The 115,343-nt window shown below is 45.4% G+C and carries 122 protein-coding genes and 1 pseudogene (2 of these 123 cut by a window edge); 89 read left to right on the forward strand and 34 right to left on the reverse strand.

All coding sequences use genetic code 11. From position 1 onward, the window contains the following. The 3 genes in view from V1499_RS08320 to V1499_RS08330 are tightly spaced (each overlapping or abutting the next) and all read left to right on the forward strand, a layout consistent with a single transcriptional unit that may run on beyond the window. Positions 1–552, forward strand: partial view of an electron transfer flavoprotein subunit alpha/FixB family protein gene (locus tag V1499_RS08320; RefSeq protein ID WP_409275356.1) — the 3' portion only. Its footprint begins 480 nt before the window's first position; 552 of the gene's 1,032 nt are visible here — the last part of the coding sequence; its start codon lies beyond the left edge, outside the window; its stop codon occupies positions 550–552. After that, positions 545–1,840 (forward strand): FAD-dependent oxidoreductase, encoded by a 1,296-nt coding sequence (locus V1499_RS08325; RefSeq protein WP_409275358.1) that lies wholly within the window; start codon positions 545–547, stop codon positions 1,838–1,840. The genes V1499_RS08320 and V1499_RS08325 overlap by 8 nt, the downstream gene beginning before the upstream one ends. Then, positions 1,840–2,124 carry a ferredoxin family protein gene (locus V1499_RS08330; protein ID WP_115450877.1) on the forward strand — a complete coding sequence of 95 codons (285 nt, stop codon included), beginning with the start codon at positions 1,840–1,842 and terminating at the stop codon, positions 2,122–2,124. The genes V1499_RS08325 and V1499_RS08330 overlap by 1 nt, the downstream gene beginning before the upstream one ends. A 182-nt stretch (positions 2,125–2,306) precedes the next feature. Here the strand turns inward: V1499_RS08330 and V1499_RS08335 are convergent, their stop codons facing one another. Next, complete coding sequence (locus tag V1499_RS08335; protein ID WP_409275360.1) at positions 2,307–2,648, reverse strand: hypothetical protein; 342 nt, start codon at positions 2,646–2,648, stop codon at positions 2,307–2,309. A gap of 205 nt (positions 2,649–2,853) precedes the next feature. On the opposite strand from V1499_RS08335, the gene V1499_RS08340 reads away from it, so the two are divergent. Beyond that, positions 2,854–3,381: a hemerythrin domain-containing protein gene (locus V1499_RS08340; RefSeq protein ID WP_409275361.1), complete on the forward strand. Its 528-nt coding sequence runs from the start codon at positions 2,854–2,856 to the stop codon at positions 3,379–3,381. Positions 3,382–3,445: 64 nt separating this feature from the next. Here the strand turns inward: V1499_RS08340 and V1499_RS08345 are convergent, their stop codons facing one another. Then, entirely contained in the window at positions 3,446–4,675 is a 1,230-nt protein-coding gene (locus V1499_RS08345; protein WP_409275363.1) for an MFS transporter, read from the reverse strand. Between the two features lie 198 nt (positions 4,676–4,873). Here V1499_RS08345 and V1499_RS08350 point away from each other — a divergent pair, with 198 nt between their 5' ends. Together V1499_RS08350 and V1499_RS08355 are read left to right on the forward strand one after the other, a co-directional pair. Next, positions 4,874–5,314 (forward strand): MarR family winged helix-turn-helix transcriptional regulator, encoded by a 441-nt coding sequence (locus tag V1499_RS08350; RefSeq protein ID WP_409275364.1) that lies wholly within the window; start codon positions 4,874–4,876, stop codon positions 5,312–5,314. A gap of 363 nt (positions 5,315–5,677) precedes the next feature. Further along, positions 5,678–7,372 carry a M3 family oligoendopeptidase gene (locus V1499_RS08355; RefSeq protein WP_409275366.1) on the forward strand — a complete coding sequence of 565 codons (1,695 nt, stop codon included), beginning with the start codon at positions 5,678–5,680 and terminating at the stop codon, positions 7,370–7,372. Positions 7,373–7,450: 78 nt separating this feature from the next. Here V1499_RS08355 and V1499_RS08360 read toward each other — a convergent pair whose 3' ends face one another. After that, positions 7,451–9,610 carry an AAA family ATPase gene (locus V1499_RS08360; protein WP_409275368.1) on the reverse strand — a complete coding sequence of 720 codons (2,160 nt, stop codon included), beginning with the start codon at positions 9,608–9,610 and terminating at the stop codon, positions 7,451–7,453. Between the two features lie 211 nt (positions 9,611–9,821). Between V1499_RS08360 and V1499_RS08365 the strand changes: the two genes are divergently transcribed. Then, positions 9,822–10,865, forward strand: coding sequence for a hypothetical protein (locus tag V1499_RS08365; RefSeq protein ID WP_409275369.1), 1,044 nt, complete (start codon positions 9,822–9,824; stop codon positions 10,863–10,865). Between the two features lie 156 nt (positions 10,866–11,021). Here V1499_RS08365 and V1499_RS08370 read toward each other — a convergent pair whose 3' ends face one another. Next, complete coding sequence (locus tag V1499_RS08370; protein ID WP_409275371.1) at positions 11,022–11,633, reverse strand: lysostaphin resistance A-like protein; 612 nt, start codon at positions 11,631–11,633, stop codon at positions 11,022–11,024. A 238-nt stretch (positions 11,634–11,871) separates the two neighbouring features. After that, the gene (locus V1499_RS08375) at positions 11,872–12,060 is read right to left on the reverse strand and encodes a YkvS family protein (protein WP_316568328.1); all 189 of its coding nucleotides are present in this window, start codon (positions 12,058–12,060) and stop codon (positions 11,872–11,874) included. A 271-nt stretch (positions 12,061–12,331) separates the two neighbouring features. Between V1499_RS08375 and V1499_RS08380 the strand changes: the two genes are divergently transcribed. The 12 genes from V1499_RS08380 (at position 12,332) to V1499_RS08435 (ending at position 21,928) form a co-directional block, all read left to right on the forward strand. Then, positions 12,332–12,526, forward strand: a complete 195-nt coding sequence (locus V1499_RS08380; protein WP_409275372.1) for a hypothetical protein — start codon at positions 12,332–12,334, stop codon at positions 12,524–12,526. A gap of 105 nt (positions 12,527–12,631) precedes the next feature. Continuing rightward, on the forward strand, positions 12,632–12,820 hold the full coding sequence (locus V1499_RS08385; RefSeq protein WP_409275374.1) for a Spo0E family sporulation regulatory protein-aspartic acid phosphatase: 189 nt from the start codon (positions 12,632–12,634) through the stop codon (positions 12,818–12,820). Between the two features lie 75 nt (positions 12,821–12,895). Continuing rightward, complete coding sequence (locus V1499_RS08390; RefSeq protein ID WP_409275376.1) at positions 12,896–13,639, forward strand: glucose 1-dehydrogenase; 744 nt, start codon at positions 12,896–12,898, stop codon at positions 13,637–13,639. Positions 13,640–13,674: 35 nt separating this feature from the next. After that, positions 13,675–14,622: an AAA family ATPase gene (locus V1499_RS08395; protein ID WP_409275378.1), complete on the forward strand. Its 948-nt coding sequence runs from the start codon at positions 13,675–13,677 to the stop codon at positions 14,620–14,622. Then, on the forward strand, positions 14,622–15,815 hold the full coding sequence (locus tag V1499_RS08400) for a DUF58 domain-containing protein (RefSeq protein WP_409275380.1): 1,194 nt from the start codon (positions 14,622–14,624) through the stop codon (positions 15,813–15,815). The genes V1499_RS08395 and V1499_RS08400 overlap by 1 nt, the downstream gene beginning before the upstream one ends. Continuing rightward, positions 15,812–17,026 carry a DUF4129 domain-containing protein gene (locus V1499_RS08405; protein ID WP_409275382.1) on the forward strand — a complete coding sequence of 405 codons (1,215 nt, stop codon included), beginning with the start codon at positions 15,812–15,814 and terminating at the stop codon, positions 17,024–17,026. The genes V1499_RS08400 and V1499_RS08405 overlap by 4 nt, the downstream gene beginning before the upstream one ends. Before the next feature lie 228 nt (positions 17,027–17,254). Further along, positions 17,255–17,521: a phosphocarrier protein HPr gene (locus V1499_RS08410; RefSeq protein WP_409275383.1), complete on the forward strand. Its 267-nt coding sequence runs from the start codon at positions 17,255–17,257 to the stop codon at positions 17,519–17,521. Continuing rightward, positions 17,521–19,236 carry a phosphoenolpyruvate--protein phosphotransferase gene (gene ptsP, locus V1499_RS08415; RefSeq protein WP_409275385.1) on the forward strand — a complete coding sequence of 572 codons (1,716 nt, stop codon included), beginning with the start codon at positions 17,521–17,523 and terminating at the stop codon, positions 19,234–19,236. The genes V1499_RS08410 and ptsP overlap by 1 nt, the downstream gene beginning before the upstream one ends. Before the next feature lie 262 nt (positions 19,237–19,498). Further along, entirely contained in the window at positions 19,499–19,642 is a 144-nt protein-coding gene (locus V1499_RS08420; protein WP_409275387.1) for a hypothetical protein, read from the forward strand. Between the two features lie 198 nt (positions 19,643–19,840). Then, complete coding sequence (locus V1499_RS08425; RefSeq protein ID WP_409275388.1) at positions 19,841–20,233, forward strand: hypothetical protein; 393 nt, start codon at positions 19,841–19,843, stop codon at positions 20,231–20,233. A gap of 162 nt (positions 20,234–20,395) precedes the next feature. Further along, entirely contained in the window at positions 20,396–21,271 is an 876-nt protein-coding gene (locus tag V1499_RS08430) for an NAD(P)-dependent oxidoreductase (protein WP_409275390.1), read from the forward strand. 291 nt (positions 21,272–21,562) lie between these two features. Beyond that, positions 21,563–21,928, forward strand: a complete 366-nt coding sequence (locus V1499_RS08435) for a hypothetical protein (protein ID WP_409275392.1) — start codon at positions 21,563–21,565, stop codon at positions 21,926–21,928. 234 nt (positions 21,929–22,162) lie between these two features. Here V1499_RS08435 and V1499_RS08440 read toward each other — a convergent pair whose 3' ends face one another. Continuing rightward, positions 22,163–23,308: an aminotransferase A gene (locus tag V1499_RS08440; RefSeq protein ID WP_409275393.1), complete on the reverse strand. Its 1,146-nt coding sequence runs from the start codon at positions 23,306–23,308 to the stop codon at positions 22,163–22,165. A 210-nt stretch (positions 23,309–23,518) separates the two neighbouring features. On the opposite strand from V1499_RS08440, the gene V1499_RS08445 reads away from it, so the two are divergent. After that, positions 23,519–24,838: an MFS transporter gene (locus V1499_RS08445; protein ID WP_409275395.1), complete on the forward strand. Its 1,320-nt coding sequence runs from the start codon at positions 23,519–23,521 to the stop codon at positions 24,836–24,838. 91 nt (positions 24,839–24,929) lie between these two features. On the opposite strand, the gene V1499_RS08450 is transcribed toward V1499_RS08445, so the two are convergent. The 3 genes from V1499_RS08450 to V1499_RS08460 form a co-directional block, all read right to left on the reverse strand. Further along, entirely contained in the window at positions 24,930–25,391 is a 462-nt protein-coding gene (locus tag V1499_RS08450; RefSeq protein ID WP_409275397.1) for a YkyB family protein, read from the reverse strand. 155 nt (positions 25,392–25,546) lie between these two features. Then, positions 25,547–26,809: an MFS transporter gene (locus V1499_RS08455; RefSeq protein WP_409275399.1), complete on the reverse strand. Its 1,263-nt coding sequence runs from the start codon at positions 26,807–26,809 to the stop codon at positions 25,547–25,549. After that, on the reverse strand, positions 26,799–27,413 hold the full coding sequence (locus tag V1499_RS08460; RefSeq protein WP_409275400.1) for a PadR family transcriptional regulator: 615 nt from the start codon (positions 27,411–27,413) through the stop codon (positions 26,799–26,801). The genes V1499_RS08455 and V1499_RS08460 overlap by 11 nt, the downstream gene beginning before the upstream one ends. Positions 27,414–27,641: 228 nt before the next feature. Between V1499_RS08460 and V1499_RS08465 the strand changes: the two genes are divergently transcribed. Further along, entirely contained in the window at positions 27,642–29,771 is a 2,130-nt protein-coding gene (locus V1499_RS08465; protein ID WP_409275401.1) for an EAL domain-containing protein, read from the forward strand. 83 nt (positions 29,772–29,854) lie between these two features. On the opposite strand, the gene V1499_RS08470 is transcribed toward V1499_RS08465, so the two are convergent. Beyond that, on the reverse strand, positions 29,855–30,727 hold the full coding sequence (locus tag V1499_RS08470) for a metallophosphoesterase (RefSeq protein WP_409276261.1): 873 nt from the start codon (positions 30,725–30,727) through the stop codon (positions 29,855–29,857). 176 nt (positions 30,728–30,903) lie between these two features. Between V1499_RS08470 and fadH the strand changes: the two genes are divergently transcribed. Then, complete coding sequence (gene fadH / locus V1499_RS08475; protein ID WP_409275403.1) at positions 30,904–31,668, forward strand: 2,4-dienoyl-CoA reductase; 765 nt, start codon at positions 30,904–30,906, stop codon at positions 31,666–31,668. Positions 31,669–31,770: 102 nt separating this feature from the next. Here the strand turns inward: fadH and V1499_RS08480 are convergent, their stop codons facing one another. Beyond that, positions 31,771–32,553, reverse strand: a complete 783-nt coding sequence (locus V1499_RS08480) for a C39 family peptidase (protein ID WP_409275404.1) — start codon at positions 32,551–32,553, stop codon at positions 31,771–31,773. A 244-nt stretch (positions 32,554–32,797) separates the two neighbouring features. Here V1499_RS08480 and V1499_RS08485 point away from each other — a divergent pair, with 244 nt between their 5' ends. From V1499_RS08485 to V1499_RS08535, 11 genes are all read left to right on the forward strand, one after another. After that, positions 32,798–33,472: a DUF3993 domain-containing protein gene (locus V1499_RS08485; protein WP_409275406.1), complete on the forward strand. Its 675-nt coding sequence runs from the start codon at positions 32,798–32,800 to the stop codon at positions 33,470–33,472. Between the two features lie 254 nt (positions 33,473–33,726). Then, positions 33,727–33,963 carry a YkuJ family protein gene (locus V1499_RS08490; protein ID WP_409275408.1) on the forward strand — a complete coding sequence of 79 codons (237 nt, stop codon included), beginning with the start codon at positions 33,727–33,729 and terminating at the stop codon, positions 33,961–33,963. A gap of 129 nt (positions 33,964–34,092) precedes the next feature. After that, positions 34,093–34,539, forward strand: coding sequence for a cyclic-di-AMP-binding protein CbpB (gene cbpB, locus V1499_RS08495; RefSeq protein ID WP_409275410.1), 447 nt, complete (start codon positions 34,093–34,095; stop codon positions 34,537–34,539). A gap of 79 nt (positions 34,540–34,618) precedes the next feature. Next, positions 34,619–36,127 carry an MDR family MFS transporter gene (locus V1499_RS08500; RefSeq protein ID WP_409275411.1) on the forward strand — a complete coding sequence of 503 codons (1,509 nt, stop codon included), beginning with the start codon at positions 34,619–34,621 and terminating at the stop codon, positions 36,125–36,127. Positions 36,128–36,203: 76 nt separating this feature from the next. After that, entirely contained in the window at positions 36,204–37,085 is an 882-nt protein-coding gene (locus tag V1499_RS08505) for a LysR family transcriptional regulator (protein ID WP_409275413.1), read from the forward strand. 74 nt (positions 37,086–37,159) lie between these two features. Next, a complete protein-coding gene (gene dapD / locus V1499_RS08510) occupies positions 37,160–37,870 on the forward strand; it encodes a 2,3,4,5-tetrahydropyridine-2,6-dicarboxylate N-acetyltransferase (protein WP_316568356.1) in 711 nt (236 codons plus the stop codon). Positions 37,871–37,956: 86 nt separating this feature from the next. Beyond that, a complete protein-coding gene (locus V1499_RS08515; protein WP_409275415.1) occupies positions 37,957–39,090 on the forward strand; it encodes an N-acetyldiaminopimelate deacetylase in 1,134 nt (377 codons plus the stop codon). A gap of 249 nt (positions 39,091–39,339) precedes the next feature. Continuing rightward, the gene (locus V1499_RS08520; protein WP_316568357.1) at positions 39,340–39,888 is read left to right on the forward strand and encodes a peroxiredoxin; all 549 of its coding nucleotides are present in this window, start codon (positions 39,340–39,342) and stop codon (positions 39,886–39,888) included. 97 nt (positions 39,889–39,985) lie between these two features. After that, on the forward strand, positions 39,986–40,441 hold the full coding sequence (locus V1499_RS08525) for a TlpA family protein disulfide reductase (protein ID WP_409275416.1): 456 nt from the start codon (positions 39,986–39,988) through the stop codon (positions 40,439–40,441). Between the two features lie 115 nt (positions 40,442–40,556). Next, complete coding sequence (locus V1499_RS08530) at positions 40,557–41,465, forward strand: DUF4349 domain-containing protein (protein ID WP_409275418.1); 909 nt, start codon at positions 40,557–40,559, stop codon at positions 41,463–41,465. Between the two features lie 109 nt (positions 41,466–41,574). Continuing rightward, positions 41,575–42,237 (forward strand): potassium channel family protein, encoded by a 663-nt coding sequence (locus V1499_RS08535; RefSeq protein ID WP_409275420.1) that lies wholly within the window; start codon positions 41,575–41,577, stop codon positions 42,235–42,237. A 52-nt stretch (positions 42,238–42,289) separates the two neighbouring features. Here V1499_RS08535 and rnjA read toward each other — a convergent pair whose 3' ends face one another. Beyond that, the gene (rnjA, locus tag V1499_RS08540) at positions 42,290–43,957 is read right to left on the reverse strand and encodes a ribonuclease J1 (protein ID WP_409275421.1); all 1,668 of its coding nucleotides are present in this window, start codon (positions 43,955–43,957) and stop codon (positions 42,290–42,292) included. 6 nt (positions 43,958–43,963) lie between these two features. Further along, positions 43,964–44,173 (reverse strand): DNA-dependent RNA polymerase subunit epsilon, encoded by a 210-nt coding sequence (locus V1499_RS08545; RefSeq protein ID WP_409275423.1) that lies wholly within the window; start codon positions 44,171–44,173, stop codon positions 43,964–43,966. Between the two features lie 495 nt (positions 44,174–44,668). Between V1499_RS08545 and V1499_RS08550 the strand changes: the two genes are divergently transcribed. After that, positions 44,669–45,568, forward strand: a complete 900-nt coding sequence (locus tag V1499_RS08550) for a DMT family transporter (RefSeq protein ID WP_409275425.1) — start codon at positions 44,669–44,671, stop codon at positions 45,566–45,568. Between the two features lie 108 nt (positions 45,569–45,676). On the opposite strand, the gene def is transcribed toward V1499_RS08550, so the two are convergent. Together def and V1499_RS08560 are read right to left on the reverse strand one after the other, a co-directional pair. Next, entirely contained in the window at positions 45,677–46,231 is a 555-nt protein-coding gene (gene def, locus V1499_RS08555) for a peptide deformylase (RefSeq protein ID WP_409275427.1), read from the reverse strand. Between the two features lie 231 nt (positions 46,232–46,462). Then, positions 46,463–46,597 carry a YjcZ family sporulation protein gene (locus tag V1499_RS08560; RefSeq protein ID WP_409275428.1) on the reverse strand — a complete coding sequence of 45 codons (135 nt, stop codon included), beginning with the start codon at positions 46,595–46,597 and terminating at the stop codon, positions 46,463–46,465. Positions 46,598–46,813: 216 nt separating this feature from the next. Here V1499_RS08560 and V1499_RS08565 point away from each other — a divergent pair, with 216 nt between their 5' ends. The 5 genes from V1499_RS08565 to lpdA all read left to right on the forward strand — a co-directional run bounded on the left by V1499_RS08565 (position 46,814) and on the right by lpdA (position 52,965). Further along, positions 46,814–47,479 carry a YkyA family protein gene (locus V1499_RS08565; RefSeq protein WP_409275430.1) on the forward strand — a complete coding sequence of 222 codons (666 nt, stop codon included), beginning with the start codon at positions 46,814–46,816 and terminating at the stop codon, positions 47,477–47,479. Positions 47,480–48,005: 526 nt separating this feature from the next. Further along, entirely contained in the window at positions 48,006–49,121 is a 1,116-nt protein-coding gene (pdhA, locus tag V1499_RS08570; RefSeq protein ID WP_409275432.1) for a pyruvate dehydrogenase (acetyl-transferring) E1 component subunit alpha, read from the forward strand. A 3-nt stretch (positions 49,122–49,124) separates the two neighbouring features. Continuing rightward, a complete protein-coding gene (locus V1499_RS08575) occupies positions 49,125–50,102 on the forward strand; it encodes an alpha-ketoacid dehydrogenase subunit beta (protein WP_409275433.1) in 978 nt (325 codons plus the stop codon). A gap of 73 nt (positions 50,103–50,175) precedes the next feature. Next, a complete protein-coding gene (locus V1499_RS08580; RefSeq protein ID WP_409275435.1) occupies positions 50,176–51,552 on the forward strand; it encodes a dihydrolipoamide acetyltransferase family protein in 1,377 nt (458 codons plus the stop codon). 3 nt (positions 51,553–51,555) lie between these two features. Continuing rightward, on the forward strand, positions 51,556–52,965 hold the full coding sequence (gene lpdA / locus V1499_RS08585; RefSeq protein ID WP_409275436.1) for a dihydrolipoyl dehydrogenase: 1,410 nt from the start codon (positions 51,556–51,558) through the stop codon (positions 52,963–52,965). A gap of 63 nt (positions 52,966–53,028) precedes the next feature. On the opposite strand, the gene V1499_RS08590 is transcribed toward lpdA, so the two are convergent. Both V1499_RS08590 and V1499_RS08595 read right to left on the reverse strand, forming a co-directional pair. Then, positions 53,029–53,406 carry a small peptidoglycan-associated lipoprotein gene (locus V1499_RS08590; protein ID WP_409275438.1) on the reverse strand — a complete coding sequence of 126 codons (378 nt, stop codon included), beginning with the start codon at positions 53,404–53,406 and terminating at the stop codon, positions 53,029–53,031. A 502-nt stretch (positions 53,407–53,908) separates the two neighbouring features. Further along, positions 53,909–54,346 (reverse strand): DUF1885 family protein, encoded by a 438-nt coding sequence (locus tag V1499_RS08595; protein WP_409275440.1) that lies wholly within the window; start codon positions 54,344–54,346, stop codon positions 53,909–53,911. 155 nt (positions 54,347–54,501) lie between these two features. Here V1499_RS08595 and V1499_RS08600 point away from each other — a divergent pair, with 155 nt between their 5' ends. The 3 genes from V1499_RS08600 to V1499_RS08610 all read left to right on the forward strand — a co-directional run bounded on the left by V1499_RS08600 (position 54,502) and on the right by V1499_RS08610 (position 56,785). Further along, entirely contained in the window at positions 54,502–54,801 is a 300-nt protein-coding gene (locus tag V1499_RS08600; RefSeq protein WP_409275442.1) for a DUF3055 domain-containing protein, read from the forward strand. A gap of 179 nt (positions 54,802–54,980) precedes the next feature. Further along, positions 54,981–55,106: a GapA-binding peptide SR1P gene (locus V1499_RS08605; protein WP_316568374.1), complete on the forward strand. Its 126-nt coding sequence runs from the start codon at positions 54,981–54,983 to the stop codon at positions 55,104–55,106. A gap of 329 nt (positions 55,107–55,435) precedes the next feature. Continuing rightward, positions 55,436–56,785, forward strand: a complete 1,350-nt coding sequence (locus V1499_RS08610) for an IS1182 family transposase (RefSeq protein WP_409273465.1) — start codon at positions 55,436–55,438, stop codon at positions 56,783–56,785. A gap of 150 nt (positions 56,786–56,935) precedes the next feature. Here V1499_RS08610 and V1499_RS08615 read toward each other — a convergent pair whose 3' ends face one another. Beyond that, the gene (locus V1499_RS08615; RefSeq protein ID WP_409275444.1) at positions 56,936–58,408 is read right to left on the reverse strand and encodes an aminotransferase class I/II-fold pyridoxal phosphate-dependent enzyme; all 1,473 of its coding nucleotides are present in this window, start codon (positions 58,406–58,408) and stop codon (positions 56,936–56,938) included. A gap of 253 nt (positions 58,409–58,661) precedes the next feature. Between V1499_RS08615 and V1499_RS08620 the strand changes: the two genes are divergently transcribed. Both V1499_RS08620 and V1499_RS08625 read left to right on the forward strand, forming a co-directional pair. Next, positions 58,662–59,627: an NAD(P)H-dependent flavin oxidoreductase gene (locus V1499_RS08620; protein ID WP_409275446.1), complete on the forward strand. Its 966-nt coding sequence runs from the start codon at positions 58,662–58,664 to the stop codon at positions 59,625–59,627. Between the two features lie 86 nt (positions 59,628–59,713). Further along, a complete protein-coding gene (locus V1499_RS08625; protein ID WP_409275448.1) occupies positions 59,714–59,986 on the forward strand; it encodes a UPF0223 family protein in 273 nt (90 codons plus the stop codon). Between the two features lie 132 nt (positions 59,987–60,118). Here V1499_RS08625 and V1499_RS08630 read toward each other — a convergent pair whose 3' ends face one another. Then, positions 60,119–60,739: a YktB family protein gene (locus V1499_RS08630; RefSeq protein ID WP_409275449.1), complete on the reverse strand. Its 621-nt coding sequence runs from the start codon at positions 60,737–60,739 to the stop codon at positions 60,119–60,121. 176 nt (positions 60,740–60,915) lie between these two features. On the opposite strand from V1499_RS08630, the gene V1499_RS08635 reads away from it, so the two are divergent. Together V1499_RS08635 and V1499_RS08640 are read left to right on the forward strand one after the other, a co-directional pair. Continuing rightward, a complete protein-coding gene (locus V1499_RS08635) occupies positions 60,916–61,110 on the forward strand; it encodes a hypothetical protein (protein WP_053366055.1) in 195 nt (64 codons plus the stop codon). 207 nt (positions 61,111–61,317) lie between these two features. Further along, positions 61,318–62,118 carry an inositol monophosphatase family protein gene (locus V1499_RS08640; RefSeq protein WP_409275452.1) on the forward strand — a complete coding sequence of 267 codons (801 nt, stop codon included), beginning with the start codon at positions 61,318–61,320 and terminating at the stop codon, positions 62,116–62,118. A 101-nt stretch (positions 62,119–62,219) separates the two neighbouring features. Here V1499_RS08640 and V1499_RS08645 read toward each other — a convergent pair whose 3' ends face one another. Beyond that, the gene (locus tag V1499_RS08645) at positions 62,220–62,399 is read right to left on the reverse strand and encodes a DUF5325 family protein (RefSeq protein ID WP_409275453.1); all 180 of its coding nucleotides are present in this window, start codon (positions 62,397–62,399) and stop codon (positions 62,220–62,222) included. A 192-nt stretch (positions 62,400–62,591) separates the two neighbouring features. Here V1499_RS08645 and typA point away from each other — a divergent pair, with 192 nt between their 5' ends. Genes typA through V1499_RS08660 form a run of 3 tightly spaced genes read left to right on the forward strand, consistent with a single transcriptional unit; the run spans position 62,592 to position 65,081 of the window. Further along, positions 62,592–64,430 carry a translational GTPase TypA gene (gene typA / locus V1499_RS08650; protein WP_409275455.1) on the forward strand — a complete coding sequence of 613 codons (1,839 nt, stop codon included), beginning with the start codon at positions 62,592–62,594 and terminating at the stop codon, positions 64,428–64,430. A 22-nt stretch (positions 64,431–64,452) separates the two neighbouring features. Further along, entirely contained in the window at positions 64,453–64,758 is a 306-nt protein-coding gene (locus V1499_RS08655; RefSeq protein ID WP_409275457.1) for a YlaH-like family protein, read from the forward strand. A 17-nt stretch (positions 64,759–64,775) separates the two neighbouring features. Then, complete coding sequence (locus tag V1499_RS08660) at positions 64,776–65,081, forward strand: hypothetical protein (RefSeq protein WP_409275458.1); 306 nt, start codon at positions 64,776–64,778, stop codon at positions 65,079–65,081. Between the two features lie 41 nt (positions 65,082–65,122). On the opposite strand, the gene V1499_RS08665 is transcribed toward V1499_RS08660, so the two are convergent. Further along, entirely contained in the window at positions 65,123–65,323 is a 201-nt protein-coding gene (locus tag V1499_RS08665; protein ID WP_409275460.1) for a YlaI family protein, read from the reverse strand. A 183-nt stretch (positions 65,324–65,506) separates the two neighbouring features. Here V1499_RS08665 and V1499_RS08670 point away from each other — a divergent pair, with 183 nt between their 5' ends. Beyond that, complete coding sequence (locus V1499_RS08670; protein WP_409275462.1) at positions 65,507–65,962, forward strand: pyridoxamine 5'-phosphate oxidase family protein; 456 nt, start codon at positions 65,507–65,509, stop codon at positions 65,960–65,962. A gap of 168 nt (positions 65,963–66,130) precedes the next feature. On the opposite strand, the gene V1499_RS08675 is transcribed toward V1499_RS08670, so the two are convergent. After that, positions 66,131–66,718, reverse strand: a complete 588-nt coding sequence (locus V1499_RS08675; protein ID WP_409275464.1) for a YhcN/YlaJ family sporulation lipoprotein — start codon at positions 66,716–66,718, stop codon at positions 66,131–66,133. 158 nt (positions 66,719–66,876) lie between these two features. On the opposite strand from V1499_RS08675, the gene V1499_RS08680 reads away from it, so the two are divergent. Next, on the forward strand, positions 66,877–68,205 hold the full coding sequence (locus tag V1499_RS08680; RefSeq protein ID WP_409275466.1) for a PhoH family protein: 1,329 nt from the start codon (positions 66,877–66,879) through the stop codon (positions 68,203–68,205). 59 nt (positions 68,206–68,264) lie between these two features. Here V1499_RS08680 and V1499_RS08685 read toward each other — a convergent pair whose 3' ends face one another. Beyond that, entirely contained in the window at positions 68,265–68,759 is a 495-nt protein-coding gene (locus V1499_RS08685; protein ID WP_409275468.1) for a peptidyl-prolyl cis-trans isomerase, read from the reverse strand. 177 nt (positions 68,760–68,936) lie between these two features. Here V1499_RS08685 and V1499_RS08690 point away from each other — a divergent pair, with 177 nt between their 5' ends. Beyond that, positions 68,937–69,218 (forward strand): YlaN family protein, encoded by a 282-nt coding sequence (locus tag V1499_RS08690; protein ID WP_053368835.1) that lies wholly within the window; start codon positions 68,937–68,939, stop codon positions 69,216–69,218. Positions 69,219–69,372: 154 nt separating this feature from the next. Next, the gene (locus tag V1499_RS08695; protein ID WP_409275470.1) at positions 69,373–70,572 is read left to right on the forward strand and encodes an FtsW/RodA/SpoVE family cell cycle protein; all 1,200 of its coding nucleotides are present in this window, start codon (positions 69,373–69,375) and stop codon (positions 70,570–70,572) included. An 87-nt stretch (positions 70,573–70,659) separates the two neighbouring features. Here V1499_RS08695 and V1499_RS08700 read toward each other — a convergent pair whose 3' ends face one another. Then, complete coding sequence (locus V1499_RS08700; RefSeq protein WP_409275472.1) at positions 70,660–71,562, reverse strand: COX15/CtaA family protein; 903 nt, start codon at positions 71,560–71,562, stop codon at positions 70,660–70,662. A gap of 663 nt (positions 71,563–72,225) precedes the next feature. On the opposite strand from V1499_RS08700, the gene cyoE reads away from it, so the two are divergent. From cyoE to V1499_RS08745, 9 genes are all read left to right on the forward strand, one after another. Further along, complete coding sequence (cyoE, locus tag V1499_RS08705) at positions 72,226–73,158, forward strand: heme o synthase (RefSeq protein WP_409275473.1); 933 nt, start codon at positions 72,226–72,228, stop codon at positions 73,156–73,158. Between the two features lie 87 nt (positions 73,159–73,245). Then, positions 73,246–74,319, forward strand: coding sequence for a cytochrome c oxidase subunit II (coxB, locus tag V1499_RS08710; RefSeq protein WP_409275475.1), 1,074 nt, complete (start codon positions 73,246–73,248; stop codon positions 74,317–74,319). 30 nt (positions 74,320–74,349) lie between these two features. Next, entirely contained in the window at positions 74,350–76,221 is a 1,872-nt protein-coding gene (gene ctaD / locus V1499_RS08715) for a cytochrome c oxidase subunit I (protein ID WP_409275477.1), read from the forward strand. Beyond that, a complete protein-coding gene (locus V1499_RS08720) occupies positions 76,221–76,850 on the forward strand; it encodes a cytochrome (ubi)quinol oxidase subunit III (RefSeq protein WP_409275479.1) in 630 nt (209 codons plus the stop codon). The genes ctaD and V1499_RS08720 overlap by 1 nt, the downstream gene beginning before the upstream one ends. Positions 76,851–76,854: 4 nt before the next feature. After that, on the forward strand, positions 76,855–77,190 hold the full coding sequence (gene ctaF / locus V1499_RS08725) for a cytochrome c oxidase subunit IVB (RefSeq protein WP_409275481.1): 336 nt from the start codon (positions 76,855–76,857) through the stop codon (positions 77,188–77,190). A 501-nt stretch (positions 77,191–77,691) separates the two neighbouring features. Beyond that, a complete protein-coding gene (locus tag V1499_RS08730; RefSeq protein ID WP_409273136.1) occupies positions 77,692–79,041 on the forward strand; it encodes an IS1182 family transposase in 1,350 nt (449 codons plus the stop codon). Positions 79,042–79,403: 362 nt separating this feature from the next. Continuing rightward, positions 79,404–80,747 (forward strand): RNA-guided endonuclease TnpB family protein, encoded by a 1,344-nt coding sequence (locus V1499_RS08735; RefSeq protein ID WP_409275483.1) that lies wholly within the window; start codon positions 79,404–79,406, stop codon positions 80,745–80,747. Positions 80,748–81,145: 398 nt separating this feature from the next. Next, positions 81,146–82,039: a cytochrome c oxidase assembly factor CtaG gene (ctaG, locus tag V1499_RS08740; RefSeq protein WP_409275484.1), complete on the forward strand. Its 894-nt coding sequence runs from the start codon at positions 81,146–81,148 to the stop codon at positions 82,037–82,039. A gap of 109 nt (positions 82,040–82,148) precedes the next feature. Further along, positions 82,149–82,616, forward strand: coding sequence for a DUF420 domain-containing protein (locus V1499_RS08745; RefSeq protein ID WP_409275486.1), 468 nt, complete (start codon positions 82,149–82,151; stop codon positions 82,614–82,616). Positions 82,617–82,667: 51 nt separating this feature from the next. On the opposite strand, the gene ytvI is transcribed toward V1499_RS08745, so the two are convergent. Both ytvI and V1499_RS08755 read right to left on the reverse strand, forming a co-directional pair. After that, on the reverse strand, positions 82,668–83,726 hold the full coding sequence (ytvI, locus tag V1499_RS08750; protein ID WP_409275488.1) for a sporulation integral membrane protein YtvI: 1,059 nt from the start codon (positions 83,724–83,726) through the stop codon (positions 82,668–82,670). Between the two features lie 166 nt (positions 83,727–83,892). Then, entirely contained in the window at positions 83,893–84,252 is a 360-nt protein-coding gene (locus V1499_RS08755) for a YugN family protein (protein WP_409275490.1), read from the reverse strand. Between the two features lie 199 nt (positions 84,253–84,451). Between V1499_RS08755 and V1499_RS08760 the strand changes: the two genes are divergently transcribed. Together V1499_RS08760 and V1499_RS08765 are read left to right on the forward strand one after the other, a co-directional pair. After that, a complete protein-coding gene (locus V1499_RS08760) occupies positions 84,452–84,886 on the forward strand; it encodes a CBS domain-containing protein (protein WP_409275492.1) in 435 nt (144 codons plus the stop codon). 204 nt (positions 84,887–85,090) lie between these two features. Further along, complete coding sequence (locus V1499_RS08765; protein ID WP_409276262.1) at positions 85,091–86,161, forward strand: CAP domain-containing protein; 1,071 nt, start codon at positions 85,091–85,093, stop codon at positions 86,159–86,161. Between the two features lie 34 nt (positions 86,162–86,195). Here the strand turns inward: V1499_RS08765 and V1499_RS08770 are convergent, their stop codons facing one another. Beyond that, positions 86,196–86,558 carry a hypothetical protein gene (locus V1499_RS08770; protein WP_409275494.1) on the reverse strand — a complete coding sequence of 121 codons (363 nt, stop codon included), beginning with the start codon at positions 86,556–86,558 and terminating at the stop codon, positions 86,196–86,198. A gap of 7 nt (positions 86,559–86,565) precedes the next feature. Next, entirely contained in the window at positions 86,566–87,066 is a 501-nt protein-coding gene (locus V1499_RS08775; RefSeq protein WP_409275496.1) for a PaaI family thioesterase, read from the reverse strand. Between the two features lie 132 nt (positions 87,067–87,198). Between V1499_RS08775 and V1499_RS08780 the strand changes: the two genes are divergently transcribed. The 3 genes from V1499_RS08780 (at position 87,199) to V1499_RS08790 (ending at position 88,415) form a co-directional block, all read left to right on the forward strand. Next, positions 87,199–87,606 (forward strand): YlbD family protein, encoded by a 408-nt coding sequence (locus tag V1499_RS08780; protein ID WP_409275497.1) that lies wholly within the window; start codon positions 87,199–87,201, stop codon positions 87,604–87,606. Between the two features lie 14 nt (positions 87,607–87,620). Then, entirely contained in the window at positions 87,621–87,869 is a 249-nt protein-coding gene (locus V1499_RS08785) for a YlbE-like family protein (RefSeq protein ID WP_316568404.1), read from the forward strand. Positions 87,870–87,968: 99 nt separating this feature from the next. Beyond that, positions 87,969–88,415, forward strand: a complete 447-nt coding sequence (locus V1499_RS08790; protein ID WP_409275499.1) for a YlbF family regulator — start codon at positions 87,969–87,971, stop codon at positions 88,413–88,415. 209 nt (positions 88,416–88,624) lie between these two features. On the opposite strand, the gene V1499_RS08795 is transcribed toward V1499_RS08790, so the two are convergent. Further along, complete coding sequence (locus V1499_RS08795) at positions 88,625–88,957, reverse strand: hypothetical protein (RefSeq protein ID WP_409275501.1); 333 nt, start codon at positions 88,955–88,957, stop codon at positions 88,625–88,627. Between the two features lie 141 nt (positions 88,958–89,098). Here V1499_RS08795 and V1499_RS08800 point away from each other — a divergent pair, with 141 nt between their 5' ends. Next, a complete protein-coding gene (locus V1499_RS08800; RefSeq protein ID WP_409275503.1) occupies positions 89,099–89,374 on the forward strand; it encodes a YlbG family protein in 276 nt (91 codons plus the stop codon). A gap of 142 nt (positions 89,375–89,516) precedes the next feature. On the opposite strand, the gene V1499_RS08805 is transcribed toward V1499_RS08800, so the two are convergent. Then, entirely contained in the window at positions 89,517–89,906 is a 390-nt protein-coding gene (locus V1499_RS08805) for a methylthioribose kinase (RefSeq protein WP_409275505.1), read from the reverse strand. A 351-nt stretch (positions 89,907–90,257) separates the two neighbouring features. On the opposite strand from V1499_RS08805, the gene rsmD reads away from it, so the two are divergent. Next, positions 90,258–90,839: a 16S rRNA (guanine(966)-N(2))-methyltransferase RsmD gene (rsmD, locus tag V1499_RS08810; protein ID WP_409275506.1), complete on the forward strand. Its 582-nt coding sequence runs from the start codon at positions 90,258–90,260 to the stop codon at positions 90,837–90,839. Then, positions 90,832–91,311 carry a pantetheine-phosphate adenylyltransferase gene (gene coaD, locus V1499_RS08815; RefSeq protein ID WP_409275507.1) on the forward strand — a complete coding sequence of 160 codons (480 nt, stop codon included), beginning with the start codon at positions 90,832–90,834 and terminating at the stop codon, positions 91,309–91,311. The genes rsmD and coaD overlap by 8 nt, the downstream gene beginning before the upstream one ends. 64 nt (positions 91,312–91,375) lie before the next feature. On the opposite strand, the pseudogene V1499_RS08820 reads toward coaD, so the two are convergent. Further along, positions 91,376–92,352: pseudogene (locus V1499_RS08820) on the reverse strand (IS3 family transposase); the annotation flags it as partial. A 3-nt stretch (positions 92,353–92,355) separates the two neighbouring features. Further along, a complete protein-coding gene (gene ylbJ / locus V1499_RS08825) occupies positions 92,356–93,576 on the reverse strand; it encodes a sporulation integral membrane protein YlbJ (protein ID WP_409275509.1) in 1,221 nt (406 codons plus the stop codon). Between the two features lie 320 nt (positions 93,577–93,896). On the opposite strand from ylbJ, the gene V1499_RS08830 reads away from it, so the two are divergent. Continuing rightward, on the forward strand, positions 93,897–94,679 hold the full coding sequence (locus V1499_RS08830) for a patatin-like phospholipase family protein (RefSeq protein WP_409275510.1): 783 nt from the start codon (positions 93,897–93,899) through the stop codon (positions 94,677–94,679). Between the two features lie 3 nt (positions 94,680–94,682). Further along, the gene (locus V1499_RS08835) at positions 94,683–95,711 is read left to right on the forward strand and encodes a SepM family pheromone-processing serine protease (protein WP_409275512.1); all 1,029 of its coding nucleotides are present in this window, start codon (positions 94,683–94,685) and stop codon (positions 95,709–95,711) included. Between the two features lie 13 nt (positions 95,712–95,724). Here the strand turns inward: V1499_RS08835 and V1499_RS08840 are convergent, their stop codons facing one another. After that, positions 95,725–96,945, reverse strand: a complete 1,221-nt coding sequence (locus tag V1499_RS08840; protein ID WP_409275514.1) for a nucleotidyltransferase — start codon at positions 96,943–96,945, stop codon at positions 95,725–95,727. A 238-nt stretch (positions 96,946–97,183) separates the two neighbouring features. On the opposite strand from V1499_RS08840, the gene V1499_RS08845 reads away from it, so the two are divergent. The 4 genes from V1499_RS08845 to V1499_RS08860 all read left to right on the forward strand — a co-directional run bounded on the left by V1499_RS08845 (position 97,184) and on the right by V1499_RS08860 (position 99,504). Next, a complete protein-coding gene (locus tag V1499_RS08845; protein WP_409275515.1) occupies positions 97,184–97,708 on the forward strand; it encodes a YceD family protein in 525 nt (174 codons plus the stop codon). 79 nt (positions 97,709–97,787) lie between these two features. Continuing rightward, on the forward strand, positions 97,788–97,961 hold the full coding sequence (gene rpmF, locus V1499_RS08850; protein WP_053366094.1) for a 50S ribosomal protein L32: 174 nt from the start codon (positions 97,788–97,790) through the stop codon (positions 97,959–97,961). A gap of 97 nt (positions 97,962–98,058) precedes the next feature. Beyond that, positions 98,059–98,814 (forward strand): enoyl-CoA hydratase/isomerase family protein, encoded by a 756-nt coding sequence (locus tag V1499_RS08855; RefSeq protein WP_409275517.1) that lies wholly within the window; start codon positions 98,059–98,061, stop codon positions 98,812–98,814. Between the two features lie 81 nt (positions 98,815–98,895). Continuing rightward, positions 98,896–99,504, forward strand: coding sequence for an RsfA family transcriptional regulator (locus V1499_RS08860; protein WP_409275519.1), 609 nt, complete (start codon positions 98,896–98,898; stop codon positions 99,502–99,504). Between the two features lie 53 nt (positions 99,505–99,557). Here V1499_RS08860 and V1499_RS08865 read toward each other — a convergent pair whose 3' ends face one another. Beyond that, positions 99,558–100,031 carry an N-acetyltransferase gene (locus V1499_RS08865; RefSeq protein WP_316568418.1) on the reverse strand — a complete coding sequence of 158 codons (474 nt, stop codon included), beginning with the start codon at positions 100,029–100,031 and terminating at the stop codon, positions 99,558–99,560. A gap of 307 nt (positions 100,032–100,338) precedes the next feature. Between V1499_RS08865 and V1499_RS08870 the strand changes: the two genes are divergently transcribed. The 13 genes from V1499_RS08870 to mraY form a co-directional block, all read left to right on the forward strand. Continuing rightward, positions 100,339–101,667 carry an acetyl/propionyl/methylcrotonyl-CoA carboxylase subunit alpha gene (locus V1499_RS08870; protein WP_409275521.1) on the forward strand — a complete coding sequence of 443 codons (1,329 nt, stop codon included), beginning with the start codon at positions 100,339–100,341 and terminating at the stop codon, positions 101,665–101,667. 59 nt (positions 101,668–101,726) lie between these two features. Beyond that, positions 101,727–101,939, forward strand: a complete 213-nt coding sequence (locus tag V1499_RS08875) for a biotin/lipoyl-binding carrier protein (RefSeq protein ID WP_409275523.1) — start codon at positions 101,727–101,729, stop codon at positions 101,937–101,939. Positions 101,940–101,949: 10 nt separating this feature from the next. Beyond that, positions 101,950–103,491, forward strand: coding sequence for an acyl-CoA carboxylase subunit beta (locus V1499_RS08880; protein ID WP_409275525.1), 1,542 nt, complete (start codon positions 101,950–101,952; stop codon positions 103,489–103,491). Between the two features lie 157 nt (positions 103,492–103,648). Continuing rightward, positions 103,649–104,542, forward strand: a complete 894-nt coding sequence (locus tag V1499_RS08885; protein ID WP_409275526.1) for a 2-dehydropantoate 2-reductase — start codon at positions 103,649–103,651, stop codon at positions 104,540–104,542. Then, complete coding sequence (locus V1499_RS08890) at positions 104,539–104,934, forward strand: DUF3397 domain-containing protein (protein ID WP_409275528.1); 396 nt, start codon at positions 104,539–104,541, stop codon at positions 104,932–104,934. The genes V1499_RS08885 and V1499_RS08890 overlap by 4 nt, the downstream gene beginning before the upstream one ends. Positions 104,935–105,033: 99 nt before the next feature. Then, complete coding sequence (gene bshC, locus V1499_RS08895) at positions 105,034–106,668, forward strand: bacillithiol biosynthesis cysteine-adding enzyme BshC (protein ID WP_409275530.1); 1,635 nt, start codon at positions 105,034–105,036, stop codon at positions 106,666–106,668. 199 nt (positions 106,669–106,867) lie between these two features. Beyond that, positions 106,868–107,299 (forward strand): division/cell wall cluster transcriptional repressor MraZ, encoded by a 432-nt coding sequence (gene mraZ, locus V1499_RS08900; protein ID WP_409275531.1) that lies wholly within the window; start codon positions 106,868–106,870, stop codon positions 107,297–107,299. A gap of 64 nt (positions 107,300–107,363) precedes the next feature. Beyond that, positions 107,364–108,296 carry a 16S rRNA (cytosine(1402)-N(4))-methyltransferase RsmH gene (gene rsmH, locus V1499_RS08905; RefSeq protein WP_409275533.1) on the forward strand — a complete coding sequence of 311 codons (933 nt, stop codon included), beginning with the start codon at positions 107,364–107,366 and terminating at the stop codon, positions 108,294–108,296. Between the two features lie 53 nt (positions 108,297–108,349). Next, positions 108,350–108,706 carry a cell division protein FtsL gene (gene ftsL / locus V1499_RS08910; RefSeq protein WP_409275535.1) on the forward strand — a complete coding sequence of 119 codons (357 nt, stop codon included), beginning with the start codon at positions 108,350–108,352 and terminating at the stop codon, positions 108,704–108,706. Positions 108,707–108,708: 2 nt separating this feature from the next. Beyond that, the gene (locus V1499_RS08915; RefSeq protein WP_409275537.1) at positions 108,709–110,919 is read left to right on the forward strand and encodes a penicillin-binding transpeptidase domain-containing protein; all 2,211 of its coding nucleotides are present in this window, start codon (positions 108,709–108,711) and stop codon (positions 110,917–110,919) included. Positions 110,920–111,090: 171 nt separating this feature from the next. Continuing rightward, positions 111,091–113,010 carry a stage V sporulation protein D gene (locus tag V1499_RS08920; protein WP_409275539.1) on the forward strand — a complete coding sequence of 640 codons (1,920 nt, stop codon included), beginning with the start codon at positions 111,091–111,093 and terminating at the stop codon, positions 113,008–113,010. Between the two features lie 165 nt (positions 113,011–113,175). Beyond that, positions 113,176–114,648, forward strand: coding sequence for a UDP-N-acetylmuramoyl-L-alanyl-D-glutamate--2,6-diaminopimelate ligase (locus tag V1499_RS08925; protein ID WP_409276263.1), 1,473 nt, complete (start codon positions 113,176–113,178; stop codon positions 114,646–114,648). 164 nt (positions 114,649–114,812) lie between these two features. Then, a protein-coding gene (mraY, locus tag V1499_RS08930; protein ID WP_409275541.1) for a phospho-N-acetylmuramoyl-pentapeptide-transferase crosses the window boundary here: on the forward strand, positions 114,813–115,343 show its 5' portion. It continues 444 nt past the right edge of the window; 531 of the gene's 975 nt are visible here — the first part of the coding sequence; it begins with the start codon at positions 114,813–114,815; the stop codon falls past the right edge of the window.

Genomic DNA, 115,343 nt, shown 5'->3' on the forward strand with positions numbered 1-115,343 from the left:
ATGGCGACTGTGAGGCCGAAAGTTATGAAAGCGCTTGAACCGGATACCTCGCGTACCGGACGGATCATTGAAGAGAGCATTGCCCTTTCGGAAGATGACATGCGTACAAAAGTGCTTAAAATTGTGAAAGACATAACAAATAAAGCAAACCTTTCTGATGCCCATGTGATTGTGTGCGGCGGTAAAGGTATGGGGGATTTGCAAAACTTCCAAATGCTCTACGATCTTGCCGATGCAATCGGCGCGACTGTTGGCGGGACGAGGGATGTTGTAGAGGCCGGCTGGTTGCCACACCATCTCCAAATTGGCCAGACAGGGGAAACGGTTACGCCAAAAATCTACTTTGCCATTGCCTTATCCGGAGCGATCCAGCATGTGGTCGGCATGAAGAACTCAGAAATCATCATTGCAATCAACAAAGATCCAAATGCGCCGATTTTTGATGTAGCCACCTACGGTATTGTAGGGGATGCGCTGGAAATCGTCCCGAAACTGACAGAACAATTCAAGCAGATGCGGAACGAAAAGGGCGGTGAAATCAGTTATGCCTGAAAAATTTGATGTAATCGTAGTTGGTGCCGGCCCGGCAGGTACAGCATGCGCCCTTGTGTGCGCGAAGAACGGATTGAACGTGCTGCTGATTGAAAGAGGGGAATACCCAGGCAGCAAAAACGTAATGGGCGGCGTCCTTTACAGGAAGCAGACGGAGGAATTAATTCCAGAATTTTGGAAAGAAGCCCCTCTTGAGCGTCCGGTCGTCGAGCAGCGTTTTTGGATGATGGATAAGGAATCAGTCGTTTCCTTCGGATATAAAGGTATGGAGTGGGCAAGTGAGCCATTCAACAATTTTACCGTCCTCAGGGCTCAATTTGACCAGTGGTTTGCACAGAAGGCCGTCGAGCAAGGGGCGCTTCTGATCAACGAAACGGTAGTGACGGAGTGCATTGTCGAGAACGGGAAGGTTATTGGGGTCCGTACTGACAGGCCTGATGGCGATGTGTACGCGGATGTTGTTGTACTCGCCGATGGGGTAAACTCGTTGCTTGGAAAACAGCTTGGCTTCCATAAAGAGTTTCGTCCAGATGAAGTTGCCCTTACTGTCATGGAAGTTATTAATCTTCCAAAGGAGAAAATCAACGACAGGTTCAATCTTGAAGGCAACCACGGATGTACAATTGAAATATTCGGGGATTCCACAAAAGGGAACCTTGGAACGGCTTTTCTATATACTAATAAAGAAAGCCTTAATATTGGAGTAGGTACAACGTTGTCGAGCATGATTAAAGCGAAGCTGAAGCCATATGACCTGCTCGACTATCTGAAGACTCATCCAATGGTACGCCCGATGCTTGAAGGCGGGGAATCAGCTGAATATTTGGCCCACCTAATTCCGGAGGGTGGATTCAGGTCAGTGCCAAAGGTTGCCGGGAATGGGGTCGTGGTCGTTGGGGATGCGGCGCAGCTTGTCAATGCGATTCACCGAGAAGGATCGAACATGGCCATGTATTCTGGAAAGCTTGCCGCCGAGGCGATCATCGAGGCGAAAGCCCGAAACAATTTCAGTGAAGCGAGCCTGAACAGTTACCGTGAAGCGCTATACGGAAGCTTTATCATGAAAGACCTTGAAAAGTACAAAGATGCAGCCCATACATTCGAAAAGTATCCACAGTACTTCAAGGAATATGTACCGATGATGAACCAGGCGATGAGCAAATTCTTCACGGTTGACGGAACACCTAAACGCGACAAACAGAAGGAAATCATGAAGAGTATTACAAGTGAACGCGGCACGCTCAAGGTGCTGCAGGATGTCTATCGCGCATGGAAGGCGGTGAAATAATGTCAACCAAAACTCTGGAAGAAAAACAGTATCTCCTTCGTTTCAGGTGTGACACAAAGTCCCATTTAACCGTTCTTGATCACGACATTTGCGCGACAAAGTGCCCTGATAAACTTTGCACTGTTTTCTGCCCAGCCGAAGTTTACAAATGGGAAGGAAAGCGGATGCAGGTAGGTTTTGAGGGTTGCCATGAGTGCGGCAGCTGCAGGATAGGCTGTCCATACCAGAATATTAAATGGGAATATCCAAAGGGTGGCCATGGAATCGTCTTCCGGCTTGCTTAAGATAGAATCGAATGTAAAAAGCTGTCTGCATCCAAGTGCAGGCAGCTTTTTTATGGACCCTGGATGTAACCTTTGAAAATCATTCTTAGGGGAATGGAGAATAAACACTATTTACATGCTATGTACGGGATTTCACAAAAGAAGGCAAAAAAGATGAAGCTAAAAAGAGGAAGATATGAAGATTAGCTGATTTTTTTATCTGAACCCATTGTGCAAAGTACATCATTTTTTCCGAATGATTCAAATTCCTGCGCAAGCTCAATAGCGGAGTCGATCGACTCCAATAACGTGGAGGCGTAATATGGTTTATCCCAGCTGAATGTACCATCGGGGTCTGATGTATAAACGAGTACCTTCCAATTGCAGCATCCGGCGGGCAACCCCTCATGATCACCTTGTAGCGCAATCAACCAATGGGTGGCGCCTGTATCCGCAAAGGGGGATTCCTTTAACAATACAGTGTCGTTGCTCCCGATTGGCATGATGATTTTTGGGTAAAAGTCTCTATAATATGGGAAATTCAAGTTTTGTCCCTCCTTTTTTGGTTCTAACTAAATTATATGAAATCCCTGAAGGTGAATGCCAGTGCAAATGTTAAAATTTTTCGAAACTTGAAAGCGTATCCACGTGCTTTTGACAAATTCATGTCTTGTGATGGCAATCACAACTTTTCTCATGAAAACGTCCTATAATGTTCTCAAATAACAATCTATCGAGAGGGGAATATAAATGAGCGGTTGCATGATTGCATTTGGTGGAGCGGGAGAGGTTGAGCTATGTCCAGGCCTGAAACAATTAAAGGAGGAACATCCTCCACTCCTTTCCCAATTGGATGGCCTGCTTGAAGAAGTACGGAAAATTGAAAAAGGGGAGAATGTTAGAGAAACTTTCTCCAGGCTGACAGAAAGGACTAATAAATTCATTGCCGATTTAGGGCCCCATTCTGACCGGGAGGAAGGCGTCCTGTTTGACATGATGGGCCAATATATTGGCCGCACATCAGGTCCGATTGCTGTAATGGAGTACGAACATGACCGGGCAAAAACACTTATTGGCACTTACGTGGAAAGAACCGCGAAAGAGGGGGCGGAGTTTTCCGCGGATGAAATCCGGGAGCTTGCTTCCCATATCAAAGAAGCATACTATACATTGACCGAGCATTTCGCTAAAGAAGAGAATGTCCTTTTCCCGATGGCGCAACGGATGTTATCAGACGATGAGAAAGCGGAGCTATACCAGAGAATCAACGAAATATAAAAATAGTAACTATTAACCAAATAGATAGCAGCAGCCAACCTTAAGTAGGTTGGCTGCCGCTTTTCTATACTTGCCATTGCTCGAGTTTTTTATCAGAAGGTAGGAGAAGCGCGGAGATGCCCAGTAATGGAAGGAAGCCGACTCCGATAATCATTTGCTTCAGTCCTGCCAGGTCGGCGAAATAGCCAAGCCCAACGGAACCGATTGCACCCATGCCAAATGCTAGGCCCACAGTTAACCCGGACATAAGCCCGATTTTCCCTGGCACGAGCTCCTGGGCATATACAACGGTAACGGAGAAACTTGTCATCAAAATGAATCCGTTCAGTATCAGGCAAACAAGTGCGGCGGCGGAAGGCAAAAATGGAATGATCGCCGAAAAAGGCACCGCGAACAGCATCGATGCAGAGATGACATTCTTCTTGCCGAACCGGTCTGCCAGCGGCCCGCCAAAAAATGTACCTGCAGCACCGGAGACCAGGAACGCAAAAAGAAGGAATTGCGACTGCTTGATCGTAAACGAATATTCATTGATTGCAAAAAAAGCGTAAAAGTTCGTTATTCCGGAAATATACCAGGAACGTGCGAAGATCAGGAGCAGGATTAACGCCAGCGCTGGCAGGACGCCTGTTTGAAGCCCCTTCTTCGCGGCATTGTTACCGATTTTCTTTACCTCTGCCTTCCTTGTGGCAGAAAGCTTTTCGGTGTACCAGCGGGCGATATACATCAATAGGGCGACCGCTATGCCAGCGACTGCTGCAAATAGGGCTGCACCCTTCTGCCCGAATGGAACAAGGATTAAAGCCGTGATAAGCGGCGCGAGAGCCTGGCCTGAATTGCCTCCAACCTGGTATATGGATTGTGCCAGCCCCCTTCTTGGACCAGCCGCAAGATAGGCGACACGCGAACCCTCAGGGTGAAAAATAGCCGAACCAATGCCGATAAAAATCACCGATAGGATGATAAACGCGAAATTCGGCGCAAAAGCGAGGCCGAGAATACCCGCCATCGAACAGGCAAGCCCAGCAGGCAAAGCATAGGGCATCGGTTTTTTATCAGTCATAAGCCCTACGGCAGGCTGCATGACGGACGAAACCATATTCAAAGCGAAGGCAATCATGCCCAGCTGGGTGAAGCTAAGCCCCAGGGTTTTGCCGATAATCGGAAACATTGCGGGTACGACTGACTGAAGCGAATCATTCAATAAATGGCATAGGGCTATGATAAAAAGAATTTTATAGGTGGTAGCCTGGCCGGATTCGGCAGGTTTTTGGACTAATGCTGCCTGGTTCATATACAATACTCCCTTAAGTTTGTACCCCCTATATTACAGCATTTGGTCATCATTAAAAATAAAAAAGAACCGTTTTCCAATTGTATTAATGCATGGAAGTTATTGTAAACGGGCTCATTGACACTGTCCAAAAAGTTTATTATAATTATCTTGAATTCAAGGTGATTATAATCGCCATAATAAAAGGATTTGATCATATTGGAAAGAGAGTCAATTTCACAATCACTTAAGCTTTACATTGTCTTATCCAGGGCCTATAAGGCGATCAACGAGCAGGTCAATAAATTTATTCAGGAAAACGGCCTAAACCCAACCGAGTTTGCCGTTCTTGAGCTCCTTTATCATAAAGGCGACCAGCCCCTACAGCAAATCGGCGGAAAAATCCTGATCGCGAGTGGGAGCATCACCTATGTTGTCGATAAACTTGAGCAAAAAGGGCTTATTGCAAGGGTGGCTTGTCCAAGTGACCGGCGAGTAACCTATGCTAGAATTACCGATAAAGGAAAGTCGTTTATTGAAGAGGTTTTTCCAGAGCATGAACGGAATATCCATGAGCTCATGTCACGCCTAACTGAACAGGAAAGGGAAGAGGCAATCTCCCTTTTGAAGAAACTGGGCCTGCCATCCGGGAAGTTTTAAGGGCTGGGCCCAAGAAAAACGGCATATTTCTTGCCGTTTTTTTGTTGTCTAGGAAATTTTAAGTTGGAACCTTGTGGATAACTCGAAATATGTTATTGTAATCCAGCTCCAGCGCCTAGCCCCTCGAGGTCATAAGCCGGTTCCCTCCGGAGGGCAGGCCCGTCCTGCGGGCCCCGTCTTATGCTTGTCGGGGCTGACCAAGGCGCTTGCGCATTTTGTTCTGTCCTCCGGGATCTTCATAATTTTGGTGACCCCCCTATGGGCGTGGTCCAATTTTTTTGGGATTTTTCACAAATTAGAGGAATCCAAGTTTCGGATGTCGAAATGAACTATGTGAAATTAAAAAGAGAGAAGGGGTTCCAGGTGAAATTTCAGGATTATACATACGTAAGGCCGGACATGGAGGATATTAAAAAGCAGTTCGAAGCTGCGCTCGAGGAATTCAACGCCGCGGGCAGTACATCCGAGCAGGAAAAGGTGATTGAAAAAATCAATGCGCAAAGGAATCATATCGGGACAATGATCTCGCTTGCTTCTGTCCGCCATACAATTAACACGGAGGATGAGTTTTACAAGGCGGAGCAGGATTATATTGACGAGATTGGCCCTGAGCTTGAAGGGCTTGTCACAAGGTATTATGAAGCCCTAACGAATTCGAAATTCCGCGCGGAACTTGAGCAAAAGTGGGGACGCCAGTTGTTCGCGCTGGCAGAAGGACAGCTGAAAACCTTTAAACCGGAAATCGTGCCGCTGCTTCAAAAAGAGAATCGGCTGACGACTGAATATACGAAGCTGGTTGCTTCCGCAAAAATTGAGTTTGAAGGGGAAGAACGTACCCTTGCGCAGCTTGATGCATTCATCCAATCTGTTGACCGTGACACAAGGAAACGGGCCAGCGAAGCGAAATTTGGCTTTTTCAGCGCAAATGAAGAGGCGTTTGACAGGATTTATGACGACCTAGTCAAGGTTAGGACAGAAATCGCCCGCGCGCTTGGCTATAAAAACTTCGTTGAACTTGGCTATTACAGGATGCATCGCACTGACTACAATGCGGAAATGGTCGCCGGTTTCAGGAAGCAGGTCGAAGAGTTTATCGTGCCGATTGCCACGAGGATTAAAAAACGCCAGCAGGAGCGGATTGGCGTAGAGAAGCTCTTCTATTATGATGAAGGATTCAGCTTCACTTCAGGGAATCCAACGCCGAAGGGCAGCCCTGAGTGGATTATTGAGAATGGGCAGAAAATGTACGATGAGCTTTCCCCTGAAACGGGTGAGTTTTTCCGGTTCATGCAGGAAAATGGCCTTATGGACCTTGTTGCGAAAAAGGGAAAAGCGTCCGGGGGCTATTGCACATATATCGAGGACTACCAGGCACCTTTTATCTTCTCAAATTTCAACGGAACATCAGGCGATATTGACGTGTTGACACATGAAGCTGGCCACGCGTTCCAAGTGTATTCAAGCCGCCATTTCGATGTGCCTGAATACTACTGGCCAACATATGAGGCGTGCGAAATCCATTCAATGAGCATGGAATTCTTCACCTGGCCATGGATGGAGCTGTTCTTCAAGGAAGACACGGATAAGTACAGGTTCCAGCACCTTAGCGATTCGCTGCTGTTCCTCCCATATGGCGTTTCCGTTGATGAGTTCCAGCATTGGGTGTACGAAAACTCGGAAGCGACGCCTGGGGAAAGAAAGGCGAAATGGCGGGAAATTGAAAGGAAATACCAGCCGCACAAGGATTACGAAAACAATGATTACCTGTCGAGAGGCGGATTCTGGCAGCGCCAGGGCCATATATACGGTTCACCGTTTTATTATATCGACTATACTCTGGCGCAAATTTGCGCGTTCCAGTTTTGGAAAAAGTCCAGGGAAGACCGCGAATTGGCCTGGAAGGATTATGCACGCCTTTGCACACTGGGCGGAAGCCAATCATTTACCGGTCTAGTCAAGGAGGCCGGCTTGATTTCTCCATTCGAGGAAGGCTGTGTCGAATCCGTTGTCGGCGTAATTGAGGACTACCTGAATTCCATCGAGGATAAAAAACTTTAATCGATGCAAAAAAGCCCGGTCCAGAAACCAATGTCTGGACCGGGCTTCATTTTTATCGTAAAGGTTTAGCGTTTAGCTTTATTGGCGAACAGTTGATTGCGGACGGACCAAAATCTGTCCTTCTTCCAATACGGCTTCAATCTCTTCAACATCCGAATTGTCAAGAATCAGGTCGGCGATTTGATCTTCAAGCTGTTCCTGGATAACGCGGCGGAGCGGACGAGCGCCGAAAGCCGGATGGTAACCAAGTTCGGCCAGTTTGTCCATTGCCTCATTGTTGACAGTAAGGCTAAGCCCTTGCTCGGACAGGTTGTCCTGAAGCTCCTTTACCATCAATTCAACAATTTGGAGAAGGTCTTCTTTCTTAAGGCTGCTAAATTCAATAATGCTGTCAAACCTGTTCAGGAATTCCGGCTTGAAGAAGCTTCCGAGTGATTCAAGCAGGCCGCTCTCAGAAGTAGATCCACTGTTTCCGAAGCCTACATGGATTGGCTTAACGCCGACCCCGGCGTTCGTTGTCATAATGATGACAGTGTCCTTAAAGCTTACTGTCCGCCCCTGGCTGTCCGTCAGGCGCCCGTCCTCCATGATTTGGAGGAACATATGCTGGACATCCGGATGGGCCTTTTCAATCTCATCCAGAAGCAGGATGCTGTAAGGATTCCGGCGGACTTTTTCGGTAAGCTGTCCGGCTTCCTCATGGCCGACATAGCCTGGAGGGGAACCAATCAGTTTGGAAACACTGTGTTTTTCCATGAACTCGCTCATATCAAGCCTGATCATGGCATCCTTTGAACCGAAAAGTTCTTCGGCAAGCCTTTTTGTAAGTTCAGTTTTACCGACGCCTGTAGGGCCGGCAAACAAGAATGAGCCGATAGGGCGCTGCTTTGCTTTAAGTCCAGCGCGGCTCCGCCGGATGGCTTTCGCCACTTTGCGGACAGCTTCCTCTTGGCCGATGACCTTGCCATTCAGCGACTCTTCAAGATTTTTCAGTTTTTGCTGTTCATCTTCCTGTAGTTTGCCGACTGGAATGCCGGTTTTCTTCTCAATAATTTCCTGGATGTGTTTTGCTTCCACGACCGGGCGGTTTGATGGCCCTGTATTTTCAAGCCTTTTTTCAAGTTCCGCTTCTTCATCACGCAGTTCCGCGGCTTTTTCATAATTTTCCTCTTTTAGCGCAGCTTCTTTAGCAGAAGCAATCGCCTTCAATCTTTCCTCAATGCCTTCTTTCGAGGAAACCGCAACGGAAGACAGGTTCAGTTTTGAGCCGGCTTCGTCGAGTAAGTCAATGGCCTTATCCGGGAGGAAACGGTCCTGGATATAGCGGTGTGATAATTGGACACACGCCTCAATTGCCTCGTTTGAATATGTCACTTCATGGAAGTCTTCATACCTTGATTGAATTCCTTTTAAGATTCCAATTGCGGCATTGACAGAAGGCTCATGGACATGGATTGGCTGGAACCTACGTTCAAGTGCCGCATCCTTTTCAATTTGGCGGTATTCCTTCAGGGTTGTTGCGCCGATCACCTGAAGCTCGCCGCGAGCCAGCGCCGGTTTGAGGATGTTGCTTGCATCTAAGGACCCCTCTGCAGACCCGGCTCCGACTAATAGATGGATTTCATCGATAAATAGGATGATGTTTTTCTTGGATTGTAGCTCGGAAATCATTTGCTTCATCCGTTCTTCAAACTGGCCCCTAATTCCTGTGTTGGCAACCAGGGACGCTACATCAAGCAGATAAAGTTCCTTGTTCAAGAGCTTGGTTGGTACCTTTCCTTCTGTTATTTTCAAGGCAAGGCCTTCTGCGATTGCCGTTTTACCAACCCCTGGTTCCCCAATGAGGACTGGGTTGTTCTTGCTCCTTCGGTTTAATATTTCAATAACCCGTTCAACTTCTTCATCACGTCCGATAACGGGATCGATTAGGCCCGCTTTGGCCAATTGGGTAAGATTTCTTCCATATTGATCAAAAAATCCGTTGCCCCCACTTTTTTTAGGCTGTTCCTTTATAGTTTCATCCATTTGGCCTGGGTAGCCCATTCCGCCGAATGGCTGCTCGTTAAATTGGTTGAAAAATGAAGATGGAAATCCGGCAGATGGCCCGAATGAGCCGGCAATTGCCTGGCGTTCTTTGCTAAAGCAATCCTGGCAAAGCAATAAATCTTTCTTTCTGCCATTCACCATAAATTTAAATTGTACATTTGCTTGTGATTGGTTGCATAGTTGGCAAAGCATAAATCTGCCTCCTTTTTAATAATATAGCAGAGGGTCTATTTTGTCTTTGACTTTATTTGACCTTTCTGATAATTAGTATACTCTGACCTTCTTTGACTTTCAATGGTTTTGCTTATGTAATTTTTACCAGAAGGGCTGTTTTCTAGTGGCCGGAATTTGATGGCATTGTTTGTCCTATTCTCCATATAGTGTTTAAGGGGGAGGGGATTGGGTGAAACGGAATTGGCCAGGAGCTTTCCAAATTGCGGCTGTTTATGTTGGCACCGTGGTTGGGGCGGGTTTTGCGACAGGCAGGGAAATAGTTGAGTTTTTTTCACGATATGGGTTGATTGGTTTTTTTGGAATATTGATTAGCGGCTATCTTCTTATCTCAATGGGTGCGAAATTGATGAGAACGGCTGCTAGGGCGAATGTCGATACGTATCAGGGGTTTAACGAATTTTTATTTGGCCGCAGGGCTTCAAAAGCCATAAACATCCTAATGCTGCTTATGCTGCTTGGTGTAACTTCCGTCATGATGTCCGGAGCGGGGGCAGTATTCGAGGAACAGCTTGGCGCTTCAAGGAATTTCGGTGTCCTTTTAACGATTGCCCTCTCGATTATTGTTATGGTTTTCGGGACAAAAGCGCTGTTCGCGGTTAACACGTTCATTGTACCTGCCATGATTTTGTTCAGCCTGATGCTCATGTCTCTATCGGTTACGATGCCGGGATTTACCGAAGCGTTCCTTCATGTGGGAGATTTAAGCGGAAGCTGGAAGGGAGCAATTTCTCCGTTTTTGTATATTGCTTTCAATCTTGGTCTGTCACAGGCTGTCCTTGTTCCAATTGCGTTCGAGGTAAAGGATGATTGGACAATCAAATGGGGAGGGATTCTCGGCGGTTCCGCGCTTACTCTTATTCTCATTTCAAGCCACCTTACACTTGTCATGCTCCCAAACCTTGATACCTATGACATCCCAATGGCTGAAGTGATGAGAAATGTGGCTGGCGGACTTCATTGGGTGTTTATAGCAGTTGTTTACGCGGAAATTTTCACATCAGTCATTGGAAATATTTATGGGCTCGAACGCCAAATTAGAAAATATGTGCCGCTTCATACCATAACGATAACGACTGGAATATTTGCTGTTTCGTATGCCGCAAGCCTTGTCCATTACGGAACGCTACTTTCCTTACTATATCCGCTGTTCGGATATGTCAGCCTCCTCTTTCTTATCCTGTTATGGGTAAAGCCATTGCCGGGAATGAAATAAGGCCGCCGGAAAACCGGCGGCCTTTAGTAATGCTCCAACGCCACAGCATATTTAGGGAAGTCCATTTTCAGTTCGCCGTAAAGCTATAGAGAAGCAATTCAAGCTGCTGCTTCCCTCCAGTCCCGTCGATCGCTAAACAGGCATCCGCTTTTCCCATTAGTACAGGGGAGCCAGAATAAAGAGCAATAGGTCGAAAACGAGGTGGGAAACGATTACGAGCGGTATGCTCCGTTTCCAGGCGAATAATAAGCCCCAGATAATACCTGAAGTAAATGCTGCGAAAACGAGGATCATTTCAGTGGAATAAATATGGACCGAAGCATACATGGCAGCTGAGACAACAATGCTCCAAAATGCTGAGAAGTGTCTGAGGAGCCTTTTTTGAATAAATCCCCTCCAAAATAACTCTTCACCGGGGACAGCAATTAAAACAAGGGCGATATAGTGCCAAAATTGCTCTGGTGCGAACCACTTGTACAGCCTTCCGATGTTGTCTCCGAGAGGCAAATCGAAAAAATGGATCATCGCATTCCCAAAATAAAAGAGCCCATACAAAAGGAGTCCCGAGAGTATGCCGGCTGTAATATACCGGATAAAAGAAATCCTGTCGTCCACGTCCTCAAGCAGGATTGTCCATATTGTTAAGAGCAGCAGGCAGGCGGGAAATATATACCAAAAAATTTTTTTATCCTGAAAGGTGAAATAAAGTAAAAGATGGGCAAGCAAAAAGCCCCCGACTAAGCGGTAATCAATTTTTTCGGATACCATTGAAACGTCTGTCTCCTTTCGTGCATTAAGACCTATTGTAACAAATAGAAGGAATCAAAAAAAGTCCGTGGATTTTTTAAAAGTGAAGTCCTATTGTGAAAGGCCGCAAACCGACTTTAGGTAGGAAAGAAAGAGGGCGGAAGGAATTGCCTTGGGGCGGAAGGAATGATTGGGGCATTTGGCGCGAAAAGCTTCCCGAAAAAAAAGCAGCGGGGCTCCGCTGCTTTTTGAGATTGTATTAGTTTGCCGTTTCTTTAATAATCTTATAGTTTTTATGATTAATAACTGTCCGTTGGTCCAATTCAAGATCGCGGTAATTGTCCATATAAGTCAGGTCTACGATAACAGAGTTTTCATTTACTTTTTCTACGATTCCCTGCAGCCCGCCACGGAATTCAATGACGTTCCCTACTTCTGCTCTCTTCAACTGTCTCTCTCCTTTTTCATCCCTAATTTTTAATAGACTATTTCAATTTGATGCTTTTTAAATCGGAATAGATTTTTATCTCACTTTTAGTCAGATTTTATTAACAGTTTGCACTAATTTTATAAAAACGTAAAGGCTTTCTTTCCTAAAATTTTCTACCTAGTGGCTATTTTCTAAAAAGTTATGGTGCTGGACAGCCAAAATAGGCTCATTTATCATTTTGAATAAGGAGCATTCCTATTAAATTGTTGCAAGCGGGTGGTGAATCAGGATGGATAAGAAAGGGATCAATGAAATACTCGACAGGCTAAAAAGCGGGGAACTGGCGGAATATTACGTTACGAATGAAGATTTCCTAGAATTTCGGAAGGTACTCGTTAATAGGGAGGACTTCAAGCACTTTCGCGGAATTGCCCAGCGGGGCGGAAATGTTATTTATGAATATTACCCGGAACCGAGAAGCTAAAAATCGCGAAGAATTTTTGTAAAAATTTTACGAATATATTGTGAATTTTTTCCTGTACGTGTACAATAAACCCAATAACCGATGCGGAGTGAGGGTGAAAGACCATTGTCATCCCATGAAAAGCTGCTGTATAGAATAGAGAACAAGCGGAAAGAAATGATTTTGGCGGCCGCAATGACTGGGATAGCAAGCACCCATACCCTTACTATTAGCCGGGAACTGGATGACCTGCTCAACCTGCATAATAAGGCGACCGTTGCTGGTTTTCCCTGCTCACTGGCTTTGAAAAATTGAAACGGCCGAGGGCGTCCAGTTTTTACTGCTGGACGCCTGTTTTTTCCGATAAGCATCAGTTGGGAGGTATGTAGAATGCAATTCCTAGGCAAAACAATCATTGTGACGGGGGCAGGCAATGGGATTGGATTGAGTATAGCAAGGGAGTTTGCAGTCCATGGCGCGAATGTAGTGATGGCGGATATTGACGGCCGGAGTGGAAGGGAAGCTGCTGAAAGCCTGCGGGAAGAGAACCTAAATGCAGTCTTCCTCGAGACCGATGTCCGGTGTGAAGAAAGCGTTTCCGGTCTATTCGAAGAAACTGTTTCCCGGTTCGGACAAGTTCATGTTGTTGTGAATAATGCGGGTGTTTCAATCTTCCACGATTTCTTTGAAATGCTGGCAAGCCAATGGGATGACATAGTGAATACAAACCTCCGCAGCGTGTTCTTTTGCTCTCAAGCGGCTGCAAGGATCATGAAGGTAACAGGCGGCACCATTATCAACATCGCTTCGACCAGGGCGTTTATGTCCGAGCCAAATACTGAAGCATACGCGGCTTCAAAAGGCGGCATCGTCGCCTTGACGCATGCATTGGCACGAACACTTGGGCCTTATGGAATTACAGTGAACTGTATCAGCCCAGGCTGGATCGAAAACGCCAGCTACGATCTGCTTTCAGAACGGGATCATAGCCTGCATGTAAGCGGCAGGGTCGGAAAGCCAGACGATATTGCAAGGGCTTGCCTTTTCCTAGCCGATCCCCGCAATAATTTCATAACTGGTGAAAATATCGTCATAGATGGCGGTATGACTAAAAAGATGGTGTATGAAGAGTAAACATGTATAAAAAAGAAAATTATAGGAGTGGGAAAATGGGAGTTTTAGAGGTTGGCAACAGGCTAAAAAAAGAAATAGGGGTCCATTTGGTAGGAAAGGAGCAGGAAATCGAACTAATGTTCATTTCACTGCTGTTCAATGGCCATGTTCTTTTAGAAAGTGTTCCAGGAACGGGAAAGACGATGCTTGCGAAAAAGTTTTCCGAGGCGGTAGGAGGAAGTTTTTCTCGGATACAATTTACCCCGGATGTTCTCCCTGGGGATATTACCGGGATCCAGTTTTTCAATCCAAAGAAACAAGAGTTTGAGTTGCTGCACGGGCCAATCTTCGCAAATATAGTCCTGGCCGACGAAATAAACCGGGCAACGCCAAGGACTCAGTCAAGCCTTCTTGAGGCGATGGAGGAAATGCAGGTAACGATCGATGGGCATACCCTGCCTCTTGAATGGCCATTCATGGTTATCGCCACTCAGAATCCGGTCGAATCCCAACAAGGAACATTTCCCCTGCCAGTGGCGCAAATGGACCGTTTTTTTATTAAATTGAATGCCGCGTACCCTGAGTTTGAGGAAGAAAAAGAAATATTAAAGATCCACCGTTTTGGCATCATTGCCTCCAAGATTGAACAGCTTCTCGATAAGAACGAGCTGCGGGAACTGTCAAACGCGGCAAAAAAAGTGCAAATAAATGATGAAGTTGAAACGTATATTCTTGAACTTGTGAGGAAAACGAGGGAGCATTCGCTAATCGAGCTAGGGGTCAGCCCGAGGGGGACGCTTGCCCTGATGAAGGCTGCACAAGGAAAGGCTTTCCTGGCTGGCAGGAATTATGTCGTGCCGGATGATGTTAAAGCAGTTGCCGCATTTGTATTGGGACACCGGATTTATTTATCAACGGAAGGCTCCCTTACAAAAAGCCCGGAGGCAATTATTTCGGAAATCATGGAAAGTGTGCCTGTCCCGGTTGAAGCGGGGGCTAGCTAATGTCGTGGGGGAAGCATTCATTTTCAGAAGGGAAAATCGTCCCCATCCAGTTCGCAGCGGTTTTTCTAGTCCTGCTTTCATTATACCTCGATTCGAAATTATTATTTTTTGCCGGCGTTATATCCTTTGTCTTGATATCTCTCAATCTTCTCTATGAAAAAAAGGTAGGAGAAGGCCTTGAAGTAGTGATGGAAAGGAGAAGGGACCGTTATTTCATCAACGAACAAGGCAAATGGGAAATGGTGTTCACAAATGAGGGCTGGCCGATTTTAAATGCGGAAGCAAGAGTTTTCTTCGACCAGGCAGTCGAGCCCCCTGGCGCCGATGAAAACGATAAGAAATGGCTGCATGAAGTTTCCTTTCCTTTATCAGTCAATAAGGGAGAGGCAAAGAAGCTAGAAATCCCATTTTTGAGCAAACAGAGAGGATTGGCGAAAATCAGGAAGATTGAACTTCAAATCCCGAACCTGTTCGGATTCGGGAAAGTCAATCTCGAATACCGGTTTGCCCTTCCACAGGAAGTAATTGTTTATCCAGACAGACTCGAAGTGGTGAATAAAATGGATTTGGTTTCACTGAAGCCAGGCTCCCAATTTACCCCGTATTCCCTCTACGAGGATACGCTTTCTCCAGCGGGAACTAGAGATTACACCTATTCGGACGGTTTTCAAAGAATTCACTGGAAAGCAAGTGCCCGGACTGGGAAGCTCCAAACCAAACTGTATGACCAGGTTTCGGAAAAAGGGCTCGTGATTTGCATAAACATCGCCGATGGCTATTCCGTTCCCAAAAACTTAGAAGAAATGCTTGAAAGCGCAGCCGATCTTGCTTATTTTGCCTATTCGAAACAAATCCCGGTATCCCTTTGCATGAATATGAGGAATGCTGGCGAAGTACCGTTCGTTTACCTTCCACCGGGAAATGGGAGGGAGCAGCTGCAGAAAATATATGAAATGCTTGCGCTTGCAAATTCTTTTGCTCCTTTTCCGTATGACAAGATGCTCTCCTATATGGACAGGAACCTCCATATGCTGCCATGCCTCATCCATGCGGGTGAAATGCCGGGATTTACAGCTGCAAAGCTGGATGAATTTAAGAATCGGGGCATAAGGCTACTGGTTTTAAAAACGATTCAGGATAAAGCGGAGCTTTCCCCGTTTTCACCTTCAGTAGAAGGGAGGCGGTCATCTTGATGAAAAGAGTCTATTTGTTTGTAATTGAATTGCTTTTCACTGCCATGCTCGTGTTTCCATATTTTTGGCCCAGGGAACAGGGGTGGCAGGTGTTTTTGGCCCTTTCCCTTTTTCTTTTCGTCTTTATCCTTTATTCCTGGTTATTGGTTCGTTTTGGGCAGACGGCGAAGATTCTATTTTTGGCCCTATTCTTACCAGCGATATATGCGATCGGGACTATTTATTCCGGCCTGCACCCAGTTCCCGTGGCAGCAGCGATTGCCTTTCTCTTCTGGAGGTCCAATTCACTTGCAGTAAATAAGAATGAGGACCATGATTTGTTGCTTGCGACCTTTTCAGCCATGGCTGCGTTTCCGGCAATGATTGGGGCTTATACAAAAAACGAAACGATTTTCTTTATTACAATCATTTTGGTGGTCGTTCAGGTTTTGGTGGTGCTTACAGGCCGATTTCTTTTAAATCTTGCGAAGATTGAAGGAAATCAAAAGGACAAGGTGGGCTACCTGGCGTTTTTTGGGAAACTCGTCAGCCCTATTGTTTTGGCGGGAAGCATTATCGCTCTTGCCATGGATTATATTCAATCCGCGTTCTTTTTGTTCATGAAAGGAGTGGCTTGGATATTCATTATCTTGGCATCACCTATACTTATGTGGTCTGAATCAGTGAATTTGTGGACTGATCCAGACGCTGCAAATCAGATTGAGGTAATTGAAAGGCCGGGCGTTGCAAAAGTTATGCGCGAACAAGCAATGCAAAAAAATACTGAAATGGTAATAATGGTTCTTGCATTGCTCGCGTTAATTGGCCTATTCATTTATCTTTATAAAAAGAGGAACCGCGCCCATTTTGAAAACACCAAAGCAACTTCAACGGGCCTCTCTCAAATGTTGAATCCAGCTGGTGCAACTCCGAAAAAGAAGAAACCTGCCGCTCCGAATAATCCGCTCCGGCGGGAGGTTTTCAACCTGGAGTATTTCGCGTTCAAAAACGGATTCGGGCGATTCGAGGCTGAAACGATCGGGGAATGGTTGAGCCGGATAGGGATGCCGTCCGACAAAAGACTGATCGGAGTATACGAAGATGTCCGTTATGGAGACATCAAGGTCGATCCGTCGGAACTTGAATTCGCACGCCATGAACTTAAGGGAATTAAGGAACATATTAAGCAGAAGCGGAAGGAACTTAAGAAGAAGCCAAAGAAGCAGGGGTAGCCCCCTAAGGCGGTATTCTTTCTGTATTGTATGCGAGGCAGGTTTCCTCAATTTTACCTGTAAAGGGTAAAATACCGGCAACCTGCCTGTTTATTTGACTATAATATAAATATTGGTTAAGTTAAAAAGGTTAGGGGCGGTTTTTGGTTAGACGGGCATGAAAGCCCAAAAACGGCTGTCGTCCTCGCAACAGACCATTAATTAAAAATTGAAGGAGATTGATCAAGTATGGCGGAAAAACAATTTACGGTTACTGCAGACACAGGAATCCACGCTAGGCCGGCAACACTTCTTGTTCAAACAGCCAGCAGGTTCGATTCCGAAATCAACCTTGAATATAAAGGGAAAAAAGTGAACCTGAAGTCCATTATGGGCGTTATGTCCTTGGGAATCGGCCAGGGCTCGGCGATTTCCATTTCAGCTGAGGGCGGGGATGCCGAGGACGCTCTTCGCACACTTGAAGAAACATTGAAAAAAGAAGGCCTGGCTGAATAATGGTATTTTTACAGGGGATTGCCGCTTCAAATGGAATTGCCATTGCCAAAGCATACAGGCTAATTGAGCCCGACTTATCATTCAGCAGGGAATCAATCGATAATCCCGATGCGGAAATAGAGAAGTTCAGGGCTGCGGTTGAGCAATCGAAGGCTGAATTGGCCCAGATTCGCGATAAAGCGCGGGAAGACCTGGGCGAGGACAAAGCTGCCATTTTTGAAGCCCATCTTCTTGTCCTTTCCGACCCTGAGCTTATTTCTCCAATTGAGGACAGGATTAAAGGCGAAAAGGTCAATTCGGAAACTGCCCTGAATGAAACTGCGGGGATGTTCATTTCCATGTTTGAAGAAATGGATAATGAATATATGAAGGAAAGAGCCGCGGATATCCGCGATGTTACAAAACGAGTGCTTGCTAAGATGCTTGGGATCCAGCTTCCGAATCCATCCATGATCGCTGAAGAAGTCATCATCGTTGCGGAAGACCTGACTCCATCAGATACTGCACAGCTAAACCGGCAATTTGTGAAAGGCTTTACAACAGATATTGGTGGACGGACATCCCACTCGGCTATTATGGCCCGGTCAATGGAAATCCCGGCAGTTGTAGGCACCAGGACTTCGACTGAGGAAATCCGGAACGGGGATTTGGTGATTGTCGATGGCCTGAAAGGTGAAGTCCATATCAACCCCACCCCGGAATTGGTCCAGGCGTACGAGCAAGTAAAAGCAGATTATGAAGCCCAAAAGGCCGAATGGGCCAAATTGATCAATGAAAAGACTGTGACCGCTGACGGCCATGAAGTCGAGATTGGCGCCAATATCGGCACTCCGAAGGATTTAAAAGGCGCCCTTGAAAACGGAGCGGAGGCGATTGGCCTCTTCCGGACTGAATTCCTTTACATGGGTAGGGACCAGATGCCGACGGAAGAAGAGCAATTTGAAGCGTATAAAGCCGTCCTCGAAGGAATGGAAGGGAAGCCCGTCGTGGTCAGGACCCTTGATATCGGTGGAGATAAGGAACTCCCTTATTTAAACCTTCCGAAAGAGATGAATCCATTCCTTGGATACAGGGCGATCCGGCTTTGCCTTGACCAGGATGGAATTTTCCGTACCCAGCTGAAGGCCCTCCTGCGCGCAAGCTCTTATGGGAATTTGAAAATCATGTTCCCGATGATTGCAACGCTAGATGAATTCAGGAAAGCTAAACGGATTTTGGAAGAGGAAAAGTCAAAGCTTACGGAAGAAGGGGTTACAGTTTCTGATCGTATTGAGGTCGGAATTATGGTTGAAATTCCATCGACTGCCATTTTGGCTGACCAATTCGCAAAGGAAGTCGACTTTTTCAGTATTGGCACGAACGATTTGATCCAGTACACCATGGCCGCTGACCGTATGAATGAAAGGGTTTCCTATTTGTATCAGCCCTATAACCCTGCAATTCTCCGGCTTGTTAAAATGGTGATTGATGCCGCCCACGCGGAAGGGAAATGGGCTGGCATGTGCGGGGAAATGGCGGGCGATGTAACGGCAATCCCTCTTCTGGTCGGACTAGGGCTGGATGAGTTTTCGATGAGCGCCTCGTCCATCCTTCGAGCGAGGTCACTTATGAAAAAGCTTAGCAAATCAGATATGGAAGAGTTGACCCAAAAAGCGCTTTCCATGGGCACTGTTGAAGAAGTTATTCAATCTGTAAAAAACGAAATAGATTTGTAATGTTAATGTAATATAAAAAAGGTTTTAGGGACAAGTTTGCGGGTAATATACTACCAAGCAACTAGTATGATTTAGTGTAAGCTAATCATTCTCATTTTCCCCCTTTTTGCCGGCTGCAAATGCAGCCGGATTTTTTTTGCTTCTGTCTAGCTATGGAATAAAGTGGGTCGACTGGAAACTCATTTTTGGCAAGCCCAGGTTTATATGCTTGGCCATTAGGGAAGTTTTTAAAAGAATGAACATTACCAGGGAGGGAAATTTTATGGATAGGAAAAAAATGCTTATGACAACGGTTGCACTTGGTGCGGCTTATCTAATGAGGAACAAAGAATCGCGAGACAAACTGATGAATCAGATGCAATCCCTTGGTGGCCCAAAAAAGAAGAATAGAGCGAATGTGGAATAGAACCGGAGCCCCTGCTTGTCAGGGGCTTTTGTCTTACCAAAACCTTTCAATTTTTTTCCCTGCACGCGTTTATTCCGCCTGCCTTTTGGCTAAGGTTATTGTAAACGATTGGTTAGTATGGGAAGGTGGTTGGGAAAGGCTATGCGAACCGTTTTTTTTCTACTACTTATTCTCTTAGTATCTGGCTGCGGGCTTTTTATGGACCAGGACATCATCGTCAGCAAGTATGCGGAAGCAACTTTAACGAAAAACAATGAACTTCAATTTAAGTTCAAAATCAACGAAGACTATTTAAATGGCGAGGATATGTTCAAGGTTAAGGTGAATATCCATGATGAAAAGCTAGCTGAAGCGCTCGGTGCAGAGGAAATTATTTATGGGGAGGAAGAGGTGGTGAATGGAGAGTACCTTGAAGTAAAAAAGAATGGCGGCAATTATATTCTTATGGCTCCACTTCCTTTGAACATTGATTTACATATAGCCGAGCTTGAAAAAATGATTGCCGAGGGGAACGCCGTTTCGATTGAAGTGTTCAATGGCAAGGAGGTCTTCGGCCGCGGTTATCTATCCAATTTTTCCACCGAATTATAGAATTGAACGGCCTTATATAGGGCATAATGGAAATGTGCATAATTGGAGATTGGCACATTGCCCCGGGGGTTTTCCCCCGGGGTTTTTCTTTTTTTAAAAAACACCTTTACAAAAAAGCAGCGTGCTAAAATAAAAGGGAGAGACAAGGAAAGGGTTGATTCAATGTTACCTCCAGAAACAGCTTCAATCGCATTTATTGGGACAGGCGTAATGGGAAAAAGCATGGCTGGCCACTTATTGAGTGCGGGCTACACTCTCACTGTCTACACAAGGACTAGGGAAAAAGCCGAAAGCCTCCTTGCAAAGGGAGCAAAATGGGCGGATACTCCCGGTGATGCGGCCCGGAATGCCAAGGTTGTTTTTACAATGGTCGGGTATCCGCATGATGTGGAAGAAGTTTACATGGGGACCGATGGCCTTTTTGCACATGCACAGGAAGGGACCTATTTTGTCGATATGACAACGTCCACACCTTTACTAGCGAAAAAGATTTATGAAGAAGCGAAAAAGCGGGGAATGCATGCATTGGACGCACCTGTGTCCGGAGGTGATATTGGGGCGAGGGAAGCCCGTCTTGCCATTATGGTGGGCGGGGATAAGCATGCATTTGAGGATGTCAGGCCGCTGCTTGAAAAAATGGGGACGAATATTGTGTACCAGGGAGAAGCAGGTGCCGGGCAGCATACAAAAATGTGCAACCAAATCGCCATTGCTTCGAATATGATTGGGGTGGCCGAAGCAATGGTTTATGCGAAGAAGGCTGGCCTTGACCCGGAAAATGTTTTAAAAAGCATCTCGACAGGCGCTGCCGGCAGCTGGTCGTTATCCAATCTTGCCCCGAGGATGCTGAAAGGCGATTTTGCCCCCGGATTTTACATAAAGCATTTCATCAAGGATATGGGCATCGCGCTGGAAGAGGCGGAACGGATGGGCATGGACGCGCCGGGACTAAACCTTGCGAAATCGCTTTATGATGAACTCGCAGGAAAAGGCGAAGAAAACAACGGAACACAAGCTCTTTATAAATACTGGGAATAAGGAACGTTGAAGATTTACTTTACCCCACTTTTAAGGGACAGTAAGCCTTTAATGGCAACTGTCCCTAAAGGTCCGATAAGTGAGCTACAGTGAAACTAGCCGCTGTGGATTTCAGCGGCTTAGTTGAACCAATCGGGTTCGTACTGCCGATTATTATACGCGTTAGCGGATAATTTAGCGGCAGTAGAAAGGGACTAACCATCAGCGGAAAATCACCGCTGATGAAAGGTTCACTTTACCTTCTAAAATCATGCTGTCCTTAATACCCTTTCTATGAAGGAGGGGATTGGGATGAATCAGTTTGAGGATATTAAAGAAAAGTTCGATGAGCTTGAGGATGGCAGGTATCTTGTGAGGATTGATGGTTTCAGCAGGGAAAAGACCGTGAATGGCGCCAGGCCCATCAAGTGGGATCTTACACTTATGAATGAGGTGAAGGGGACTTTGCCCGTAAAATTCAGCCATATCGAGTCGGATGGCGGGTTCAGGATTCTGATGGAAGAAATCCGGAGGCTTGGGTATTCGAAACCAAAGTCGCCCGAGGAGTTTGAAGCCATCCTTTCAAGCCTCAAAGGCACGTTCGCGGAAATCGGCCTTTTCACGACCGACAGAATTGAAGGATACCGGGAAGTCCGGTTCATCAGAAAAATGGGATAAGTAAAACCCCCGCCATGTTAAGCGGGGGTTTAGAAGTTCTTCACAAAAAGAAAGCCCGAAGGCCCGGCCATTGACTGTTCTTCGGTCTTTAAATCATCTTTTAACGCCCGAAGGCCCGGCTATCCACTGCTGTTCGGTCACTAAGTCATCTTCTAGTGCCCAATGAATGCCGGAAGGTTCCGGCTTTTCGGTCCAGCTAGTAGACTTGATTTTACCCGTTTTATATTAATTAATTTAATGTAAGTAAGCTTGAATCCGATCTAGGCCTTCTTTTAGCATATCCATGGAATAGGCAAAGGAGAGGCGGAAATAGCCTTCACCGAATTCCGAAAAGGCACTGCCTGGAACGACCGCCACTTTCGATTTATTAACCAAATCAATGGCGAAATCGAATGAATTCAGCTTCGTAGATTCAGGAAGCTTGACGAAAAAATAAAACGCCCCATCCGGCTTTACTGTTTTTAACCCCATATCCGTAAGGCGCTTGTAAACAAAGTCGCGCCGTTTTTCATACTCGTCCCTCATTGGTACGGCATCATTGATTCCTACAGTAAGGGCTTCGGCCGCGGCTACCTGGGCAATAGCATTAGCGCATGTGACATTGTACTGGTGAACCTTTAAAATATGGCGGGAAATTTTCTCAGGAGCGAAAAGAAGGCCGATACGCCAACCGGTCATTGAGTGGGATTTGGAAAGCCCGTTGATGACGATGGTTTGTTCTTTTAAGAACGAACCGATGGATACATGCTTCATGCCGTACAATAATTCACTGTAAATTTCATCCGCCAGCACAAAAATGTCCCTTCCTCTCAGCAAATCGGCTATTTCCCGGAGTTCATCCCCGGAAAGGCTGACTCCGGTCGGATTGGATGGGTAAGGCAGGACGACACAGCGGGTTTTTTCAGATATGTATTTCTTTATTACATCAGCGGTAAACTTGAACTCGTGGTACCGAATATCAGCAAAGACTGGAGTGGCCCCACACATGGTGATGATTGGCTCATACCCTGGGTATACCGGTCCTGGAAGGATTACTTCACACCCCTCTTCAAGAATGGCGCGGAAAGCAATATCAATCGCTTCACTGGCACCGGTGGTCACGATGACTTCCGTTTCCGGGTTATAGATCAACCCGTATTTCCGCTCTACGAATCGTGCTGCTGCTATCCTTGTTTCAATTAGCCCGGCATTATGGGTATATACTGTTTGGTTTTCGGTAATCGCCCGGATTGCTGCTTTTTTAACATGTTCAGGGGTTGGGAAATCAGGCTGGCCGATGCTCAGTGAAATCATATCTTCAACACCAGAAACTAGATTGAAAAATTTCCTGATCCCTGATATTTCAATTTGCGTAATCCTCTTATTTATTAAATGTTCCACTCTCGCTAACCGCCTCTCTAACGTCTTCCTACGGTTTCATATTCTAACATGTTACAAGAAAATGGGAGGAAAATGCAATCCCCCACTCTTTCCTTTATCCTGCTAAGGCAACTATTCAAAAAATTTGTAAAATTGGAAAGTGATTAATGGTATACTTATCCAAAGAACTTTCGATTCGGAAAGTCAATTTTGCAAATAGGAGATGAACCGATGGCACAAACTGGACAATCAAATCCCGCGACTCAACAAGTAGCAATCAACCGCACAGGCTGGAAACTATACTTTACATTGCCCATCTTTTCCTGGGCCTTATATGATTTTGCCAATACCATTTTTTCCTCGAATATTAATACGATTTTCTTCCCGTTTTATATGACGGAAGCAATCGGCAACAATGAAGTGTTAAACCAGATTGCTAGCACATTCGTTTCCTATGCGAACGCAATCGCAAGCTTTTTCCTAGTTATCTTTTCCCCGCTTTACGGAGTGATGATTGACCGCACGGGGCAAAAAAAGAAATATATTGCGATTTTCACAGTAATAGCGGCATTGTCGACCATTCTTATGGGGGTTTTCGGCGGGGCCAGCCTGGATGGTAAATGGCTTGGCATGCCAATCCCGCTCGTGATGGTTCTTATATTATTTATTGTTGCCAAGTTCTTTTACCATTCAAGCCTTGTCTTTTATGACGCGATGATATCAGATCTTGGCACCAAACAGGAGATACCTTTAATCTCCGGATTCGGCGTTGCGATTGGCTATGTCGGGACCTTGGTCGGACTGGCGGTTTACCCGTTCGTCGGGAATGACGGGTTCCATGAAGCTTTTATCCCAACAGGAATCATGTTCCTGATTTTTTCACTTCCGATTTTCTTTTTTGTAAAAGAAAAGCCGCTCACCTCACCGAAAAAGGAATCATTCCTTTCCGGTTATAAGGAAATAGCCGCAACGTTCAGGGAAATGAAAGCGCATAAAAACATTTTTACCTTCATGGTCGCATATTTCTTCCTGAATGATGCTCTTGCCACGACGATTGCCATGATGGCGGTTTATGCCAAAACAATCGTTGGCTTTTCAACCGGGCAATTCATTTTGCTTTATCTTGTGTCGACTATTTCAAGCATTATCGGTTCGTTTATTTTCGGCTATGTTACAAAAAAGACTGGTGCCAGGCTGGCCGTCTACTACGTGGGCATTTTGCTCCTGGCTGCCTTGATTATCGCTTGTTTCGCAGTCAATGGAGCGATGTTCTGGATTGCTGGAAGCATGTTCGGCGTCGCTCTTGGTTCAATGTGGGTGACGACAAGGACCTATATTGTCGACTTGACCCCTGAGGACAAACGGGGGCAATTCTTCGGGCTGTTCGCTTTTTCTGGAAAAGTTTCGTCGATCGTCGGTCCGCTTTTGTACGGAAGCATCACGCTTATATTTGCCGATTATGGGAATATCGCCAGCAGGCTTGCCCTCGGATCACTAATTATCCTAACTGTAGTGGGGCTCCTTGTGCATAGGAAAATCCGGGAAGATTAAAATGTAGAGTGCCTTTCCAAAGTTATAAGGAAAACAGAAAAAGCCTGCAGCCGCAGGCTTTTCTGATTGGGAATAACTTATTTCGAGGGGCCTAATAGCTCTCTCCAAGCCTTTTGAAAACGGGCTTTTGGTACGCCTTCTTTCCCCTGGATGGTTGCTGGGGTTCTTTTATCCCTGTGTATTCTTTTAGAATCAGTTTTGATTGTGTGAGGGAAAGTGCCGCCTTAGGATTCCTTACCAAACCATCGAGTGATCCCAGATGGGGGAGGTCGGCAAAGTCCTTTTTCTCCGGAGGAATATGGAAAGTGTAGTCTCCACATTCAACAAGGACATCGGATTGCTGCTGGCTGTTTTTTGGGTGTTTCGAAAAATGCAGTCCGACTTTCCTTGCTTTTCCTTCCTGGAGAAGTTTTTTTATCGCTTCATGTTTAAGAAGATAAAGGAATTTAGGGTCTGGGGCCGTCTTCGCGTGCCGATTGACAATATAGATTGCCTGGGAGAGGTTTTTAAGAGATAGTTTATGGTCGCTAAACCGGGGATTCGTACTGTCCAAGCAAAGTCTCCTTTCGTTTTGGTGCATTTGCATTCATTATAACCCGATTTCGTAAAAATTGAAATCTTTCCCTTTTCAACTATTCCTATAAGCGATGGCAGCAAGAATTTTATTTAGTGTATCTATGGTTTCCGGATAGAAAAAGAGCACCCGGATTAGGATGCTCCAACTTTGGTTTCTACAGTGTTTTTTCTTGCTGAATAGGCAACGAGGATACACACGCCAAGCAAAGTAGTTGCCGCGCCGGCGAGAAGCATGACATTAGGGACGCTAATTAATTTTGCAAGCAAGGCACCCGCCGCGGGGGCAACAAGCATCGAAAACGTCTGAAGGGAGGCTGCGGCAGCAGATACCCTTGCCATCAACTGGCTTGGAGTTTCGGATTGCAGAACGTATCCATACGGGATAGATTGGCTAGCACCAAGGACTCCAAGCATAAAAGCCCCAATCATCCATCCCCATTCAGCCAGTGTAAATACTCTATGCCCTCCAAGTCCAATGCAGATAATCAGGAGCCCGCTGAACAGGGCGGAACCGGCCATGAACTGGACAGGGAGGGACTTCCACCGGGTCCAGTTGCCCAAAAAGAGCGCGCCAGCCACACTTCCAAGCCCCACGGCGCTGACAAGCAGGCCGAAGCTTTCACCGGTGAAGCCAATACTCTTTGCAATGAAGATAAAAAGGCCATCATACAAAAAGATGATGAACAATGCGGCGGCTGTAAGGATAACCGAGGTTCTGAGAACCGGAACCTTGAAGATATGCCTAAACCCCTCGGCGAGTTCCTTTTTGAAAGCGGGCTTGCCGACCGATGCATTGTCTTCGTCTTTAATTGCATGCCTGGATTCCGATGCGGGCAGCATGAAAAGGAATACGGTTCCGATAACGAAACCAGCGATTTCAAACAGGAAGGGGCTTTTCGCCCCTAACAACGAAATGATGCCAGCGCCAAGAGCAGGGCCAATGATTTTCATCGAATTTAAAGACAGCTGGCTCAGGGTCACCGCCCGCGGAAGTTCCTCTTCACTAACCGTTTCCCGTATCATCGCTTGCCTTGCGGGATCATACAATGCCCCAGCTGTACTTTTTAATAGTAAAAATAAAAGAAGGATATAGAGATTAGGAGAAAAAAAGAGCCCTAATACGAAAACTGCCCTCAGAAGCAGTGTCACAATCATCACGTGCTTTTTGGACATCCGCTCAACAAAAACACTAGCAAACGGGCCGATAACAACCCATGGAAGCCCGAGGACGATGATGACCGCCGCAATGGCTTCTTCACCATGGTTCCAATGGTAGGCAACGATGACCTGTATGGCGATAAAATCCAGCCAGTTTCCAAGGTCGGAGAAAAGCTGAGCGGTGAAAAGGGACCGGAAAGCCTTGTTCCTTAGGACGCCAAACATATTATTCTTCATCTATCTCCGCTCCCTCCATAGCCCGTCTGCGCCTCTTAGTTATGCCTTCAGCCATCCCAAATGGATCCTGGGGTTCGGGAAGGCTCCCTTCTTCAAGGACAGCGATTGTTTCATCTATCCAATCGAGCTCCACTTCAAGCCGGACCTTTGCATATCGAATGGCTAGTTTTCCAATCCCGCTGACATAGGAGGTATTGTTTTCCGGCCAAGCTTTCACAAACCGGAGGATCTCCAGAGTTTTTTCACGCCGTGCCCGCAAATGGGCAATCAAGGCATTATTATGCATACCTTCATGCCAGACGGCCATTTTCATAAACAGTTCATCCTTTATGACAGGGTAGTCAGGGGCCTTAAGAAGCCAGTGTTCCAGTTCCGCCCAGCCGGAGCGAGTCAGTTCATAAATCGTTTTACGCCTGCCTTTCGAACCACCTTCAAAAGCTATAATCAAGCCTTCTTCTTCCAGCTTTTTTAGCTTCGGATAAATACTTCCATAGCTCATCCCCCAGTATAAACCCGCGGCTTCATGTTCAAATTCAGCTTTTATATCGTATCCGGAACTCGGTTTAAAGCTTAATACGGCCAGAATTGCATGTTCTGTTGACATAGAAACCCTCCAACTATCAGAATGATATATCAACATGATATATTAATTAGAAAATTCTAGCAATAATTTTTTTCTTACAAAAAGGAAAAATTTTCGATATTTTCCCCAGTTTGGAAAATCTTATAGTATGATAGGAGAAGGGGATTTTGTAGAAAAGCCTAATTTTTTGTCCGAAGAATGAACAGGTAATTTGAACAAACAAACTTGCAAAAATTTGAGGATGATGGTATGGAGTTCAACAAGAACATTTTGGATATGGGGATTACAGGCCGAATAGGGGCTGCGAATGTAGAGAATATCTTATTTGATCTGGTATTTCGCCATACGAAGGACATGGTCTTTATCATGAAAGTGGAAGAGGGGCCAATCTTCCGTTATTTGTTTGCGAATGAAACTGCTTTCCATAGGGCTGGTATTTCGCACAATTCGATAGGGAAAACCTTCCAAGATGCCCTGCCCCCGGATTTTGCCGGAAAACTCCAGGAAGAATATACTCGGTTTCTTTCATCCAATGGCATTAAGTCGGTATTCGATGCCTCGTTTGTGGAAGATGGCAAGGTGTTTTACGGTGAAACCATCCTGTCAGCCGTGAGGGACCAAGACGGCCTGATTCAGTATATTGTCGCGATAACAAGGGATATTACGGCTTACCTCCATGAAAAAAATAAAATCATTGAAAGCGGCCAAAGATACAGGTCGATCGTAGACCATAACCTGGATGCAATCTTTTCGATTTCCATGGACGGGCAAATCCTCGAATCGAATCCCGCAGCGTCAAAGCTGACAGGGTTTCACGAACAACAGCTTGTCGGAAATTCGATATACGAACTCGTCTCGGATTTGGATTTTGCGAATTTCAAGGGGCTCGTTGAAAACACAGGAAGCGGCCAATCACTAGAATCCCTCGACTGCCGGTTCATTCACAGAAAAGGGTATTTGCTAACGTTGCACATCAAAACAGTTCCCATCATTGTTTTTGGTGAAATAAAAGGTATCTATGTCATTATCCGTGACATTTCCGAGCAATCGAAAAACGTGGAAATGATTAAATATATGGCTTTTCATGACCAATTGACAGGGCTGCTGAACAGAAGGGCGCTACTGGATAAGCTTAATGAACAGCTTTTTTCTCCATCAAGGCATGAAAGGGAGTTCGCCTTGATTTCCATCGACCTGGACCGATTTAAATACCTGAATGATTCCCTTGGGCATCTCGTCGGGGATGAAATATTAAAAAAGGCCGGGGCACGGCTGCTGGAGTGCCAAAATGAACATTGCTTTGTATTCCGGCAAGGTGGGGATGAGTTCATAATCCTTCTGCTTGAGACGACGAGGAAGGCTACCGCTTTTTTTGCTCAGAGAATCCTGTCCATGTTCAAGCGGTCATTCTACTTTAATTCACAGGAATATTATATTTCGCCTAGTATCGGGATCAGCATGTACCCAAATGATGGAAAAGATGCTGAAACCCTTTTGAAAAATGCGGATGAAGCCCTCTATCGGGTTAAGGAGCGGGGCCGGGCGCATTTCCAGTTCTACAGGACCGGCATGAGTTCTTCGGTTACGAATATCCTTTCGATTGAAACGCACCTCCGTAAAGCAATAGAGAAAAAGGAACTGAGCCTTCATTTTCAGCCACAAGTGGATTTAATGACAGGAGAAGCGACGAGCTTTGAAGCACTGCTGCGCTGGAACTCGAAGGAGTTAGGTCCGATTTCGCCCGGTGTATTCATCCCTCTCGCGGAAGATACCGGTTTAATAGTCCCAATTGGGAATTGGGTGATTGAAACAGCATGCAGGCAAATCAAGGAATGGAAACGTATTGGGTATGAAGGGTTCAGGGTAGCCATCAATATATCCCCCAAACAGCTGCAGCAGCCTAATTTTCCAGCTTACTTGAAAGCCGCGATGGAGCGGCATTTGATCGACCCGTCATGCCTGGAAATAGAAATTACCGAAAGTTCGATGCAAAACACTGAAGAAGCGGCACCTGTGCTCAAAATCATCAAAAGCATTGGCGTCACTGTCTCGGTCGATGACTTCGGGACAGGGTACTCGTCATTAAGTTATTTAAAAAAGTTTCCAATCGATGTACTTAAAATTGATCAATCCTTTGTGAAGGATATAAGTGAAAAAGCAAAGGATGCGGCGATTGCCTCGGCAATCATCCATCTTGGCAAAAGCCTTGGGGTCGAGGTGATTGCTGAAGGAGTGGAAACGGCCGGCCAGGCTGAATTCCTTGCGATGGAAGGCTGCCATAAGGCGCAGGGATATTATTTTGCAAAACCAGTCTCTCCCCATGAATTGGAGAGCACTTACCTAAAACTTGCCATGCCCGCATTGCGGGAATACAGCTAATCAAGAACCCTTTATCATCGGATAAAGGGTTCTTCCTTTTTGCTATGTGTATTAACCCGGTTTGGTTTTTCTTTTGAAAAGGGTTACTCAGTTGGGATTTTTAACGTGAAAACGGTTAATTCCGGTTTGGACATAAACCTGAAGGGGAGCCTGGTTGTTCCTAATCCCCTGTTGACATAAAGAGTAAGCGGAACCTCTCCGGCAATGGTATAAAAGCCTTCATGGTATTTCTCCGCGAACGGTGGCTTTACCAGCGCGCCAAAGAACGGAATCTTAATTTGCCCCCCGTGGCTATGGCCGCTTAGCTGGAAGTGAAACCCATGTTCGATGGCGTCGTCAGCCAAGTCTGGAGCATGGGACAAAAGAATCTTATATGCCCCTGTGGGAATGCCGTTTGCGGAAGCTTTTATGTCTGGCTTGCCCAGCATGGCATCGTCGATTCCAGCAAGATAAATGGATTGGCCATTCCTAGTGAGCGCCACATTTTCGTTCACGAGGGTCTGAAATCCTGATTCATCCATTATGGTTTTATAGAGATTTGTACCATATCCGCCATGATCGTGGTTGCCATAGATTGAAAATTTCCCAAGCGGGGCATGGAGCCCCTTAAGTATAGGAACGATGGCATGCGCTGTATCATATTTATTCGGTTCATCCATTAGATCGCCGCTAAAGATAATCATATCGGGCTTAAGGCTGTTTATTTTTTGTGCGAGCCGTTTAAGTTGTTCGAGTGGATATTGGAAACCTAGATGCGTATCACTGAATTGGACGATACGTGTGCCGTCGAATTGCCCGGGAATTAGGGAGTGGGCGATAATATGTGTTTGGACGTCAAGCAAGTTTGGCTCAATTTCCCTTGCGTAGAAATATCCCCCCGCTCCAATCCCAAACACCGCAAGTGTCCCACCAATCAACGATTTGAGAAACGTCCTGCGCGTTTGTTTTTTTGCCATCATTTATCTACCAGCCTGTCTTGTAAACTCTTTAAATTTTCGTACATACAGCTTTAATACTATCAAACTAAAACTTGGAATAGAAGTGGATTCCTCTACTAAAATACGAACCTATTTTTCAGAACATTCCCACCTTTTGTGCTATGCTTTGGAAAAAGAAGTATGGAGGTATAAGAATGAAAGGAAAAACGGTAATTGTCACCGGGGGATCGAGCGGAATGGGCAAGTATATGGCAAAAAGATTTGCAGAAGCTGGCGCGAATGTAGCGATAACAGGGAGGTCGCTCGAGAGGCTTTTAAAGGCCAAAGAGGAAATGGCCTTAAGCGGAGGAAACATCCTTGCCATAGAAATGGACGTGAGGAATATCAATGACGTCACTAGGATGGTAAAAGAAACAATTGGGGAATTTGGGGGAATCCATTATTTGGTAAATAACGCCGCCGGAAATTTTATTTGCCCGGCCGAAAAGCTTACCCCGAATGGCTGGAAGTCAGTTATCGACATTGTTCTGAATGGTACATTTTATTGCAGCAGCGAGGTAGGGAAATACTGGATCACAAATAAAGTGGAAGGCGTAATCATTAACATGGTAGCAACCTATGCCTGGGATGCAGGGGCGGGAGTCATTCATTCGGCCGCTGCAAAGGCTGGCGTCCTTTCCATGACAAGGACTCTCGCGGTCGAGTGGGGGAGGAAATATGGCATAAGGGTAAACGCAATCGCCCCGGGGCCAATTGAAAGGACCGGGGGTGCGGAAAAACTCTGGGAATCAGAGGAAGCAGCCAGGCGAACACTTGAGAGCGTACCGCTTGGAAGGCTTGGAAAACCCGAAGAAATCGCCGAATTGGCTTATTTTCTTTTTTCCGAAAATGCCTCCTATATTAATGGGGAGTGTATTACGATGGACGGCGGACAATGGCTCAACCAGTTCCCGTTCTAAAAGCCCATTTCCTGAATGAGAATGGCGCCAAACAGGGAAGAGGCTTCTTTTTAAAAAGAATCACCACTTCAAAATGCGATAGAAAATGAATTTTTGTTTAGTTCAATTATAGCTGACTGCACGTTTCTTTAATGCTTTCCACGAGTTGATGAACTGTTCTTTATCCACTCCGTGCTGCTTTTTGCCGGAAAGGGGATCATTAACATATACCTTATCAGAATCAAACCCGACAAGAACGACGGCGTGGAGATCCAATGGAGTCCTGATTGTCTGTTTTCCGTGCAGCCAGGACTCCCATCTGTCCGGGAGCCTGAAATCACCGGTCGTCCAGATCACCGCCGGATATCCCGCAGCGATGTGCCTGAGTACCTCGTTAAACTCTTTATCAGTCAAATTGACAGCCCTTCCCGGCAAATACTTGTCCATTAAATCAACAATTGGTTTATCAAAAACAGCATAACCCGGTGCTTTCCCAGTCATATCGCCGACAAATCCGCGGGCAGGATCCCCCCATCGCTTAATATCCCCTCCTGGCCTGGTGAGCGGATCATACTCTTTCTTGACCGCCCGGTAAAGCTCCATTTTATCAACAGTTACTCCCGCGTAATTCAGGACCATCGCAAGGCTTGTCACCTCACAGCCGTATTTCAGCTCTGGGTTTTGTTTAATGAGTGGTACATCAAGCAACACCCTATCCGGTACATCTCCTATCGGTTGGTCCATTGGATGATTTTCATCCAAAGTATCCCCATAGGATTTTTCCACTTCTCTTTCATTTGTGGGAATGGCTTGGCTACGGGGTTGGTTGTTGCTTTTCGGTATGGATGCATCGCCATGGCAACCCTGTAGGAATAATAATCCTGCCAGGAAAAAATGGATATTCATAAAAATCCCCCCAAAAAAATAAGCATATGATTATTTTCCCCTATTAGCTTGTTGGTATAAAGGAAGCCGGTTGCCAAAACAAGCCAGGAGAAATTTTGTAATTTTTTTCAAAGCAACGGCCAAACCTGGTTAATCACCTTCGATAACGGGTAATAGATAAGATGTACAAATGGTTTTGCCCTGAATGCCACAATGGCAACATCAAACTTATGCCCTATGGGAGGGCCGAACAGGGGGAATATTCGTGAAAAAATCATTGCTTTTGGTTTGTACGTTTATGCTGTTTTTGCCTCTGTATACCCAAGCGGAAGCAGGAGAGCGAATGGGAAGGGACGAGGCATTCTTATTATTAAAGAATGCATTCGAAGCCCAACTGTCGCTTGGTGAACAACTTCGCTCAAAGGAAGAAGTAGATGCAATCCTTGCCCCATATTTTACAGATGACTATAAAGAGCTTTTCCTTGAAGCAAACCTCGTTGAGGAAGATGGAAAATATGTTACATATGGGACTGACTTTGGCCAATACTATATCCCTTATTATGGATTTTCCGAAAATACACAAGTTGTAGTTGGGAAAAATGAAGCGTACGTTTTTGAGTTTTTCCCTGAAAGCACAGAAGGGCCAGTTGGATATGATAGCCATTATGAAGGCCTTTTGCTTGTAAGATCACCAGATGGCTGGAAAGTTTCAAGGTATTTATACGACAACATTCCGGACTCGGTCATTTCCCAATCGGAATTACCGGTTGCCACGAAGGAAATCAACCGCGCGGAGCCTCCCGCAGGCCAGGAACAAGATAACGCGGTGGAAGCTGCTTCAATCCAGTTTCAGCTAGGCGTGAACCCGATAGGTGGTTTGTTTCAATACGCTGCCTTTATTGGTGAAGGCCAGGCCAATGGCAAGATTGGGGGAAAATGACACAGCTTTTACTGAATGACCGCCAATCCGTGAAGGCCGCCCACTAAGAATGGGCGGTTTTCTTTCAGAGAATTAAAAATTTACCTGTTTAATCAGTTTTTGCTTGTATGTGTGTACAAAACTAATTTATGCTGTTATTATTGGCAAACAAGGCAATATCGGAAGAAATTCCGGGAAGATCCGTATGGATAGAAACGTGCGGGGAGAGAAATCTAATAGCAATAGCTTGTTTGTGTTTTGAAAGGAGAGAAAGCATGTCACAGCTACAAGGGATTATTACCCGCTTAAAAAATCTTCAGGACCAATCGGGCGGCGGTGAGCCGGCACAACGTTATTTTGAGGTTAATGGCGAGCGGAAATGCCAGGTTACGTTTCACCCGAAAACAGAAACCTTCGAACTGGAAGTATACAATGATAAGGAAAAACCAAAGCGTTACCAGTTCGATAATATCGATATGATCACCATTGAAATTTTTGAATTGATTCAATGAATACCGCGGGGAACCTCGAAAACAGGTTCCTTTTTCATTTTCGGTTCAGAAGGCTAAAAAGTGACCAGTGCCTCCCCGAACTATGATAGAATATATATGGAGTAAACCAAAAACGAGGAGCATTCAGTAATGATAAGTCTTCATAGTGGAGAATTTATAGAAATAAGCATCAAGGATATGATGATTCCTTCTGAGAGGGTAGCGCATGTCCAAGTGGGAAATAACCTGGAGCATGCCTTGCTTGTCCTTACAAAGAGCGGTTATACCGCGATTCCTGTCCTTGACCCGAACTACAGGCTTCATGGACTGATCAGTACAACCATTATCATGGACTCCATCCTCGGGCTTGAAAGGATCGAATTTGAAAAGCTCGAAGAAAAAAAAGTTGAGGAGATTATGATCCGTTCCGTGCCGCGTGTGAAAATGAACGCGTCCATCAACCGCTGCGTCGAACTGTTAATCAACCATCCGTTTTTGTGCGTTGAATCCAGCGATGGGCTGTTTGAAGGGATTCTGCCGCGCAGTACCGTGCTGAACCAGTTGAATAAGCATTTAAAAAAACAGAACAAAAAGTAAATGATGCCAAATGGCTCCCACTATTGGGGGCTATTGTTTTCATTCATAATCGAATTTTTGTGTGAAAGAGGTGCAGTTTGTGGGAGAGGCCTTTAATGAGAAGCAGGCGGAAAAGAAGCTTACGCGCCGTCCGTTCGTCCTTGCGTCTGTAATGCTTGCCATGTTCATGGGGGCAATCGAAGCAACAATCGTGTCCACTGCGATGCCGGCAATTGTTGGGGAACTGGGAGGCTTTTCCCTTTATAGCTGGGTGTTTTCGGCCTATTTGCTGATGAACTCCGTAACAGTTCTCATATACGGGAAATTGGCTGATTTATTTGGAAGGAAACCAGTCCTTCTTTTCGGCCTCACCGTCTTTATGATTGGTTCAATTTTGTGCGGCCTTTCAGAAAATATGGAAATGCTGATTTTGTTTAGGCTCATCCAGGGTTTCGGGGCCGGCGCCGTGATGCCGATTGCGACAACGATCGTTGGGGATATATACAGTACAGAAGAACGCGCGAAAATTCAGGGGTACCTATCAAGTGTATGGGGGATTTCAGCCATCCTTGGCCCGGCAATCGGGGGTCTCCTTGTTGAATTTGCAAGCTGGCAATACGTTTTCTGGGTAAATATCCCTCTAGGGATTTTGTCCATGCTCGGCCTTTGGATGTTCCTGCATGAGAAAATTGAAAAGAAAAGCCATGAAATTGATTACATAGGTGCTATTCTGATTACAATAGGCATTTCTTCCTTGATGTATATCCTTGTGGAAGGAGGCCATCGCTGGAAATGGATATCCTTTCCTTCTGCGGCCTTCTTCATGGTCAGTTTTGCAGCGATCACTCTGTTTGTAATCAATGAGAAGCGGGCAGCGGAACCGATGATGCCATTTTCAATTTGGAAAGAAAAGTCGATTTTTATTGCCAATATCGTTTCCCTTACAACAGGGGTGATGCTGATAGGCATCTCAAGCTTTCTCCCCGCGTTTGTACAGGGGGTAATGGAACAATCCCCGATTGTTGCCGGGTTCGCATTGACTGCAATGTCAATCGGCTGGCCAATTGCGTCAACGTTTGCTGGAAGGATTTCACTTGCTAAGGGATATAGGTTCACATGCATGGCAGGCGGGTTGATGCTGATTGTTGGGGGGACTTTTTTTGCGACAATGTCCCCCGGGGCTGGCCCGTTGTGGGCGGCGGTTGGCTCCTTTTTTACAGGTGTGGGTATGGGGCTTACATCGACCGCCTTTATCCTGTTGATTCAGGGTACGGTGGGCTGGCAGCAGCGCGGCATTGCGACAGCGTCCAACATGTTCATGCGAAATCTCGGAAATACAATTGGAGCAGCATTGCTTGGGGGCATCCTGAATAGCCGGTTTATGGCTTATCTTGAAAAAAACGGGACAGGCGCCGAGGGCAATCCTACGCTTGAAACCGCCAATGTGCTGCTCGATGCAAAAGAGCGGGCCGCGCTCCCTGAGAACGTCAAGTCCCTCCTCCAAGAAGGGCTTACACTCTCTCTTCATACGGTCTATATAGGTGTTTTGCTGTTCGCGCTTATCAGCATGGCATTGATATTATTTTTGCCAAAAAAGAAACCTGCTTAGAACCCCCGGGGAAACCCGGGTTATTTTTGATGGTTTAATAAGTTATAATATAAGAAAAACTTATGGGGGAATGAGAATGTCCTCACTTTCCGAGTTTCAACTTTTATCCGTTCTCGCACAGGAAATGAACATGCGCAAGGCGGCGGAGCGATTGTTCGTTTCCCAGCCCGCCCTAAGCCAGAGACTTCAGTCAATTGAAAAGGAATGGGGCACGAAGCTTTTTATAAGGTCGCAAAAAGGGCTCGCCCTTACTCCTCAGGGTGAAGAGGTCATAAGATTTGCCAATGGAGTACTTGCCGAAGAGGAAAAGGTAAGAGAAGCCATTCATTCCATGGAGTCCAGCGTTGCGGGGACACTTAAGATCGCTGTCGCGACAATTGTTGGCCAACACTGGCTCCCAAAGGTGCTCAAAAAGTTCATTGAGCGTTATCCCCAGGCAAAGATTTCGCTTGTAACCGGCTGGAGCAGTGAAATTCTTCGTTCGCTATATGACCATCAAGTCCATATTGGCATTATCCGGGGTGCACCTGAATGGAAGGGGAAAAAGGTGCATTTATTTGAAGACAGGCTGTTTCTGGTGGACAGGGAAATTTCCAGTATAGAGCAGGTTTTGGAAACAGACCGGCCTTTCATCCAATTCAAGAGCGATTCCAATTATTATCAGGAAATCCAGGAATGGTGGCACCGCCAATTCAAGCTGCCACCAAAGAGGACGGTTCTTGTCGACCAAATTGAAACATGCAAACAAATGGCCTTCAATGGAATTGGTTATGCAATCCTTCCGGAAATCACCTTGCATGGCGCCCATAAGGATATTTTCAAGCTCCCGTTGCTTGATGAATGGAATAGGCCAATTAAACGTGACACATGGCTGCTGGGATATGAATCCGCGTTTGAACTAAAACAAGTCAGGGCGTTTACGGAGTTGATTCTTGAGCATATTAATGACGGGAAGTAACTCTTTTTTTCTTGTTTTCACTCAGGCAGTCTGATAAAGTATTTACCAAGAATATACATATCGGAGGAGTTGCGATGAAAATGATGGACGCCAATGAAATTATTTCGTTTATTCAAAACGCGAAAAAATCCACCCCCGTAAAGGTATACATAAAAGGTGACTTGGAAGGAATTGATTTTGGAGCAGATACCAAAACGTTCATTTCAGGTAACACAGGCGTTATTTTCGGCGAATGGGACACTATTAACCCTGTCATTGAAAGGAACCAGGCCAAAATTGATGATTATGTTGTTGAGAGTGACCGCCGGAACTCGGCCATTCCATTGCTCGATACAAAGAATATCAAGGCGCGCATAGAACCTGGTGTAACCATCCGCGATCAGGTTGAAATTGGGGACAACGCTGTTATTATGATGGGTGCGGTCATCAATATCGGGGCGGTAATTGGCGAAGGTACGATGATTGATATGAACGTTGTCCTTGGAGGAAGGGCGACAGTCGGGAAAAAATGCCACATTGGCGCCGGCACTGTCCTAGCGGGGGTCATTGAACCGCCTTCCGCCAAGCCTGTCGTAATTGAGGATGAAGTTGTCATTGGCGCGAACGCGGTGGTAATAGAAGGGGTAACAGTCGGCCGGGGCGCGGTCGTAGCCGCTGGAGCGGTCGTCCTTGAAGATGTTCCGCCAAATACACTTGTTGCCGGCACGCCTGCAAGGGTAATTAAAGAAATCGATGAGAAAACTAAGTCAAAAACAGAAATTATGGCCGAGCTGCGCCAGCTTTAAAGTAAATAACAATGAAGAAAGCGTGGAGCCAATCCGCGCTTTCTTTTGCAATGCCACCGATACTGATAGTAAGAGGGGAAATATCCATGAATTCTTTTATTGGAATAAGGCGCGACCTTCACAGGATACCAGAACTTGGTTTTCGGGAGTATAAAACGCAGGATTATCTACTAAACTTTCTGGCTAGCCTCCCACAGGACAGGCTGACAGTCCGAAAGTGGAAAACCGGGCTGTTTGCCAAAATCCACGGCCTAAATCCAAAAAAAATAATCGGCTACAGGGCGGACATGGATGGATTGCCAATTACGGAAGAAACAGGCTATCCGTTTTCCTCCATCCATCCAGGCAATATGCATGCATGCGGACATGATTTTCATATGAGTATCGCGCTTGGGGTAGCCGATTATTTTGCGAACAATCCAATCGAGGATGACTTGCTGTTCATTTTCCAGCCCGCCGAAGAAGGGCCGGGCGGGGCGGAGCCAATGTTGAAATCCGATACCATGCAGGAATGGAAGCCTGATATGATTATCGCGCTCCATATCGCCCCTGAATACCCGGTAGGAACGGTCGCGCTTAAAGAGGGATTGCTGTTCGCCAATACCTCGGAGCTGTTTATTGACCTTACTGGGAAAGGGGGGCATGCAGCTTTTCCTCACAAGGCAAATGACATGGTTGTTGCCGCTTGCAATCTTGTATCCCAGTTCCAGACAATTGTATCCCGCAATGTCGATCCCCTTGACAGTGCCGTGATTACCATTGGGAAAATTAAAGGAGGAACGGTACAAAACGTGATTGCTGAAAGAGCGAGGCTTGAGGGGACAATCCGGACCCTGTCTCCTGACTCGATGAAGACAGTCAAAAGAAGGATTGAAGCCCTTGTCAAGGGAATTGAGGTGGGGTTTGAGTGCGAAGCGGCCATTGATTATGGTTCCATGTACCACCAGGTTTTCAATCATCCTGGACTTGCATTGGAGTTTTTTGAGTTTGCATCGGCCATGGATGGAGTTGAAGCTGTTCGTTGCAGGGAAGCGATGACGGGTGAGGATTTCGGCTACATGGTAAAAGAGATACCCGGCTTTATGTTCTGGCTCGGAGTCAATTCACCGAACGGTCTCCATCACTCGAGGCTGATGCCTGATGAGGCAGCTATTCCATTGGCTATCCGCCTGCTCTGCGGTTATATTGCTTTTAAATCCCAGCCAGGGGACAGGCCATGAGCAAACTGTTTCAATTTTTTGAAATAGGGATGATAGACTTGTGAATGGGCCTGTTTTTCCTGGTTAATTAAGGTGAAAATGGGCAAGTTTAATAGGGCGGATCTCATTGTCGACAGTGAGTTTTTTTGTTTGAGTTATGATTGGTTAAAATTGACTGTAGGAAGGGGTTGCCCTATAATAGGCGATGTGAAAGGGATAGTGAACGCAGCTTAATATCCCGTAACTAACATTATTTTTGGAGGGATTTTCATGCCGGAACGTATGGTAGGAAAACAAGCACCGCGATTTGAAATGGAAGCGGTAATGCCGAATAAAGAGTTTGGCAAAGTAAGCCTTGAAGAAAACATGAAAAACGACAAGTGGACAGTGCTTTTCTTCTATCCTATGGATTTCACTTTCGTATGCCCAACCGAAATCACAGCTCTCTCAGATCGTTATGACGAATTCGAAGACCTCGATGCTGAAATCATTGGTGTTTCTACCGACACGATCCATACCCATCTTGCCTGGATCAAAACCGACAGGAAGGACAATGGCCTTGGCGATTTGAAATATCCGTTAGCCGCCGATACAAACCATGTTGTCTCCCGTGATTATGGTGTGTTGATCGAAGAAGAAGGCGTAGCGCTTCGCGGCTTGTTTATCATCAGCCCTGAAGGTGAATTGATGTACCAGGTAGTCAACCACAACAACATTGGCCGAGATGTTGATGAAACCCTTCGTGTCCTTCAGGCCCTTCAAACTGGCGGACTTTGCCCGGCAAACTGGAAGCCAGGCCAAAAAACACTCAGCGTATAATTGTACAGCCATAAATGGTAACCGTTTTAAAGTTAGACCTAACCAATTAATATGTTAGGTCTTTTTTTAGGAAACAAAACATCGGGGAGGTAATGAGATGAAATTACGTGAACCAATGCCCGAACTTACAGGCGCAACCGAGTGGTTGAACGGTGAAGTGGCAAGGGACCAATTAATTGGCGAAAAGCCAACCCTTATCCATTTTTGGTCAGTTAGCTGCCACCTGTGCAAGGAAGCGATGCCGCAGGTAAACCAATTCCGTGACGACTATAAAGACAAGCTAAATGTTGTGGCAGTACATATGCCAAGGTCCGAAGATGACCTAAATTTAGAAGATATTAAGAAAACCGCAACCGAACACGGTATAACCCAGCCAATATTCGTAGACAGTGAGCATAAGCTTACGGACGCATTCGGGAATGAATTCGTTCCTGCGTATTATGTTTTCGACAAGGAAGGAAGGCTTAGGCATTTCCAGGCAGGCGGCAGCGGCATGAAGATGCTTGAGAAGCGGGTTAACCGCGTTTTGGACGAAACGGAAAAAGCTGAATAGGATCGACGAGGCCTGGCACATTAGATGCCAGGCTTTTTTTGTTTATGTTTTATTCCCATTGCCACAAAGGATTTGCCATTTCCGTCTAATTTGTAAAGGAAGCAGGGGGTTTTGTATGGCACGATATAAAAAATGGATGCTTGTCATGATTCTGGCGCTGTCTGCGGTATTGGCGGCTTGCAGCAATGCGGGGCAGTCGGATTCTGCGAAAATGTCAGGCGGTTCGGGGCAAAACACGATGGACAGGGATTACGGCGACTCGGTTGGAATGAAGGGTGACACCAAGGAGAAGTCTGAGGCTTCGGATGGAAAGAAACCCTCCGCGACTGTTTCGGACAGAATGGTCATTCGGAATGCTGAGCTTCATTTACGAGTTAAGAATTTTAATAATGCTCAAAAATCGATTGAAGCAAAGGCAGAAAAATATGGAGGATACATTGTCGAGTCGTCTGTTTCAAGGGATGGCGACGAGCAGATGAGCGGGGTGATGACAGTCCGTGTACCTGCCACGCACTTCGAAAGCTTTTTGCATGAAGCGGAAAAGGACGCTGCGGAAGTGCTTGACCGTTCTATCCGGGGTGAAGATGTGACGGAACAATATGTCGACCTGGAGTCAAGGTTAAAGTCCAAGAGGGCGGTTGAAGCGAGGCTGCTGGACTTCATGAAAGGAGCGACGAAAACGGAGGACTTGCTTCAAATTTCAGCCGACCTTGGAGAGGTCCAAGAAGAAATCGAGCAAATAACCGGAAAAATGAAGTATCTTCAAAACCAGTCATCGTTATCGACAATAAAAATTACCCTTTATGAAAGGAAATTAATCGCCAAAGCCACGACCCCAAAGGAGTTGGATACTTGGGCAAGAACGAAGAAACAGTTCATTAGCAGCATGAACTTCCTTCTTTCTGCCGGATCGGCATTGACAGTCTTTTTCCTGGGAAACCTGCCCGTCCTTCTCTTTCTTGCCGCTGTCGCGCTACTTATTTTCTTTTACTTTAAAAAAGCCGTAAAAAGAAGGGGAGGTTGATAAAGCTTTCCTTGTTTGACGCCTATTATGGCCTCGAAAAAAAGTAATGTTCCGGATTCGGTACTTTTTTGCTACTATAGGAATAAATATATACCTTGGGGGAATCTGAGTGAAAAAAGATTTTGCAGTCATTGGCTTGGGGCGTTTTGGCGGGAGTATTTGCCGCAGGCTGTCCGAGCTGGGAATGGAAGTCCTTGCGATGGACAACAACGAAGAAAGGGTTAATGAATACGCATCCATCGCCTCCCATGCCATTCTCGGCGATTCCACCGATGAGGCGGTCCTTAAGGCAATCGGAATCAGGAACTTTGATCACGTTATTGTCGCGATTGGTGACAATATACAGGCTAGCATCCTGACCACCTTGATCCTGAAGGAACTTGGGGTGAAGCATGTAACAGCTAAAGCACTGAATGATTACCATGAAAAGGTTCTTATAAAAATTGGCGCCGATGTTGTGGCGCATCCTGAACGGGATATGGGGATCCGTATCGCCAATAATATTTCAACAACTACCGTCCTAGACTACCTTGACCTTTCCGATGAGCACAGCATCGTCGAAATCGTCGCGAATGAGCGGCTAGGCGGAAACACGATTATTGGCCTGAACATCCGCGCCAGGTACGGGATTAACATTGTCGCGATAAAGAGGGGGAACGACATTATCGTTTCCCCGCTAGCAAGCGAGAAAATCTGGCTTGGCGATGTACTCATTGTAATTGGGGCGGATGTGGACATCGAAAGGTTTAGGAAGAAGGTTATTGAAGATTAAAAAGGAAGCTTGCGGCTGCAAGCTTCCTTTTCCGTATTCCTTAACCGCCAAATCAGATTTCCATAATGATTGGAAGAATCATCGGGCGGCGCTTTGTTTTTTCATATAAGAATGGGCCGAGCGTGTCGGTAATTTCGTTTTTGATTTCGGACCACTGGGTCGTCTTGCGCTCCATGATTTTGTTCAGATGTTTTGAAATGAGGGCCTGTGCATCGTTGATTAAATCACCCGATTCCCTCATATATACGAATCCGCGAGAAATGAGGTCAGGGCCGGAAGCAATCTTGAATTCCTTCATATTGATGCTTACAACCACCACCACAAGGCCTTCCTCAGACAAAATCCTCCTGTCGCGAAGGACGATGTTCCCAATGTCGCCTACCCCGCTCCCATCGATGTAGACGGAACCTGATGGGATTTTCCCAGCAATTTGCGCACTGTCTTCTGAAAGGGCGAGCACTTCGCCATTATCCATAATAAAACAGTTTTCCTCAGGTACGCCGCAATCGACCGCGAGCTTTGCGTGCATCTTCTGCATGCGGAACTCACCGTGAATTGGCACAAAGAACTTCGGTTTGATAAGCCTAAGCATGAGCTTTTGCTCTTCCTGGCCACCGTGGCCTGATGTATGGATATTGCTTAATTTGCCATGAATTACATCCGCGCCCGCGCGGAACAACATATTAATGGTTCTGCTAACGCTAATTGTGTTCCCGGGAATTGGGGAGGAAGAAAACACAACAGTATCACCAGGTATAATCTGGATTTGGCGGTGTGTACCATTGGCTATCCTCGAAAGGGCGGCCATTGGCTCGCCTTGGCTTCCTGTACAAAGGATGGTTACATGGTTTGCCGGCAGCCGGTTGATTTGCTGTGCGTCAATGAAGGTTTCCTTTGGTGCGCGGATATAGCCAAGTTCCTGGCCGATATTAATGGCCGCTTCCATGCTTCGTCCAAAAACGGCAACCTTCCTGCCATTGGCGACGGCTGCTTCAACTACCTGCTGAAGCCTGTGGATATTGGAAGCGAAAGTCGCGAAAATAATACGGCCATCAACCTTGCGGAAAATATCATCGATGCTGTCTCCAACCCGGCGCTCGGACATCGTAAACTCGGGTATTTCACTGTTCGTACTATCCGATAGAAGGCAAAGGACGCCTTCACTTCCAATTTCGGCCATTTTAGTCAAGTTCGCAGGCTCGCCAACCGGTGTGAAATCAAATTTAAAATCCCCGGTATGGACGACTTGTCCATTCGGAGTTTTTACAACGATGCCATAGGAATCAGGGATGCTGTGAGTTGTACGGAAGAACGTAACGGAGGTTTTCCGAAACTTGATGATATCGTCTTCCTTAATTTCAATCAGCTTCGCTGTCCTTAGCAGGCCATGCTCTTCCAGCTTGTTTTTAATCAGGCCAAGCGCAAGCTTCCCTCCATATATCGGTACATTGACTTCCCTCAATAGATAAGGAATGCCGCCAATATGGTCTTCGTGTCCATGGGTAACAAAAAGCCCTTTGATTTTTTCTTCATTTTTCACAAGGTAGGAATAATCCGGAATGACATAATCAATTCCAAGAAGTTCGTCCTCCGGAAACTTAATCCCGGCATCAATGAGGATGATTTCATCCTGAAACTGGACGGCATACGTATTTTTCCCAATTTCGCCAAGGCCGCCAAGGGCAAAAACAGCGGTTTGGTCATTTTTAACAAATTTCATAAATTATCATATCTCCAATACATTAAAATCTTCATTTTGTTTTTCATATTCCAGGTAGGCACCGTTTACCTGCTGGACATATTCGATATTGTAGCCCCGGTCGGCCAGCTTTTTTCTGACATCCCGTTCCGATTCACCCTCGGTGTACAGGGATTTAGTATTTTCCCTGATCGGTACCTCGTTAATCCTCTCCTGATAGTATACCTTGAATAACATGTTTCCTCGCTCCTATCTCTACAAATACATTTTCTTATTATAAAACCCCTGATCCGAATGCACAGCCTGTACCGGACTCCGGGGGAAACGCTAACATTGTTTGGATGATACTGCTGCTTTTCAATTTACAATAAGGAAGGAGCCCTTCGCAAGTTTGAAGGGCTCAAAACATTAGGCAATGGATTTTTTTCGTAATAAATCTTTCCACTGTTTTAAAAGCTTCTTTCTTAGCTTCTTTAACATAGTGGATCATCTCCTTACCTTTATTTTATACCATCCTTGTCCAATGTAAAGCAGCCAGGTGAATAATTGGGCGTATTTTTCAGATTTTGGGCGTAAATCTTAACAAAAATCGTCCTTCTGGTACTACTAGTATATGTGTGTCCGCTCAATTTCTTCATGGATAATCATGGAATCGGCAAATGTCAGTGAATTGACAAAATATTTTTGAAAGATTAATGTTTTTACTATTGAAAGACGTCAGGGGGAATTTAGTTGGGCAGGCTTTATGCTTCGTTAATCGGGTTGGGTATGATTTGGGGAACTTCCTTTATGTTTATCAAAATTCTTTTACAAACACTTGGCCCGGCGGAGGTAGTATTCGGCCGGACGTTCTTCGGCGCAGCCATGCTTGTGGCCATTGCAGTGGCTACGAAAAAATCAATGCGGCCTTTTATGAAGCTTCCCCATGCAAAACTGTTAGCCATAGCACTTGCAAATAATGTCTTGCCCTGGCTGCTAATTTCCGCAGGGGAGACAAAGATAACATCAAGCCTTGCCTCCATTATTAATGCTACTACCCCTATATGGACTTTGTTAATCGGTTTTTTATTCTTTTCGACAAAGCTTCGGAAAAACCAGTGGATTGGTGCTCTCATAGGGTTTTGCGGAATATTCTTTCTATCCGATTTCGGAGGGGATTCGTTTGGGGCGGGCAACTTGGCTGGCATCTTGATGATGAGCGGGGCTGCACTATGTTATGGCATTGGATCACATATGACAAAGAAATATGCCGATGAAATTCCAATCTTCGAACTTTCACTATATACACTTGCGTTTTCGTCTGGAGCGAGCTTCATTGCCATGCTCGTTACGGGGCTGCCGGAAGCCTCTGTTTTCTTCAGTTTGCCCAATATAGGGGCGTTTGTTGGCCTTGGGGCAGTCGGATCTGGACTTGCCTACCTTATTTATTATTATCTTGTCCAAAAAGGGGGTCCGGAATTTTCAGCTATGGTGACCTACCTGGCTCCGGTTTTCGCAATTATTTGGGGAGCGTTCCTTCTTGGGGAGGATATTCATTTGTCGATGCTTTTGGGCCTGGCCGTCATTTTTGCTGGTGTCTATATCTCATCCATTAAGTCAAGTGAGAAATACGCCATCCGTTCCAATCACTGAGCGAATTAGGAAGAGGCGAATACATTTAACAATGCTATGCTTCTCCCAATCAAACTAATCATTCCGTTCACCTGAGAACAGCCGCCAATAAAATTGGCGGCTGCATCATCATCGTTCAATCGCTATAGCATTTTCAATTGGTTTAAATGGGTCTTCTTTGTCGATATGATCATAGAACATAATTCCATTTAAATGGTCGATTTCGTGCTGAAAAACGACAGCGGCTAGCCCTTTCAATCTAAGCTTAACCTCATTCCCATCTGCATCATACCCTTTTACCGTTATACGTGCGTAACGCGGGACATAACCGGGGTAAGGCTCATCGACTGATAGGCACCCTTCTCCGGAAGTCAGGTAAGCCTTTTCTACGGAATGGCTCGCAATCTTTGGGTTGAAAAGGGCATGGCTGTGCAAATTTCCCTTTTCGTCATGCACATGGACGGCAATCATTCTTTTTGGCACGTTTATTTGCGGCGCGGCCAGGCCGATTCCGGGGCGGAGCCCATATTTTTCAGCAATCTCGGGATCCTGGCTATTTATAACATACTCCAGGAGACTAGTAAGGATTTGCTTGTCTTCTTCTGATGGGGGCAGTGGCACTTCATTCGCTGTTAATCTTAAGGTTGGATGCCCATCACGGATAATATCGTCCATTGTTATCATATTTAGTTCACTCCTGTAAAAACAAAACATTAATCCCAATCCCTATCATAGGGAAGAAGTATGACATTAGTCTATCAGACAATCACCAAAAAGTTAATTACATCAATTTTTTCCACCAACTAAAATCTTTTCTGCATTATGGGCATTTGGGAGATGCGGCAGCGAGAAGAGGCAGGGGGCAAGGGATTATCCGGCAACAAAAAGAAGAGGCGAACGCCTCCTCCCTTGCCATTATAGCCAGGCGCAGCCAACAATAATCAAAAGAATAAACAGGACAACGATTAAAGCAAAACCTCTGCCCCAGCCGCAAAACCCACCGTATCCACCAACTCCGACTGGATAGCCATATCCGTAGCAACCGTACATAAGCGAACCTCCTCCATGTATTGTTTGCCTGCCCTTTAATCGGGCGACTATTACAGCCTATGCGGGGCCACCTGGGGAAGTATGGGCCTGTGCCCAGTCATAAAAGGCGATTTTCATGAATACACTGAAATGCGGTGGACAAGCTTGTTTCTTTGAAGTTGTCAAATATACAAACTCTCGATATAGTTGAATTGTTAAGAAAAGGAGTGATATATTTTGCCATTTTCTCCAACGAAAAAACTGCTGTTCCTTTTAGGAGTTGCAATTTTCCTGCTTTCAGGATGCTTTGGAAAAGAAACTCCGGAATCGCGGTTATATGAAGTGATGGAAAAAGCGGTTAAAGCCGAAAAACAGTTTGAAGCCCAGCAAGATCCACTCATTGAGCTTGAATCAAAGGAAAAAGCGATTTTTGATAAAATTATGGGCCTTGGCCTAAAGGAATACAGTCAAATATCCACTCTTTCAGATGAGGCACTGGACATTGTCGACAAAAGAAAGGAACATATCGAACTTGAGCGCCAAAGCCTAGAGCAGTCCCGGGAGCAATTTGAAAAAGCATCAGTGATTATGAAGGAAATCAAAAAGCCAGAATTAAAGGAAAAAGCGGAATTACTGTATCAGACCATGAAAGAGCGATACAAGGTACACGAAACCCTCTATGAGGAATACATGAATGTGCTTGAGGGGGATCGAAAATTGTATACCTCACTAAAAGCCAAGGATGTATCTTTGGAAAACCTTGAAGACCAGGTGAATACTCTCAATGATTTTTACACAAGCATTCTCGAAGCAAATGAAAAGTTTAATGAATTGACAGAAAAATATAATAAGGAAAAGCTCAACTTTTATGAATTAGCTGGGCTTATGGGGAAGGATTCCTAATTGGAGCAGGCGAAACAAGCCTGCTTTTCCCTTTTTTTAGGGATGAAGCACTTTCCTAGTGTTTCCCCAGCTGCCTATTTGGATGGAAACAGTATTGATACAGATTCTAATTATTCAGTGGTACAGATTTTTTATCTTTGATAATATTTTCTATTATTAATATAGTGATAAATTTATAAGTCGTGTTTGTTGACGGTTTCAAAGAGAATGATGTAAACTCAACTTGCAGGGGGACATTGTATTAATTTAATGGGGTAGAAAACTGGTACAGAATAAAAAGGCAGCGCGAAAGGGAATATGGGTTTCCAGTCGCAGTGCTTGTGGAAAACAATATAGATATGAGCCAGAAGCCCTCCGTAAAACGGGAGCATCAGGCAGGAATTTTAAAACATTCTAATAGGCAAAGAATCGGTTAGCCGATTTTATGGGCAACATAAGTGAGTATTTATAACCCATTAAAACAGGAAACCCCGAATGTGTTTGCTGTAAGTAGAAATTTGTGAAAACGAAAGGAATGGTGACCAAAATGGCTTCTAAGACAAAGAATGCCCAAGTCGATGCGAAAAAGACGCTCGAAACAGTTGAGCAGCAATTTGAAACGCTCCAGATTTTAAATGAAGAAGGCAAGGTCGTTAATGAGGCGGCCATGCCGGACCTGAGTGATGAACAACTCCAGGAATTAATGAGCAGGATGGTGTACACACGCATTCTTGACCAGCGATCCATTTCCCTTAACCGACAGGGCCGGCTTGGATTTTATGCGCCTACAGCAGGGCAGGAGGCATCCCAGCTCGCTTCACAATACGCTCTTGAAAAGGATGATTACATTTTACCAGGGTACCGGGATGTGCCTCAGCTGATTTGGCACGGCCTTCCGCTTTACCAGGCATTCCTTTTCTCCCGTGGCCATTATCAGGGGAACCAAATTCCTGAAGGTGTCAATGTTCTGTCTCCGCAGATTATTATTGGCGCTCAGTATGTCCAGGCAGCCGGCGTTGCGCTTGGATTAAAGAAAAATGGTTCAAAAACCGTTGCGATTACCTACACTGGCGATGGCGGCGCATCCCAAGGCGATTTTTACGAAGGAATCAACTTTGCGGGCGCATTCAAGGCACCAGCGATTTTCGTCGTCCAAAACAACCGATTTGCGATATCCACCCCTGTTGAAAAGCAATCTTCGGCTAAAACCATTGCCCAAAAAGCTGTTGCTGCGGGTATCCCGGGAATTCAAGTGGATGGAATGGATCCTCTTGCGGTTTATAAAGCTGTGCGTGACGCCCGTGACCGTGCTGTTAATGGGGAAGGGCCTACTTTAATTGAAACGTTGACCTACCGTTACGGTCCACATACGATGGCAGGGGATGATCCGACACGCTACAGGACTTCCGACCTTGACAGCGAGTGGGAAAAGAAGGACCCGCTTGTCCGTTTCAGGAAATACCTTGAAGGCAAGGGGCTTTGGAATGAAGAGAAGGAGAATGAAGTGATCGAAAGGGCGAAGGAAGAAATTAAAGAGGCAATTAAGAAGGCCGATGCAGCCCCTAAACAAAAGGTTACCGACCTAATGTCGATCATGTACGAAGAAATGCCTTTCCACTTGAAGGAACAATATGAAATCTACAAAGCAAAGGAGTCGAAGTAAATCATGGCTCAAATGACAATGATCCAGGCAATCACCGATGCCTTACGCATAGAGCTCCGCAATAATGAGAAGACTTTGATTTTCGGGGAGGACGTGGGTGTAAACGGCGGTGTTTTCCGTGCAACCGAAGGCCTTCAAAAAGAATTTGGCGAAGATAGGGTATTTGATACCCCACTTGCTGAATCCGGTATCGGCGGATTGGCAATCGGCCTTTCACTGACTGGCTATCGCCCAATCCCAGAAATTCAGTTTTTTGGATTTGTTTTTGAGGTAATGGACTCTATAGCTGGACAAATGTCCAGGATGCGCTACCGCTCCGGGGGACGATACAATATGCCGATTACGGTCAGGTCTCCATTTGGCGGCGGCGTACATACTCCCGAGCTTCACTCTGACAGCCTTGAAGGTTTAATGATGCAGACACCAGGATTGAAAGTTGTCGTTCCTTCCACTCCATATGATGCGAAGGGATTGCTGATTTCAGCCATCCGAGATAACGACCCGGTTATTTTCCTTGAACATTTGAAGCTATACCGGGCATTCCGCGAGGAGGTACCAGAGGAAGAATACACTATTCCACTTGGGAAAGCCGATATTAAGCGAGAAGGAAAAGATTTGTCAATCATTACGTATGGCGCGATGGTCCATGAATCACTCAAAGCGGCAGAAGAGCTTGAGAAGGGAGGCCATTCAGTGGAAGTACTCGACCTCCGTACACTGATGCCATTGGATATTGAAGCGATCGTTGCTTCCGTTGAAAAGACAGGACGCGCAATTGTAGTTCAGGAAGCTCAAAGGCAGGCTGGCGCAGCAAACCATGTTGTTAGTGAAATCATGGAACGTTCCGTCCTGAGCCTAGAAGCGCCTGTGCTTATTGTGGCTGCGCCTGATACAGTTTATCCGTTCTCTCAGGCTGAAAACGTATGGCTTCCAAACTATAAGGATGTCATTGAAACGGCCAAGAAAGTACTTACGTTCTAATTGGACAAGCGTTGAATCTGGCGAAGCTTTTTAAACGTAAAGATATTCAGGAACAATAGGAGGATGAAGCATAGTGTCATTCCAATTTAAAATGCCTGACATTGGTGAAGGAATCCACGAAGGCGAAATAGTCAAATGGTTTATTAAACCAGGCGATAAAGTAAATGAAGACGATGTCCTTTGCGAAATACAGAACGATAAGGCTGTAGTCGAAATTCCTTCGCCCGTAGAGGGAACTGTAGAGGAAATCCTTGTTGGCGAAGGCACAGTGGCGACAGTTGGCGAGGTACTTGTTACGTTCGATGCCCCTGGCTATGAAGACCTTCAATTCAAAGGCGATAGCAATGAAGATGTGGAACCTGCTGCTGAAGAAAAAACAGAGGCCCAGGTTCAATCCACTTTGGAGTCCGGCCAGCAAATTAAAAAAGAAGAGGCACAGGCACAGAAGCCGGAAGGGGCTACTGGCGCAGGAGCTGCTGCAAATGCAACGCCAGAAGCCGAAGTTGACCCGAATCGAAGAGTCATTGCCATGCCATCGGTAAGGAAATATGCGCGTGAAAAAGGAGTCGATATCCGTCAAGTTTCAGGCTCGGGCAATAATGGTCGCGTCCTTAAAGGCGATATTGATGCCTTCTTGAACGGGGGGCAGGCCGCTCCGAAAGCTGATGCCCAAGGCGCCGTAAATGAAGCAGCCACCCCGGCAGCCGAAGAGGCGAAGCAGGCACCAACTCCAATTCCGCAAGGACAATATCCTGAAACACGTGAGAAGATGAGTGGAATCCGCCGCGCGATTGCCAAGGCGATGGTGAACTCCAAGCATACCGCTCCGCATGTTACCCTTATGGATGAAGTGGAAGTAACAAGCCTTGTTGCTCACCGAAAGAAATTCAAGGAAGTTGCCGCCGAAAAGGGCATTAAGCTTACATTCCTCCCTTATGTCGTCAAAGCGCTTACGAGTGCGTTGAAGGAGTATCCAGAACTAAATACTTCAGTTGACGATGAGGCTGGTGAAATCATTCAAAAGCATTATTACAACATTGGAATTGCCGCCGATACAGAAAAAGGCTTACTTGTCCCTGTTGTAAAGGATGCTGACAGAAAATCGGTATTTGCTATTTCCAATGAAATAAACGAGCTTGCTTCCAAAGCAAGGAGCGGAAAGCTTGCTCCGGATGAAATGAAGGGCGGATCCTGCACAATTACGAACATCGGTTCCGCGGGGGGGCAATGGTTTACGCCTGTCATCAATCATCCGGAAGTTGCCATCCTTGGGATTGGCCGTATCGCGGAAAAAGCAATCGTAAAAAATGGGGAAATCATTGCCGCTCCAGTTCTCGCACTTTCCTTAAGCTTTGACCATCGGGTTATCGATGGTGCAACCGCGCAGAATTTCATGAACCACATTAAGAGGTTGCTGAACGACCCGGAACTCTTGTTAATGGAGGCGTAAAAAATGGTAGTAGGAGATTTTCCAGTTGAAACGGATACAATAGTGATCGGCGCTGGCCCTGGAGGGTATGTTGCAGCGATTAGGGCTGCCCAACTCGGCCAAAAAGTGACGATCGTTGAACGAGAAACATTAGGAGGGGTCTGCCTGAATGTCGGCTGTATCCCTTCCAAGGCTCTCATTGCCGCGGGCCATAGGTATGAATCCGCAATTCATTCCAGTGACATTGGCATTAAGGCGGAAAATGTGACTGTTGACTTTTCAAAAGTACAGGAATGGAAAGCTGGCGTTGTCAAAAAGCTTACCGGTGGCGTTGAAGGCTTACTAAAAGGCAACAAGGTTAGCATTGTCCGCGGAGAAGCCTATTTTGTCGATGCGAATACGTTACGGGTTATGGATGAAAATTCCGCCCAAACTTATACGTTCAAAAATGCAATCATCGCGACAGGTTCCCGCCCGATTGAATTGCCTGCCTTTAAGTATACCAAGCGTGTTCTAGATTCCACTGGCGCACTTGCGCTGAACGAAATTCCGAAAAGCATCGTTGTGATTGGCGGAGGCTATATTGGAACGGAGCTTGGAGGAGCGTACGCGAGCTTTGGAACAAAAGTAACCATTCTTGAAGGTGCGGACGAAATTCTGAATGGATTTGAAAAACAAATGTCGTCGCTCGTAAAGCGCAACCTGAAGAAAAAAGGTGCTGAAATTGTTACAAAAGCCCTGGCAAAAGGTGTAGAGGAATCAGAGGATTCTGTAAAAGTGACATATGAGGTAAAAGGCGAGGAAAAAACAGTCGAAGCTGATTATGTTTTCGTCATGGTCGGGCGCCGTCCAAATACCGATGAACTCGGCCTTGAACAGGTAGGAATTGAAATAACCGATAGGGGTATTGTCAAGGTAGATAAGCAGTGCCGGACCAATATTGGCAATATATATGCCATTGGAGATATCGTTCCGGGTCCACCTTTGGCCCATAAGGCTTCGTATGAAGGTAAAATTGCAGCAGAGGCCATTGCAGGACACCCGTCTGAAATCGACTATCTAGCAATTCCGGCAGTCGTTTTCTCTGATCCTGAGCTGGCATCCGTCGGTTATACCGAAGCACAGGCAAAGGAAGAGGGCATTGAAGTAACGGCAGCCAAGTTCCCGTTCGCCGCCAACGGCCGCGCATTGGCATTGAACCAAACCGATGGCTTCATGAAGCTAATCACCCGTAAGGAAGATGGGCTGGTTATTGGAGCGCAAATCGCGGGTCCAAGCGCCTCGGACATGATTGCCGAGCTCGGTTTGGCAATTGAAACCGGAATGACCGCGGAGGATTTGGCCATGACTATCCATGCGCATCCTACCCTCGGAGAAATCACGATGGAAGCGGCAGAAGTAGCTATCGGAACCCCAATCCACATCGTAAAATAAATGAAGCAAAAGGCAAGAACAAAAAAGCCCTTCCCATTTGTGGGGAAGGGTTTTTCCTTATTCTTAATTTGTCCCATCCAATGCTTTGGATACCGGCAGGATAATTTTCTCCTTCGTCGTAAGTCCATCAATTCTAACCATAACTTTTTCTTTATAAAGGACAATCAGGGCAGGGCCTGATTTAACATCATATTCGTCGTAGTACTTCTTCTCTTCCTTGCTTGACAGGACTAAAAGGTTTTCCATTTCTTCCGGAAAATCTTTTTTTAGTTGAATCAAGGCATCGTAATAGGCGGCTTCACGGCTATATTCTTTTTCATCCGAAAAGAAAATAATTTGTTTTGTGTTTCTATCCACTGAAAGAGCTGCCTGCTCAGCTTTGCTGCAGGATGCTGTAATAATCAAGGAAAAAAAGAGTACATAAACAGGAAAACCTTTCATTTCTTTTGCCCCCAATAGTCCGATATGATACCTACAGCTGGCAATACACGACATCCACATTTTATCACATGGGCGGCGGCTACCTTCCCTTGTCATGCAAATGTTACAGAAATGAAAAATATCGCAGGGGGGCCTGGCATATACTTCTGTAAATGGCTAGGTTTTCCTAGGGGGTATCAGGCGGTGGAAAGGATGAAGGTGTATGTTTTATTCCTTATCCAGTTTATAATCTGGAGCGGTTATACATTAACGGAATGGCTGTCTAAGCACGACCATCCTTTATATAATGTTCTCATGTTCTTAGTGTTTTTTTATCTCGCCGTCATAATCGGCGAACACTTAATCGAGTCCCAAAGGAAGGCTCTTTTTCTTACTGCTTTCAGCCTTGGGTTGTACGCATCATTTCATATAATCCTTTCCTATTTCGAATTTCCTTCCATATTGCAAAAGTTATAATCTCGATACAAGAAAAAGCATCCCATTATTTTGGGATGCTTTCGGGTTATTTCCTTGGATTGTAATACATAATTCTTCCATTGAACAAATGCAGTTCGGCTTGCAATTTTTTTGCCAGGAATTTGCAGAATTCGTTTGCCTTCCCTTTGTCTCCCGCGGTAGCCCCGTCAGGCAGGGTAACCTGGACATAAGACTGGATTGCGGAGGTGCCATCCTCCTCCTCCACAGCTTCTTTACCGACTGCCAGGGCGATTGCGCGGTATCGGTCTGGTTCGGTGGAATGCAAGTAAAACCATTCTCCCTTCCCTTCCGGCGTTTCCTTTAATTCATATGGAAACGCGCTCTCGCTAAAGTCCCAATTGACCTGGGTACCGGTTTTAGATGTTATGTCCTTGTAATAATGAAAAAAATCCTTTAGTTCATCCAGTGTAACAGATTGCTTCGCTGATGAAGGCACAAGTTTTATAAAAGCGTTTTCAGCCATCACCATACCCCCCTTGATCCATAATTCTGTACAACTTCATTGTAGCATTGTCTAAATTCTTTAAACAACCGCCAAATGGCAAGGAATCACTTTGTTTGAAATTTTGTCAAAGTTGAATTATAATAATATTCTAACAACTTTTAAGGAGGAGTGTAATGGATCAATTCGAAAAGCTTTATGACGAACATGAAAATGTCAAGGTTCGTTTCACTGGATTTACTACTGAAAATGCCCGCTATGATTTTGGTGTCGTCTATTCCTCTCTTTTTTTCGGAAAGCCCCTTGTGGTTTGTATGCAAACCGGCCGATCAACTCTCCTCGAACCCAAAGACCTGGATGATATAGAACATTTGCAACATGTCTTTCGGATTAATGATGAAGAACAGGCAAATGAACTAGTCGAGTTCTTTTCGGATATTCTTCCGTCCGCGCCATTTATAACTCAATATGACTAAGAAGGCAGGCCATTCAAAGGCCTGTTTTTCCGTTTGAAGGGCCTATGGTGTTATTTGCCGAAAAATAAGTCAAAAGTGACATACAATATCACTTGAAAATTTAAATAGGTTATATTAATATATAATTAAATTACATTAAGCGCTTACATTTCTACTAAATCATAAGGGAGCTGATCAACATGGGAACAATTGTATGCCAAACTTGCAATTCAACAATTGATCATTTCGAAGATGAAAAAGTGACAGTCCTTTACTCAAAATGCACATGTGAGAAATGCCATACCCGCCAGGATAACGACCTGTAAAAATGAGGAATACCTGAAACAGAGCTGCGGGATAAATAAATTTTAAATAAAAACAGGATTCCCAAGAATCCTGTCAGACTGTAGACAAACTCGAAGATATCCGGGTTTGCCTACAGTCTTTTTTAATTTAAAATATAAGTTGAAACAACAGTGCGTCTAGATTTCCACTCCGGGTGGACGCTTTCCGCGGGCGGGGCCGAGCCGCTTCCCTCGCTACGCTCAGTCCAGGGTCTCGACTATCCCGCTACTCCCGCAGGAGTCGCCACCCTCCGTTCCAATCAACTAAAATTCTCTTTATATAAAGAACACTATGTATGAGGTGACCTGCGATGATGACTAAAAATCAAGCTAATGAACGTGAACAATTTGAAATGCTGACCATTGATCAATTAGTTCCTGAAAATCATTTGGTACGCAAGCTGGAATCGGCCATTGATTTTTCATTCATCTATCCCATGGTAGAACACTTGTATTCCGGGCTTGGTAGGCCCAGTATTGATCCGGTCGTTCTCTTTAAAATAACTTTCATACAATACATATTTGGCATACGCTCTATGCGCCAAACTATTAAAGAGATTGAGACCAACATGGCATATCGCTGGTTTTTAGGATTTGGTTTCTACACTGAAGTTCCTCACTTTTCTACCTTCGGTAAAAATTACGAGCGCCGTTTTTATGATTCCGATGTGTTTGAACAGATCTTCTATCGAATCTTGAAGGAGATTATGGATAAAGGGCTGTTGTCTCCTGAACATGTATTTGTGGATTCCACACATGTAAAAGCAAGTGCCAATAAACGCAAGTACGACAAGAAACTCGTTCGAAAGGAAACCCGCGCCTATGAAGAAAAGCTGCAATTGGAGCTTAATTTAGATCGTGAGAAACACGGTAAAAAGCCATTTCCTCCCGAGAAGTTTGAAAAAGAGGAGTGGAAGGAAATCAAGGAAAGTACGACGGATCCTGAAAGTGGCTATTATGTAAAGGATGAGCGAACGAAACAGTTTGCCTATTCGTTTCATGCCGCCACGGATGAAAAAGGATTTGTGTTGGGGACAATCGTCACTCCGGGCAACATACATGACAGCCATATCCTGCAGCCACTTGTCGAGAAGATCATTGAAAAGGTAAAGAAGCCACTTGCTGTCGCAGCCGATGCAGCCTATAAAACTCCCGCGATCGCGAATTTTCTATTGGAAAATCAGATGTTGCCTGTCCTTCCTTACACCCGTCCAAAAACGAAAGATCGGTTCTTCCGAAAGCATGACTATGTTTATGATGAGTACTACAATTGCTATCTCTGCCCCGAAGGGCAGGAATTAAAGTACACGACAACCACGAAGGAAGGGTACCGCCAGTATAAATCAGACCCAGCTATTTGCGCTTCCTGCCCAGTCTTATCAAAGTGTACCGAAAGTAAAAACCATCAAAAGCTCATTCAGCGCCATATTTGGGAGCCCTACCTGGAAGAGGCTGAACATTTACGACACACGGATGAGATTAAACAGATATACGCCAAACGAAAAGAAACAATTGAACGTGTCTTTGCAGACGCGAAAGAAAAGCATGGTATGCGATGGACAACCTTACGAGGCCTTAAAAAATTGTCCATGCAGGCGATGCTTACTTTTGCTGCAATGAATTTGAAGAAACTGGCCAATTGGACATGGCAAGTTGCATAAGAGTACTCGAAGAGTAAGGTGCTGGGGGTAATTATCTTCGGATTAATCTTAAAAATTTCCACAAAAATGACAAAAGGCCGCGAGAGGGTGCCCCCTCGCGGCCTTTTGTCGACAATCTGACAGGATTCCCAAGAATCCTGTTTTTTGTTCTTATTTAATGGCTTTGTATTCCTTGATGACTCGGATTTTCTTAATTTGGTCGTCTTCAGGTCCCTGAACAGGCAGGCCGACCTCCAGGTTTTTTTGGATATAAAGTAGGTTTTCCTTCGTTATAATCTCACCTGGAATAAAAATCGGAATTCCGGGTGGATAAACCATAATGAACTCCGCGGTAATTCTTCCTTCTGATTCTTCGAAGGGAACTACTTCCGTTTCCGAGTAAAATGCATCCCTTGGTGTAAGAGCCAAGAGAGGAATATCCGGAAGGAACACCTTTAATGGCTCTGGTTTCCCGGCTTCCTCAACACACTCTTCGGCAAGCTCCCTGAGGGCATTGATGAGGATATCCGCCTCGCGCTCCGTGTCACCGGGGGTGACGATGCAAAGGATATTATACAAATCCGAAAGCTCTACTTCGATGTTATGTCTTTCGCGAAGCCATTTTTCAACTTCATAGCCTGGGATTCCAAGGTTCTTAACGGAAATAATAAGCTTCGTTGGGTCGTAATCGAAGGCTGCCTTGGACTTCAGTATTTCGGGTCCCACGCAATAAAGGCGGTCGATTTCATTGATTCTTTTCCTCATTGATTGAGCAAGGCTGATTGTTTTTGAGATTAAGTCACGCCCTTCTGTGGCAAGCCTTTTCCGAGCGACATCCAGTGATGCGAGGAGAAGGTAGGACGTCGATGTAGTTGTCAGCATGCTTAAAATGGATTGAACGCGCTTTGATGATACAAGGCCTTCCCGTACATTCAATATCGAACTCTGGGTCATGGACCCGCCTAGTTTGTGCACACTTGTCGCAGCCATATCGGCTCCCGCTTGCATTGCCGACAATGGAAGGTCATCATGGAAATGGATGTGCACTCCATGGGCTTCATCCACAAGGACCGGGACGTCATATGAATGGGCAATTTCCACAATTTTACGAAGGTCTGCGGAAATTCCGAAATAGGTTGGATTAATCACGAGTACCCCTTTAGCGTCAGGGTGCTGGTCCAAAGCCCTGGCGACTGACTCGGTTGTAATGCCGTGGGAGATACCGAGATTTTCATCAATTTCCGGATGGATGAATACCGGTATGGCACCGGAAAATACAATCGCAGACATGACCGATTTATGAACGTTGCGGGGAACAATAATTTTGTCCCCTGGTCCGCAAACAGTCATAACCATCGTCATTATGGCGCCGCTTGTACCCTGGACTGAAAAGAATGTATGGTCCGCTCCAAATGCTTCAGCGGCTAATTCCTGAGCCTGCTTGATAATTCCTTTCGGGGAATGCAAATCATCAAGCGGGCCAATATTTATCAAGTCAATGCTTAACGCATTGTCGCCTATAAATTCACGAAATTCAGGATCAATACCTGTTCCCTTTTTATGGCCTGGGATATGGAATTGGACTGGATTCTTTTTGGCATGTTCAACAAGGCCGGTGAACAACGGAGTTTCAAATTGGGACAAGATCTCCACACCTCTTTACTAAATAATCGGATCTTTCAACTATATTTCTGCAAAAGCAAGGCCCTCGCCCAATTAAAAATCTAGCCGGCAGGACATAAAACAAATGAATTATAGCACTTCTGCTTTCGTTTGCAAATATATATTCATTTCCTATTGGGCATACTCCCGCTTTCTATGTAGTTTCCCGTTAAGGGAGGGAAATTAACCGATTTTGGAGAATAACATAAGGGAACAGGATGGAGGAGGCATGGTAATGGAGTGGAATACGAGAGTAACAGCGCTGCTGGGTATCCAATACCCCATCATACAAGGAGGCCTGGCCCATCTTGCATATTCGGAGCTTGCATCGGCGGTATCCAATGCTGGCGGCCTGGGCCAAATAACGGCTATGTCCCTGGATAGCCCGGAGATGCTGCGTGAGGAAATACGGAAAACGAAGGAAAAGACGAACAAACCGTTCGGGGTGAATTTTGCCATTGGGCAGCATGGGCGCCCTTTCCATCATTATGTGGAGGTAGCATTGGAGGAAAATGTTCCGGTCATTTCAATGACAGGGGGAAATCCGGCGCCTATTTTTGGCCAAATAAAAGGTACCGCCTGTAAAACACTCGTCCTGGTTGCCTCGAGAAGACAGGCGATGAAAGCGGAACAGCTTGGCGCCGATGCTGTAATGGTGGTAGGCCAGGAGGGAGGAGGGCATCTAGGCAAGGAGGATATAGGAACGATGGTCCTAATTCCCCGAGTTGCCGATTCTGTTTCCATCCCGGTGATTGCGTCCGGAGGGATAGCCGATAGTAGGGGGCTTATGGCTGCGTTCGCCCTTGGCGCCGAAGGAATTGAAATGGGGACACGATTCATTGCTGTAAAGGAATGTGTCCATGCAAATGAACAATATAAACAAAAATTGCTTGAGAGCGGTGAATCCGACACCGTTATAATTAAAAAATCGCTCGGTGCACCGGGAAGGGTCCTTCATAATGAATGGGCGAAAAAGATAATTGAACTTGAAAAGAAAGGCCTAGGGTACGAGCAATTAAAGGATTACATTAGCGGTGAAGCTAACCGGAGGTTTATATATGAGGGAAAAGTGGAGGAAGGCTTTGCATGGGCCGGCCAGGCAATAGGGTTGATCCGTGATATCCCAACCACAGCGGAATTGTTTGAACGAATCCTTGCCGAAGCATCCGAAATCCGCAGGCGATGGGGAAACTCCAACTAACATGGCGCGAACTCCGATTCTTTTTGGCTGCCAGGAAAAGTGGTAAACTATATTAGCGCTATGAAATAGTAAAGCAGGTGCGAAAGATGGATTACCAATATCCAATTGATTACACATGGACTACGGAAGAAACTGTACAGGTTATCCAGTTTTTTCAGGCAGTTGAGGAAGCATACGAAACTGGAATAGGACGGGATGAATTTATGGCCGCATACCGGACATTCAAAAAGATTGTCCCGGGGAAATCCGATGAAAAGAAGCTATGCGGAGAATTTGAGGAGCTAAGCGGCTACTCCTCCTATAAAGCAGTGATGAAAGCAAAGGAACTCCCTGAAGGAGGAAAACTCCGCATTAAGTAAAATTGATACCCCCATGCCCGAATCGGTATGGGGGTTCATCATTTTCATGGAAAATTGTCTCCTGAATGGTGAAAGACGTCTGGAACTTTCCCTTATTATGGCACAATTGTTTTTCCATAATATTTTGCAGGTTTATGTCAATTTATATAGGGGTAATATTTGTCTAAATACACCATCAAACTGTTGCAGCAATTCGGATGGGCCCATCTTGACAACTTCATTGCGATCAAAGTGACAGCCGCACAGGATTTCCGCTTTTTTAACATCTTTAAGGCGTTGGAAGGACTCATTCAGTTCTTCTTCTGAAAGGCTGCCATGCATTATCGCTCCCGGCTTCATATGGTCTTCTGACCATACAAAGTTGTTCGGGACTCCTGAAAGGATGTCACCCAGGTGTTTTTGAAAGTTTTCTCCGATTTGCGGTTTCTCCTGGCATTCATAGATAACCGCGAACCAAATGAAAAGGTGGGTTTCCCATAGGCCAATCTGAAAGTGGGGCATCATTTTATACCCTCTTCGGCTACCGGAGATGGCAACCCACGTATCATTGGGCGGATTCTTGGTCCTTCTGGCATGCTTTGCTACATGTGGAAACATATCCTGACCTGCCATTTCGGAGAGAATCGGGGCATAATGTTCCCCAAGCCAGGTTAATTTTGGACGGACACGGGCAATTAAAGCTTCCATTCGGGCTTCCAGTCCGTCAATAGAAAACACATTAAAGTCATCGTGGGTGAAACCATTAAATTCCATATGGTCCTCCTGAATTACAGTGATGAAATTATTTTAGCATACAGAAGCCGACTGTTTAAAATAGTTGTCCTTATAAGAGGGATAGAATCACATTTTGTCGCAGATTCACAGAGAGCTTCATACTATGATAATAAAAATTCGAAAATTCAGTTAATGGCCGGAAGGAGTGCTTACTAATGAAACAGTTGATTAATACGACAAGAAAAAAGGCTTTCGATAAGGAAAGGACAGCGGTTTTAAGGCTTGAAATGGATTATGAGCTTGCGACTTTGTATGACGCAATGGCGGAAAACAATGAAGAGATGAAAAAACATTGCAAATTACGCCTGGAAAAGATCCGGCAGGAACTTCTCCGATTAAAGGCCCTTTAACAAGGGGCGAAGAGGAAGGTTATTAAAAAAATGGAGTTTGCATATAGGAACGCGCAAGTTTAAACGGACTCCCGGCAATGCTGGAGAGTTCGTTTATTATTTTTTAGCTCCTGTGGGTACCCTATAGGTTGATGGACGCTACACATTTGTATAAGCTGAAAGAACGGGCCGATCTTTAAGAGGATGATTGTTTGGGGGGATAACTGAATGGATACTGAACACGTGTTTGAACAGGCAAAGAAGTGGATTCTTGAAGCGGGGGATCGGATTCGTTCTTCCTTTGATAAAACTCTCAATGTCCATACAAAATCTGATCCAAATGACCTTGTAACAGACATTGACAGGGACACGGAAAAATTCTTTATCGAAAAAATTAGAGGCACTTTCCCAGAGCATAGGATTCTCGGTGAAGAAGGGTTTGGCGACACTCTCTCCGACCTTGAAGGAGTAGTGTGGATTATCGACCCGATTGATGGCACAATGAATTTTATCCACCAGCAGAGAAACTTTGCGATTTCAATCGGAATATATGAGAATGGCAAGGGAAAAATCGGACTTGTTTATGATATTGTCCACAAGGAACTCTATCATGCGAAGGAAGGGAGTGGCGCCTTTTTAAATGGCAGGGAATTGCCGAAACTTGAAAGGGCCAACGTTAAAGAATCGATCGTAGCCATGAATGCTACATGGGTGATGGAAAATAAAATGGTCGACCATAACATGCTCATCCCGCTTATCCGTGAGGCAAGGGGGACCAGGTCCTATGGGTCAGCAGCAATCGAGCTCGTCTATGTGGCGACAGGAAGGGTAAATGCCTATATTTCACCAAGGCTGGCACCATGGGATTATGCCGGTGGAGCAATTATTGTGGAAGAGGCGGGCGGAAGTGTAACGAGCCTTAACGGCGATAAGCTGGATATGCTCAATAAATCTTCCGTTTTCGCTGCAGGTCCAGGCCTGCATGGAGAAATTTTGGAACAGTACCTTAAAGCAGGAAAAATAGAGTAAGGTAGGAATCTAACTCTCCGTCAAGAGCGGGGAAAAAAACCTTGAAATTAGTAGATGGAGGTCTGGACAACAAAAGCACTGAAGGGCGCCTTGCCTGGCCTTCAGTGCTTTTTTGCGGCTTTCCTCTTTAGTTTAAATCCTCCTCTAATCGCAAATACTAGCATGGCGATACTTAAAAGGACCCCATAAATGCTTTGTTCCCCGATTGCGATGCCAATGCCGGAAATGCCCGCGGCAGTGAGAATGGCAAAAACGAGGATGCCCCAATTGATTTCTTTCATCAAATTTCCAATCCTTTCCAACAGTTATTTGGATTTATAGCCATAATTAATGGGAAAATATATACTTCAAGCCCTATTGTAACCAAAAAATGTATAGGTTTCTACTTGATTTGTGTTATAATGTTTCAGTTGTACCTGACATAATAAGGCTATAATAGGTTTTACCCCATACAAGAGGCAGGAGGAACTACCTTGAATAAACGAAATGATATACGAAATATAGCGATAATTGCCCACGTTGACCACGGGAAAACAACCCTCGTCGACCAGCTGCTGAAGCAATCGGGAATTTTTCGTTCGAATGAGCATATCGAGGAAAGGGCAATGGATTCCAACGATATAGAACGGGAACGTGGAATTACCATTCTTGCAAAAAACACCGCTATTCAATACAAGGATACAAAAATCAATATTTTGGATACCCCTGGACACGCAGACTTTGGGGGAGAAGTAGAGCGGATCATGAAAATGGTCGATGGCGTTCTCCTTGTTGTTGATGCCTATGAGGGTACTATGCCTCAAACCAGATTTGTCTTGAAAAAAGCGCTTGAGCAAAATCTGACCCCTATCGTTGTTGTCAATAAAATTGATAGGGATTTCGCACGTCCCGCCGAAGTAATTGATGAAGTGATAGATTTGTTTATCGAACTTGATGCAAATGAAGATCAGCTTGAATTCCCGGTCATTTATGCTTCTGCGTTAAATGGAACGGCCAGCACAGATCCCGAGCGCCAGGATGAAAACATGCAAGTGCTTTATGAGTCAATCATTGAGCATATCCCGGCACCGCCTGATAACAGGGAAGAGCCTCTTCAGTTTCAGGTTGCCCTGCTGGATTATAATGACTACGTTGGAAGGATCGGTATTGGCCGAATTTTCCGGGGAACGATGAAGGTCGGCCAGCAGGTTGCTTTAATGAAGCTGGACGGCAGTGTAAAGCAATTCCGTGTAACAAAATTGTTTGGTTTCTTTGGCCTTAAGCGCCAGGAAATCCAGGAAGCATTTGCCGGAGATCTAGTCGCAGTATCAGGCATGGAAGATATCAATGTCGGTGAAACAGTTTGCCCGGTTGAACATCAGGAAGCATTGCCGGTGCTCCATATTGATGAGCCTACCCTCCAAATGACATTCGCTGTTAATAATAGCCCATTTGCGGGAAGGGAAGGCAAATATTTAACTTCGAGAAAAATTGAGGAACGCTTACAGGCACAGCTTCAGACGGATGTAAGTTTGAGGGTTGAAAACACTGATTCACCAGATGCTTGGATAGTATCCGGACGCGGTGAACTTCACCTGTCGATCCTAATTGAAAATATGCGCCGCGAAGGATATGAACTTCAAGTGTCAAAGCCGGAGGTCATTGTTAAAGAGATTGATGGCGTACGCTGTGAGCCTGTCGAAAGAGTCCAGATCGATGTTCCGGAAGAATATACTGGAGCGGTCATGGAATCAATCGGGGCACGAAAAGGTGAAATGTCCGATATGGTTAACAATGGGAATGGGCAAGTCCGCCTTATTTTCATGATTCCCGCCCGTGGGTTAATTGGTTATACAACCGAATTCCTTACATTGACACGTGGCTATGGTATCATCAACCATACATTCGATAGCTATCAGCCTATGCTTGCCGGACAAGTCGGAGGAAGGCGCCAAGGCGTGCTTGTCTCAATGGAGTCTGGGAAGGCCACAACATATGGAATTATGCAGGTTGAAGACAGGGGCACCATTTTTGTTGAGCCGGGAACTGAAATTTACGAAGGCATGATTGTCGGTGAGCACACGCGTGAAAATGACATTACTGTCAATATCACAAAGGTCAAACATGCCACGAACGTCCGATCGGCAAATAAGGATCAGACCTCAACAATTAAGAAGCCAAGGATTATGACTTTGGAGGAATCACTTGAATATTTGAATGAAGACGAGTATTGTGAAGTTACACCGGAGTCAATCCGCCTACGCAAGAAAATCCTTGATAAAAATGAGCGGGAACGGATTGCCAAGAAGAAGAAATATGCAGAAATGAATTAGGAGTTAGGGGAGGAATGCAAGAATGGAGGACAGGCTGTCCTTTTTTGCAGCTCTTTACAGGGTAGGGGATAACCCGCAAGTGGGGATGTGGATGCTGTATGTAACGATTGTCGCTTTATCTATCGTTGTATACAAGCTGGGTTTCGCTAAAAAACTTCCTCCTGCCAAATCCGCCGTTATTTACATTTTTCTCGCACTTGGAAGTACGATTCTCACCTTCTTGGGGGTCATGCTTCCTATAACCGAGGGGCTTGTTGTCGCTGCAATCATCTTAATCATTTACAAAATCCGCCTGAATCAGGAACGGAAACAAAAAACAGAAGCTTAATGTAGGGAGAGTCTGCGATGAATTCCTTGCAGGATACGATTTACAATTGGCTAACCATCAAAGTAGTATGTGATGCCCGGCCAGATGATTCTGCTGCTTTTGAAACAAAAGAGCTTTTTGAAGAGATGATGGTTGAAAACTATGGTATCACCGCTTCGGACTTACTCATTGAAACCGATGAAGACATGTATTATGTCCACTACGAGCGTGATGGGGAAAAAAAGAAAACACGCTTCCCTAGGGAACTGATTGAGGTAATGCTGAATCAGATAAATATGGAACCGGATAAATTCTGTAACTTCCCTGAAGAAACCGATAGCTGAACCGCAAACCCCCTGAACAAGACGTTCAGGGGGTTTTTCTGTCAAAAATCATCATTGTCCTTTTTGGTCCGATACAAGCGGAAATTTCCGCTTGCTAGCCGTTCATTTGTCCTGGCTGCAATTCTTTCATGGCAAGGAGCGCACATATACGTATGGATTGGCCGGTTGCGCAGCCTTTTTGCCTCCGGGGACTCATCAGGGATTGTTTCAATCGTATCACATAAAACGCATTTTACTCTCAAGCAGGGGCCACCTCGAATCTGTTTGCTTTCACCTTGGCTAATTTGCTGGCATACTAATAGTATAACATGGGAAATTACATGTACATAGCCTGGCGGTCATGCAAGTTGATGAATGAATTTGTAAATAGTAAGATTGTTGGAGCCGGGCATTTAACAGAAGAGAAGTGAAAGGAGCAATTTAAAATGGCCAATCAAGTAGAGCCAAAACTAATTAAACCGTTATTTGATGAATTGCAGAAGGAGCGGTTTGCCACCCTTGCAACAATCGACCACGAAACAGGAGGGCCAAATATCAGCGCCATTTCCTGGCTGCTTGCAAAGGATGAAAGCACCATTTATTTCGCGGTGGACAATCGTTCTCGTATCGTTCAGAACATTAAAAATAAAAGTGATGTGGCCATAAATGTCATTGCCAACGAAACTACATACGCGATTAACGGCAATGCAGCTGTGAAACAGGAAAAGTTGGAAGGGGTACCGTTAAAATTGGCACTGATTGAAGTGAAAATCAATGAAGTGCGAGATGTCATGTTCTACGGGTCAAAAATTACCCAGGAACCTCAGTACGATAAGACGTATGACAAAGTCGCCGCCGCACGGCTTGACAATCAGGTCATGGATGCCTTCAGGAATGCATGATTGCCCTTTATAGCGAAATTAAAAGGCCTGGCAAATTTTTTGCCAGGCTTTTTTTCGTAAAATGCCCGGTCTGCACATTCGAACCTTACAGAGGCAATAAACCGCTTTTCTGGACGGAAATATCACTTCCGGGGCATCACTTTCATCATTTTACCGTCTAGCGAAATCTTACTTTCTCCAATGTGACTCTTCTTCCTGCCTGTTCTCCAATTTTCGCTGATCTTCTTTACGCATTTGTTCCTTGGATTCCCTAACAGGCCTGCCTCGTTCAGGCTCAACGATTTTACCAGGTACTTCGGGAACCATCCTTGCGGCCAAATCGGCTAGTTCATATAAGATCCCCTGGACGGGCCTACCGTCTTCAATGTCCGCTGAAATTTCCCTTAAGCGCGCATTCAAATCTGGGTCTGCAATGACCATCGCCCTCGCTCCGTAAGGGTCATCCTTCAGCGCCTCTGCAACCGAGTATTTAATCGTGCCTGCTTCGGAACGTTCCACTTTGGAATCAATGTCAATTCCGACAATCGCATATTTTCCAAGGACGACTGCAGTTGCACCGTTTACCTTCGGGACAGATGAAGCGATTTGCTCCAGATGGCTGGCGGCCCTTTGTCCAGTCTTCCTATCCGCATTTGGAGCAGCACTGTTTTTTACCTGTACCAATTGCCTTGAATTTTTTCCCGCATCCGGCCGCTCATTAGCCCCGCAACCGGAAATGACTAGCAGGATGCCAACTACGATTAACAATTTGCCCATGGCTAAACCACCTATTCGTATAGAATGCCGGAAGCACCCGTTCCGGTAAGATGAAACGGATCTCACGATTATTGTCCGGAATATCGTCTATCTTTATTCCCGGAATCATATATTTTACCAAAAGTTCGAGAGAGGCCAGATAAGCGGGAGGCATTCAATTGAATAAAATCTATGTATTGGATACAAATGTTTTGCTGCAGGACCCGTATTCGATTTTTTCGTTTGAAGACAATGATGTTGTCATCCCTGCTGTTGTGTTGGAGGAAGTGGATTCAAAAAAACGTTATATGGATGAAATCGGAAGGAATGCCCGCCAGGTATCAAGGCTGATTGACGGATTCAGGGCGTACGGCAAGCTTCATGAAAGAATCCAGCTGGAAAACGGGGGGAATTTGAGGATAGAAATTAACCATCGTTCGTTCCATGAGCTTCAGGAAATTTTCACAGAAAAAACAAATGACAACAGAATCCTTGCGGTTGCAAAGAATTTGTTTTTGGAAGAACAGGCGAAGGAAAACGGAAAGCTCGTCATCCTTGTTAGTAAAGACGCCCTGGTAAGGGTAAAGGCGGATGCGATCGGCCTTTACGCCGAAGACTTCATACAGGACAGGGTTGTTGAAGCGGACCATTTGTACGATGGGTTCCTTGAAATCCACTTGCCGGTTGATACGCTTAACAAATTTTATGCAACTGGGGAATTGCATGTTTCGGAACTCGCGAACCATCCTTTTTATCCAAATCAATTCCTGATTATGAAAGATGCGCTTGGAAGTTCAGCTTCCGCATTGGGGCTTATCGACAGCTCGGGAAAAAAGGCAAGGAAGCTTGTCGCGAAACAGGATCATGTTTGGGGAATCCATGCGAGGAATGTCCAGCAAACGATGGCGATTGAATTGCTGCTGAGGGGAGACATCCAGCTTGTCACTTTATCTGGGAAGGCGGGAACCGGGAAAACGCTGCTCGCGTTGGCCGCTGGGCTAATGCAAATTGAGGACTTGAAGCAATACAAAAAGCTGCTTGTCGCCCGCCCGATCGTCCCTGTCGGAAAAGATCTTGGTTTCCTGCCAGGGGAAAAACAGGAAAAGCTAAGGCCATGGATGCAGCCAATATTTGATAACCTGGAGTTTTTATTTAATACAAAAAAACCTGGGGAACTGGATGCGATATTGGCAGGCCTTGGCTCGATCGAAGTGGAAGGGCTGACCTATATAAGGGGAAGGAGCCTTCCTGACCAGTACATTATCATTGATGAAGCTCAAAACCTCACAAAACACGAGGTAAAGACGATTTTGACAAGGGTGGGAGAGGGCAGCAAGATTGTCCTGATGGGCGACCCTGAACAAATAGACCATCCATACCTGGATGCATACAATAACGGGCTGACGTATGTCGTTGAAAAATTCAAAGACCAGCCGATTGCTGGCCATGTAAAGCTGCTCAAGGGAGAAAGGTCTGGGCTGGCGCGGCTTGCCGCGGATTTGTTATAAAGAGAGAAAAACAGCCCTCGGGCTGTTTTTCATTGGGGAAAGGTTGCTCTTCGAATTCATTATATAATTATTAATTCCGTTACCTTTCTAATGGGATTGTCCCTGTTTGACCCATCCTTAAGGTAAAGATGGATCGGGCCATCTTCTCGTAGAGGCCTGCCTTTATATGAAAATGCGGCGATCAAGTTGCAAGCTTCGGAAAGGGGGAAGGAATATTCCTTGCCATCAGCCTTTACGATGAGGGTACTTGCATCTGCATCCGGCTCCGCGTTTTTTAGGAAAGGTTCAATCGGCATTCCGAATGAGCCTTCGAGAACTTTTTGTTTTTCATATGTTTTCTTTCCTGGTGCTGTTGGAAGTTGTGCCCCTTCAGTGATTTCCTTGTCCCATTGCTGGGACGCTGACTTTTTATATGCCTCCAGTTCGCTGCCAGATTCTTGCGCATGTTCAAAAATCGTTTCGAGATCGACCCGGCGCTCGTCGAAAATCCAGACGCCCGGGTCGATTGTAATCGGAAATTTGACCTTTCCGGTTACCTGAATAATTCCATCCATTACCATTCCTCCAATTTCTTGCTCCAATCTGAGTATACCCTGTTAGTCGTTTAATGTCATTTATTCGGGCGAGGAGGATTAACCAACCGTTTGGCTTAATAATTCTTGCAATTTCAGGACAGGACCTGTAAAATTTAAAGATAGTGTAGTAATCGCTCGGAAACGGGGGGATCGATGTTGGCGTCCGAAATGATCATCAATCATCAGGAAAAAGCATATGCCCTTTTACAGGCAGACGCTGAAAAAATATTGAAGCTCATCAAGGTACAAATGGATAACTTGACGATGCCCCAATGCCCTCTTTATGAAGAGGTATTGGACACGCAGATGTTTGGTTTATCCAGGGAAATAGATTTCGCCTCAAGGCTGGGGCTGATAGATGAAAAGGACGGCAAAGCCATCCTTGAAAAACTGGAGAGGGAGCTGTCCGCCCTTCACGAAGCCTCAATGAAAAAATAATTTCCAAACCCAAACACCGCCGTGTTTGGGTTTTATTATTTTTCCGTACCGTATTTCAAATATATTTCAAATCAGTAAAATAGCATTTTATTCAACTAAAACTCGCCATTTTCATTTATAATAGATACATCCATTATGGAATTGGGGAAATGCGATGCTGAAAAAAATACTTAAATCATATGATTATTCGTTGATAGCGGTCATAGCAATGTTATCAATTTTTGGCCTGGTAATGGTTTATAGCGCAAGCATGGCATTCGCAGTCCAAAGATATGGCGTGGCCCCTGACCATTTTTTTCAAAAGCAAAGGATTTTTTTGCTGGGGGGAGCAGTGATTTTTTTACTATTTGCTTTCTTTCCGTATAAAATCATGAAAAGCACCAGGTTTCTCGTTCCTATGGTCCTCCTTTCAATTGCGGGCCTCGGAGGGATCCTTTTGTTTGGGAAAGTGGCCGGAAATGCCCAAAGCTGGTACGAAGTTGGCGGGATAAGTATCCAGCCATCTGAATTCGCAAAACTAGGGGTCATCATTTATTTGTCTGCTGTCTATGCGAAGAAACAAAGCTATATCAATGAGTTCAACAAAGGCGTCGTACCGCCGCTCATGTATCTAGTGGCCATAAGTGTACTAATCATGCTACAGCCGGACTACGGTACTGCGGGTATTATTATGCTGATTGCAATTTTCATCATTCTTTCCTCGGGAATGAATTGGAAAAATATATTAAAACTTATCGGGGTCGGGACCGTCCTTCTTACTATTTTTGCAATTGGCTTTCAGGACCATATATTTTCTCCTGAGCGGCTGGAGCGCTTCACAGTCCTGGAAGACCCGTTTAGGGACGAGCAGGATGAAGGCTTTCATCTGACGAATTCACTCCTTGCAATTGGGTCTGGAGGAATTACGGGCCTTGGCCTGGGAAAGGGAGTACAGAAGCTGGGCTACCTGCCTGAGTCCCATACCGATTTCATCATTGCTGTTATCGCGGAGGAACTTGGAATTTTAGGAGTCGCGTTTGTTCTCGTTTGTCTCGCATTCATCGTGTTGAAAGGAATTCGTATCGGGATGAAGTGTAAGGATCCGTTTGGCAGTCTCCTCGCCCTGGGGATTTCAAGCATGATTGGCATCCAGTCAGTTATTAACCTTGCGGGTGTTTCGGGAATGATTCCTTTGACAGGGGTACCGCTCCCATTCGTCAGTTATGGGGGGTCATCCATTATCCAATTGGCGATTGCGTCCGGGATTCTCGTCAATGTTTCGATGTTTGCCAATTATGAAAGTAAATTTAAAACGAAGAAGGCGCAAACCCCACCCGCGCCTGCGGTTCGTGAACCAATCAGTGCAAGGAGATAGACGGGCAACTGTCTTGTTAAAAACCTTTTAAAAACTGGAAATCTAACAAAAAAGATGCCTCGCTGAGTGAGGCATCTTTTTTCTGTGTTATTTCCGTTTACTCCGGTAAACAAGGAGGATGAAATAGCTGAACATCCCAAAGAGGCACGTGATGAAAAACGCATGGGAAAGTGCGATGTAAAGGTTCAATCGTGTAAAAATGGCAAGGGCTCCGGACATTACCTGTAAGGACACAAGTATGAGGCAAATCATCCATCCCCAATAGATCACCTTCTGATCCCGGTAATTCCGCGCCGCAAGCCATGCGATATACGCCACCCAAATAAAAATAATCCCAGCAGCCGTCCGGTGGCCCATTTGTACCCATTCATAAATATTATCCGGCAAGGTAAAACCGCTGCTGTTGCACAAAGGCCATTCTGGGCAAACGAGGCTTGCGTTTATGTGCCTGACGAGTGCCCCGGTGTAAATGACAATGTAGCTATAGACTGTCACCCAAATAATATGGAACCGCATCCTCTTGTCAATAACAAGATTTTCGGCATCGAATTTCTTATCCACTTCAAAAATAAGCAGGGTCAAAAGAAAGACTGATGCAAAAGAAATTAGAGAAATGCCAAAGTGTAGCGCGAGTACAAAATCGGATTGCCCCCAAACAACCGCCGCCGCTCCAACCAAAGCTTGAATCACAAGAAAAGCGAAAGAAAGGAGTGCAAGGAATTTTGTTTCCCTTATATGGCCGATCGCTCGCCATGCCCAAACTGATAAGCCCAATACCATCAAGCCGACTACCCCTGACACGAGACGATGGGAAAACTCAATGAGTAATTCAGGCGTTACTTCGCCGGGCATAAACTCGCCGTTACACAATGGCCACGATCTGCCGCAACCCATTCCTGAATCTGTTTTTGTTACGAGCGCGCCTCCAAGTAAGATAAAAATCATTCCAATTGTTGTTGCAACTGCAAACCACTTCAATGAGCGTCGCAAAAGATCACCTTCTTTAAAGTTCAATAATTTGTCATAAAAACCAGTTGTCAGTATAATAAATGGGAGTTGGCGGAGAGGCCCTCATACATAATAGCCAAGAAAGGGAGAAAAGAACAGAGTTATGCATGATTTTCCGCCTAATTACTAAAGTGTACAAAACCGGTTGTCGATTCCTGGCAATGGCAAGAAGCATTTTCTACAGCTTCATTCCCTAAAGGGAAAATGCGTGAATTTTCTTTCAATAATATCGGTTCGTTCTTTTATTATAGTAAAATAAGAAAATACCACGAAATAATTGTACTTATAAGCACCAATAAAGATGCCAAGCCACACTATTTATTTTTTCGTTAAAATAGGGAAGGAATAGCCGTCTGTTTCATTTTAACTTATTTAAGTTGATGCTGAAACAAAAAATGTTCAATGGCAATCATACTTTGTCATAAATTTGTTAAATTAAATTCAAAAAAAGTTCACAAAAAAGGTATGAAGTGTGATTTAATATACAGAGAAAGCAATTACCTTTTTCTTATATAATTAACACTATTTTGATAGTGAAAAATAGAACCGTAAATTAGATAGAGAGTATCAACACCGATTACCCCCTTTGGCAGGAGGGCTTTATAAAGGAAATGCCTGTCTAAGGGAAGATAGGGAGGAATCAGGATGTCCAATCCGAAGGCATACAGCGAAGCATCCGTAAATGAAGGACTTGGAACAATTGGCCTGGAAAAGACTACGGGCTGGAAGGACTTTTTGGCTCTAATAAAGATTGGCATAGTCAATTCGAATTTAATTACAGCATTTACAGGCATCTGGCTTGCCCTTCATTTTTCAGAAATGCGTTTTCTTGACAACCTTGATATTGTATTTTTCACGCTTGCCGGTTCTGCGCTCATTATCGCCGGGTCCTGCAGCATCAATAATTTTTACGACAGAGACATCGACCCATACATGGAACGGACAAAGAGCCGTCCAACCGTAAATGGAAAGGTGCAGCCTGCACTTGCGTTATGGCTCGGGATTGCGCTTGTCATTATCGGCACTTTATTTTTATTCCTGACAACCACGACAGCGGCAGTGATTGGCATCATTGGCGTTTTCAGCTATGTGGTCCTTTATACAATGTGGTCCAAACGGCTTTACGTATCCAATACAATCGTTGGAAGCATTTCAGGCGCTGTCCCGCCACTAATTGGATGGGCTGCGGTCGATCCGGGCCTCAGTCCAATGGCATGGGCTTTATTCGCTTTAATGTTCGCATGGCAACCGCCACATTTTTACGCGCTTGCAATGAGGAGAGTCGAAGAATACAGGGCCGCGGGCATTCCGATGCTTCCCGTTGTTAAGGGTTTTCAGGTAACAAAGCATCATATTGTTTTTTGGGTTGCCATGTTGCTCCCAATCCCATTTTTCCTTGATTCACTCGGGATCCCATTCCTGATCCTTGCTACTTTACTGAACATTGGGTGGCTTGCATTGGGGATTTATGGATATAGGATTAAAGATGATATCAAATGGGCGAAATTGATGTTTGTTTATTCGCTTCAGTACATGACGATTATGTTCGTGGCGATGGTCATTTTCTCAGTCATCTAGTTTCACCCAAAGGGGCTTCCTGCCCGGCAGGAAGGCGGATCCGCCAACACATTAAGACTTTAAATGAAAGAGGGGTTAGATTAGGCTATGAAAAGGCTTGCAAAATGGCGCCTGTTCCCGTTGTTCACGGCTTTGGCGCTCATTCTCTCCGGCTGCGGGGAACCATATCTATCAGCGCTTCGTCCCGCTGGCGAGGTTGCTGAAAGGCAACTTTGGCTGATGAAACTAAGCACCTGGATTATGGTTTTGGTTATCCTGGTAGTAACGGTCATCTTCCTTATTGTTTTGTTTAAATACCGCAGAAAGCATGACAAGGAAATTCCAAAGCAGGTTGAAGGAAACCACGCGCTGGAAATCATTTGGACAGTTATTCCTATTATTTTGCTATTGATCCTTGCAGTACCAACTGTTGCCGATACTTTCCATCTCGCGGATGTAAAGGAGATGGATAAGAAAAACAAGGATGGCACAAGGGATGCTCTTGTCGTCAACGTACGTGCCAGCCTGTATTGGTGGGAGTTTGAATATCCGGATCAAAAGATTGTGACGAGCCAGGAACTGGTTGTTCCTACCGATGAAAGAGTATATTTCAATCTTAAAGGATCCGACGTAAAACATTCATTTTGGATTCCTGCTGCAGGCGGAAAGATGGACACAAATACGGATACAGTGAATAAGATGTGGCTCGTATTTGACAGCAAGAAAGCGGAAGAAGCCGGCGATCTGTTCTATGGGAAATGCGCCGAGCTGTGCGGGCCATCACACGCCTTGATGGATTTCAAGGTAAGGGCAGTACCGCGCGATGAATTTGAACAGTGGGTGGCTTCCATGCAGGACGTTAAGGAACCTGCCAAGCCAGAAACCGCTGATGCACAGGCTGGACAGGAAATTTTCAATAAGAGCTGCATTGGCTGCCACGCAGTAACACCTGCCAATACGACTCCTGAAGCTGCAAGGCAAGGTCCAAATCTGACTGACTTCGGTGATCGTACACGCGTTGCGGGCATTTTGGAACATAATGAAGAGAATTTGAAAAATTGGATTAAAGATCCTGATAAATATAAGCCAGGAAACCTTATGACCGGGGCTTACGGAGAACTTAGCGAAGAGCAGCTTGACCAGCTCGCAGCTTATTTGATGGGGTTGAAAGTCCAAGATTAACGGGGGATTTGTTGAAAGGGAGGTAAAACTGTGAGTACCTACGCTCAAAAAAGGGGATTCGGCGCAGTTTTATGGGACTATTTAACGACTGTCGACCATAAAAAAATTGCGATCCTATACTTAATCGCAGGCGGATTTTTCTTTATCGTCGGCGGCCTGGAAGCGATGTTCATGCGCATCCAGCTTATGCGCCCTGATAATGATTTCGTATCTGCGGGCACGTTTAACGAATTACTTACAATGCATGGGACGACGATGATTTTCCTTGCAGCCATGCCGCTGCTATTCGCATTTATGAACGCCGTTGTGCCCCTGCAAATCGGCGCGCGCGACGTTGCGTTCCCATTTGTAAACGCGCTTGGCTTCTGGCTGTTTTTCTTTGGGGGGCTTTTCCTTAACCTTTCCTGGTTTTTCGGCACCGCCCCTGATGCCGGCTGGACGTCTTACGCGTCACTAGCGACACATAGTAAGGGACATGGTGTAGATTTCTATATTCTGGGCTTGCAAATTTCCGGATTTGGTACGCTGATGGCGGGGATTAACTTTCTTGTAACCATCATTAACATGCGTGCGCCAGGCATGACTTATATGAGGCTACCGTTGTTTACATGGACTACATTTGTAGCTTCCGCACTTATTCTGTTTGCATTCCCGCCGCTAACTGTTGGCCTTACGTTATTAATGTTCGACCGGATGTTTGGCGCAAACTTCTTCAACGTTGCAAATGGCGGAAACACTGTAATTTATGAACACTTATTCTGGATTTTCGGACACCCTGAAGTATACATTCTAATACTTCCGGCTTTCGGTATTTTCTCTGAAATTTTCAGTATTTTTTCGCGAAAGCGCTTGTTCGGTTATTCGTCAATGGTTTTTGCAACCGTTTTAATCGGTTTCCTTGGGTTCATGGTTTGGGCCCACCATATGTTTACAACTGGTCTGGGGCCTGTGGCGAACGCTATCTTTGCCGTTGCAACGATGGCAATTGCGGTTCCTACAGGAATCAAAATCTTTAACTGGCTGTTTACGATGTGGGGAGGAAGCATTAAGTTTACGACGGCAATGTACTGGGCTGTCGCATTCATTCCTTCATTCGTCATGGGGGGCGTAACTGGCATCATGCTGGCATCCGCTCCACAGGATTATCAATACCATGATACTTATTTCGTTGTTGCCCACTTCCACTATGTAATCGTCGGCGGCGTTGTGTTCGCCCTTATTGCCGGAACACATCTATGGTGGCCAAAGATGTTTGGGACAATGCTCAGCGAAGTTATGGGTAAAATTACATTCTGGCTATTCTTTATCGGCTTCCATCTGACTTTCTTTATCCAGCATTTCCTTGGCCTGATGGGAATGCCGCGCCGGATTTTCACGTTCCTGCCTAACCAAGGGCTTGATACCGGGAACATGGTTAGTTCGATAGGTGCATTTTTAATGGCGGCGGGAGTAATTGTGATGCTATACAACATAGTTGTTACGCAAATTAAAAATGAGCGTGTTGGAAATGATCCTTGGTTGGACGGCCGGACCCTTGAATGGTCCATCTCGTCACCACCTCCATTCTATAACTTTAAGCAGCTTCCGCTAGTCCGCGGACTTGATGCATTATGGCTGGAGAAAATGGAAGGAAAAAAAGGCATGATGCCTGCCGAACCGCTTGACGACATCCATATGCCGAATTCTTCCTTCGTCCCAGTTGTCATCTCGTTCGGTTTCTTTGTTGCCGCTTTTGGCGTTATGTATAATCCAGACGGGCATGCGTGGGCGGTCCCGGTAATAATCATTGGGCTCCTCATTTCCTTTGGGGCAATGATTTTCCGTTCCGTCAAGGACGACCATGGATTCCACATCCATAAAGAAGAGCTAATTGATAAAGACGACAAGGGAGTTGAGGCATAATGCAAACTGAAGAAAAATTGACGTTTGAAACTTGGCCCGCCCTCCCTGAAAAAGCAACGCTTGAAGGAAAAAACAAGTTTCTTGGTTTTTGGCTATTCCTTGGCGGGGAAACGGTATTGTTCGCCTCCCTGTTTGCGACCTATCTTGCTTTAAAGGACAGGGTGCCCGACGATACCCATCATTTGGCGAAGGATATTTTCGACCTGCCTCTAACGTTTGTCGCGACTATGCTCCTCTTGACAAGTTCGCTGACAAGCGTGTACGCGATGCACCATATGAAAAACTTTGCTCACAACAAGATGATGCTCTGGCTGGGGATAACTGTCGCTCTTGGCCTCGGCTTCCTTTGCCTAGAGATTTATGAATTCAACCATTATGTCCATGAATATGACCACAAGTTTACAAGTTCGGCTTTTGGATCGGCATTTTATACGCTGGTTGGATTCCACGGTGCACACGTTGTCTTCGGCCTGGTATGGATTATAACGTTGATGGTCCGTAACGCGAAGCGCGGCCTAAACCTTTATAATGCTCCTAAGTTTTATTTGGCAAGCCTGTACTGGCACTTTATCGACGTTGTCTGGGTATTCATTTTTACAGTAGTTTATTTAATGGGAATGGTGGGATAAACTGATGGCGAATCAAAATTTGAACTCAGGGAACCCAAGAATCGACCTTGCTTACAGGAAGCGGAAAAGCAAGGAGGAGATGCGTCACCAGATCATCTCCTTCTCGTTGATGCTCTTTTTGACATTCATTTCTTTCGCTGCGGTAGGAATGGGAAGCTTTTCAAGTTGGTTTACTGTTCCAATAATTTTGCTCCTGGCTGCTGTCCAGGTAGTTTTCCAGCTGTATTATTTCATGCATATGAGCCATAAAGGACATGAAGCACCTACGTTATTTCTGTTTACCGGTCTTTTGGTCGGCCTTATAACAATCCTTGCCCTAATGACAATCGTTTGGTGGTAAGAAGAAAAGCGAAAGTGCCCGTTTAGCACCGTATGGACTGGAGGGCCCCGATGGAGATAAAGGAAACACGATGAGCGAAGGCGAATCGATGTTGACTTATCGTAGCGAGGGGACCGAAGTACACTAGGCGCTGGGCGCTGGAGCTAGACAAAGAAAAGCGAAAGTGCCCGTTTAGCGCCGTAGCTGGCCAAACTTTATGTATCCTTATTGGTGAAAAAGAAAATCGGCTTTATGCCGATTTTCTTTCAGACTGTAGACAAACTTGAAGGTATCCGGGTTTGCCTACAGTCTTTTTTAATTTAAAATATAAGTTGAAACAACAGTGCGTCTAGAATTCCACTCCGGGTGGACGCTTTCCGCGGGCGGGGCCGAGCCGCTTCCCTCGCTACGCTCAGTCCAGGGTCTCGACTATCCCGCTACTCCCGCAGGAGTCGCCACCCTCCGTTCCAATCAACTAATATTCTCTTTATATAAAGAACACTATGTATGAGGTGACCTGCGATGATGACTAAAAATCAAGCTAATGAACGTGAACAATTTGAAATGCTGACCATTGATCAATTAGTTCCTGAAAATCATTTGGTACGCAAGCTGGAATCGGCCATTGATTTTTCATTCATCTATCCCATGGTAGAACACTTGTATTCCGGGCTTGGTAGGCCCAGTATTGATCCGGTCGTTCTCTTTAAAATAACTTTCATACAATACATATTTGGCATACGCTCTATGCGCCAAACTATTAAAGAGATTGAGACCAACATGGCATATCGCTGGTTTTTAGGATTTGGTTTCTACACTGAAGTTCCTCACTTTTCTACCTTCGGTAAAAATTACGAGCGCCGTTTTTATGATTCCGATGTGTTTGAACAGATCTTCTATCGAATCTTGAAGGAGATTATGGATAAAGGGCTGTTGTCTCCTGAACATGTATTTGTGGATTCCACACATGTAAAAGCAAGTGCCAATAAACGCAAGTACGACAAGAAACTCGTTCGAAAGGAAACCCGCGCCTATGAAGAAAAGCTGCAATTGGAGCTTAATTTAGATCGTGAGAAACACGGTAAAAAGCCATTTCCTCCCGAGAAGTTTGAAAAAGAGGAGTGGAAGGAAATCAAGGAAAGTACGACGGATCCTGAAAGTGGCTATTATGTAAAGGATGAGCGAACGAAACAGTTTGCCTATTCGTTTCATGCCGCCACGGATGAAAAAGGATTTGTGTTGGGGACAATCGTCACTCCGGGCAACATACATGACAGCCATATCCTGCAGCCACTTGTCGAGAAGATCATTGAAAAGGTAAAGAAGCCACTTGCTGTCGCAGCCGATGCAGCCTATAAAACTCCCGCGATCGCGAATTTTCTATTGGAAAATCAGATGTTGCCTGTCCTTCCTTACACCCGTCCAAAAACGAAAGATCGGTTCTTCCGAAAGCATGACTATGTTTATGATGAGTACTACAATTGCTATCTCTGCCCCGAAGGGCAGGAATTAAAGTACACGACAACCACGAAGGAAGGGTACCGCCAGTATAAATCAGACCCAGCTATTTGCGCTTCCTGCCCAGTCTTATCAAAGTGTACCGAAAGTAAAAACCATCAAAAGCTCATTCAGCGCCATATTTGGGAGCCCTACCTGGAAGAGGCTGAACATTTACGACACACGGATGAGATTAAAAAGATATACGCCAAACGAAAAGAAACAATTGAACGTGTCTTTGCAGACGCGAAAGAAAAGCATGGTATGCGATGGACAACCTTACGAGGCCTTAAAAAATTGTCCATGCAGGCGATGCTTACTTTTGCTGCAATGAATTTGAAGAAACTGGCCAATTGGACATGGCAAGTTGCATAAGAGTACTCGAAGAGTAAGGTGCTGGGGGTAATTATCTTCGGATTAACCTTAAAAATTTCCACAAAACTGACAAAAGGCCGCGAGAGGGTGCCCCCTCGCGGCCTTTTGTCGACAATCTGAAAGAAAATCGGCTTTATGCCGATTTTCTTTTTATCATTTTTTGCAAGAAGACTTCATCTGATTTGTATTACGGGTGCAGCCCACAATTCAGGTGAAGATGAATTGCCGTCAGCCGCCGGCTGAAGCTAACCCACAAATTTCTTGGTTAATAATCGAACAAACATTCGCTTTCCTTTCAGCCAATTGCTATAATTATATATAGGGAAGATATTCCTATCTTGGCAGAAAAGGCGGTGAATAAAATGGTTAAAAAGAAACCCGTCAAGGTATTACGTAAACGAAAGAAAACCGAAACCATTCAACGGTTCACTCAAAAACAGAATATCGGACGAACGAGCCTTACTGCCAAGGAATTCCGTCTTCTTCGACGCATGTCACATAGTTCCAAAGCGTTGCGTAATGTGGGCTTGTATACGATGAAACAAAGTTATTTGACAAACAATAGAATGGCCACCGTGAAAGAAGTAGATGCTGCCATGCAGGCTGATATAAATTATTGGGGTGTCCAATCGAACTCCGTCCAGGCCATTCGAAGGACTTTGTACACAGAAGTAAAAAGCTTTTTCGAGGCGTTGAACAAGTGGAAGGAAAACCCTGAGACATTCACTGGCCGCCCTAAATTTCCAAACTACTCCCGTTCCACCGAAAAGCGTGTGATCGAAATCTATCAAGTCCCTAAGGTGGATAAAAACGGGTATTGGGCGATTCCGATGAACAATGAATTCAGAAAACGTTTCGGTTCGATCAGGCTTCGTATGCCAAAAAACTTGTTACACAAGAAAATTTCCTACATTGAAATTGTGCCCAAGCAAAAAGGTCGGTTCTTTGAGGTGCATTACACGTATGAAGTGCAAATCGCTCAAATGAAAAGACAACCAACGACCACTGTACGTGCTTTGAGTTGCGATTTAGGTGTAGACCGATTGGTAAGTTGTGCAACAAATCATGGCGAAACATTTCTGATAGATGGCAAGGAGCTAAAGTCCTTCAACCAATATTTCAACAAGAAGATAAGCAATCTGCAGCAAAAAAATAGCGAAAACGGGATATCAAAACGGGTTGTGACGAACCAAATCGCGGAACTCTGGAACAAACGTGAACATCAAATCAGCGGATACTTCTCACAAACTGTCGGCCTGTTGTTCAAAAAGGTGAAAGAATTGAATATCGATACGATTGTGGTCGGGTATAATGCCGTCTGGAAACAGGAATGTGATATGGGGAAAAAGAACAACCAGGCGTTTGTACAAATCCCATTCAAAAAGTTGATTTCCGCCATCGAAAACAAATGTATGAAAGAGGGCATCCGGTTCAAGATGCAGGAAGAAAGCTATACGTCCAAAGCCAGCTTCCTGGATAAAGATAGGATTCCTGTTTGGTCGGAAACTGATAAATCCTCCTACACATTCAGTGGCAGACGCCTTACTCGTGGACTGTATCGTTCCAAAGCTGGCCAGTGTATCCATGCAGACATCAATGGCGCGCTGAATACGCTGAGAAAATCGGAAATTGCAGAATTTCAGGAAACAATCAAAGTGAAGACTCCAACTGTGTTAAACGTACGAAAACGTAAAGCTGTTGCTTAGCGCATGGCTTAGTGGGTGTGTCAGCCATCCAGGGTATCGGGCGCATTTGTGCCGGGGCTTGTAGTACATAGTTCGCAAGGCTATGACTTCGCCGTATCCATTCGGGGAACCTTAACTCACAGCAGGGAGGGTGCAAGTGGGAAAACAATAGTCCATTGCCAGTACCGACCTAAAAATTACTTGGGGTGTCACCGTAAAGTGACATGAATTCTAGAGCGTCAATCTGTCTAGTGGTAGACGAAAAGACCTAGAGTTCTAACTCAAGCCCTCACTGAAACACATTATCTCAGTGGGGGTAGTTGACGGATTAGCTCTCTCAATGGAGTTGCTTCCTTTGCTATCCGCTCTTCCACTAGCTATAATTGGAGTGGAAGAAATTTTATAGAGGTGATGATACGGTGCTTACTCTAGACATATTTGGTTTTCAAGCGCTTTGGAGCCCGTACTTTTTTATATCGGTTGCTTTTTTGACGGCTGGATACTTTTTGGTGACAGTAAAATTCAGGGAACGTTTCACAGGTAGTGAGCCGTTAACCAAACGGCAGGCCTCCTACTTCGTTACAGCCATGATTTTGATTTATGCGATTAAAGGTTCACCCCTGGATTTGTTGGGCCATATAACTTTTTGGGCACATATGATTCAGATGGCATCTCTATTCCTGATTGTCCCGCCGCTTATTATTATGGGAATCCCTCCGTGGCTGTGGAGATTTGCTTTGGGGAAGGCGGTATTCAATAAAATCTTTGTATTTTTGACGAAGCCGCTGATTGCGTTAATTGTATTCAACGGAATGTTTTCGATTTACCATGTCCCGTTTGTATTTGATGCCGTGAAGCAATCGATGTTACTTCATGCTAGTTATACAGGCACTTTGTTCTTCCTTGCCATCAGCATGTGGTGGCCGATTGTAAATGAACTGCCGGAGCATCAAACATTAAGCGGCCTTAAGAAAATCGCTTACATCTTCGGTGATGGAATCTTACTTACGCCTGCATGCGCGCTGATTATCTTTACGAACAGCCCTTTATATGCTACTTTTTCAGATCCGGCCCTTTGGGCGAAATCATTGGAGCTATGTGTCTCTCCAACCCTGCTTGCAGGCCTTGACCTTACCGGGCCTCAAATGTTCAGTTCCATGACTCTTGTAGAAGACCAAAGGCTGGGCGGCGTTATAATGAAGATTATTCAGGAAGTTGTTTATGCTATTTTCCTTGCAAAAGTATTTTTTGAATGGTACAGGAGGGAGCAATCCGGGATTGATCCAGCGCCCGAACCGATTCCTGCAGAGTAAAAGTCCTCTTTATGGGGGCTTTTCCTATCGATGGGAATAATACTGGTTTGAAAAACCGATTCAACTCGGTTAAAATTATAGTAGAATATATGATTGTGAGGATTAAAACATGGATCACACCCTCCCGATTTTGCCAACCATCAGTACCTCTTTTATCGTTATTAGCGCTATCCTTGTTGCAATAGGGTGGTACCAGATTTCAAAAAGGAAGGTGGAGGCCCACAAGCGGACAATGCTGTTTGCGGGAGCCGCAGCTTTAACGTTTTTCATTATTTACGCATCTAGGACAATATTCATTGGAAACACTTCATTTGGAGGACCCGACAACCTCAAAGTTTTGTATACGGTTTTCCTTGTATTCCATATTATTTTGTCTACAATAGGCGGCATAATGGGGCTAATAAACATATACACCGGCCTAAAGGACAAGCTTGGCATTCACCGGAAACTCGGCCCGGTGACAAGTATCGTCTGGTTTGCGACCGCTATAACAGGGGTTACAGTTTACCTGCTTCTCTATGTGATTTACAAAGGCGGGGAAACGACATCCGTCATTAAGGCAATATTAGGTTCATAAAATGGTTTGGCATAAAAAAAGGCGGCTCTAAGGGCTGCCTGTTTTTTTATGTTAAATTTTATAATTGAATTTTACAATACCGGCTTCCCTCGCAGAGCTAAGGGCCACGACGAGTATCGGTCCTAGTACAATCCCGGTAAGGCCAATAATTTTGAACCCAAGATACATCGCGGCCAATGTCAGCAAAGGGGAAAGGCGGAAATGGGTGCCGAGCATTTTTGGCTCAAGGTAATGCCTTGTCGTAATCAATACCGCTGCGAGAACCGATAATTGAATGGCTAGCAATTCATTTCCCGTTAAGGCGGCAAAAAGCGCCCATGGCCCAAGAACGATAATCGAGCCGATTATTGGGATAAAATCGAATATCCAGATGATAAAGGCAGCAAAAACAGCGGCTTCCGGGATAATCAAATAAAGCCCAAGCAAGGAAATCCCAAATATCAGCACACTAACCAGCAGTTGGGCTTTTAAAAAACCAAGCATAATATAGGAAAGCCTTGAAAACATGATATTGACTTTTTCCGCTGTCCGCTCCGACAAATGTTTTTGGAGGCCGTTCCTTAGCCTTGGGATATCCATCATAAACAAAAATAAAGCCACCAAATAAACAAGGAAGGATATGAGGAGGTTTGGGATGTTTGTCAGTAGCGCCCTCATATTCCCGATATTTACATATGCCAGAAGGGTATTTTTAATGGTCACCATAAATTTATCAAGCTGGCCGGTAATTTGTAGGACGATGGCTTCCGGCAAATCCTTTGCTGCCCGGGCAATTGCGTTCTTCGCCTGGATCCAATGGGCCGACAGCTTATTGACATAGTCGGGCATATGGTTGACAGCGATGACTGCCTCGGTAATCGCTTTGGTCGCAACGTAGTAACCAACGGAAGCAACGATGAGGACAAAGAGCGTAAATACAATAAGCACGGAAGTATTCCGTTTCAGCCTAAGCTTTGTGGTGGCCAGCCTAACACCTGGCTCAAGGAGAATGGCTGTAATCAGTGCCATAATCAACGGGATTGAAACAGGTAAGATGAAATATAGGACAATGGCAGCGGCTGCAATGCCACAAACCCAGGCGATTCTCTTTTTGGTAAAAAAAGCAGTCAATGGTTTATACCTTCCTTATACAAATAAATACTTTGTACTTTCATTATAGCGTTAAAAATGAAAAACGAACAATACCGGCTTTCTTTAAGAATTCAAGCATTAAAAAAAGCGCAATCAAGGATGCGCTTTTTTCACCTTAAAATATCATTTCTTATAGTTTGGTTTGCTACTCCGCAAATGCTTCAATTTCTTCTTTTAGCCGATCAAGCAAATTCTTGCACTGATTCACAAGGGAAGCAGGGAATTGTTCGCCTTCACCGTATTCAACCCCATGAGGGTAATAATGTTTGCCAAGAAGTGGAGGAAGCAGTTGAATGATTGCCCTTCTCGAATCGATATCGCCCTCAACCGCATAACCACGCAGCCTAAGATAGAAAGTACCATCCTTCAATTCGAATTTTTTATCAAAAGTCACACGTTCATAATCCCACTGGCCTTCACGGACGAGGCCATGGCTAAGCATTACCTCATCAAGCCTTCCTAAATCGGCCTTAAGTTGTTCAATACCCGTATTTTCAAACTTCATTTTTGTTATCCCCCTTTGAAAACATGCCTTTAACAAGATTATCCGGCAATTTGCTCAATTTTTATAATAGTGGAAATGCCGTCATTATGCAATGAATTCAATTGGAAGATCCCTCCGTTGTGGAATAATGAGGCGTGACAGGGTGAAAGATAAAAACGTATTCATAGAACCAAACCATTTTTTTCGGGAGGAAACAGGAATGGAAAAAGTCGGCGATATCATGACGGAAAATGTGGAAACTTGTTCATTGCTCGATAATATGTATGAAGTTGCTGTTAAAATGAAGGATTTAAACGTCGGGGCGATTCCGGTTGTGGATGACGGCAACCTTGTTGGAATCATCACCGACAGGGATATTGTTGTAAGGGGTACGGCGGAAAAGCATCCTGGTTCCACAAGGGTGGAGGATATCATGACGGAGAAACTGTATACGATTTCGCCTGATGCAACCACTGAGGAGGCGGCAAGGCTTATGGCCAGGCATCAAATTCGCCGCTTGCCGGTGGTTGAAGGAAATAAATTGATTGGCATCGTTTCGCTCGGTGATTTCGCAGTAAGGGAATTAAGCGATGATCAGGCAAAAGGCGCACTTTCGGAAATATCCGAATCAAACTATAACGGAGTCCAGCATTAGGAAAAAAGGCGTGTAAATCGCCTTTTTTCATTTAAAATGCTGTCCGGTGTGCTCAGGTGAGGAAAATACAAACCCATTGCGCAAATTTTGTTAAGAATTTGTTATAATTTTAAAGGCGGCTATTACCTTGGCCGCCACTGATGTTATAATTGATTTTGCCTATACATATATAGCTTGTAGACAATCGGGGAAGGGGGGACGGTCCTGAAGACACTATTACGGATCCTTATACTATCGACTGTTTTTCTGACAATTGGATTTTATGTCAGCCAAAATAATTCCGATTATAAAGATTCACTCATAAGGGAAGAGCCAGTGCCTGCACCCGAGGAACCAACCCAACCTGATCAGAGAGGGACAACGGGATACGAAATTCCCGAGCGGCCAGTGAAAGGATTGTCTACATTAATCGGAAAGAATGTGGCCGAAGTGGAAAAAGCACTTGGAAAGCCGCAAAGAATTGATAAGTCCAGTTATGATTACGACTGGTATATTTATAACCATAGCCTGGATAAGTACCTCCAAGTCGGAATCCTTGATAATAAGGCGGTTACCATTTATGCAATTGGAAGGGAGACAAGTGTGGAACCGTTTTCGATTGGGAAACCGCTCGAAGAGATTTTTACTTCCTTCGCCATCCACACAAATATCACGATTGAGTATGAGGGGAATGCTTACCGGCTGGATTTGACCGATACGGATGTTAACACGATGCCGCTTATTCAGCTCGGGGATATTTATGCTCAGTTATATATCGATAGATTTACCGGCAGCCTGTCCAGCGTCCGCTTCCTTGATGCCGAAACACTCATTAAAATGCGGCCCTATGAAGTTGCCTACAGGGGAACCTTAATCGAACCCAGGGAACTGGGGGATGAGGAATGGCAGGAAGTGGAGATGGGTGCGGAAAAGCAGATATTTGACTTGACAAATGTATTGCGTATCCGCCACGGGCTTGAACCTGTTAAATGGGATGAAAAAACGGCACAGGCGGCTTATGGCCACAGCCTTGATATGTACGAAACGAATACGTTTTCCCATGTATCGAAAAAGTACGGGAATTTATCCGACCGCCTAAAAAAGGCACGGGTAGTATACCAATCGGCCGGTGAAAATATTGCTGCCAACTATATTGACTCGCCCGCAGTGGTAGAGGGGTGGCTGAACAGCAAGGGCCACCGTGAAACCCTTCTCGATAAGGATTTTACCCATTTGGGAGTCGGCGTTTACAGGAAGTATTATACGCAGAATTTTATCCAGAAGTGGCTAGAATAATGAGGGGAGGGTGGCGATGTGCCACCCTCCTTTTTCAGCCCTTTTCCACAATCTCCACCCTGTTCGCGTGAAACCAGTTTTTTTCCCAGCTGCCATAAATCCGGACAACCTGGCCCGCGTGATAGTTGACCGGAGACGCGCCCTTCATTAATGGGGTAATGATTCTCGCCTTGGTCGTTCCCGTTTCAGTCCTTATTGTCAGCTCCTGGACAAAAATATACCTGTGGTAATAAAACCGCTGCCTTTCCTTAAAAACCGATTGCACTTCTCCAGTGACGATAGCTTCTTCTTTTGTAGAACCTGTTTGAAGCCATTTCGTCTCGTTCTCTTTGGCCTCCTTCAATGTGAGCCAGAGGAAATACAAACAAATGATTGGTATGAGGATGGCGGTAACCATCTTAGAATCACTCTCCGCTGCTTACCTTCTTCTCGACAATAAAGAAGCTTCCCGTTGCCTGTGCGGCTTTTTTGCCATCTTCCCGAAAAACCTCCGCGCTGACAACCATCGTATTTCTTCCCTGATGGGCGATTTCCGCTCGGCATCGAAGCGTATTGCCAATCCCGGGGGCAAGGTAGTGGATATTGAGTTGAGAGGTAACTGCCCCATAGCCTTCTGGTACGAGCGTATTGGCAAGGGTCCCCATGGCTGAATCGGCCAATGTGGCGGTTATGCCCCCGTGAACGATTCCCAAAGAATTGTACAGCGAAGGATTGATAGGAATCGTTACTTCCCAGACAGAATCACTGGGTTTTTTTTCGTAATGGAGGATCCCCCCGATATACGTGGTTGCCTTTCCTTCAATCTTGTTTTTCATTCCTTTAAGGACATGCGCCAAAGCCTTAAGATCCGTTTCGTCCGCCTTGTCCATATAATCTTTAAGAAGCTGTTCCAATTCGTTTTTCAAGTTGTTCTCCCCTTTTCTCCCTAAATAGTACCATTAAGGATGATGTTTTTATAGTTTTTAGAATCAGCCTTTCACCTTTCGTTTTCGCCTACATATCGTAATATAGGCATGGAAAAAGGAGGGGATGCAACAATGGCAGAGGATAAGCTGCATCCTTCTGTGAGCAGGTTTAAGGAATTTGTCACAAACAATCCTCATATTGTAAAGGAAGTACGGGAAGGAAAAGCGACATGGCAGCAATTGTATGAGGAATGGTATTTGCTGGGAGAGGAAGATCCGCGCTGGAATGGCCAACCCGAAACAGGAAAAGCGGTTCCGGCCGAAGCTAAAGAAGACGGTGGAAAATCCGATTTGATGAAGAATCTATTGAATATGGCCAAAAAGATGGACACAGCCCAGCTGCAGGGTCACATTTACAATCTCAGCCAGGCGCTTGGAGCGATTCAGGGATTGATTAGCCAGTTTCAAAAAAACCCACCGACTCAGGAGCCTCAGCGTGAAACGATTCCTCCACAGCCGTTTCCGTACCGCAAGGATTGATGGGAGGTAAGCAGATGAGGATGGAAGTGATGGAGTTCATTGCGGCACGGAAGGACTTGCAACAATTCCTTCGGGAGCAGCCGGTCTGGTACCGGAAGCTGTCAAGGAATCCTAATGACCTGGAGGCGTTCGAAACGGCGTCTTTATATTATTTTGAAAAGACCATTCCCCACAGGGTGGCAAAGTTTTCTAACGGCGTACAGATGGCTTCAATGATGTTCCAAATGCTACAAAGTATGAAGAATTCAAATCAGGGCGGTTAGGAAATCTTCTTGTTTTACTTGGAAAGTATATGGTTATTTTCAGAAAGATTTCACCTTTTCTCTGTCTACGTGGTAAAATGGCAGTGGAGGTGGACAAATTTGCTTGCGACTACTGAAAGAGTTGAATTGCTTGAATATGCCGAGCAGTTGGGCAAAATGGTTAGCGAATCCGATGTGGCCGAGTATTATCGGCTTTGTTTATATAAATTGCGTACAAGCCGGGAGTCTCAAAAAAAGATTTCCCGTTTCATCAAGTTGAAAGATCAATATGAAGAAGTACAACGCTTCGGAAAATACCATCCGGATTACAAGTCCGTTATGATGGAAATAAGGGAAGCCAAACGGGATATGGATCTGGACGATAGAGTTGCGGAATTCAAGCGCGCTGAAAATGATTTGCAATCGCTGCTTGATGAAATCAGTGTCTTTGTCGGCGGTTCCGTCTCAAAGCACATCAAAGTCCCGACCGGAAATCCGTTTTTCGATACCGGTTCTAATTGTGGAGGAGGCTGTGGTTCGGGCGGAAGCTGCGGATGCTCGGCATAGGGGTTGGCGAATAGTGGAGAAATTCTTTGGCCGGCTTTTGCCGGCCTTTATTGTTTTTTTTTTAAATGACAGCCCGCGGGAAAAGGTTGTGTCCCATTTAAATGAATATCGGCCCTTACCTTTTTTAAGAGCCGCTTTTTCTAATAGAAAACAACGGTCAAATTATACCCTGCCTGCTTTAACAACTGCATAGCTTTCTACCACAAAGCCTAAAAAAATCGGTCATGTGCGAACCTGACACAGTCAACACACAAATTTCCACAGCAAAACATTTTTCTTTGCGGGACTAAAAATCGGTGGCGAAAGACGTAATAGCTGCTTTCCTTTCTCACAAAAACCGTTTCGCTGCTAAGCCTCTTGCCTTTCATCACTTCCGCCGAACATACCCGTATCCCTCTTTCAATTGCATCAAGAGTCCCGTTTTCATCAGGATGGATGAACAGGAACGGAATACCCGCAATTTTTCTCATTTCAATTGCCTCTACACCTTGCAATCCCGCTGCTTTTTCAATAAATAGATTCCAAATTGAATCGAGATCCATTGTTAGAACTCCTCTCAAAAGTTCCAGGTTCCTTCTATATTTATTCGAGAGCAATATGATTCTTGCCGCCAGCCTGATTGATTTATACCGTTTCGATATGCTAGACTTAAAAGAAACATCGATCATGAAGGGGAAAAACGTATGTTTGGGCAAAGGCAAGGTTTGGTGGTTTGGCTTTATACGTTGAAACAAGCCAAAATGCTGCGAAGATTTGGGAATGTCCACTATATTTCCAAGAAGCTTAAATACGCTGTCATCTACTGTAACCAGAGCGATATAGAAACAGTCATGGAAAAACTGCAGTCATACTCCTTTGTCAAAAAGGTGGAGCCTTCCTATAAACCTTTTATAAAAATGGAATATGAAAATTCTTCACCTGACAAAGCGAAAGAATACGATTATAAAATGGGGATCTAAGGTGAATCTTCCATCAGCGGGGTTTTTCCGCTGATGGCCGGCCCCTTTAAGAGTGGAATCAAAGTGAGGGAGAGACTCCCTCACTATTATTTTTTCAGTAGAACACTTCATCCCGCTATAGAGGCAATGCTTCATACGCCGCCTACGAAAGTGGAGGCAGGAAATGGTTTAGGCGAAGTATGCCAATCAGCTGTTGGTAATAGAGTTCAGGCTCCGCAAATAGCGAAGATGGCTTTACGTCTAATTCATAAATTTCCTTTCCGAGGCCTGCTGCCGCTTCCTGAAAGAGCGAGTATCGTTTGGATGGCAACGTACGCGGATCCGGCACGCCTTCCCTGCTAATATAAATAGGCTGGAATTTTCCTTCGCCTGCGGGATTAAGGATGATTGCGAGTGATGTAACTTCCTTATTGCCGACTACTGTATGCAGGGCGAGGAAACGCGTGATGCGATGGGAATTGGATTCCGCGATTTCAATCAATTCGTATAAATCCCCGTACCCCCTGCCAAGTTCAATGAAACGCTGAATCATTGAATAACGCCCCTTTTCACTTATTCTGCCTACTTACATTACCATACCAAGTCGTTTGGAAAAAGAAAAAAAACCCCGCAGGAATCCTGCGGGGTCCTTCTATATCCCACCGGGGACAGAAGGCAAAGGGAGAGGAGAAACCGGAGGAAGAACTTATGGGGAAACGTAAGTCTTCTCCGCGGTTGGCAACAACATCCTCGAATCGATGTTGTTACTACCATTATTTCCACTGCTGGCAAGGTTATACACACCTTTCTTGAATTTTTTTAGAAAAGGAAATTTGATTTGGCTGGCTGGTCCAATTGTGTTAGGATTATGGAAAAAAGTATTACAGATTAGCGGTGATAGTTGATGAGAGTCGTTTCAGGAAGCTGCAAGGGCCGCCCGCTGAAAGCCGTACCCGGCGTAAGCACAAGGCCGACGACCGATAAAGTAAAGGAAGCAATTTTCAACATGATCGGCCCTTATTTTGAGGGAGGCGCTGGACTTGACCTGTTTGCGGGCAGCGGGGGCCTTGGAATAGAAGCGTTAAGCAGGGGCCTGGATACGGGCATCTTTGTTGACCGGGACCCGAAAGCGATCATGACGATTAAGGAAAATATTCATGCCTGTTCCCTTGAGCCGCGCACCGAAGTATACCGGAATGATGCGGAAAGGGCTTTAAAGGCCCTGAAAAAGCGGGAACTGGGGTTCGATTACATATTTCTTGACCCTCCCTATAAAAAACAGCAGCTTGTTTCCCTCCTGGAGAGGATATACGAGGACGGAAGGTTAACAAGCAGAGGGAAAATTGTGTGTGAACACAGCAAGGATGTACAGTTGCCGGACAATGCAGGCGGCTTTGAAAAGATAAGAAGCGAAGTTTATGGGGTTATCGCTATATCGATTTTTGCTTATCCATATCCAATCCAGGAGGGTAATGACAATGGCTAGCATTGCAGTTTGCCCGGGCAGCTTTGACCCGGTTACGTATGGGCATCTCGACATCATCCGGAGGGGTGCGAAGGTTTTTGATGAAGTTTACGTTGTTGTCCTTAACAATTCATCAAAAAACCCGCTGTTTTCTGTAGAGGAAAGAATATCGCTGATTGGCGAGGTCACAAAAGACTTAAAGAATGTAAAGGTCGATTCGTTCCAAGGGCTCCTTGTCGATTATGCGAAAAGCGTTAACGCGGGAGCCATCATCCGTGGACTGCGCGCGGTTTCCGATTTTGAATATGAAATGCAGATCACATCAATGAATAGGGTATTGAATGAAAACATAGAAACCTTTTTCATTATGACCAACAATCAATATTCCTTCCTGAGCTCAAGCATTGTGAAGGAAGTCGCGAAATATGGCGGGAAAATTTCGGAGCTTGTTCCCCCGGCCGTCGAAGCGGCATTGCACAGGAAATTTGACTGAGGAAATAGTAAAAGCCGGGCAGCTTTATAATCTGTACCCCTTGTAAAGGACATTTTAAAAAAAGCTAGGCTACTTTAAGAAGATGATCTCTGTATTGAACAGGGGTCATCTTTTTCATATTCCATTGATATCTGTAATGATTATAGTAGTGGATGGCAACTTTCACTTCTTGTTTAAGCTCTTCTAAGGTTTCACATGATTTTATATCAGCCAGGTCCTTAAAATGACCAAAGAATGATTCCTGTGGGGCGTTGTCCCAACAGTTACCCCTCCTGGACATGGATTGTCCCAATCTGGATTTTTTCACGAGCTTTTGATAAACAGGGCTGGTATAGTGACCTCCCTGATCAGAGTGTATATAGGCTCCTGTAGCCAGTTTGATTCTCCTGTTTTTCTTTAACTTCTTAAGTGCATCCGTAGCGATATCAAGAGTAACTCGATCAGAGACCTGATGAGCTAAGACTTCATTGGTGGAAGCGTCAATAATGGTTGATAAATAAGCCCTTTTTCCTTTTCCGAAATATAGGTAGGTGATATCCGTAAGGAGGACCTTGTAGGGGATTCCCTGTTTGAATTCCCTGTTAAGCAGGTTCGGGACGACTTTGTGCTCCTGGGTGGCCTTCATGATGCGTTTATAAGGATTCGCTCTCCTGAAAGGACTCTCAATCCCGTACTTCTTCATGATTCTTCTGATTCGCTTGAGATTGAAGACAACACCAAACTGACCTGCCAATACCATCTTAATTTGGCGAGCCCCTTTCTTACGGTTCTTGAAATTGTATGCTTTTAAAACCAGGTCCCGTAGGGATTCATCCTGTTTCTCCCGATCCTTCCTTCTCTCAACCTGTTTAGCTGAAAAGTAGTTATAGTAACCCTGACGGGAAACCCCAGCTACTTTACATAGGTGTGAAACCATCCCAGTTAGATTGTATTTCTCAATGACGGAATGAATAAGGTTGAATTTCAGGTCAGCCGATAACTTTAATTCTTCTTCATCCCCCTTTCGGCGAATCGTATCTTTTTTAATAGTTCGTTCTCTGCTGATTATGGGCTCCCCTGTTTAAGTTTCCTGAATAAAATGGCTATGTAGATGGCCAGTGCAAAAATAGTGATCAACGGACCTGCTTCCGCAAGCTGGATATAGGAAGTTGACAGAATTTGCGACTGCTCTTGCAGCATTACGGGGATTGCATTCAGCGGTGTTGTCGACCCGGCAATCCTTGAATAAAAAGGCTCCCATAACAAAAAAGAGAATACGCCCGCAAAACACCCGTGCAAAATTCTGGCGATGAAAAAAGGCTTGAACCGGATATCCGTTTGTGCCAAAATGCTTGCAACCTGCGCCTGTACACTGAAGCCACTAAATGCAAGGATAAAGCTTGTGACCATTGCCTGCTGCTTTAATGTCGCCTCCTGAACCTGGCTCGTAAGCTGGCTTCCGAGTGTTATCTCAAACAAGCCTGAAATAAAGGGAATGCTAAGCATCTCGGGAAAAGCCATCGAGGAGAGCAGAAAATCAACGCCTTTTGCAAGGAAAGCGGTTATATGCAGATGGAACAATAGTTTATTTATAACGGAAAACAAGATGATAAATCCGCCAATCATAAGCAATGTCTGGATTGATGAAGTGACCGCGTCGCCAAGCAGCTTGCCGATGGGCCGATTGTCCTTAATCCGTGTCCTGTGGAGTGCCGCGAGCGCCTCCCTGATTTTAAATTTACGGTGGCGGCTGCTTCTTGTTGCTCGTTCATCCTTTCCATAAAACCTCATAAGAAGGCCAACGGCAATATTCCCAAGGTAATGGGAAACTGCAAGGATGATGCCTAGATGGGGATTATGGAAAAAACCAACCGAAACAGCCCCGAATATAAAGAGGGGGTTTGAGGAGTTTGTGAAAGACACCAGCCTTTCCGCCTCCACCCTCGTCAGGTTCCCTTCTTGCCTCAGCCGCGCGGTGAGCTTCGCGCCTGCCGGGTAACCGGAGGCCATGCCCATCGCCCATACGAATCCCCCAACTCCGGGCACTTTAAATAGCGGCCTCATAAATGGTTCAAGAAGGACTCCTATAAACTTGACAACTCCAAATCCGATTAGCATTTCAGAGATGATAAAAAAGGGAAGTAGGGAAGGAAAGACAATTTCCCACCACATATTCAGGCCGCGGATGGAAGCGGTAAAGGATTCCTGGGGATAGGAAATGAGTGAGGCTGCCATGATGGTTACCGAAGCTGCCAGGAAGATTGTTTTTACTTTTGAACGGAACATGACTGGCCTCCTTCAGGAATCAAAGTGGAATGTATGGTTAAGCGGAAAAAGGCATGATAGAATTGTTTGGCAAGCTATAAAATTTGCAGAAAGGGCCAGGCAATTGGCTCCAATGTGCAAAAGTCGTTCACGGAAGGGCGGTGCGCTGCCGCATAACCCTTGTCCCTGTAACACAATATACTCATAGAATGATGATTTAGACCATAAGATTGAAGGAGATTTTCAAGCCATGCCAGCAATTCCGGTTAGCAAGTTATATACCGGCATTGAAGCCCCTGCCAAAGGTAGGAATGATTCGTTTCAGGGGAGGACAGATTGTTATGGCTCCAAAAGTAGGTTTGGCGCTTGGTTCAGGGGGAGCCCGGGGCTTTGCGCATTTGGGTGTGCTAAAGGTCTTCCGTGATGAAGGCATCCCAATTGACATGATCGCGGGAAGCAGCATGGGTGCGCTTGTTGCATGCCTGTATGGGACCGGAATCGATCTTGAACGCTTTTATAAACTATCGATATCCTTCAAGAGGAAATACTTCCTTGATTTTTCCGTTCCGAAAATGGGGTTTATCGCAGGGAAACGGGTAAAAGAGTTTATCAGGATCTTCACTCATAATAAAAATATAGAGGAATTGAATCTACCAGTCGCAATTGTTGCCGCCGATTTAATGAGCGGGGAAAAGGTTGTTTTTAAAAAAGGCCCCGCTGCCGAAGCGGTCAGGGCCAGTATTTCAATCCCAGGCATCCTGATTCCTGAAAAAATCAACGGGAGGCTGCTCGTAGATGGAGGGGTCGCTGACCGGATCCCTGTCTCCGTAGTGAAGGAAATGGGTGCGGATATCGTTGTAGCTGTTGATGTTTCGGGTTATCAACGAAATGCCCGGATCGATTCGATTTATGATGTCATTATGCAAAGCATTGACATCATGCAGGCCGAACTTTTGAAAAACCGTGAAATCGAATCAGATGTGATGATTCGCCCCGAGGTTGGGAGATTTAGTTCTCGCGCCTTTACCAATATTGAAGAGATTATTAAAATAGGTGAAGAAGAGGCATTGAAACAAATAGAGCCAATCAATGCTGCCATTAGGCGCTGGAAGGAGCAGCAATAGAAAATGCACAAAAAATACCTGAAAATTCCGTACGTACTCGCAGCACTCATATTTGTGGCAAGCATGTTTTATACTTTGCCCTATTATATTTCAAAGCCCGGAATGGCAAAGGAACTTGAACCAATAATCGAGGTGGAAGGCGGCCATAAGGAAGAAGGAAGCTTCATGCTTACGACGGTTAGGATGGGGAAAGCGAATATATATAGTTACCTTCTGGCGAAATTCAGTAAATACCAGGAAATTTACCCCATTGAAAATATCCTCCGCAAAGGGGAAAGTGAGCATGACTACAACACGAAACAGCTGCATATGATGGAAAGTTCAAAAACTAATGCAATCGAGGCCGCATACAAAAAAGCCGGCATTCCTGTTGAATATAAGTACAAGGGTGTTTATGTGATGAACATTGTACCAGGGATGCCCGCGGAAGGAAAGCTTGAAACAGGGGACAGGCTGATGAGTGTGGATGGCAAAAACCTGAAGTCATTGGACGAGCTTTTGTCCCAGCTTGCAGCGAAAAAGGCCGGGGACAGCGTTGAACTGGAATATATAAGGAAGGGCAAAAGGCATAAGGTCAACCTTGTATTAAAACCATTCAAAGAGCTTCCTGAAAAGGCTGGCATCGGGATTGAACCAGTTGACGACAGGGAAATCATTGTTATCCCCAAAGTGAACGTGAAAACGGATGAAATCGGGGGGCCATCCGCTGGCTTGATGTTTGCACTTGAAATATACAATCAGCTGACAAAGGATGATTTGACGAAAGGGTACAAAATTGCCGGTACCGGTACGTTAAGCGATGGACTTGTTGGGCCGATCGGTGGGATAGAACAAAAAATTGTCGCCGCGGACAAGGCGGGGGCCGATTACTTTTTTGCGCCAAATGAAAATGGCGCGAAAGATTCAAATTATCGGGCCGCTGTTAAAACGGCAAAAGATATTGGGACGGAAATGGTAATTGTTCCGGTTGATACATTTGATGAAGCTGTAGCCTATCTTGAAAACCTTAAACCGAAAAAAGGAAAGGGATGAAGCTCTGAAGGCTTTATCCCTTTTCAATAAGTATAGGAGGCTGGCTGTATTCCATTTCAAGCAGTTTTTGGCCGCTGTTTCCCCAAAGTCCGAGAGAGAAGATGGCGGACGCCCTAATATCTAGGTTAATTTCTGGACTTGAAAACGAGGAGAGCTTCGACACGAGCGGAATCCCGAACGATCCTTTGTGCTTGTTCAAATAGCGCCTCCCATTTTCGGTCATTCCGAGGAGGCGCAAATAGCCCACCTCCTTGTTATCTTCAGCCATTTCCTCTTTTTTGGCGTTAACCAGCACGTGCGTGCAAAGGCGCTGGATCCTTGTCCATGTGTAGCGCTTTGTTTTGGCACGCTCCATGAATTCCTGGAAACTTTCCGATCGGCGAGCGGCCTCTACAAGGCGATTTTCGAGCCCTTCTTCCGCCTCGTATACCGTCCTGATTTCGATGGGGCTGCTTTGAAGCAGCCGATATTTCAAAAACGGCCAATACGATTCCCAATGATGGAATCCCCCGAAATTTTCCGAGTATTCCCTAAGGACTGCCCTACTCGGCCCAGGGATATATTGTCCAATTCGTTCAAGGCTTGTCCCGCCAGTGAACAGAGCTTTTCTAAGGCTCGTCGCGCTCGCTATGGTGGCGGATGAAAAATCCTCGTCATGGTAGTTTGCATTTTTCCTTTTTACCGTCAGGGGTTTCATCTTGCTCCCCAAGGAGGAAATGGATTTTACATAATGATAGCCAAGGATATTGTTTGGCTGGGACAATGGGATTGTTTCCTCGGGCGGATTCAGCTCAGCCAATGCCAGGGCGGCTGCTTTGGGATAGCTTACCCCTGTTTTACTGTATTTTTTAATCAGGCCATCATATTCCGGTCTTTTCCCTTCGATAAAATCGACTGTCTTCACAAACGCGCCAGCTTCCCCTGACTCGCTGCCGAAACAAAGATACGAGCAGCCGGCTGAATCAAGAATGGAAACGGCTCCGCTGGCGAATATTTCCGCCTTCTGGGTGCTGAATTTATAAGGTAATTCAAAGACAATATCAACTCCATTTAACAGGGCCATTTTCGCTCTTGCCCATTTTGATACAAGTGCGGGTTCACCTCTCTGGAGGAAGCTGCCGCTCATTGCGGCGATGACGATATCCGCTCCCGATACATTCTTCGCGGATTCCAGGTGATACAAATGGCCATTATGGAACGGATTATACTCTACAACAACTCCGACGGCTTTCAACGATTAGCCCTCCTGTTTCAGGTACTTTTACCTTTTACTATAAAGCAGGAGGGGCCAACAGTAAAATCCCCGATTATGAGGTGATGTTTGCGCTCTCCATTTAAGGTTAAACTAATTAAATAGAACGTTTCGCCGGTTCATGGGAAGAACTTTTCGGACCGTTTAGGTGTAAAGAAAAAATATTGACAAATAGTTTCATGGGGGCTATAATTACCTTTGTTGCCTTGGGGTGATGTAAATGAAATGGACAATAAACCAGCTGCAAAAAAGCCGGAATAAGGAATTGGCCATTGATGAAGTGGTCCATGCCGATGAAATCAAAGAGATTGATTCATCGATCAGGGGCGTTTCCCCGATCCATGTTACAGGACGGGCTGATATCGGAGCGCATAAGGTCGTGTTCGATATTAGGTTAAAAGGCCATTTGGTCCTGCCTTGTTCCAGGACTCTAGTTGATGTCAATTATCCAGTTGATGTCGAAACAACGGAAACATTCCTTTTCAATACTTCTGGATATGAAACAGATGAGGAAGCCCACCAGGTTAAGGGCGACGTAGTCGACTTAATGCCGGCCATAAAAGAAATCCTCCTGCTTGAGGTTCCAATGCAGGTATTTTGTGACGATACAAATGCCGAAGGGGCCGCTCCTCAATCCGGGAAGGATTGGGAAGTTGTTCGCGAGGAAGACAAAAGCAACCGGATTGATCCAAGGCTTGCGGGGCTCGCCAAGTTTTTTGACGACAACAATCCATCCGATTCATAATCGGCAAAAAGCAAGCAAATGAAGAACCAGTATTTCTGGACTTCATAACTTCTGATAACCCTTTAAGGAGGTGGGAAGAATGGCTGTACCTTTTAGAAGGACTTCTAAAACTGCGAAAAGAAAGCGTCGCACTCATTTTAAATTAAATGTTCCTGGTATGGTGGCATGCCCAAATTGCGGAGAGATGAAGCTTGCTCACCGTATTTGCAAAGCTTGCGGAACATACAAGGGGAAAGAAGTTGTCAACGACTAATTTTCCGTTCGATCAAGCACAAGGGAGTACATCCCTTGTGCTTTTTTCGTCCCTGGGGCAAAGTAATACATAGATATTTTTTCCAGGAGGTCTTATAATGGCATATTCAATAAAACAGCTTGATGGCGGCATCCTTCTATTTACAATTGAAAGGGAAGAAAAGCGGAATGCCATCAACTACGAAATCATGGAAGGCCTTAATCGGCTAGTAGATGGCGCGCGTGGTGAAGGGATCAAGGCAATTGCATTAACAGGGGCAGGGGATCGGGCATTCTGTTCCGGAGGGGATCTTGCTGAATTTCACACACTTAAGACAAAAGATGAAGCGTTAACAATGCTCACCGCGATGGCCAATACACTCTACAACCTTCTGATGTTGCCAAAACCAACAGTCGCAATCCTTAACGGCACAGCGGTTGGGGGCGGCTGCGAGCTTGCATCCGCCTTCGATTTCAGGATTGCCAAAAAAGGAATAAAGGCGGGTTTTATCCAGGGGAGACAAGGGATAACAACGGGTTGGGGTGGCGGCTCCATTCTTTCTGAGAAATTACCAGGCCCGTATGCGATGAGGCTATTGATGGAAGCCGAACCGCTCCCTGCAGAGGAATTGGCGGCGGCAGGCTTTATTGATGAAATCTTTGAAGGGAATCCCGAAAATGCGGCAACAATGTTCCTCGAAAAGATGCTTAGGCATGAAGCGGGCGTTCTGGAAGGTTACAAGCGAGTTTGGATTGCGAAATGGGAAGCTTCAAATCTCCGGAATAGAATTAAGATGGAAGTTGATTTTTGCTCGACACTGTGGGAAAGTGAAGCCCACCATCGCCAGGTAGCCGCATTCCTGAAAAGAGGCTGAAACATCCAATATTCTGATGCTATTCTATCTTTCCTAGTACGTGCATATGTATGAGGTAAAACAAGTAGGAGGGATGCAAGAATGCCATCTACACGCCAGGACGCATGGACCCCTGATGAGGATTTGTTGCTAGCCGAGGTAATTCTAAGGAACATTAGGGAGGGCGGTACCCAGCTGCAGGCATTTGAAGAAGTGGGAAGGCAGCTGTCCCGCACCCCCGCAGCATGTGGATTCAGGTGGAACTCCCATGTTAGGAAGCAATACAAGGCTGGGATTGAACACGCCAAGAACCAACGTAAAGAAGGGAAAAAACCAGGGGCTTACCCGGAAAAAAACACTCCACAGAACGCAGTGGAAAAAGAAGGGGAAGAGCAGGAGATAGAAGAAGGAAAACCTTCTTTTGAATTCCAATCAATTATTTCCTATCTCGGACAGCTCTATGAACTGGCTGAAAATTCAGCGTCCAATGCCAATGGACAAAAACAATTGCTTGAGAGGTTGGAAGAGCTTGAGATAGAAAATGAGAGGCTTCTTGCAGAGCTTAACAGGGTAACCGAAGATTATCATTCGCTGATGGAAATTCTTGAAAAAGCACGGGCAATGGCAATCGGTAAGGACGGGGCCCCGCAGATACAGCAAAAAGTGAAATTCCAGGTTGACAAGTTCGGCAATTTGGAACGGATTGAATAATGTGAACCAAAAAAGGCTGCATGGCGTCCATGCAGCCTTTCCCATTAGTAGGTTTAATGATGTTGGGCCGTGACTCCTTCTGGATACCAGACAAGAGGGTTTTCCCCAAGGTCCCTTTCCACCTCATACTCAACATTTGTAAAGCCGTGCTTTTCCCAGAACCCTTTCGATCCTACACGGGGGTTCGTTTTTATTGGGAATCCGTACTCTTTTGCAAACTGGACGAGCGCGGTTCCATATCCTTTTCCCTGGTAGTCTGGGAGGACTTCGAGCTTCCAGAGTTCAAGATAGGTTTGAGGAGGTTCAAAATAGCGGTCGAATTTTGCGTCGACCTGGTAAAGGCTCATCCTCGCGACAAGCTTATCACCGAAATAAATGCCATAAAAAGGTGAGTCGCTGTCATTTTCAATAATATTTGCCTCAAGATCCTCAAGCATCGACAGCTCCTGAAGCCCATACTCCTTAAACTTTTTGAATTCCTCAAGCGTTTTGTAATTGACTTTCAGCTTTTCAACTTTTACCGCCATGTTGATACCCCCTAAATACCCTCTTTTATTACGATTCGAAAAAAAGAAAATGGTGTTAATGTGTATCTTTTATTCTAACATCTTAATTATATATCAAAAAAACAAAAAATTCCGCATCTAAGATTAAATTCTGATTTTCAAAATTTGCAGGATATTCAGAGTATATGGTAGAAACATAGTATAGGGGCTCAAACTTCCGGGGAAATTTGTATCCGCTTACAACAAGGGTGTAAATGCCAGACCATAAAAATGCTATTTTGCAAGTTTCCGGTGAATGGTTGGACTAAGGGGAAGAAAGGGGTATTATGTGCGAAGGATTCTAATTGCCAACAGGGGTGAAATAGCCCTAAGAATTATAAAAACGTGTAAGAGGATGGGTATTGAAACGATTGCCATCTATTCTGATGCCGACGCAGGCCTTCCTTTTGTTAAAGCGGCGACGGAAGCAATACGAATAGGCGAACCCCCAGTTGCCAAATCGTACCTGCAGGGAGAAGCCATTATTAATGCCGCGAAAAACATGGGGGCGGATGCCATCCACCCAGGGTATGGCTTTTTGTCGGAAAATGCCGATTTTTCCGAAGCGGCCCGGCGGGAAGGAATAATCTTCATTGGTCCCGATCCAGGTACCATACGGCTGATGGGGGACAAAGTTGCATCGAGGGAAACGATGGAACAAGCAGGGGTCCCGGTTGTTCCAGGGAGCATCGCTGGAATTGAAACCCTGGAAGAGGCAGTTGAAGTTGCTGAGGGAATCGGTTATCCAGTTATGCTTAAGGCGTCCAGCGGCGGTGGCGGTATCGGCATGGTGAAATGTCCTACAAAGGAAGATTTGGAAAAGTCCTTTTCGTCCGTTAAGTCGCGGGCAAAAGCCTATTTTGGCTCAGACGGCGTCTTTCTTGAAAAATTCATTGAGAACGCAAGGCACATTGAAGTGCAGATTTTTGGGGACAGCCATGGAAATATCGTCCACCTTTTCGAACGGGATTGCTCCATCCAAAGGAGGAACCAAAAGGTTGTTGAGGAATCCCCATCTCCGTTCCTCTCGGAAAGCGCCAGGCAAAAGCTTTTTGAAACCGCTATCAAAGCCGCTGAAGCGGTAAACTACACAAATGCTGGAACAATCGAGTTCATTTTTGATGAAAATGAAAATTTTTATTTCCTTGAGATGAATACAAGGCTCCAGGTTGAGCATCCGGTTACGGAGGCGTTGACGGGCCTCGACCTGGTTGAATGGCAAATTCATGTCGCACGCGGTGAAGCGCTTCCTGTTGTCCAGAGTGGCATTACCGCCGCCGGCCATGCGATTGAATTCCGCCTGTATGCCGAAGACCCTGTGAAATTCCTCCCTTCTCCTGGGAAAATCGATGTATTTTCGTTTGTCGAAGGCGAGGGGATAAGGATTGACTCGGGTTATGGAGAAGGGGATTCCGTTACCCCTTTTTACGACCCGATGATTGCAAAATGCATCTTTTCGGGAGAAAGCAGGAGCGAAGCACTCTCCCGGGCAAAAAAGTTCTTCGGCGAACTGCAATTAACAGGAATTAAGACAAATGCACCGCTCTTCAGGGAGATTATCGAAAACAAGGATTTTTCGGAAGGAAAATACACAACAGCTTTCCTGAACAACCGCTAGCCGGTTTAGCCCGGGAAAGGCCAGTTTGGAAAAATAATAGAACGATGGAGGAATAGCGCATGAAAGAAATTGTATCTTCAATGGCAGGAACAGTATTTAATATTTTGGCTTCGACAGGTGATGAGGTTACCGAGGGGCAGACAATTCTTGTCCTTGAATCAATGAAAATGGAAATCCCCGTTGAAAGCACGGGCAGTGGAAAAATAGCAGAAATAAGGGTGGCAGTCGGAGACTTCGTAAATGAAGGCGATGTACTGGCCACGTTGGAATAAGGAGGAGCGTATGTCAGGGCCAAGTACAATCCATCAGAAATTAACCGATAAAAGAAAGGCTGCCGAAGCAGGGGGGCACCAAAAATACCATGACAAGCTGAAAGATCAAGGCAAACTTTTCGTAAGGGAACGGCTTGCCCTTTTGTTTGACGGTGGGGAATACGAGGAAGACGGCAAATTCGCCAACAATTTGGCGGAGGGCCTTCCCGCCGATGGGGTCGTCACAGCAATTGGAAAGGTTAGCGGGCAGACCGTTTGTGTAATGGCGAACGACTCGACGGTAAAAGCGGGTTCCTGGGGAGCAAGGACCGTGGAAAAAATCATCAGGATCCAGGAAACCGCCGAAAAGCTGAAAGTACCGCTGTTTTATCTTGTGGACTCTGCTGGTGCCAGGATTACGGACCAGCTCGATATGTTCCCGAACCGCCGTGGGGCGGGGAGGATTTTTTACAACCAAGTAAAGCTCTCGGGAATGATTCCGCAAATATGCATTCTGTTCGGTCCTTCAGCGGCTGGCGGCGCATACATACCCGCGTTCTGTGACATTGTCATCATGGTGGACGGAAACGCTTCTATGTACCTCGGGTCTCCGAGAATGGCTGAAAAGGTAATCGGGGAAAAAGTCACACTCGAAGAAATGGGCGGTGCCCGCATGCATTGTACCGTTTCAGGCTGTGGGGATATCCTCGCATCTTCCGAGGAGGAAGCGATTGAATCGGCAAAAAACTATCTTGCATACTTCCCTGCAAGCTTCCGTGAAAAGCCGAAAGCTGTCGAGCCGAAGCCGCCGGCGACGGGACGGGAACTTGAAGCAATCATTCCGGAAAACCAGAATGCCCCGTTCGATATGTATGAAGGAATTCATTCCTTGATTGATGAAGGAAGCTTTTATGAAATAAAAAAGCTTTTCGCTCCCGAATTGATTACCGGGCTGGCGCGGATCGGTGGAAGGACTGTCGGTATTATTGCAAATCAGCCTAAGGTGAAAGGCGGGGTGCTGTTCGTTGATTCAGCGGATAAAGGCGCCAAGTTCATCCAGCTTTGCGATGCCTTCCATATACCGCTGCTTTTCCTTGCGGATGTCCCAGGATTCATGATTGGTACAAAGGTGGAACGGGCAGGAATTATTCGCCACGGAGCAAAGCTGATAGCCGCGATGAGCTCCGCCACCGTACCGAAAATCTCGGTCATTGTCCGGAAAGCCTATGGCGCCGGTCTGTACGCGATGGCGGGACCGGCGTTCGAACCGGATGTATGCATCGCCCTGCCTACGGCGCAAATCGCTGTCATGGGTCCGGAAGCCGCGGTAAACGCGGTTTACTCAAACAAAATCAATGAAATCGAAGACCCGAAGGAAAGGATTGCTTTTGTCCAGGCGAAACATCAGGAATACAAGGAATCAATCGATATTTATAAATTGGCTTCCGAATTGATTGTTGATGAAATAGTCGCGCCGTCTGAACTCCGGGATGTATTGATTAATCGTTTTGCTTATTATGAAACGAAGGAATTAATCTTCAGTACAAGGAAGCATCCGGTCTATCCGGTCTAGGATTGGTATAAGGGCTTTTCCCTATTAATGGGGGAAAGCCCTTTTTCTTCTTCCTGCATATGTAAAAGGTGTAGAATGGAAGGTAAATATCTAATTTTCCGGTACAAAGGTCCTGTTATTTGGTAAAATGTAGGCAAAGAAAAGGCAGGGAGATATTATGATAAAAATAGGGGTTGTAGGGGCAGGCTCCATCGGTCTGCTTTTCGCTGCATACATGCATAAGTTGTTTGATGTAACAGTGTATACGAGGTCGCTCGGCCAGGCTGAACAGATAAATAGAAACGGTATTAGGCTCGTGAAGGGAGCAGGCCCCCTGACGGCGAAAGTCCGGGCTGAAGTTTTAGGCGCAAACGAAATGGATAACGATTTGACAATCGTAGCGGTCAAGCAATATCAGCTTGACTCGGTTATTTTCCACCTTCCGGCTAACGGAGGTCTGCTTTTTCTGCAAAATGGAATGGGGCATTTAAAGCTTCTTGATCAGTTGAAGGCAGATGACATCTATGTCGGATCTGTTGAACATGGGGCGTTAAAGGAAGCGCCGGACACCGTCAGCCATAACGGGGCGGGCCTTACCCGGGTGGCTGTTTTCAGGGGCGATCCCTGGCTGCTTGAGAAGGTTGCGTCGTTGCTTCCGGGCAACTTTCCCATGGAGATTGAGCCTGATTACTATGAAATGCTTGCTGGGAAGCTTGCCGTGAATGCTGTCATCAATCCGCTGACTGCAGTCCTTGGAGTGAGGAATGGGGAACTCGTCGACAATCCGCGCTATGAAAAGGTTCTGGAAAAAATGTTTGAAGAAGTGGCGCGAATCTTGGATTTCCATGATAAACAGGAAAGGCTTTTGAAGGTGAAGGGTATTTGCAGAAACACCTCCGAAAACCGGTCGTCGATGCTTAAGGACCTTGATGCGGGAAGGCCGACTGAAGTTGACGCCATCCTCGGCTACCTCCTTGATAAAGCATCAAGTAAAGGATTGGCTGCACCGCTTTTGGGGGCTTTTTATGAAATGATTAAAGGAAGAGAATGGACAGGGAGGGTAAATCGATGAGTACAATTTTGTCATCCATATTCGCATTGTTCATTTTTCTTCCGTTCATCGGCTACGTACTAATATTCTCCATTTGCAAACCGCTGACAGGGAGCCACCGGCGTTCGGTCGGGCTTGCGTTGGATGCCACGACATTCCTGCTCGTCATCTCGGTCCATTTCCTCATTGTAACAATATGGAACATCTCATTCCTTTGGCTGATTTTTGTTATTCTTTTGTCGTTGGGGATGGCTTCGGCGATCATCCAGTGGAAAACAAAAGGGGAAGTCGTTTTGCGGAAAGTTTTTAAAGGGTTTTGGCGTTTTACTTTTTTGCTCTTTTTTGCGGCCTATATCGGTTTGATATTGTTCGGCCTTGTGGAACGGGCGATTCATGCCGTCCAGGCATCGTAATCTGACCTGGAAATGTGCAGGCAAAGTTTTTTTCCTGGCAATGTGTTAATGCTATACTCATATGGTATGACTATTGTTTAATCAGAAAGGAAGTACTATATGGAGATTTCGAATCTCTCGCTCCCGGCTGCGAATCGATTTGCTTCTGAATACCTAAAGCAGACGGAAGCAGTAACACCGTTTTTTCATTATACATATAACAAGCCGGATGTATATAGGGAAAGGCTTGAAGAGCTGGCATCTAGGGATTATCCAAGGGAACGGCTTGCTGCCCATATTGAATCGTATATGTCCAGGTTCGGTGAAAGCGAGGAAACCCTCAAATCAATAGAAAAACTGAAGCGTCCCGAAAGCGCGGTTGTCATTGGAGGGCAACAGGCTGGAATATTGACGGGTCCGCTTTATACGATACATAAAGCTATTTCCATTATCCGCCTTGCGGAGCTTGAAGAGTCAAGACTTGGCGTTCCGGTTGTACCTGTTTTCTGGATTGCGGGGGAAGACCATGATTACGATGAGGTCAACCATCTATTCGTCCCCGCCGAAAACTCGATGGAAAAATGGATTTTTCCTCAAAAAACAGTTGGGAAGAAAATGGTCACTGATATTGAAATTGATCGGGACCTTTGCGGCGCCTGGGTCTCGAACTTGATTGCCCATTTTGGAGAAACGGGCTATACAAAGGAATTGGTCAAGGTCATTGAACATTCCCTAGAAGCGCATTCCTCCTTTACTGATTTTTTCGCCGCGCTGGTCCTCTGCCTTTTCAAAGATTCCGGACTGCTGATTGTGGATTCGGGCAATAGGGAACTCCGCCAACTCGAGAGTGAAAAATTCGAGGCAATCATCCAAAGCCATGCGGAAATTTCGGAATCCCTTATAAGCCAGCAAGAGGAAATCCAAAAACAAGGATTTACGAATACAATTGAAGCAGCTAAAAACTCGGCAAACCTTTTTTATTACGACAGCGGGCTTGAAGAGAGAATTCTTCTTGAATACGATCCTTCGGAAGAACGGTTTACTGGTAAGAATCGCTCGGTTGTTTTTACAAAAGAAGAATTGCTTCTTATCGCAAGGGAGGAGCCGTTCCGGTTGAGCAACAATGTGGTGACAAGGCCGTTAATGCAGGAATGGCTGTTTCCAGTATTGGCCTTTATCGGGGGGCCTGGCGAAATTGCCTATTGGGCAGAATTGAAGCAGGTTTTTGAACACTTCGGAATGAAGATGCCGCCAATTGTTCCAAGGTTGAATATTACAATCCTTGAGAGACCGGTGGAAGTGGACATTCAGGAACTTGGGTTGGATATTGCCGAGGCCATTATCCGGGGAACGGCCACCGAGGAAGAGAGATTCCTTTCTTCATTACGGAATCATGAATTGGAAGAGGCTTTTGCCAGGGCCAAGGTTGAAATACTCAGGCAATACGAAGGTCTGGTCGGCAAGGCGGCCGGTTCGGCTCCTGGCCTTCTTCCGTTGATGAAAAAGAATGAGGCGATCGTCCTTGCACAAGTTTCATTCCTTGAAAGGAAACTTGAAGAAGCGGTCCGATTAAAGCATAAAGCGATCCTCGATAAGTTTGCACGCGTCAACCTTGCCCTCCGCCCGGAAGGCAGCCCGCAGGAACGGATATGGAACATCGTCTATTACCTGAATAAATATGGCCTTGATTTTGTTGCAAGGCTATCCGATCTTGAATATGAATTCGACGGCAAACATAAATTGGTCCGAATATAAGTGAACATTCGATCAAGTTTTTTACCTGATAAGAATAGATTCAATGGCTCTCCTTTTTTGGGAGGGCTTTTTTTTTGTTATTTTTGACGCTCAATCGGTATCTGAATTTTAGGTAAACAATTTTGGGCGAAAAGAAAAAAAGTGTGGAGGAAAGTGGGGGATTGTGGTACAGTCTAATTAGAAAGTGGGGGTCGTGGGCATGTTCATGGGCGAATATCATCATAACATTGATAATAAAGGCCGCCTGATTGTGCCTTCCAAACTAAGGGACAACCTTGGGGAAATGTTCATTATTACCCGGGGATTGGACCGATGCCTATTTGGGTACCCGCTATCCGAGTGGAGAGTCATTGAAGAGAAGCTTAAAGCACTTCCACTCACAAAAAAAGACGCCCGCGCTTTTACAAGGTTTTTCTTTTCAGGTGCAACGGAAAGCGAAATCGATAAGCAGGGCAGAATCAACATCCCGGCTCCATTGCTTGACTATGCGAATTTACAAAAAGAATGTGTAATCTTAGGGGTTTCCAATCGAATTGAAATCTGGAGCAAGCAGATTTGGGAAGAATACTTCCAGGAATCCGAGGATTCTTTTGCAGAAATTGCAGAAAATATGATTGGCTTCGATATTTAAGGGAATTATTATTTCAAAATAGTTTCTTTGTCTATCGTTCGATTGGAAGGGTGGCTAGCTAGTTATGTTTGAACATACAACCGTATTATTGGAAGAAGCAGTAGATGGGCTAAATATTAAGCCGGACGGAATCTATGTGGACTGCACGTTAGGAGGTGCGGGCCACAGCCTGGAGATTATCCGGAAGCTTGGCGAAAAAGGCAGGCTGGTCGCATTTGACCAGGATGAGACGGCAATCAAAAATGCGAATGAAAAGCTTGCTCCATACTCGGACAAGCTGACGTTGATCAAGAGCAATTTCCTGCATCTTGAAAGCGGGCTCGAAGAAATTGGGATACATAAAGTTGATGGGATTTTGTACGACCTCGGTGTTTCTTCTCCGCAGCTCGATACACCTGAACGGGGATTCAGCTATCATCATGATGCAGCACTTGACATGAGGATGGACCAAAACGCAGATATTTCCGCTTACGACATTGTGAACAGCTGGGTATATGAAGATTTGGTCAGGATATTTTTCCGCTATGGGGAGGAGAAATTCTCCAAGCAGATTGCCCGTAAAATTGAAGCGGCCAGGGCCAAAAAACCAATTGAAACAACATTTGAGCTTGTTGAACTAATCAAAGAGGCCATCCCGGCACCTGCGAGAAGGAAAGGCGGCCATCCCGCAAAACGGATTTTCCAGGCAATCAGAATTGCGGTGAATGATGAACTGGGCGTTTTTGAAAATTCGCTCAAGCAGGCAATCAACCTTCTGGACAAGGGCGGGAGGATTTCTGTTATAACGTTCCATTCACTAGAAGACAGGATTTGTAAAGCAACTTTTAAGCAGGCATCCGAAACACCGCCGCTGCCTCCGGGGCTTCCGGTCATTCCGGATGAATTCAAGCCTGTTTTAAAACTCGTAAACCGGAAACCGATTCTTCCATCTGAAAGGGAACTTGAAGAAAACAACCGCGCCCGTTCAGCAAAGCTTCGTATCGCCGAAAAAATTTAACCAATGCAAAAAATAGACGAGAAACTAAAAGCAGTAGTTCAGGAGGGGAAAGAATGAGCAGTTTAGCAAGGAAGCTCCAGGAACAGCAGAGCCAGCAAAGACAGCCAGTAGTCCAGCCGGAAAGGAGAAAAGCTTTAAGGCAGAAGGTCACCCCTGGCGAAAGATTAATTTGGGGAATTTTCGCCGCCCTGCTTTTCTTCGGCGCAGTGCAAATCGTCTCAGCACAATCAGAAATATACAAGGTTAACAAGGATATACAGGAAATGGAAGTTTCTGTCAAAGAGTATGAAAAAGCGAACGGTGACCTGAAAATACAGGTAAAAGAACTCGGCAACTATGACCGAATAATGGCCAAGGCAAAGGAATTGGGTTTGATGCTGAATGAAAATAATGTCAAGGTCGTGCAATAAAAATGGCGAAAAAACAACCAAATATTAACAGGGGAGCAGTTGGATTGTTTTTGCTATTCAGCCTGCTCTTTTTTGCCATCCTCTACCGTTTTTTCGCTATTGGAATAACTGGGGAGGCTGCCGGCCAGCCGCTTGCGGCCAAGGCTGAACAAAAACATATGAGGCATGGCATAATTGAAGCGGAGAGAGGCACCATCAAGGATAGAACCGGTGAAATCATCGCGGAAGACACCGCTTCCTATAGCCTTATAGCCATCCTTGATGAAAAAATGACCACTAACCCGGATAACCCCAAACATGTTGTCGACCCTGAAAAAACCGCTGCCACACTATCAAAATATATTGATTTAAGTGAAAGTGAAATTTTAAGGATTCTCTCCAAGAAAAAAGACAATCCAAAATTATTCCAGGTGGAATTCGGTAAGGCAGGAAAGGACATATCCTTCCAGACAAAGAAACAAATCGAGGCGGAAAAGCTTCCGGGGATTACGTTTAAAAAAGAATCGAAACGGTTTTATCCGAATGGCGTATTTGCTTCACATGTCATTGGTTTCGTAGAAAAAGCGGAAGGGAATAATTCCGCTGCAAAAACATTTGGGAAGCTTGGCATTGAAAAATCAATGGACAAGTATTTAAAAGGCGAGAATGGAAGAATTGACTATGAAAGCGATCTATGGGGATATTTGCTTCCGTCAGGCAAGGAACTTGTCACGCCCGCCAAAAATGGTAATGATATACAACTTACTTTGGATAAAAAAATCCAGACCTTTCTCGAGGATGCTTTAAATAAAACGGTCGAAGAATATAAACCGAAAAAAATTATCGCCATTGTCGCAAATCCGAAAACCGGGGAAATATTGGCAATGGGGCAAAGGCCAACCTTCCATCCGAAAACAAGGGATGGAATTGAAAAAAGCTGGTACAATGAAGCAATTGAATATCCGTTTGAGCCAGGTTCAACGATGAAAATCTTCACACTTGCGGCAGCTGTGAATGAAGGGAAATTCAATCCTAATGAAGAGTTTCCATCAGGTTCCTACAGAGTTACTGAGCGAGATAAAGCCATCAAGGACCATAACGGAAAAGGATGGGGAACAATTTCCTATCTTGAAGGCGTCCAGCGCTCGTCAAATGTTGCTTTTGCCAAAATAGCCAAAGAAAAATTGGGATTTGAAAAGTTCCGGGAGTACTTGACCAGGTTCGGGCTCGACCGGCCGACGGGGATTGATCTTCCGGATGAGGCGACGAGCCAGCTTCGCTATGACTGGCCAATCGAAAAAATCACAACCTCGTTCGGCCAGGGGACGGCAATCACCGCCATCCAGCAAATCCAGGCGGCCACCGCCATCGCGAATGATGGGAAAATGATGAAGCCGCACGTCATCAAGAAGATCGTCGACCATGATACAGGCGAAACGATTATGGAAAAGGAACCCGAGGTGGTTTCACAGCCAATTTCAACGGATGCTGCGAAAAAAGTCAGGGATATCCTTGAAACGGTAATCACTTCTCCGAATGGAACAGGCCAACGCTACAATATTGAAGGGTACAGTGTTGCTGGGAAAACGGGTACAGCCGAAATGTCACAGGGCGGTGGATATTTAAAGGGTCCGGGGGATTACATTTTCTCCTTTCTTGGTATGGCGCCTGCGGATGATCCGAAGCTGATCGTTTATGTGGCCGTTCAGCAGCCCGATATCGACAGCTATTTCAAAGGAGCGCTTCCTGTTTCAATGGTCTTTAACCCAGTCATGAAAAATAGCCTGCAGTATATGAATATAAAACCTTCAAGCCTCGTTGTCGCAAAAAAAGAGGCGCTTCCAGACCTTGTTGGCAAGACTTCGGCTGAAGCTACAAAAATTCTTGAGGACAAAGGGTTTGATGCGGTTACGATCGGCAAGGGTGGAACTGTCGAAGGGCAGCTTCCCGCTCTTGGTGAGGTTGTGATGGAAGGTGAAAAAGTAATTTTGCGTACTTCGGGTAATGCGGCCATGCCTGATTTGACTGGATGGTCACTGAGGGATGCGTTAAAGGCTGCAAACGTTGCGAAGCTTCACCTTAACTTTAAAGGCTCTGGGTACGTCGTAAAGCAAAGCATCACCAAGGGAACCCCCATTAAAAGTGGTGACCGTCTCACAATCGAGCTTGAAACGCCTCTTGACAACTTGAATGGGAAAAATGAGGAAGAAAGCGATCCCGAAATAAAGGAATAGAGAAAAGCTTAATAAGCCTTTTTTCCATAAATGATTGGAACGCCGGCGGCAAAGCCCGCCGGCGTTCTAATTTTTTGAAGTCCCGCATAAAAATGAACGACAGGCATGTCCTTTTAATGGGAGTGCCAGGCTTGTTACCATGGCCCGGCGCAGAAAGAAGGAGGAACATTTATGCGGGTTTCAAATGTTACGGTAAGAAAGCGCCTGATGGCAGCTTTATTTACAGGCATTCTTATTTTCTTTATTATTGATGTCCGCCTTGGTTACGTCCAATTTTACATGGGTGATATGCTGACGAACAAGGCGAAGGATTCATGGAGCAGGAATATTCCTTTCGCGCCGGAGAGGGGAGAAATTATCGACCGCAATAGCGTTCCCCTGGCAACCAATATCAGTTCCCCGACCGTCTGGATCGTTCCGAGGCAAATAGAGGAACCCGAAATGGCCGCGGAAAAGCTGGCGGCCGTACTAAATGCTTCGAAGGAAAGCGTCCTAAAGAGCCTGACAGAGACAGAATCGATCATCCGTCTGCCATCAGGACGAAAAATTTCACATCAAAAAGCAAAGGAAATCCGTTCACTTGGCCTGAAAGGAATCTATATTGGTGATGATTCCAAACGCCATTATCCTTTCGGCAGCTATTTGTCGCATGTACTCGGCTTTGCGGGAATTGACAACCAGGGTCTGATGGGCCTTGAGCTGTTTTATGATAAAGAATTAAGCGGGCAAAAAGGGTCGGTTCAATTTTATGCCGATGCAAAAGGCCGGCGGATGAATGATATGGCGGACGATTATCAGGCTCCAATTGACGGACTGGATTTAAAACTGACGATTGACACTAAAATCCAGACCATTGTAGAGAGGGAAATGGAAATCGCCCAAAAAACATATAACCCGGATGGGCTGATCGCGATTGCCATGAATCCGAATAATGGGGAAATCCTTGCGATGTCAAGCCGGCCGAATTTCGACCCAGCCAATTTCCGATCGGTGCCTCAGGAGGTCTACAACAGGAACCTCCCCGTCTGGAGCACGTATGAACCAGGCTCCACCTTTAAAATCATCACGCTTGCCGCAGCGCTTGAGGAAGGCAAGGTGAATCTGGAAAAAGAACACTTTCATGATTCTGGGAGTGTCCAGGTCGCCGGAGCAAGGTTGAAATGCTGGAAGCGCGGCGGACATGGGAGCCAGTCATTTTTGGAAGTAGTCCAAAATTCCTGCAACCCGGGTTTCGTCGAGCTTGGAGAGAGGCTCGGAAAAGAAAAACTATTTGATTATGTAAAAGGGTTTGGCTTCGGCCAAAAGACGGGAATTGACCTGCAGGGGGAAGGCACCGGGATATTGTTCAATATGAACCGCGTTGGCCCTGTAGAATTGGCGACAACGGCTTTCGGCCAGGGCGTTTCCGTAACGCCGATCCAGCAGGTGACCGCGGTGGCCGCGGCTGTAAATGGCGGATACTTGTATACCCCCTATATAGCGAAGGAACTGATTGACCCGGCAACCAAGCAGGTAGTGATGAAGAATTCACCAAAACTGAAAAGGCGTGTCATTTCCGAAGAAACATCCAAGCAAATCAGGCATGCGCTCGAAAGCGTGGTCGCCCAGGGGACTGGTGGAAAGGCATTCATCGATTCCTACCGGGTCGGAGGAAAGACAGGGACGGCCCAAAAAGCGCAGGGCGGAAGGTATTTGGAAAATAATCATATTGTTTCATTTATCGGGTTTGCGCCTGCGGATGACCCCCAGCTTGTTGTGTACGTTGCAGTTGATAACCCAAAAGGGACCGTCCAGTTTGGCGGCGTCGTCTCTGCCCCGATCGTTGGGAACATCATGAAGGATTCGTTGCTTGCCATGGGGGTTGAGCCGAGAAAGGACCAAATCGAAAAGAAAAGGACCTGGCAGGATGTCCCAATGATCTCGATGCCCCACCTGGAGGGGATGACGAAAAGGGAACTTGGGGAGCAGCTCGAAAACCTGAAAATCGAGGCTAAAGGGGAAGGCGATATGGTTGTTAAGCAGCTGCCGCAGGCCGGAACGAGGGTAAAGGAAGGTTCGACAATCATTCTTTATTTCGGCAAAGGAAACTAAAAACAGGGAAGGCGATGGAATTTTTCCACCGCCTTCTTCCTGTGTCTCCACCATATTCCAACCGCTCGGGAACTCTACAGGAAAATCATTATGGATTAATGGCGAAATGCATGTATATCATGTAAAATAGGTATCGATTGTTAAGCAGGAGAGGAATTGAAAACAATGAAGTTGCATGAGCTTTTAAAACATTTGCGTCAACCGGGTAAATTGCCTGAAGCAAACCCGGATATATCATCCGTTGAAGACAGCCACAGCAAGGTGCGAAACGGCAGCCTGTTTATTTGCATAAAAGGCTTTTCGGCGGATGGACATGATTTTGCCGCAGAGGCTGTACAGAATGGCGCCGTCGCCATCGTTGCCCAAAGGGAGCTCGATGTGCCAGTGCCTGTTTATATTGTGCGCGACACATCAAGGGCAAAAGCCATTCTGGCTGATGCATTTTATGGGCACCCAAGCCACGGCATCCATTTGACTGGGATAACCGGAACGAATGGAAAAACAACGACGAGCCATTTAATTGAACGGATTTTTTCCGACTCGGGCCTGAAAACAGGGCTGATTGGAACGATGTATACAAAAGTGGGCGATAGGAAATTCGATGTCAAAAATACAACTCCGGAAAGCCTTACGTTGCAAAAGACATTCAGGCTGATGGCCGATGAGGGAGTTACACATGCCGTTATGGAAGTTTCCTCACATGCCCTCGATTATGGCAGGGTTCATGGGACTGATTTCAATATTGCGGTCTTTACGAATTTGACCCAGGACCATTTGGATTACCATAAGACGATGGAAAAGTATAGGCAGGCAAAGAGCCTTTTGTTTTCCCAATTGGGGAATACTTATTCTGAAGCATCACCAAAGTTCGCTGTTATAAATGCAGACGACCCCGCCGCCCTAGAGTTCATCCGGGCAACCGCGGCATTGATACTTACATACGGGATTGATGAAAAGGCGGATATTATGGCAAAAAACATCCGCCTTACTCCACAGGGTACAACATTTACGGTAGAAATTGCCGGAATGCCTTATTCTGTTTCAATGAAACAGGTAGGCAAATTCAACGTTTATAACGCGCTTGCGGCAATTGGAGCAGCTCTTGCCTCTGGAATAACCCCAGAAATCGCCATTTCGTCACTTGAGCGGATTGAAGGGGTGGCTGGAAGGTTTGAAACAGTCGACGCCGGGCAGGACTTTTCGATTATTGTCGACTATGCACATACCCCAGACAGCCTTGAAAATGTCCTGAAAACCATCCGTGAATTCGCAAAAAAGAACATATATGTATTGGCGGGCTGTGGAGGGGACCGGGACAGGGCAAAGCGCCCACTGATGGCAAGCATTGCCTGCGAGTACGGGACGCATCCGATTTTCACTTCGGATAACCCGAGGAGCGAGGACCCGGAAGCCATCCTCCGCGATATGGAAGAAGGCGTTAAAGGAAGAAACTACAAAGTCATCCCTGACAGGAAAGAAGCAATTGAATATGCTGTCGGCTCGGCCCAATCCGGGGATATCATCCTCATCGCAGGAAAGGGACACGAAACATACCAGGAAATTAAAGGCGTCAAATATGATTTCGATGACCGGGTTTGTGCAAGGGAAGCGGTCATTCGCCTGGCAAAAGATAAATAATGACCAAAACTAAACTTTTAACGATGGAGATTAACGTAAAGATATGAGTAGCAAACAAATTGTTTTTTTTCATAGGGGCCTTCTCCCGAATAGTAAAACTTCATATGATAGTGCTGTGGCCGCGCGCTTTGCCGGCGCCACTGTTCCTGTAAGGAGGCAGCTTCATGCTTGAACAAGTTATTTTTTTCACGATACTGATGGGGTTTTTAATAACCGTCCTCCTTTCCCCGATATTCATTCCTTTTCTGAGAAGGTTGAAGTTTGGGCAGAGCATTCGGGAAGAGGGCCCGAAATCGCACCTGAAAAAATCAGGAACGCCTACGATGGGCGGGATTATGATTCTGTTATCGATTATTGTTACCTCGCTCGTAATGGCGGGCAAGTTCGCTGGACCGACCTCTAAGACATACATGTTAATCATTGTCACCGCCGGCTTCGGGCTGCTCGGATTTCTAGATGACTTCATAAAAGTTGCAATGAAGAGGAATCTTGGCCTTACATCGAAGCAGAAATTGTTGGGCCAGATTATTATTTCGGTCATTTTCTATCTTCTTTATAGAAGAAATGAGCTGCCGTCGGAATTGGGGCTTCCTTTTACCGATTATTCGATTGACCTTGGCTGGTTTTATCTCGTTTTTGTCATCTTTTGGCTAGTTGGTTTTTCAAATGCGGTCAATTTGACGGATGGGCTTGAC

Origin of the sequence: Neobacillus oceani (assembly GCF_046237595.1) — a bacterium.
In the GTDB taxonomy this organism is placed as follows: Bacteria; Bacillota; Bacilli; order Bacillales; family Cytobacillaceae; genus Bacillus_D; species Bacillus_D oceani.

Coding starts and splice junctions, on each gene's coding strand:
- V1499_RS08435 (WP_409275392.1), top strand. CDS start 21,563: ATGAATCAGTTTGAGGATATTAAAGAAAAGTTCGATGAGCTTGAGGAT.
- V1499_RS08695 (WP_409275470.1), top strand. CDS start 69,373: ATGCTGAAAAAAATACTTAAATCATATGATTATTCGTTGATAGCGGTC.
- V1499_RS08620 (WP_409275446.1), top strand. CDS start 58,662: ATGGAGTGGAATACGAGAGTAACAGCGCTGCTGGGTATCCAATACCCC.
- V1499_RS08860 (WP_409275519.1), top strand. CDS start 98,896: ATGCCATCTACACGCCAGGACGCATGGACCCCTGATGAGGATTTGTTG.
- V1499_RS08915 (WP_409275537.1), top strand. CDS start 108,709: ATGGCGAAAAAACAACCAAATATTAACAGGGGAGCAGTTGGATTGTTT.
- V1499_RS08530 (WP_409275418.1), top strand. CDS start 40,557: ATGGCACGATATAAAAAATGGATGCTTGTCATGATTCTGGCGCTGTCT.
- V1499_RS08730 (WP_409273136.1), top strand. CDS start 77,692: ATGATGACTAAAAATCAAGCTAATGAACGTGAACAATTTGAAATGCTG.
- V1499_RS08845 (WP_409275515.1), top strand. CDS start 97,184: ATGAAATGGACAATAAACCAGCTGCAAAAAAGCCGGAATAAGGAATTG.
- V1499_RS08370 (WP_409275371.1), bottom strand. CDS start 11,633: ATGGTATCCGAAAAAATTGATTACCGCTTAGTCGGGGGCTTTTTGCTT.
- V1499_RS08865 (WP_316568418.1), bottom strand. CDS start 100,031: ATGGCGGTAAAAGTTGAAAAGCTGAAAGTCAATTACAAAACGCTTGAG.
- V1499_RS08420 (WP_409275387.1), top strand. CDS start 19,499: ATGGATAGGAAAAAAATGCTTATGACAACGGTTGCACTTGGTGCGGCT.
- V1499_RS08520 (WP_316568357.1), top strand. CDS start 39,340: ATGCCGGAACGTATGGTAGGAAAACAAGCACCGCGATTTGAAATGGAA.
- V1499_RS08925 (WP_409276263.1), top strand. CDS start 113,176: ATGAAGTTGCATGAGCTTTTAAAACATTTGCGTCAACCGGGTAAATTG.
- V1499_RS08645 (WP_409275453.1), bottom strand. CDS start 62,399: ATGAAAGAAATCAATTGGGGCATCCTCGTTTTTGCCATTCTCACTGCC.
- V1499_RS08760 (WP_409275492.1), top strand. CDS start 84,452: ATGGAAAAAGTCGGCGATATCATGACGGAAAATGTGGAAACTTGTTCA.
- V1499_RS08455 (WP_409275399.1), bottom strand. CDS start 26,809: ATGAAGAATAATATGTTTGGCGTCCTAAGGAACAAGGCTTTCCGGTCC.
- V1499_RS08640 (WP_409275452.1), top strand. CDS start 61,318: ATGGATACTGAACACGTGTTTGAACAGGCAAAGAAGTGGATTCTTGAA.
- V1499_RS08390 (WP_409275376.1), top strand. CDS start 12,896: ATGCAATTCCTAGGCAAAACAATCATTGTGACGGGGGCAGGCAATGGG.
- V1499_RS08445 (WP_409275395.1), top strand. CDS start 23,519: ATGGCACAAACTGGACAATCAAATCCCGCGACTCAACAAGTAGCAATC.
- V1499_RS08835 (WP_409275512.1), top strand. CDS start 94,683: ATGCACAAAAAATACCTGAAAATTCCGTACGTACTCGCAGCACTCATA.
- V1499_RS08490 (WP_409275408.1), top strand. CDS start 33,727: ATGTCACAGCTACAAGGGATTATTACCCGCTTAAAAAATCTTCAGGAC.
- V1499_RS08875 (WP_409275523.1), top strand. CDS start 101,727: ATGAAAGAAATTGTATCTTCAATGGCAGGAACAGTATTTAATATTTTG.
- V1499_RS08545 (WP_409275423.1), bottom strand. CDS start 44,173: ATGTTATTCAAGGTATACTATCAGGAGAGGATTAACGAGGTACCGATC.
- V1499_RS08395 (WP_409275378.1), top strand. CDS start 13,675: ATGGGAGTTTTAGAGGTTGGCAACAGGCTAAAAAAAGAAATAGGGGTC.
- V1499_RS08425 (WP_409275388.1), top strand. CDS start 19,841: ATGGACCAGGACATCATCGTCAGCAAGTATGCGGAAGCAACTTTAACG.
- V1499_RS08920 (WP_409275539.1), top strand. CDS start 111,091: ATGCGGGTTTCAAATGTTACGGTAAGAAAGCGCCTGATGGCAGCTTTA.
- V1499_RS08670 (WP_409275462.1), top strand. CDS start 65,507: ATGGCCAATCAAGTAGAGCCAAAACTAATTAAACCGTTATTTGATGAA.
- V1499_RS08685 (WP_409275468.1), bottom strand. CDS start 68,759: ATGGATGGAATTATTCAGGTAACCGGAAAGGTCAAATTTCCGATTACA.
- V1499_RS08575 (WP_409275433.1), top strand. CDS start 49,125: ATGGCTCAAATGACAATGATCCAGGCAATCACCGATGCCTTACGCATA.
- V1499_RS08675 (WP_409275464.1), bottom strand. CDS start 66,718: ATGGGCAAATTGTTAATCGTAGTTGGCATCCTGCTAGTCATTTCCGGT.
- mraZ (WP_409275531.1), top strand. CDS start 106,868: ATGTTCATGGGCGAATATCATCATAACATTGATAATAAAGGCCGCCTG.
- V1499_RS08480 (WP_409275404.1), bottom strand. CDS start 32,553: ATGAATATCCATTTTTTCCTGGCAGGATTATTATTCCTACAGGGTTGC.
- rsmD (WP_409275506.1), top strand. CDS start 90,258: ATGAGAGTCGTTTCAGGAAGCTGCAAGGGCCGCCCGCTGAAAGCCGTA.
- rnjA (WP_409275421.1), bottom strand. CDS start 43,957: ATGAAATTTGTTAAAAATGACCAAACCGCTGTTTTTGCCCTTGGCGGC.
- dapD (WP_316568356.1), top strand. CDS start 37,160: ATGAAAATGATGGACGCCAATGAAATTATTTCGTTTATTCAAAACGCG.
- coxB (WP_409275475.1), top strand. CDS start 73,246: ATGAAAAGGCTTGCAAAATGGCGCCTGTTCCCGTTGTTCACGGCTTTG.
- V1499_RS08590 (WP_409275438.1), bottom strand. CDS start 53,406: ATGAAAGGTTTTCCTGTTTATGTACTCTTTTTTTCCTTGATTATTACA.
- V1499_RS08805 (WP_409275505.1), bottom strand. CDS start 89,906: ATGATTCAGCGTTTCATTGAACTTGGCAGGGGGTACGGGGATTTATAC.
- V1499_RS08735 (WP_409275483.1), top strand. CDS start 79,404: ATGGTTAAAAAGAAACCCGTCAAGGTATTACGTAAACGAAAGAAAACC.
- V1499_RS08770 (WP_409275494.1), bottom strand. CDS start 86,558: ATGGTTACCGCCATCCTCATACCAATCATTTGTTTGTATTTCCTCTGG.
- V1499_RS08635 (WP_053366055.1), top strand. CDS start 60,916: ATGAAACAGTTGATTAATACGACAAGAAAAAAGGCTTTCGATAAGGAA.
- V1499_RS08610 (WP_409273465.1), top strand. CDS start 55,436: ATGATGACTAAAAATCAAGCTAATGAACGTGAACAATTTGAAATGCTG.
- pdhA (WP_409275432.1), top strand. CDS start 48,006: ATGGCTTCTAAGACAAAGAATGCCCAAGTCGATGCGAAAAAGACGCTC.
- V1499_RS08470 (WP_409276261.1), bottom strand. CDS start 30,727: ATGGCAAAAAAACAAACGCGCAGGACGTTTCTCAAATCGTTGATTGGT.
- V1499_RS08380 (WP_409275372.1), top strand. CDS start 12,332: ATGGATAAGAAAGGGATCAATGAAATACTCGACAGGCTAAAAAGCGGG.
- V1499_RS08605 (WP_316568374.1), top strand. CDS start 54,981: ATGGGAACAATTGTATGCCAAACTTGCAATTCAACAATTGATCATTTC.
- V1499_RS08430 (WP_409275390.1), top strand. CDS start 20,396: ATGTTACCTCCAGAAACAGCTTCAATCGCATTTATTGGGACAGGCGTA.
- ctaF (WP_409275481.1), top strand. CDS start 76,855: ATGGCGAATCAAAATTTGAACTCAGGGAACCCAAGAATCGACCTTGCT.
- cyoE (WP_409275473.1), top strand. CDS start 72,226: ATGTCCAATCCGAAGGCATACAGCGAAGCATCCGTAAATGAAGGACTT.
- V1499_RS08720 (WP_409275479.1), top strand. CDS start 76,221: ATGCAAACTGAAGAAAAATTGACGTTTGAAACTTGGCCCGCCCTCCCT.
- V1499_RS08330 (WP_115450877.1), top strand. CDS start 1,840: ATGTCAACCAAAACTCTGGAAGAAAAACAGTATCTCCTTCGTTTCAGG.
- V1499_RS08855 (WP_409275517.1), top strand. CDS start 98,059: ATGGCATATTCAATAAAACAGCTTGATGGCGGCATCCTTCTATTTACA.
- V1499_RS08880 (WP_409275525.1), top strand. CDS start 101,950: ATGTCAGGGCCAAGTACAATCCATCAGAAATTAACCGATAAAAGAAAG.
- fadH (WP_409275403.1), top strand. CDS start 30,904: ATGAAAGGAAAAACGGTAATTGTCACCGGGGGATCGAGCGGAATGGGC.
- V1499_RS08755 (WP_409275490.1), bottom strand. CDS start 84,252: ATGAAGTTTGAAAATACGGGTATTGAACAACTTAAGGCCGATTTAGGA.
- bshC (WP_409275530.1), top strand. CDS start 105,034: ATGGAGATTTCGAATCTCTCGCTCCCGGCTGCGAATCGATTTGCTTCT.
- V1499_RS08660 (WP_409275458.1), top strand. CDS start 64,776: ATGAATTCCTTGCAGGATACGATTTACAATTGGCTAACCATCAAAGTA.
- def (WP_409275427.1), bottom strand. CDS start 46,231: ATGATAACAATGGACGATATTATCCGTGATGGGCATCCAACCTTAAGA.
- V1499_RS08885 (WP_409275526.1), top strand. CDS start 103,649: ATGATAAAAATAGGGGTTGTAGGGGCAGGCTCCATCGGTCTGCTTTTC.
- ptsP (WP_409275385.1), top strand. CDS start 17,521: ATGGTATTTTTACAGGGGATTGCCGCTTCAAATGGAATTGCCATTGCC.
- V1499_RS08505 (WP_409275413.1), top strand. CDS start 36,204: ATGTCCTCACTTTCCGAGTTTCAACTTTTATCCGTTCTCGCACAGGAA.
- V1499_RS08410 (WP_409275383.1), top strand. CDS start 17,255: ATGGCGGAAAAACAATTTACGGTTACTGCAGACACAGGAATCCACGCT.
- V1499_RS08630 (WP_409275449.1), bottom strand. CDS start 60,739: ATGGAATTTAATGGTTTCACCCACGATGACTTTAATGTGTTTTCTATT.
- V1499_RS08515 (WP_409275415.1), top strand. CDS start 37,957: ATGAATTCTTTTATTGGAATAAGGCGCGACCTTCACAGGATACCAGAA.
- V1499_RS08340 (WP_409275361.1), top strand. CDS start 2,854: ATGAGCGGTTGCATGATTGCATTTGGTGGAGCGGGAGAGGTTGAGCTA.
- rpmF (WP_053366094.1), top strand. CDS start 97,788: ATGGCTGTACCTTTTAGAAGGACTTCTAAAACTGCGAAAAGAAAGCGT.
- V1499_RS08525 (WP_409275416.1), top strand. CDS start 39,986: ATGAAATTACGTGAACCAATGCCCGAACTTACAGGCGCAACCGAGTGG.
- V1499_RS08325 (WP_409275358.1), top strand. CDS start 545: ATGCCTGAAAAATTTGATGTAATCGTAGTTGGTGCCGGCCCGGCAGGT.
- V1499_RS08795 (WP_409275501.1), bottom strand. CDS start 88,957: ATGGATCTCGATTCAATTTGGAATCTATTTATTGAAAAAGCAGCGGGA.
- V1499_RS08830 (WP_409275510.1), top strand. CDS start 93,897: ATGGCTCCAAAAGTAGGTTTGGCGCTTGGTTCAGGGGGAGCCCGGGGC.
- V1499_RS08745 (WP_409275486.1), top strand. CDS start 82,149: ATGGATCACACCCTCCCGATTTTGCCAACCATCAGTACCTCTTTTATC.
- V1499_RS08625 (WP_409275448.1), top strand. CDS start 59,714: ATGGATTACCAATATCCAATTGATTACACATGGACTACGGAAGAAACT.
- V1499_RS08800 (WP_409275503.1), top strand. CDS start 89,099: ATGTTTGGGCAAAGGCAAGGTTTGGTGGTTTGGCTTTATACGTTGAAA.
- V1499_RS08465 (WP_409275401.1), top strand. CDS start 27,642: ATGGAGTTCAACAAGAACATTTTGGATATGGGGATTACAGGCCGAATA.
- V1499_RS08785 (WP_316568404.1), top strand. CDS start 87,621: ATGAGGATGGAAGTGATGGAGTTCATTGCGGCACGGAAGGACTTGCAA.
- V1499_RS08360 (WP_409275368.1), bottom strand. CDS start 9,610: ATGCTTTGCCAACTATGCAACCAATCACAAGCAAATGTACAATTTAAA.
- rsmH (WP_409275533.1), top strand. CDS start 107,364: ATGTTTGAACATACAACCGTATTATTGGAAGAAGCAGTAGATGGGCTA.
- V1499_RS08890 (WP_409275528.1), top strand. CDS start 104,539: ATGAGTACAATTTTGTCATCCATATTCGCATTGTTCATTTTTCTTCCG.
- V1499_RS08460 (WP_409275400.1), bottom strand. CDS start 27,413: ATGTCAACAGAACATGCAATTCTGGCCGTATTAAGCTTTAAACCGAGT.
- ylbJ (WP_409275509.1), bottom strand. CDS start 93,576: ATGTTCCGTTCAAAAGTAAAAACAATCTTCCTGGCAGCTTCGGTAACC.
- V1499_RS08400 (WP_409275380.1), top strand. CDS start 14,622: ATGTCGTGGGGGAAGCATTCATTTTCAGAAGGGAAAATCGTCCCCATC.
- coaD (WP_409275507.1), top strand. CDS start 90,832: ATGGCTAGCATTGCAGTTTGCCCGGGCAGCTTTGACCCGGTTACGTAT.
- lpdA (WP_409275436.1), top strand. CDS start 51,556: ATGGTAGTAGGAGATTTTCCAGTTGAAACGGATACAATAGTGATCGGC.
- V1499_RS08560 (WP_409275428.1), bottom strand. CDS start 46,597: ATGTACGGTTGCTACGGATATGGCTATCCAGTCGGAGTTGGTGGATAC.
- V1499_RS08595 (WP_409275440.1), bottom strand. CDS start 54,346: ATGGCTGAAAACGCTTTTATAAAACTTGTGCCTTCATCAGCGAAGCAA.
- V1499_RS08345 (WP_409275363.1), bottom strand. CDS start 4,675: ATGAACCAGGCAGCATTAGTCCAAAAACCTGCCGAATCCGGCCAGGCT.
- V1499_RS08655 (WP_409275457.1), top strand. CDS start 64,453: ATGGAGGACAGGCTGTCCTTTTTTGCAGCTCTTTACAGGGTAGGGGAT.
- V1499_RS08600 (WP_409275442.1), top strand. CDS start 54,502: ATGGATCAATTCGAAAAGCTTTATGACGAACATGAAAATGTCAAGGTT.
- cbpB (WP_409275410.1), top strand. CDS start 34,093: ATGATAAGTCTTCATAGTGGAGAATTTATAGAAATAAGCATCAAGGAT.
- V1499_RS08780 (WP_409275497.1), top strand. CDS start 87,199: ATGGCAGAGGATAAGCTGCATCCTTCTGTGAGCAGGTTTAAGGAATTT.
- ftsL (WP_409275535.1), top strand. CDS start 108,350: ATGAGCAGTTTAGCAAGGAAGCTCCAGGAACAGCAGAGCCAGCAAAGA.